Origin of the sequence: Sphingosinicella terrae, assembly GCF_003347635.1 — a bacterium.
GTDB lineage: Bacteria > Pseudomonadota > Alphaproteobacteria > Sphingomonadales > Sphingomonadaceae > Allosphingosinicella > Allosphingosinicella terrae.
Window position 1 is genome coordinate 333120 of sequence record NZ_QDFY01000002.1, and the last position, 113702, is coordinate 446821.

At 69.1% G+C, this 113702-nt stretch carries 102 protein-coding genes (2 of these 102 cut by a window edge); 30 read left to right on the forward strand and 72 right to left on the reverse strand.

Annotation, left to right across the window (positions count from 1 at the left end; all coding sequences use genetic code 11):
• Together DDE10_RS07080 and DDE10_RS07085 are read left to right on the forward strand one after the other, a co-directional pair.
• On the forward strand, positions 1-70 hold the end of the coding sequence (locus DDE10_RS07080; RefSeq protein WP_114952037.1) for a universal stress protein. The gene continues 773 nt to the left of window position 1, outside the view; the window shows 70 of its 843 coding nt (coding positions 774-843); its start codon lies beyond the left edge, outside the window; its stop codon occupies positions 68-70.
• 12 nt (positions 71-82) lie between these two features.
• Positions 83-430, forward strand: coding sequence for a TraR/DksA family transcriptional regulator (locus DDE10_RS07085; protein ID WP_114952038.1), 348 nt, complete (start codon positions 83-85; stop codon positions 428-430).
• 52 nt (positions 431-482) lie between these two features.
• Here DDE10_RS07085 and DDE10_RS07090 read toward each other — a convergent pair whose 3' ends face one another.
• The 7 genes from DDE10_RS07090 to DDE10_RS07115 form a co-directional block, all read right to left on the reverse strand.
• Positions 483-860 carry a hypothetical protein gene (locus tag DDE10_RS07090; RefSeq protein ID WP_284734488.1) on the reverse strand — a complete coding sequence of 126 codons (378 nt, stop codon included), beginning with the start codon at positions 858-860 and terminating at the stop codon, positions 483-485.
• 207 nt (positions 861-1067) lie between these two features.
• On the reverse strand, positions 1068-1304 hold the full coding sequence (locus tag DDE10_RS23360; protein WP_432653719.1) for a DUF6894 family protein: 237 nt from the start codon (positions 1302-1304) through the stop codon (positions 1068-1070).
• A 64-nt stretch (positions 1305-1368) separates the two neighbouring features.
• The gene (locus DDE10_RS07095; protein ID WP_114952039.1) at positions 1369-1629 is read right to left on the reverse strand and encodes a DUF6894 family protein; all 261 of its coding nucleotides are present in this window, start codon (positions 1627-1629) and stop codon (positions 1369-1371) included.
• An 11-nt stretch (positions 1630-1640) separates the two neighbouring features.
• Entirely contained in the window at positions 1641-2402 is a 762-nt protein-coding gene (locus tag DDE10_RS07100; protein WP_114952040.1) for a Crp/Fnr family transcriptional regulator, read from the reverse strand.
• A gap of 108 nt (positions 2403-2510) precedes the next feature.
• Positions 2511-3260, reverse strand: a complete 750-nt coding sequence (locus DDE10_RS07105; RefSeq protein ID WP_114952041.1) for a Crp/Fnr family transcriptional regulator — start codon at positions 3258-3260, stop codon at positions 2511-2513.
• Positions 3261-3420: 160 nt separating this feature from the next.
• The gene (locus tag DDE10_RS07110; protein WP_114952042.1) at positions 3421-3843 is read right to left on the reverse strand and encodes a VOC family protein; all 423 of its coding nucleotides are present in this window, start codon (positions 3841-3843) and stop codon (positions 3421-3423) included.
• A gap of 172 nt (positions 3844-4015) precedes the next feature.
• Positions 4016-4270 carry a DUF6894 family protein gene (locus tag DDE10_RS07115; protein WP_114952043.1) on the reverse strand — a complete coding sequence of 85 codons (255 nt, stop codon included), beginning with the start codon at positions 4268-4270 and terminating at the stop codon, positions 4016-4018.
• A gap of 242 nt (positions 4271-4512) precedes the next feature.
• Between DDE10_RS07115 and DDE10_RS07120 the strand changes: the two genes are divergently transcribed.
• The gene (locus DDE10_RS07120) at positions 4513-5277 is read left to right on the forward strand and encodes a Crp/Fnr family transcriptional regulator (RefSeq protein WP_114952044.1); all 765 of its coding nucleotides are present in this window, start codon (positions 4513-4515) and stop codon (positions 5275-5277) included.
• 39 nt (positions 5278-5316) lie between these two features.
• On the opposite strand, the gene DDE10_RS07125 is transcribed toward DDE10_RS07120, so the two are convergent.
• The 3 genes from DDE10_RS07125 to DDE10_RS07135 form a co-directional block, all read right to left on the reverse strand.
• On the reverse strand, positions 5317-5751 hold the full coding sequence (locus DDE10_RS07125) for a GtrA family protein (RefSeq protein WP_114952045.1): 435 nt from the start codon (positions 5749-5751) through the stop codon (positions 5317-5319).
• Between the two features lie 62 nt (positions 5752-5813).
• Positions 5814-6107 carry a hypothetical protein gene (locus DDE10_RS07130; protein ID WP_114952046.1) on the reverse strand — a complete coding sequence of 98 codons (294 nt, stop codon included), beginning with the start codon at positions 6105-6107 and terminating at the stop codon, positions 5814-5816.
• A 236-nt stretch (positions 6108-6343) separates the two neighbouring features.
• Entirely contained in the window at positions 6344-6604 is a 261-nt protein-coding gene (locus DDE10_RS07135) for a hypothetical protein (protein WP_114952047.1), read from the reverse strand.
• Between the two features lie 211 nt (positions 6605-6815).
• Here DDE10_RS07135 and DDE10_RS07140 point away from each other — a divergent pair, with 211 nt between their 5' ends.
• Complete coding sequence (locus DDE10_RS07140; RefSeq protein ID WP_114952048.1) at positions 6816-7667, forward strand: hypothetical protein; 852 nt, start codon at positions 6816-6818, stop codon at positions 7665-7667.
• Positions 7668-8026: 359 nt separating this feature from the next.
• Here the strand turns inward: DDE10_RS07140 and DDE10_RS07150 are convergent, their stop codons facing one another.
• The gene (locus DDE10_RS07150) at positions 8027-10756 is read right to left on the reverse strand and encodes a TonB-dependent receptor domain-containing protein (RefSeq protein ID WP_114952050.1); all 2730 of its coding nucleotides are present in this window, start codon (positions 10754-10756) and stop codon (positions 8027-8029) included.
• A 413-nt stretch (positions 10757-11169) separates the two neighbouring features.
• Between DDE10_RS07150 and DDE10_RS07155 the strand changes: the two genes are divergently transcribed.
• Positions 11170-12963 (forward strand): CocE/NonD family hydrolase, encoded by a 1794-nt coding sequence (locus tag DDE10_RS07155; RefSeq protein ID WP_162806407.1) that lies wholly within the window; start codon positions 11170-11172, stop codon positions 12961-12963.
• An 18-nt stretch (positions 12964-12981) separates the two neighbouring features.
• Here the strand turns inward: DDE10_RS07155 and DDE10_RS07160 are convergent, their stop codons facing one another.
• The 10 genes from DDE10_RS07160 to DDE10_RS07205 form a co-directional block, all read right to left on the reverse strand.
• A complete protein-coding gene (locus DDE10_RS07160; RefSeq protein ID WP_284734489.1) occupies positions 12982-14160 on the reverse strand; it encodes a YkvI family membrane protein in 1179 nt (392 codons plus the stop codon).
• The gene (locus tag DDE10_RS07165) at positions 14114-15190 is read right to left on the reverse strand and encodes an N-acetyltransferase DgcN family protein (RefSeq protein WP_114952052.1); all 1077 of its coding nucleotides are present in this window, start codon (positions 15188-15190) and stop codon (positions 14114-14116) included. The genes DDE10_RS07160 and DDE10_RS07165 overlap by 47 nt, the downstream gene beginning before the upstream one ends.
• A gap of 168 nt (positions 15191-15358) precedes the next feature.
• Entirely contained in the window at positions 15359-17275 is a 1917-nt protein-coding gene (locus tag DDE10_RS07170; RefSeq protein WP_114952053.1) for a CocE/NonD family hydrolase, read from the reverse strand.
• A gap of 37 nt (positions 17276-17312) precedes the next feature.
• Positions 17313-18824 carry a serine hydrolase domain-containing protein gene (locus tag DDE10_RS07175; protein ID WP_162806408.1) on the reverse strand — a complete coding sequence of 504 codons (1512 nt, stop codon included), beginning with the start codon at positions 18822-18824 and terminating at the stop codon, positions 17313-17315.
• A 47-nt stretch (positions 18825-18871) separates the two neighbouring features.
• Positions 18872-20596: an N-acyl-D-amino-acid deacylase family protein gene (locus DDE10_RS07180; protein WP_284734490.1), complete on the reverse strand. Its 1725-nt coding sequence runs from the start codon at positions 20594-20596 to the stop codon at positions 18872-18874.
• Between the two features lie 11 nt (positions 20597-20607).
• Entirely contained in the window at positions 20608-22182 is a 1575-nt protein-coding gene (locus DDE10_RS07185) for a serine hydrolase (RefSeq protein WP_114952055.1), read from the reverse strand.
• A 147-nt stretch (positions 22183-22329) separates the two neighbouring features.
• On the reverse strand, positions 22330-23493 hold the full coding sequence (locus DDE10_RS07190; protein WP_284734491.1) for a dipeptidase: 1164 nt from the start codon (positions 23491-23493) through the stop codon (positions 22330-22332).
• A gap of 76 nt (positions 23494-23569) precedes the next feature.
• Entirely contained in the window at positions 23570-24892 is a 1323-nt protein-coding gene (locus DDE10_RS07195) for a peptide MFS transporter (protein ID WP_114952297.1), read from the reverse strand.
• Positions 24889-25902, reverse strand: coding sequence for a dipeptide epimerase (locus DDE10_RS07200; protein ID WP_114952057.1), 1014 nt, complete (start codon positions 25900-25902; stop codon positions 24889-24891). The genes DDE10_RS07195 and DDE10_RS07200 overlap by 4 nt, the downstream gene beginning before the upstream one ends.
• Positions 25902-27893, reverse strand: a complete 1992-nt coding sequence (locus DDE10_RS07205; RefSeq protein WP_114952058.1) for a serine hydrolase domain-containing protein — start codon at positions 27891-27893, stop codon at positions 25902-25904. The genes DDE10_RS07200 and DDE10_RS07205 overlap by 1 nt, the downstream gene beginning before the upstream one ends.
• A 132-nt stretch (positions 27894-28025) precedes the next feature.
• On the opposite strand from DDE10_RS07205, the gene DDE10_RS07210 reads away from it, so the two are divergent.
• The 6 genes from DDE10_RS07210 to DDE10_RS07235 all read left to right on the forward strand — a co-directional run bounded on the left by DDE10_RS07210 (position 28026) and on the right by DDE10_RS07235 (position 32387).
• On the forward strand, positions 28026-28766 hold the full coding sequence (locus DDE10_RS07210) for a helix-turn-helix domain-containing protein (RefSeq protein ID WP_114952059.1): 741 nt from the start codon (positions 28026-28028) through the stop codon (positions 28764-28766).
• 302 nt (positions 28767-29068) lie between these two features.
• Positions 29069-29500 carry a VOC family protein gene (locus DDE10_RS07215; protein ID WP_114952060.1) on the forward strand — a complete coding sequence of 144 codons (432 nt, stop codon included), beginning with the start codon at positions 29069-29071 and terminating at the stop codon, positions 29498-29500.
• 31 nt (positions 29501-29531) lie between these two features.
• The gene (locus tag DDE10_RS07220; protein ID WP_114952061.1) at positions 29532-30824 is read left to right on the forward strand and encodes an AMP-binding protein; all 1293 of its coding nucleotides are present in this window, start codon (positions 29532-29534) and stop codon (positions 30822-30824) included.
• A 19-nt stretch (positions 30825-30843) separates the two neighbouring features.
• Complete coding sequence (locus DDE10_RS07225) at positions 30844-31569, forward strand: DUF4336 domain-containing protein (protein WP_114952298.1); 726 nt, start codon at positions 30844-30846, stop codon at positions 31567-31569.
• A gap of 100 nt (positions 31570-31669) precedes the next feature.
• Positions 31670-32203 carry a DUF1772 domain-containing protein gene (locus tag DDE10_RS07230; RefSeq protein WP_114952062.1) on the forward strand — a complete coding sequence of 178 codons (534 nt, stop codon included), beginning with the start codon at positions 31670-31672 and terminating at the stop codon, positions 32201-32203.
• Between the two features lie 55 nt (positions 32204-32258).
• Positions 32259-32387, forward strand: a complete 129-nt coding sequence (locus DDE10_RS07235) for a hypothetical protein (protein WP_284734492.1) — start codon at positions 32259-32261, stop codon at positions 32385-32387.
• Between the two features lie 2 nt (positions 32388-32389).
• On the opposite strand, the gene DDE10_RS23365 is transcribed toward DDE10_RS07235, so the two are convergent.
• Positions 32390-32545, reverse strand: coding sequence for a hypothetical protein (locus tag DDE10_RS23365; RefSeq protein WP_162806411.1), 156 nt, complete (start codon positions 32543-32545; stop codon positions 32390-32392).
• Between the two features lie 368 nt (positions 32546-32913).
• Between DDE10_RS23365 and DDE10_RS07240 the strand changes: the two genes are divergently transcribed.
• Positions 32914-33327 (forward strand): globin family protein, encoded by a 414-nt coding sequence (locus DDE10_RS07240; protein ID WP_114952063.1) that lies wholly within the window; start codon positions 32914-32916, stop codon positions 33325-33327.
• Between the two features lie 4 nt (positions 33328-33331).
• On the opposite strand, the gene DDE10_RS07245 is transcribed toward DDE10_RS07240, so the two are convergent.
• The 6 genes from DDE10_RS07245 to DDE10_RS07270 form a co-directional block, all read right to left on the reverse strand.
• The gene (locus DDE10_RS07245; RefSeq protein WP_114952064.1) at positions 33332-33898 is read right to left on the reverse strand and encodes an HdeD family acid-resistance protein; all 567 of its coding nucleotides are present in this window, start codon (positions 33896-33898) and stop codon (positions 33332-33334) included.
• A 2-nt stretch (positions 33899-33900) separates the two neighbouring features.
• Entirely contained in the window at positions 33901-35145 is a 1245-nt protein-coding gene (locus DDE10_RS07250) for an arginine deiminase (protein WP_114952065.1), read from the reverse strand.
• 14 nt (positions 35146-35159) lie between these two features.
• Positions 35160-36650, reverse strand: coding sequence for a basic amino acid/polyamine antiporter (locus DDE10_RS07255; protein ID WP_114952066.1), 1491 nt, complete (start codon positions 36648-36650; stop codon positions 35160-35162).
• Between the two features lie 8 nt (positions 36651-36658).
• Positions 36659-36994: a hypothetical protein gene (locus DDE10_RS07260; RefSeq protein ID WP_114952067.1), complete on the reverse strand. Its 336-nt coding sequence runs from the start codon at positions 36992-36994 to the stop codon at positions 36659-36661.
• Positions 36972-37388: an META domain-containing protein gene (locus DDE10_RS07265; RefSeq protein ID WP_162806413.1), complete on the reverse strand. Its 417-nt coding sequence runs from the start codon at positions 37386-37388 to the stop codon at positions 36972-36974. The genes DDE10_RS07260 and DDE10_RS07265 overlap by 23 nt, the downstream gene beginning before the upstream one ends.
• A gap of 269 nt (positions 37389-37657) precedes the next feature.
• Positions 37658-38305: a response regulator gene (locus DDE10_RS07270; RefSeq protein WP_114952069.1), complete on the reverse strand. Its 648-nt coding sequence runs from the start codon at positions 38303-38305 to the stop codon at positions 37658-37660.
• Between the two features lie 407 nt (positions 38306-38712).
• Between DDE10_RS07270 and DDE10_RS07275 the strand changes: the two genes are divergently transcribed.
• Positions 38713-39855 (forward strand): sensor histidine kinase, encoded by a 1143-nt coding sequence (locus DDE10_RS07275; protein WP_114952070.1) that lies wholly within the window; start codon positions 38713-38715, stop codon positions 39853-39855.
• Between the two features lie 23 nt (positions 39856-39878).
• On the opposite strand, the gene DDE10_RS07280 is transcribed toward DDE10_RS07275, so the two are convergent.
• The gene (locus DDE10_RS07280; protein ID WP_114952071.1) at positions 39879-40178 is read right to left on the reverse strand and encodes a hypothetical protein; all 300 of its coding nucleotides are present in this window, start codon (positions 40176-40178) and stop codon (positions 39879-39881) included.
• 240 nt (positions 40179-40418) lie between these two features.
• On the opposite strand from DDE10_RS07280, the gene DDE10_RS23370 reads away from it, so the two are divergent.
• Positions 40419-40589, forward strand: a complete 171-nt coding sequence (locus DDE10_RS23370) for a hypothetical protein (protein WP_162806415.1) — start codon at positions 40419-40421, stop codon at positions 40587-40589.
• Between the two features lie 66 nt (positions 40590-40655).
• On the opposite strand, the gene DDE10_RS07285 is transcribed toward DDE10_RS23370, so the two are convergent.
• The 7 genes from DDE10_RS07285 to DDE10_RS07315 all read right to left on the reverse strand — a co-directional run bounded on the left by DDE10_RS07285 (position 40656) and on the right by DDE10_RS07315 (position 48035).
• Positions 40656-41129 carry an outer membrane lipoprotein gene (locus DDE10_RS07285; protein WP_162806417.1) on the reverse strand — a complete coding sequence of 158 codons (474 nt, stop codon included), beginning with the start codon at positions 41127-41129 and terminating at the stop codon, positions 40656-40658.
• A 125-nt stretch (positions 41130-41254) separates the two neighbouring features.
• Positions 41255-42994 carry an alpha/beta hydrolase gene (locus DDE10_RS07290; protein ID WP_284734493.1) on the reverse strand — a complete coding sequence of 580 codons (1740 nt, stop codon included), beginning with the start codon at positions 42992-42994 and terminating at the stop codon, positions 41255-41257.
• An 18-nt stretch (positions 42995-43012) separates the two neighbouring features.
• On the reverse strand, positions 43013-43582 hold the full coding sequence (locus DDE10_RS07295; protein WP_114952073.1) for a hypothetical protein: 570 nt from the start codon (positions 43580-43582) through the stop codon (positions 43013-43015).
• Positions 43583-43898: 316 nt separating this feature from the next.
• Positions 43899-44852: an alpha/beta fold hydrolase gene (locus DDE10_RS07300; RefSeq protein WP_284734494.1), complete on the reverse strand. Its 954-nt coding sequence runs from the start codon at positions 44850-44852 to the stop codon at positions 43899-43901.
• The gene (locus DDE10_RS07305; protein ID WP_114952074.1) at positions 44849-45658 is read right to left on the reverse strand and encodes an SDR family NAD(P)-dependent oxidoreductase; all 810 of its coding nucleotides are present in this window, start codon (positions 45656-45658) and stop codon (positions 44849-44851) included. The genes DDE10_RS07300 and DDE10_RS07305 overlap by 4 nt, the downstream gene beginning before the upstream one ends.
• On the reverse strand, positions 45655-47205 hold the full coding sequence (locus DDE10_RS07310; RefSeq protein ID WP_114952075.1) for a flavin-containing monooxygenase: 1551 nt from the start codon (positions 47203-47205) through the stop codon (positions 45655-45657). Before DDE10_RS07310 ends, DDE10_RS07305 begins: the two co-directional genes overlap by 4 nt.
• Positions 47202-48035 carry a GntR family transcriptional regulator gene (locus tag DDE10_RS07315; RefSeq protein ID WP_162806419.1) on the reverse strand — a complete coding sequence of 278 codons (834 nt, stop codon included), beginning with the start codon at positions 48033-48035 and terminating at the stop codon, positions 47202-47204. The genes DDE10_RS07310 and DDE10_RS07315 overlap by 4 nt, the downstream gene beginning before the upstream one ends.
• A gap of 397 nt (positions 48036-48432) precedes the next feature.
• Between DDE10_RS07315 and DDE10_RS07320 the strand changes: the two genes are divergently transcribed.
• From DDE10_RS07320 to DDE10_RS07330, 3 genes are read left to right on the forward strand one after another with little or no spacing between them, the layout of a single operon-like run.
• Positions 48433-51414 (forward strand): TonB-dependent receptor, encoded by a 2982-nt coding sequence (locus tag DDE10_RS07320; RefSeq protein WP_114952077.1) that lies wholly within the window; start codon positions 48433-48435, stop codon positions 51412-51414.
• A 12-nt stretch (positions 51415-51426) separates the two neighbouring features.
• The gene (locus DDE10_RS07325) at positions 51427-51804 is read left to right on the forward strand and encodes a hypothetical protein (protein ID WP_114952078.1); all 378 of its coding nucleotides are present in this window, start codon (positions 51427-51429) and stop codon (positions 51802-51804) included.
• A 12-nt stretch (positions 51805-51816) separates the two neighbouring features.
• Positions 51817-52752: a sterol desaturase family protein gene (locus tag DDE10_RS07330; protein WP_114952079.1), complete on the forward strand. Its 936-nt coding sequence runs from the start codon at positions 51817-51819 to the stop codon at positions 52750-52752.
• Here DDE10_RS07330 and DDE10_RS07335 read toward each other — a convergent pair.
• The 13 genes from DDE10_RS07335 to DDE10_RS07395 all read right to left on the reverse strand — a co-directional run bounded on the left by DDE10_RS07335 (position 52745) and on the right by DDE10_RS07395 (position 68444).
• Positions 52745-53803 carry an alpha/beta hydrolase family protein gene (locus DDE10_RS07335; protein ID WP_114952080.1) on the reverse strand — a complete coding sequence of 353 codons (1059 nt, stop codon included), beginning with the start codon at positions 53801-53803 and terminating at the stop codon, positions 52745-52747. The genes DDE10_RS07330 and DDE10_RS07335 overlap by 8 nt on opposite strands.
• A gap of 164 nt (positions 53804-53967) precedes the next feature.
• A complete protein-coding gene (locus DDE10_RS07340; protein WP_114952081.1) occupies positions 53968-54246 on the reverse strand; it encodes a hypothetical protein in 279 nt (92 codons plus the stop codon).
• Positions 54239-54478 (reverse strand): hypothetical protein, encoded by a 240-nt coding sequence (locus DDE10_RS07345; protein ID WP_162806421.1) that lies wholly within the window; start codon positions 54476-54478, stop codon positions 54239-54241. The genes DDE10_RS07340 and DDE10_RS07345 overlap by 8 nt, the downstream gene beginning before the upstream one ends.
• A 4-nt stretch (positions 54479-54482) precedes the next feature.
• Positions 54483-54800, reverse strand: a complete 318-nt coding sequence (locus tag DDE10_RS07350) for a hypothetical protein (RefSeq protein WP_114952083.1) — start codon at positions 54798-54800, stop codon at positions 54483-54485.
• The gene (locus tag DDE10_RS07355; RefSeq protein WP_114952084.1) at positions 54793-55464 is read right to left on the reverse strand and encodes a response regulator; all 672 of its coding nucleotides are present in this window, start codon (positions 55462-55464) and stop codon (positions 54793-54795) included. The genes DDE10_RS07350 and DDE10_RS07355 overlap by 8 nt, the downstream gene beginning before the upstream one ends.
• Entirely contained in the window at positions 55461-57032 is a 1572-nt protein-coding gene (locus DDE10_RS07360) for a sensor histidine kinase (protein ID WP_162806423.1), read from the reverse strand. Before DDE10_RS07360 ends, DDE10_RS07355 begins: the two co-directional genes overlap by 4 nt.
• Complete coding sequence (locus DDE10_RS07365; protein ID WP_114952086.1) at positions 57029-57361, reverse strand: hypothetical protein; 333 nt, start codon at positions 57359-57361, stop codon at positions 57029-57031. The genes DDE10_RS07360 and DDE10_RS07365 overlap by 4 nt, the downstream gene beginning before the upstream one ends.
• 94 nt (positions 57362-57455) lie before the next feature.
• Entirely contained in the window at positions 57456-57860 is a 405-nt protein-coding gene (locus tag DDE10_RS07370) for a hypothetical protein (RefSeq protein WP_114952087.1), read from the reverse strand.
• 498 nt (positions 57861-58358) lie between these two features.
• The gene (locus DDE10_RS07375; protein WP_349356532.1) at positions 58359-59765 is read right to left on the reverse strand and encodes an MATE family efflux transporter; all 1407 of its coding nucleotides are present in this window, start codon (positions 59763-59765) and stop codon (positions 58359-58361) included.
• A 77-nt stretch (positions 59766-59842) separates the two neighbouring features.
• The gene (locus tag DDE10_RS07380; protein ID WP_114952088.1) at positions 59843-60877 is read right to left on the reverse strand and encodes a DUF2332 domain-containing protein; all 1035 of its coding nucleotides are present in this window, start codon (positions 60875-60877) and stop codon (positions 59843-59845) included.
• A gap of 124 nt (positions 60878-61001) precedes the next feature.
• On the reverse strand, positions 61002-62855 hold the full coding sequence (locus DDE10_RS07385) for a methyl-accepting chemotaxis protein (RefSeq protein ID WP_114952089.1): 1854 nt from the start codon (positions 62853-62855) through the stop codon (positions 61002-61004).
• A gap of 318 nt (positions 62856-63173) precedes the next feature.
• Positions 63174-65654 (reverse strand): TonB-dependent receptor domain-containing protein, encoded by a 2481-nt coding sequence (locus DDE10_RS07390; RefSeq protein WP_114952090.1) that lies wholly within the window; start codon positions 65652-65654, stop codon positions 63174-63176.
• Between the two features lie 282 nt (positions 65655-65936).
• Positions 65937-68444: a TonB-dependent receptor domain-containing protein gene (locus DDE10_RS07395; protein ID WP_114952091.1), complete on the reverse strand. Its 2508-nt coding sequence runs from the start codon at positions 68442-68444 to the stop codon at positions 65937-65939.
• A gap of 278 nt (positions 68445-68722) precedes the next feature.
• Here DDE10_RS07395 and DDE10_RS07400 point away from each other — a divergent pair, with 278 nt between their 5' ends.
• The gene (locus DDE10_RS07400) at positions 68723-69454 is read left to right on the forward strand and encodes an SDR family oxidoreductase (protein ID WP_114952092.1); all 732 of its coding nucleotides are present in this window, start codon (positions 68723-68725) and stop codon (positions 69452-69454) included.
• A 30-nt stretch (positions 69455-69484) separates the two neighbouring features.
• On the opposite strand, the gene DDE10_RS07405 is transcribed toward DDE10_RS07400, so the two are convergent.
• Genes DDE10_RS07405 through DDE10_RS07440 form a run of 8 tightly spaced genes read right to left on the reverse strand, consistent with a single transcriptional unit; the run spans position 69485 to position 79059 of the window.
• On the reverse strand, positions 69485-70657 hold the full coding sequence (locus DDE10_RS07405) for a CaiB/BaiF CoA transferase family protein (protein WP_114952093.1): 1173 nt from the start codon (positions 70655-70657) through the stop codon (positions 69485-69487).
• A gap of 2 nt (positions 70658-70659) precedes the next feature.
• A complete protein-coding gene (gene dctP, locus DDE10_RS07410) occupies positions 70660-71694 on the reverse strand; it encodes a TRAP transporter substrate-binding protein DctP (RefSeq protein ID WP_114952094.1) in 1035 nt (344 codons plus the stop codon).
• Positions 71691-72977, reverse strand: a complete 1287-nt coding sequence (locus DDE10_RS07415) for a 2-hydroxyacyl-CoA dehydratase subunit D (RefSeq protein WP_114952095.1) — start codon at positions 72975-72977, stop codon at positions 71691-71693. Before DDE10_RS07415 ends, dctP begins: the two co-directional genes overlap by 4 nt.
• On the reverse strand, positions 72974-75103 hold the full coding sequence (locus DDE10_RS07420) for a CaiB/BaiF CoA-transferase family protein (RefSeq protein ID WP_114952096.1): 2130 nt from the start codon (positions 75101-75103) through the stop codon (positions 72974-72976). Before DDE10_RS07420 ends, DDE10_RS07415 begins: the two co-directional genes overlap by 4 nt.
• Positions 75100-76146, reverse strand: a complete 1047-nt coding sequence (locus DDE10_RS07425) for a 2-hydroxyacyl-CoA dehydratase family protein (RefSeq protein ID WP_284734495.1) — start codon at positions 76144-76146, stop codon at positions 75100-75102. Before DDE10_RS07425 ends, DDE10_RS07420 begins: the two co-directional genes overlap by 4 nt.
• Positions 76143-77447, reverse strand: coding sequence for a TRAP transporter large permease (locus tag DDE10_RS07430; RefSeq protein ID WP_284734496.1), 1305 nt, complete (start codon positions 77445-77447; stop codon positions 76143-76145). The genes DDE10_RS07425 and DDE10_RS07430 overlap by 4 nt, the downstream gene beginning before the upstream one ends.
• Positions 77447-77920 carry a TRAP transporter small permease subunit gene (locus DDE10_RS07435; protein ID WP_114952097.1) on the reverse strand — a complete coding sequence of 158 codons (474 nt, stop codon included), beginning with the start codon at positions 77918-77920 and terminating at the stop codon, positions 77447-77449. Before DDE10_RS07435 ends, DDE10_RS07430 begins: the two co-directional genes overlap by 1 nt.
• Complete coding sequence (locus DDE10_RS07440; RefSeq protein WP_114952098.1) at positions 77917-79059, reverse strand: CapA family protein; 1143 nt, start codon at positions 79057-79059, stop codon at positions 77917-77919. Before DDE10_RS07440 ends, DDE10_RS07435 begins: the two co-directional genes overlap by 4 nt.
• Before the next feature lie 38 nt (positions 79060-79097).
• On the opposite strand from DDE10_RS07440, the gene DDE10_RS07445 reads away from it, so the two are divergent.
• Entirely contained in the window at positions 79098-79790 is a 693-nt protein-coding gene (locus DDE10_RS07445) for a GntR family transcriptional regulator (protein ID WP_114952099.1), read from the forward strand.
• 82 nt (positions 79791-79872) lie between these two features.
• Here the strand turns inward: DDE10_RS07445 and DDE10_RS07450 are convergent, their stop codons facing one another.
• Together DDE10_RS07450 and pobA are read right to left on the reverse strand one after the other, a co-directional pair.
• Positions 79873-82611 (reverse strand): TonB-dependent receptor domain-containing protein, encoded by a 2739-nt coding sequence (locus DDE10_RS07450; protein WP_162806425.1) that lies wholly within the window; start codon positions 82609-82611, stop codon positions 79873-79875.
• 179 nt (positions 82612-82790) lie between these two features.
• Entirely contained in the window at positions 82791-83969 is a 1179-nt protein-coding gene (gene pobA, locus DDE10_RS07455) for a 4-hydroxybenzoate 3-monooxygenase (RefSeq protein WP_114952101.1), read from the reverse strand.
• Positions 83970-84109: 140 nt separating this feature from the next.
• Here pobA and DDE10_RS07460 point away from each other — a divergent pair, with 140 nt between their 5' ends.
• Positions 84110-85282, forward strand: coding sequence for a cytochrome P450 (locus DDE10_RS07460; RefSeq protein WP_114952102.1), 1173 nt, complete (start codon positions 84110-84112; stop codon positions 85280-85282).
• 252 nt (positions 85283-85534) lie between these two features.
• On the opposite strand, the gene DDE10_RS07465 is transcribed toward DDE10_RS07460, so the two are convergent.
• Positions 85535-86536 (reverse strand): LacI family DNA-binding transcriptional regulator, encoded by a 1002-nt coding sequence (locus tag DDE10_RS07465; RefSeq protein ID WP_284734497.1) that lies wholly within the window; start codon positions 86534-86536, stop codon positions 85535-85537.
• Between the two features lie 176 nt (positions 86537-86712).
• On the opposite strand from DDE10_RS07465, the gene DDE10_RS07470 reads away from it, so the two are divergent.
• The 3 genes from DDE10_RS07470 to DDE10_RS07480 are packed head-to-tail and all read left to right on the forward strand — an operon-like array spanning position 86713 to position 91328.
• Complete coding sequence (locus tag DDE10_RS07470; protein ID WP_114952103.1) at positions 86713-88959, forward strand: TonB-dependent receptor; 2247 nt, start codon at positions 86713-86715, stop codon at positions 88957-88959.
• A gap of 45 nt (positions 88960-89004) precedes the next feature.
• Entirely contained in the window at positions 89005-90498 is a 1494-nt protein-coding gene (locus DDE10_RS07475; protein ID WP_284734498.1) for a hypothetical protein, read from the forward strand.
• The gene (locus DDE10_RS07480; RefSeq protein ID WP_114952105.1) at positions 90495-91328 is read left to right on the forward strand and encodes an OmpA family protein; all 834 of its coding nucleotides are present in this window, start codon (positions 90495-90497) and stop codon (positions 91326-91328) included. Before DDE10_RS07475 ends, DDE10_RS07480 begins: the two co-directional genes overlap by 4 nt.
• On the opposite strand, the gene DDE10_RS07485 is transcribed toward DDE10_RS07480, so the two are convergent.
• The 5 genes from DDE10_RS07485 to DDE10_RS07505 form a co-directional block, all read right to left on the reverse strand.
• A complete protein-coding gene (locus DDE10_RS07485; protein ID WP_162806427.1) occupies positions 91282-92445 on the reverse strand; it encodes a Bcr/CflA family efflux MFS transporter in 1164 nt (387 codons plus the stop codon). The two genes, DDE10_RS07480 and DDE10_RS07485, sit on opposite strands and share 47 nt — an antisense overlap.
• 16 nt (positions 92446-92461) lie before the next feature.
• Entirely contained in the window at positions 92462-93730 is a 1269-nt protein-coding gene (locus tag DDE10_RS07490; protein ID WP_114952107.1) for an MFS transporter, read from the reverse strand.
• On the reverse strand, positions 93727-95232 hold the full coding sequence (locus tag DDE10_RS07495; RefSeq protein WP_284734499.1) for an AMP-binding protein: 1506 nt from the start codon (positions 95230-95232) through the stop codon (positions 93727-93729). Before DDE10_RS07495 ends, DDE10_RS07490 begins: the two co-directional genes overlap by 4 nt.
• Positions 95233-95381: 149 nt before the next feature.
• Positions 95382-96233: a p-hydroxycinnamoyl CoA hydratase/lyase gene (locus tag DDE10_RS07500; RefSeq protein ID WP_114952109.1), complete on the reverse strand. Its 852-nt coding sequence runs from the start codon at positions 96231-96233 to the stop codon at positions 95382-95384.
• A gap of 13 nt (positions 96234-96246) precedes the next feature.
• Positions 96247-97683: an aldehyde dehydrogenase gene (locus tag DDE10_RS07505; RefSeq protein ID WP_114952305.1), complete on the reverse strand. Its 1437-nt coding sequence runs from the start codon at positions 97681-97683 to the stop codon at positions 96247-96249.
• A gap of 98 nt (positions 97684-97781) precedes the next feature.
• Between DDE10_RS07505 and DDE10_RS07510 the strand changes: the two genes are divergently transcribed.
• Positions 97782-98246 (forward strand): MarR family winged helix-turn-helix transcriptional regulator, encoded by a 465-nt coding sequence (locus tag DDE10_RS07510; protein WP_114952110.1) that lies wholly within the window; start codon positions 97782-97784, stop codon positions 98244-98246.
• Between the two features lie 34 nt (positions 98247-98280).
• Here the strand turns inward: DDE10_RS07510 and DDE10_RS07515 are convergent, their stop codons facing one another.
• The 4 genes from DDE10_RS07515 to DDE10_RS07530 all read right to left on the reverse strand — a co-directional run bounded on the left by DDE10_RS07515 (position 98281) and on the right by DDE10_RS07530 (position 103811).
• Complete coding sequence (locus tag DDE10_RS07515; protein ID WP_114952111.1) at positions 98281-100488, reverse strand: TonB-dependent receptor; 2208 nt, start codon at positions 100486-100488, stop codon at positions 98281-98283.
• A 35-nt stretch (positions 100489-100523) separates the two neighbouring features.
• Complete coding sequence (locus DDE10_RS07520) at positions 100524-101762, reverse strand: serine hydrolase domain-containing protein (RefSeq protein ID WP_284734500.1); 1239 nt, start codon at positions 101760-101762, stop codon at positions 100524-100526.
• A gap of 102 nt (positions 101763-101864) precedes the next feature.
• Positions 101865-103004 (reverse strand): hypothetical protein, encoded by a 1140-nt coding sequence (locus tag DDE10_RS07525; protein WP_114952112.1) that lies wholly within the window; start codon positions 103002-103004, stop codon positions 101865-101867.
• Between the two features lie 87 nt (positions 103005-103091).
• Positions 103092-103811 (reverse strand): 2OG-Fe(II) oxygenase, encoded by a 720-nt coding sequence (locus DDE10_RS07530; protein ID WP_114952113.1) that lies wholly within the window; start codon positions 103809-103811, stop codon positions 103092-103094.
• A 226-nt stretch (positions 103812-104037) separates the two neighbouring features.
• On the opposite strand from DDE10_RS07530, the gene DDE10_RS07535 reads away from it, so the two are divergent.
• Together DDE10_RS07535 and DDE10_RS07540 are read left to right on the forward strand one after the other, a co-directional pair.
• Positions 104038-104559 carry a hypothetical protein gene (locus DDE10_RS07535; RefSeq protein WP_114952114.1) on the forward strand — a complete coding sequence of 174 codons (522 nt, stop codon included), beginning with the start codon at positions 104038-104040 and terminating at the stop codon, positions 104557-104559.
• A gap of 17 nt (positions 104560-104576) precedes the next feature.
• A complete protein-coding gene (locus DDE10_RS07540) occupies positions 104577-106751 on the forward strand; it encodes a M10 family metallopeptidase C-terminal domain-containing protein (protein ID WP_114952115.1) in 2175 nt (724 codons plus the stop codon).
• Positions 106752-106820: 69 nt separating this feature from the next.
• Here DDE10_RS07540 and DDE10_RS07545 read toward each other — a convergent pair whose 3' ends face one another.
• Complete coding sequence (locus DDE10_RS07545) at positions 106821-107519, reverse strand: pirin family protein (protein ID WP_114952307.1); 699 nt, start codon at positions 107517-107519, stop codon at positions 106821-106823.
• 201 nt (positions 107520-107720) lie between these two features.
• On the opposite strand from DDE10_RS07545, the gene DDE10_RS07550 reads away from it, so the two are divergent.
• A complete protein-coding gene (locus tag DDE10_RS07550; RefSeq protein ID WP_114952116.1) occupies positions 107721-107903 on the forward strand; it encodes a hypothetical protein in 183 nt (60 codons plus the stop codon).
• A gap of 31 nt (positions 107904-107934) precedes the next feature.
• On the opposite strand, the gene DDE10_RS07555 is transcribed toward DDE10_RS07550, so the two are convergent.
• Both DDE10_RS07555 and DDE10_RS07560 read right to left on the reverse strand, forming a co-directional pair.
• Complete coding sequence (locus DDE10_RS07555) at positions 107935-108738, reverse strand: SirB1 family protein (protein WP_114952117.1); 804 nt, start codon at positions 108736-108738, stop codon at positions 107935-107937.
• 88 nt (positions 108739-108826) lie between these two features.
• The gene (locus DDE10_RS07560; protein ID WP_490156901.1) at positions 108827-111214 is read right to left on the reverse strand and encodes a penicillin acylase family protein; all 2388 of its coding nucleotides are present in this window, start codon (positions 111212-111214) and stop codon (positions 108827-108829) included.
• 323 nt (positions 111215-111537) lie between these two features.
• Here DDE10_RS07560 and DDE10_RS07565 point away from each other — a divergent pair, with 323 nt between their 5' ends.
• The 3 genes from DDE10_RS07565 to DDE10_RS07575 all read left to right on the forward strand — a co-directional run.
• Entirely contained in the window at positions 111538-111936 is a 399-nt protein-coding gene (locus DDE10_RS07565; protein WP_162806429.1) for a hypothetical protein, read from the forward strand.
• A gap of 92 nt (positions 111937-112028) precedes the next feature.
• Complete coding sequence (locus DDE10_RS07570) at positions 112029-113294, forward strand: PepSY-associated TM helix domain-containing protein (protein ID WP_284734501.1); 1266 nt, start codon at positions 112029-112031, stop codon at positions 113292-113294.
• Positions 113291-113702, forward strand: partial view of a TonB-dependent receptor gene (locus DDE10_RS07575; protein ID WP_114952119.1) — the beginning only. 1724 nt of this gene lie beyond the right edge of the window; 412 of the gene's 2136 nt are visible here — the first part of the coding sequence; its start codon is at positions 113291-113293; its stop codon lies beyond the right edge, outside the window. The genes DDE10_RS07570 and DDE10_RS07575 overlap by 4 nt, the downstream gene beginning before the upstream one ends.

Consider the following 113702-nt stretch of genomic DNA (forward strand, 5'->3'; position numbering starts at 1 on the left):
GCTGATCGTCGGCAGCACGACGACGGCCGTAATACGGGGCGTCCTGTTGCCCGTCCTGCTGTTCCGCTGACCGGCTGGCCGGATGGAGAAGGACGAAGCCCGCCCGCGCCTCCTCGTCCGGCTCGCGCAGCTGGAGGAGGAGGCGCGCATCGGCGAATCCGACCGCGCGCCGGTTCCGCTCGACCAGGACAAAGTCGGCCGCCTCTCGCGCATCGACGCCATGCAGGTCCAGGCGATGGCCCTGGCGGCGCAGCGGCGGCGGCAGGCGGAGAAGGACCGTATCGCGGCCGCGCTCCGACGCCTGGACATGGACGAGTTCGGCGCTTGCACCGCGTGCGGCGAAGATATTGCCGAAGGGCGGCTGCACAACGACCCCAGCGTGGCGCTGTGCATCGGCTGCGCCGGCGGCAAGGTCGAAGCGGGCGGATGATTCTCGATGAGGGCCGTCCGATTGGAAGGGCGGTCCTCCCGGGAGCCTGCGCTCAGAGACCGCCCTGGAAGGCGAAGGTGAAGCGGAGCTGCTCGGGCCGGACCGCCGCTTCCGACCGGCGCTCCGGCGCGACCGCGACGAGAGTCAGCATCCCGTCGGCGACCTGGACGGGCTCGCCGAGAATGAGGTCGACCGGCCGCGACCAGCTGCCTCCGATCACCGTCGCCCGAAGCACGACGCGCCCCGCCCAGACGCATTGGGCGTCGATCGGGCAGCGGCTGTCCTCGACGAGGCGGTCGGGGCGGACGCGCGGACCGTCGACATAGGCGATCTCGCCCAGCCCGACCGGACCTTCGATGCCGTTCGACGCGGTGGTGGCGGCGCAGGCGGAGAGGAGGCAGGGGGCGAAGAGAGCGATCGCGGCTTTCATGGCGCGTGCGTGCCGCCGGATGCCTGACCTTGGGCTGAACCGGGAAAGGGCTCCGCGCCGCGCCTCGGCCGCCTCGACGACGGATTCCGCTGCACGGGAGCGTGCGAGACCGAATTGTGATCTGATGGCACCAGATCACCCGGTCTAGAGGCTTGATATGTCGCGATTTCCGAGTCGTCGGATGATCTCATCCGACTGGAAATCGCTCTAGGCGCGCTGGTGGATGATCTTCACGGCGTCCGCGAAGGCCAGGCTGTGGACGATCTCGCCGGCACGGTCCTCGGCATCGATCCGGTAGCGCAGATCCATGACGCCCGCGCTCTTGACGTCGTTGCTGATGACGTCGCGGGCCCCGGTGAGCACGGCGTTCCTGACCGCTTCGAGATGGGGAAGCTCGAGCCCATCGGGATCGAGGCTTTCGTCCGTGCCGTCGCGAAGTTGCAGATAATATCGCCGCCGCGCCGGTGAGGGCGCCGGAGGGGCGGGGAAGGGCGGGTCGGCCGCTGGATCAGGCGGCGGGCGCGGTCCATCGTCCGACGATCGTCAGCGATTCGTGGAAAGGGATGACCAGCGTTTCCGCCCCGTCGCCGTCGCGAACCACCAGCCGCCCGGTAAGGTCGAGCTCACCTTTCTCGACCTCCGCGCTGATGATCGAGCGGATGCCCTTGATCGCTTCCCGCCGGGCGGTTTCGAGGTCCGGCAGCTCCCGGCCCTCCTCGTTGGAGACGAGGCCGAGACCGTTGTGGAGATCGAAGAAGAAGTGCGGCACCGACGTCCCCTTCAGACCAGATCCTTCACCCTGTCGGCTTCACCGCGAAGGCCCTCCTCGGCCTTGCGCAGGTGAAGGTAGTTGGGATTGAAACGCGCTGCGCGGCGCAGGCCTTGCGGATCGAGGACCTTCAGGACCCGCCCTTTCAGCTCGATCAGCCGGTCCTCGCGCAGCTGCTTCAGCGTCCGGTTCACATGGACGGGCGTGAGCCCCGTTGAATCGGCCAGCTCTTCCTGGGTCAGCGGGAACGGAATGCTATTGTCCTTCGCCTCGTCGATGATCCGGTAGCGCACCAGCAGCTCGTAGAAGAGATGGGCTATACGCTCCCGCGCATCGCGCCTGCCATGATCTATGATGCGTTCCCGAAGCACCGCTGAATCGGTCATCGTGCTCCACCACAGCGCCTGGGTCAGGCACGACATCTCGGTCAGCAGCCCTTTGATCGTCTCGGCGGGGACGACCGCGCAGACCGTCTCGGTCATGGCGCTGATGCCATGGTCCATTTCCTCGAGGACGAAGACCTCGAGGTCGCAGATGTCGCCCGGAATGAGGAAGGCCATGATCTGCCGCTCGCCCTCGTCCAGAAGCTTGTAGCGGGCGGCGAGCCCCGACAGGACGATATGGATTTCCTTTACCTTCTCGCCTTCGGTGAGGATGTCCTGCTTGGGCGCGAAGACTTGCGTGCGCTGCGCCACGAGTTCGTCGAGGCGGCGGCCTTCTCGCTCTTCGAAGCCGGCATATTGCTCCAGCTTCAATCGCAACGGATTTCGCACGGCGTCCTCCCGTTTCTGATCCAGGTTAAAACGCGTCGGCGGCGCGAAGTTGCCTCGTCGAGAAGCGTCCGGAGGGCGATCACGCTCCGTGTTGCGACGAGAACCCCCTCAAGGCGGACTCAAGCTGACCTGGCCACGAAGATGGAGATAGGCCTCGTTGAAGCCGGCCGCATCCTCCATCCGCTTCCAGTCGGCGATGGTGACGGCCTTCTTGCTGCGGGCGATAAGGCCGCGCGACTCGAGGTCCATCAGCGTCCGGTTCACATGGACGGAGGTGAGGCCGGTGGCGTCGGCAAGCTGCTCCTGCGTCATCGGTAGCTGATAGCTCCGGCGGTCGCCGAGCCCGATCGCCTGCAGCCGCAATCCGAATTCGCAGAGGAGGTGGGCGAGCCTTGCGGCCGCGTCGCGGCGGGCGATGTTCGCGATCCATTCGCGAAAGATGGAGCCGTCGACGAGCGTGTCGTACCACATGGCGAGGCCGACCGACGGGAATTCGAAGGCGATCCGCTTCATCTCTTCGCGCGGAATGAAGGCGACGGTCGCGCGCGTCAGCGTCTCGACGCTGTGGTCGGCGGTTCCGAGGAGCGCGTTCTGGAGATCGACGATATCGCCTTTCATGTGGATGGCGCTGATCGAGCGGGAGCCGTCCACGAGCACCTTGTGCCGAAAGGCGAATCCCTCGAGCAGCAGGCATGAGTGCGAAGGCTTCTCGCCCTCGCGGACGAGACAGGCGTGCGCTCGCGCCTCCTCGACCTTGTGGGGCAAAGCGAGGATCGCCCGCTTTTCCGCTGGATCCAGCGGGCGCCACAGCTGGAGCTTGTCGATCATCGGGGATAGCGTCTGGGACCGGTCCTGCATTCGCTCTCTCTTGGCGAGAGCGCACTCGGTCCCCCAGGCACCGGCAGGCCGGGATAGGCGCGGCGATCTGCTCGGGCTAGCGTATCGGGGGACGGGCTGCCCAAACCTATGTTGGGTCGATCAGGCTCGACCGGGACGCCGAGACTTGCCGGTCGCCGGCTCAGGCGGCGAAGGTGACATGTCCCTGCGCATCGATCGGCCAGGCGGGGTTCCAGGCAATCTCCCAGGCATGATCGTCGGGATCGGCGACATAGCCGCGAAGGCCGCCCTGTGGCGGCGCGTCGGCCGGACGGAGCAGCCGTCCGCCCGCGGCGAGCAACCGCGCCATCGCCGATGCCACCTCGGCCGCGCTGCCGACATTGTGCGCCAGCGCGAATCCGGCCGGGCCGGGACCCGTGGGCCGCTCCATGTCGGCTTCGAGCGCACAGGCGAGCCAGGTGGCGAGGACGAGCCCGTTCATCTGGTAGAAGACGATCTCGTCATTCTCGAACGCCGGGGTCCAGCCGAAGCCGTCGACATAGAAATGGCGGGAGGCGGAGAGGTCGCGTGCGGCGAGGGTGACGACGGCGATCTGCTGCTGCATGGGGCGATTCTTCCTTCGGCGTGCGGGTTGGCCGACCGCCGCATCCCGGCCGGCCCTGCTAGGGACACGCTTAGCTTTCGCCGGCAGGGCGCGGAAGGTGCGGCGCCCGCCTGGCGAGGACCGACGATCGTCCCCGCACGATTCATCGAGACATGATAGCGGCGTCAGCCGCTTATTCCGGTACCCTGCCGCGCTGGAGGCTCACCGCATCCTCGAACTGCAGACGGTGCACGACCTTTCCGGATTCATCCTCGACGTCGAGTCGATAGCTGAGCTTCACCTTGCCCTCGAGTGAATCGCTGCTGATGATCGAGCGCGCCTCGCGCAGCGTCGCCTCGCGAATGGCTTCCATCGAGCCGAGATCCCGCCCTTCGGGATCGAGCAGGATATCCTCGCCGTCGCGGAGATGGAAATAATAGAGGGTCATACGGGCTCCGGCATTTGGGCGGGAGCTCGCGGTCTCTCAGCCGCCGACGCCCAAAGCGAGTCGACGATCGCTCCTACATACATCCGGCGCAGAACCAAATCCATGATAATCAGTAGCAAACAATCCTGGATCATATCAATTTCGCACCGATGATGTTATGGAGACGGTATCGCCGATCGGATATCCGGGCTCCGGCGACTGAGAGATGATCGTGCTCCCGCCCTTCCATCGCGGGAGCTGTCATGACGAATACCAAGGGCCCGCTCGAGCTATTGCTGCGCAATCTCGAGCTGCGCACGCCGCTCTCCGAGGCCGACCGCTCCGCGGTGCTGTCGCTGCCCTTCACGCCCAAGACCCTGGAGCCGTCGACATACACGGTCCGCGAAGGCGACCCGCCGGATCGATGCGCCGTGCTCCTGTCGGGTTTCGCCTATCGGCAGAAGCTGACCGGCGACGGCGACCGGCAGATCGTCGCGATCCACGTCCCCGGCGAGGCGACCGACTTCCAGAACCTGCTGCTCGACGTCGCCGATCACAGCGTTCAGATGCTGACCCGCGGCGACGTGGCGTTCGTCGCCCGGCGCGATCTTCAGGAGTTGATCCGGACCCGTCCGGCCGTCGGCCAGGCCGTCCTGGTCAAGATCCTGGTCGAAGCGGCGATCTTCCGCGAATGGGTGCTGAACGTCGGCCGGCGGGACGCGCGGACCCGGCTGGCCCACCTCCTGTGCGAGTTCGCGCTGCGGCTCGAGGCCGAGGGGCTGGCCGACCGCTACGGCTACGAGCTGCCGATGACGCAGGAGCAGCTCGCCGATGCCACCGGTCTCACTCCGGTCCACGTCAATCGCGTCCTGAAGGCGCTGCAGGCGGACGGCCTGATCCAGCGCAGCAAGCGCAATGTCAGCTTCCCGGACTGGGAGCGCCTGCGGCAGGTCGGCGACTTCAACCAGCGCTATCTGCATCTCGAGCCGCAGCTGTCGGTCACGGAGCCGCACCCCCGCAGCGGATGAGGCCGGCTGCAGGACCGGCGCGCGCCGGCCTGTTCGGGTTCAGATCGCCTTGAAGTTGAACGCGGCGTTGAGGAAGAAGACGAGCAGACCGGCGACGACCGACGCGATCAGGCGGGCGATCAGATACTGGATCTCGAGCAGGTCGATCAGCGACCAGAAGACGGCCAGGGTCACCACCAGGCCGATGCCGGCATTGACGAGGAAATAGAGATAGCCGCTCGCCATGCCGCGCCGGCTCCCTTTGAACACCCAGAGGCGCGACACGACATAGTGCACGCTCATCGCCAGCAGGAAGGCAGCGGCGGCGGCGGGCAGCCGGCCGATTCCGGCGACCTCGACGAGCGTCCACAGCAAGGCGAGGTCGATCCCGAAGGCGAGGAAGCTGGCGATCGTGTTGCGGCCGAACAGCCTCGCGCCGCGGCTTTCGGCCAGCTTCGCCCCGGCCTCGACGAGGCGGCCCGCGTCAGAGCTCATCGAGGATCATCCCGGGCACCGAACGCGCGCCGCCGCTCCCGGTGCCGTGCCGCGTCCGGGCTTCAGGCTGCGGCCCGATGCCGCTTCGCGATCATCCGCGCGAGCAGGAAGGCGGGAAGGGCGACCATCACCCAGCCGAGGCCGGGGAAGAGCTGGAGGAAGAGGAACATCAGCAGGAAGCCGCCGAGATCGACCACAGAGCTCGTTCCGGCCAGGACGAGGCCGGGCGCGAGCAGCCAGATCAGGAGCAGGGCCGGGCGCAGGCGGGGATGCGGCACGAGCGCGATGAGCGCCGCCACCATCGCCCCGAACAAGGCCGAGCCAAGCCACTGCGCCGCGCCGATCCCCTCGAACATGTCGACTCCCGTCCTGCTCCGCCGGAAGCTGACCGAGCGGCGGTGATAACGCACCGACCCTGCGACAAGGTTGCGTGCGCGATCGATCAAAATGGCGGATGCCGCGGCCGAAGGGCGGTGCCGCCGCCCAGTCGGGCAATCCGCGGATCGGGACAGTCTCCCTTTTGCGGACGACTTTTCCGACAGCCTGCCGCCGGACGGACGACGCCGCCTGTCCCGATCCGGGGATTATCGCGTCACTGGGAATTCTCGGCCTGGTTGCGGCGGACGTCGACGTCGACGTCGATATCGCCGACCTCGTTCTCGATCGCGCGGCCGGCGCCCCGCGCTGCCTCGCCGATCTCGGTCGCGGCGTCGTCGGCGGCATTGCCGAGGTCCTGCGCGGTCTCCTCGACCTGGTTCTGGTCATATTCCAGGGTGACGGTGTCGTTCTGCGGGTCGTTGTTGACGCCGCAGGCGGCGACCAGCAGCAGTGGCAGCGCGAAGATCATTCGCATGTCGGTCCTCCTTGTTCCGCCGCTCAACGCGCCGCAATCGTTTCGGGTCCGCGCTGCCGTTGCGCAGTCGGGAAAACCGCTTGCGCGCGTAGTTCGAACGATCCGGACCTCGGATCGACTGAAGACCGGGTGCAGCCAAAGGCAAGCGTGATGGGAGTTCGAAGCATGATTGACCTCTTGCCAGGACGACGACTTGCCTGGCGAAGTTGGCATGGAGCGCCTGTTCGTTCGGCTCTGGCGGGTTCAGTCGTCCCAAGAAAAGATTGCCGTACTCGGCCAGTCTCTTGCCAAGGATGACTTTCTGTTGAAGCTTGCGTCCATTGCGAATCGCAATGGGGGGAATGCCATGAACAGGATGATTGTGGGCGCGCTGCTTGGCGCGTCCGTTGCCGTGCCAGCGCTTGCGCAGGAGAATATGCCGGTCGAACCCGCGCTCGCTCCCGCGCCTTCCGAGACCGCGCTGGCAGCCGCGCCGGCACTGCCGGCACCGCCGGCGCCCGTGGTCGCGCCCGAGCCGGTGCAGTTGCTGCTGGCCGCGGGGGCGCCGATCCAGCTTGCGATCAACGAGCAGCTCAGCAGCCGGACGCACGATGAAGGTGACAATTTCTCCCTGACCGTCGTTCAGGACGTCTATTCGGACGGTCAGGTGGTCATCCCGCGCGGGGCGCGCGCCATGGGTCAGGTCACCTGGCGCACCGGCACCGGCGCGTTCGGCAAATCGGGCAAGATGGAGATTGCATTCCGCTATCTCGACATTGCCGGCCGGCGCATTCCGCTTCGCGGCATGCATAGGCAGGAAGGCGAGGGGAATACCGCGGCAACGGTCGGTGCCGTCCTGGGCGCCGGCGTCATTGGCGGCCTTCTCGTCCGCGGCCGCCGCGCCCTCGTCCAGGAAGGCCGCGAGTTCACCGCCTTCACCGTCGATCCGGTGCCTTTCGCGGCAGAGCCCGGTTCCGCCGCCTTCGCGCTGGCCGCCAATTACAATCCGAGCCCGGTCGCGACGCAGCTTGGCGAGCAGCTGGAAGATCAGGAGGATGAGCGCCGGGAGCGGCGCAGCCGCTGACCCTCTTAGTGGGTCGGAAGAGGGCGAGCGTCGCCTTCCGGCGTCTGCGGCCTTCCCCTTCGGTCATCCTGGCGAAAGCCTGTCCTGAGCCTGTCGAAGGGGCCAGGATCTCCCTTCTTGTCGCGCGAAGCCGCAGCGAGCGGGAAGAGGGTGGGATCCGGAGCGTCTGGCGGGATGACGAAGTGGGAGGGAGGACTCGACCGAGCCGCCGGTCCCGGCCTGGATCAGGCCGGGACCGGCTTCGGCCCTTTCCGGCGGCGAGCTGAGCCGCCGGATCGTGGCCCGGAAGCGGCGGCGCGAGCCCTGAATCGCGGTGCCGGCCCCGGGTTCCTGTTCGGCATCGTCGGCGCGATGCCGGGTCAGTAGCGGACGCGGGCGCCGACGGTGAAGGTGCGGCCGACCACGTCGTAATGCGGGCTGTAGGTGGTGGTGATCAGCGGCGGATTCTCGTCGAACAGGTTGCTCACCCGCGCATAGAAGGTGAAGCGCTCGCGGACCCTGAACTCGGTGCCGAGATCGAAATAGACGCGCGCGCCGATGTCGCCGTTGACGATGTCGAGCTCGTCGTTGAACTGGCCGCCGCCGACATAGCGGATGCGCGCGTCGATCGTGTAGTCGTCATTCTCGTAGGCGATGCTGAAATTGCCGCGCCACTTCGGCACGCCGTTGGCGACGGGATCGCCGACGTCGCCGGCCGTGTCGCGCACGTTCGCGCCCGAATCGAAGACCAGCTCGTCGACATAGGTGGCGAGCGCGCGCAGCCTCAGCGAGCCCGGAATGTCGGCGATGCGCGACATCGGCATCCGGTAGGCGATCTCGAAGTCGAAGCCGCTCGTCTTGAACCTGGCGATGTTCGCGGCGACGGCGAAGACGGTCGTGATCGTGCCCGTCGCATCGCGCACGACGCGGTCGCAGGCCTCGGCGTCGCCCGCCGCGCAGGCGGCGGTGATGTCCGACGTGTTCGGCGTCGAGATCGCCCGGCCGATGCTGATGTCGTAATAGTCGACCGAGAGGCTGAAGCCGGGGAGGAAGGAGGGCGACACCGAGGCGCCGGCCGTCCACGTCCGGGCGACTTCGGGAACGAGATCGACATTGCCGCCGCTGAAGATGGTGGCGAGCGGGTTCGGATTGTAGCCGGGATTGCCCTCGCGGCCTTCGCGGTCATTGTCGACCACGGGCGCGATGTTGATCGAGTTGACCGCGAACAGGTCGCCGATGCCCGGCGCGCGGATGTCGCGCGAACGAGTGGCGCGCAGCAGCAGCGCGTCGAACAGCCGCGCGGTGCCGCCGAGCTTCCACGACCAGATGCCGCCGCTCAGGCTGTAGTCGGAGTAGCGGACGGCGCCGTTCAGATCGAGGTCGAAGGAGGCGCTGTCGACGAGCGGCACCAGCGCCTCGAAGAAGCCTTCCTTGACGTTGAAGCCGCCTTCGAGCGGATCGTTGAAGATCGGGGTGCCGAAGGCGCCGGCGGCGTCGAGCTCGCCGATCGTCTCCGACTGCTCCTCCCACCGCGCTTCCGCGCCGAAGGCGATCGAGACCGGCCCGGCCCACAAGGTGAACGGGTCGCCCTGGACGCGGAAGGCGACCGAATCGAGCTTGCTGACCGTGTCCTGCATCTGGGTGCCGGTGACATAGTCGATCGCCCCGGCCGACGCGGCATTCTCGCCGAACAGGTTGAGCGGCACGCAGGCCGGATCGTTGTTCGCCGGATCGGCGTCGGCATTGACCGCGCAGACGATCTGGCCGCCCGATTCCACCGCATCGATCGCGCGCAGGAAATTGGCCGGGATCGAGGAATTGTAGAAGCGCTGGCGGCTGTCGACTTCGCCATGGCTGAAATGCGCGTCGTAGCGCCAGCTGCCGCCGAAGCTGCCGTCGACGCCGAAGGCGATCTCCTTGGTCTCGCGGAGGGCGTCGAACTGGAGGGTGAAGATGTCGCGCGACAGGCGGCCGACGAGGAAGGAGGTCTCGCCGGAATCGGCCAGCTGCTGGCGGATGCCGGGGGTCAGGAACGGATTGTCCGCCGCGACGCCGAAGACCAGGACCGAGCCGGCCGGATCCGGCAGGAACGGCTGGTTGACGTCCGATCGCCCATAGGCCGCGTCGGCCCAGAGGGTCGTCCCGCCAAGGTCGTAGCTCAGCCGCGCATAGCTTCCGAGCCGCTTCAGCGGACTGCCGACGATGAGGGTGTCGAAGAGGCTGAAGAAGTCTCGCGGCTCTGCCGGACGAAGGCTGCCGTCGGGATCGAAGACCTGGCCGGCGAAGGGGCCGGAGAGCACCGTGCCGCCGAAGCTGATCGGCGCCAGATCGTCGACATTGGGCTGGATCTCGAAGCGGCCGTCGGGGCGCTCGACGACTCCGGCGCCGAACCAGGGACGGTCGTAGCGGCCGCCGACGCCGATGCCTTCGTCGTTCACATATTCGGCCCCGATCATGAAGTGGCCGGCGCCGTCGGCGAAATGGGTGCCGTAGGCGGCGTCGAACTGATAGCGCCAGCCGTCGCCGCGCGAGGTCAGGCTGGTCTGGGCGCCGACGCTGAGGCCCTCGAGGTCGTCGTTGAGGATGATGTTGACGACGCCGGCGACCGCGCCCGATCCCCAGGCGGCCGACGCGCCGCCGGTGACGATCTCGACCCGCTCGACCAGGTTGGTCGGGACGAAGTTGAGGTTGTTGTCGCCGATGAAGCGCCGGCCGTTGACGAGGGTGAGGGTCCTCGACAATCCAAGTCCGCGAAGCTCGACCGGCGCGGTACCGCTGGTGGTGTTGGCGATCGACTGGTTCGGCGAGACCGAATTGCGGGTCTGCGGCAGCTCGTTCAGCGCCTGCTGGAGGTTGACCCGGGCGGATTGCTGGATCTCGGCCGCTCCGACCACGGTCGTCGGTGTCGGCTGCTCGAAGCCGGCCCGCTCGATGCGCGAGCCGGTGACCAGGATGTTCTCGTCGCTTTCGTCCTGCGCGGTCGCCGCCGCCGCGTCGGTCGCTCCCTCGGCCGGCGGATCCTGGGCAAGAGCTGGACGGGCGACGAGGAGCGCCATGCCGGCGGCCGAGGCCGAAAGAGCCGTGCGAAGCGCGCGCTGCCGTCGAATCATAGTCCTTCTCCCCCTTGCCCGGTCCGCCGGTCCGCCCTTCGGCCAGCCAGCGACCTGTCTGGTTGTTTCCCTGACTTGTGCTGCCTGCCGGTCGGTGTCCGATTGCGACCTAACCAACCCGATCAAGACCGGACAGGCCTGTATGGAGAAGTAAGGGATCAAATCGGACATTTGTCAACGGCCCCGCGCAGAAAGCGATTCATTGTGGGTTCTTTGCCACGCGCCGGGTGCCACGCTGCGGGGTCGAAGACAGCGGCGCCACCCGCTTCGCCGCCTGCGCGTCCGCCCCGCCGGCTCCTCGCGCGCTGGGAGAGACTGAAGGATGTCCCAACTAGGACTTCATTGTCTCAACGGGGATGATAAGGTCGGCGAGGCCCGGCACAGGATCGTGCCGCCTTGAGGGGAGGAAGCAGATGCCGAAGAATCGCGTCAAGCTCGGACTCATGGGCGCCGCGGCCCTGGTCGCGACGCTCGCCCCCGCCCAGGCGCAGCGGCCGGAACCGGCGGCCGTGCGGTCCGCCGATCGCACGCCCGTCCCGATCCGGAGGATCGAGGGCGTGCGCACGACGATGCGCGACGGGGTGGTGCTCGTCTCCGACATCTGGCTACCCGCCGCCGAAGGCCGCTACCCGGTCCTGCTGATGCAATCGCCCTATCGCATGCGGACGATGCGCCCCTTCGTCGAGCTCGCCGAATTTTATGCCGGGCACGGCTATGCCGTCGCGATCCAGGATTCCCGCGGCACCGGCGGATCGCAGGGCGAGTTCGACTTCCTGTTCCAGGAGGCGCAGGACGGCTTCGACAGCATCGAGAGCCTCGCCACCCAGGATTGGGCGAACGGGCGCCTGTGCATGCTCGGCTATTCCTATCTGGGAACGGTCCAGCTGCTGGCCGCCCGCGAGCGGCCGCCGCGCCTCGCCTGCATCGCGCCGACCGCGCCGGCCGGACGCTATCACGAAGAGATGCCGACGGTGCAGGGGGCGTTCATGCTCCATTGGGGTCTGAACTGGCTGCGCACCTGGGCCGACGATACCGAAAGCGGACCCAATCAGGCCGAGGTCGACTGGGACGCGGCGCTGGCCCACCGGCCGCTCATCACCCTCGACGAGGCTGTGATCGGCCGCGAGAACCGCCTCTACCGGCAATTCCTCGAGAACGACACGCTCAACGCTTACTGGCGGCGGATCAGCTTCACCGCCGAGGATTTCGACCGGATCGACCTGCCGATGATGCTGACCACCGGCTGGTTCGACGGCGACCAGCACGGCACGCTCTATTACTGGCGCGGCTTCGAGGCGCGCCGCGAGCGGCCGCGCGACGCCTATCTGACGATCGGCCCCTGGAACCACGCCCAGACCTTCATGGGCGGCCGGGACCGGATGGGCGCGATGCCGCTGCCGGCCAATTCGATCCTCGACAATCGGGCGATGCGCCTCGCCTTCTTCGATCATTATCTGAAGCAGACCGGGCCCAAGCCGGCTTGGGCGCGGGTCACCCTGTTCGTCACCGGCGCCGACATCTGGCGTACCTTCGACGCGCTGCCGGTCCCGGACGAGGCGCGCCGGCGGCTCTATCTGTCGGGCGGCGGCGACGCCAACACGCTGGACGGCGACGGCCGGCTGAGCTGGGACCGGCCGGGCGAAGAGCCAGCGGACGAATATGTCTACGATCCGCGCAATCCGGTCGAGCTCAATTTCATGAAGACCGGGTTGTTCGGCGACCTGCGCAACGAACCCCAGGCGCGGGAGGACGTGCTCGTCTACTCGACCGGTCCGCTGGCCGAGTCGGTCGAGGTCATCGGTACCGTCACCATGGAGCTCTATGCCGCCAGCGACGCCCGCGACACCGATTTCACCGCGGCGATCTCCGACGTCGGCCCGGACGGACGGGCCATCATCCTCGGTGCGCGTCCCGTCGGCATCGTCCGCGCGCGCTATCGCCGTGGCCGCGAGGCGGAGCCCGTCCTGCTTACGCCCGGTGAGGTCGAGCGCTACGAGATCGATCTCGGCGCGATCGGCCACCGCTTCCTGCCCGGGCACCGGATCCGGGTCGAGATTTCGAGCAGCGCCGCGCCCTTCTTCAACCCCAACCAGAATAGCGGCAATCCGGTGGCGACCGACACGGAATGGCGGACCGCCCGCCAGACGGTCTTCCACGACACCGCCCGCCCGTCGGCGCTTCTCCTGCCCGTCTACGAAGCGGAATAAGGCGCCCGCCGAGGGGGCTCAGCCGGGCGTGCGGGCGAGGCGCCAGAGGCCGACCGTCATCAGCGGCAGCACGAACACCGCCAGCATGATGTAGCCGAAGGCGCCATAGCCCTCGGCGATGAGCGCGACGAGGCCGAAGCGGACCGCGGCGAAGGCCGATCCGAGGAGCAGGATCGCGGCGACCAGCAATCGGCCGCTGAACGGAAAGCCGTCGCGCCCGCGCGCCCGCACTGCCACCTCGATGCGCTCGTTGAGCGCGTTGACGACGCCGACCCCGGTCTCGAGCAGGGCGCAGAGGATCATGATCTGGAACAGGAGGTGGAACCAGGGCAGGCCCATCCGCGCCAGCAGGAAGTCGGACGGCAGGGTGACTCCGGCGATTTCGGGATGGAAGGCGGCCATGCTGAGGAAGAAGATGATGGCGGGCGCCATCGCCAGCGGTCCGGCCAGGACGCCGGCGACGATCGCATCGCGGCGCGAGGTCATGTGGCGGACGAAGGGCAGCACCGCGACGGCCGCGACGACATTGTAGCTGGCATAGGTGGTGCCGGCGACGATCCAGTCACTGGAGACCGCGGCGCCGGCCAGCGAGTCGGCGACGCCGCCGCCGAAGTTGACGATCGCGAGGACGAGGAACAGGCCGTAGACCAGATAGAGGAAGGAGGAGGTGAACCGGAAAGTCTTCTCGACCCCTTGATTGCCGAAGCTCGTCACCGCCGCGATCGCCACGATCAGCAGCAGGGTGCCGGCGAGCGGCGGCGCGTCCGAGAGGGCGGCGACGATCTCGCCCGCGGCCGCCGAGACGACGGCGAGGATCAGGACGAGAAACAGCAGATAGAGGAATTCGAACAGCAGCCAGCCGGGGCCGAGCACCGCCTTCAGCAGCGTCCTGTAATCATAGGCCTGGAGCTGGCGGGCGAGGGCGAAGGCGGCGGCGCAGACCGCACTCCAGATCAGCATGGCGAGCAGCATGCCATAGAGGCCGCCGAGGGGGCCGCTCGGCAGGAAGAACTCCGCCAGTTCGCGGCCGGTGGCATAGCCGCCCCCGATCACTACCGCCTTGAAGGTCAGGCCGGGCAGCAGGAAGCGCTCGAAGAAGGTGGGCTGGGCGCTCAGCGGCGTCTCCTTGCGAGCGGCCCGGCCGGGAACGTCATGCGAGGCAGGCGTCGAGCAGCGCCTGGAAGCGCGCGCCGCCACGGATCGGATCCGCCACCGGCAGGCCGTGCTGATTGGCGAGGGATCGCATCAGCGCCTCTGCCGCGTCCGCGTCATGATCGCGCGTGTTGAGGCTGATTCCTGCGCAGCGTATCTCCGGATTCACGCGTCTCCCCAGCAGCAAGGTCGCCTCGATCGTCTCGGCGATACCCGGGACGGGCTGGTGCGGATAGCCGAGAAGATGATCCCGGTCCGGATCGTGGCACAGGATGACGATGTCGGGCTGACTGCCGTAGAGCAGGCCGACCGAGACGGCGGCAAAGGCGGGATGGAGGATCGATCCCTGCCCCTCGATGACGTCCCAATGGTCGGGAGCGGCATCGGGGCTGAGCATTTCGGCGGCGCCGGATTCGAAGTCGGAGACGACGGCGTCCATCGGCATGCCGCCGCCGGCGATCAGGATCCCGGTCTGGCCGGTGGCGCGGAAATCGGCGTCGAGGCCGCGCGCCTGGAGCCCGCGCGCGATGGCGAGCGCGGTATATTTCTTGCCGAGCGCGCAATCGGTTCCGACGGTCAGCAGCCGCCGGCCGGAGCGCTTGCGGCCGGTGCCGACGGGGATGCCGGCCGGCGGCGTGCGCACGTCGATGAGTTGGACGCCCGCGGCCTCGGCCGCCTGCCTGAGCGCGGGAACGTCGGCGAGGCGGGCATGCATGCCGCTGACGATGTGCAGCCCGGCCTCCATCGCGGCGACGAGGTGGGGGATCCATTCGTCGACGATGATCCCGCCCGCATTGGCGACGCCGATCACCAGCGAGCGCGCGCCGCGGCTGTGCGCCTCGGCCGGCGTCAAAGCGGGCAGCCCCAGGCTGATCGGGGAATCGCCATAGGCATATTCCCCGATGCAGTCGTCGGGCGCCCAGTCCTTCAGGCCGAAGGCGGTTTTGGCGTAGCTGCGGTCCCGCTCGGCGCCGAGGAAGAGGAGGTAGGGACGCGGCAGCGCCCGTCGATCGGCCTGCGCCCCGGCTGCTGCGTCCTCGTCGACGCCGGCCTGCGGCTTGGCGGCGAAGGCCATCAGTTTTCCCCCCGGATCAGAGCCGCGACCGAAACACGTACGAACAGCACTTTCGCCCCTCTCGCAACAGCGCGGGCGCCGAATTGTGCTTTCGTCCCGCTCAGGACAGAATGATCCTGTTCAGAACATTGTCAACCCAATTATCTCATTTTAGGCGATTTGGCGTAGTCAGCGCGGCGCCGGCACGACCGGCAGCACGACATAGGAAGCGTTCTCGCCGGCATGATGGATCTGGTTGCGTGCGACCGCCATCTCGGTCCCGGTCTCGTTGTCGCCGCCCGTGTTCAGGTTGCGCGCGAATTTCGGGAAATTGGACGACGTCACCTCGATCCGGATCCGGTGCCCCGGGAGGAAGGTGTTGCTGATCGTGATCGGGGTCGGCCGGATCGTATAGATGCGGCCGGCTGCCATAGGCTGCGGCCGCTCGAATCCGTCGCGATAGCGTGCGCGCAATATGGTATCGCCGAGGATGTAGGCGGTGCCGTCCGGCGCGACGTCGACCAGCTTGACGGCGAAGTCGGTGTCGCGGGCGTCGGACGACACGGCGAGCACCGCCTCGACGAAGCCCGAAACCTCCATCGGTTCGGTCAGCGGATCGCTGGTATAGACGAGCACGTCATTGCGCGCCTCGATCACCCGCTGGTCGAACGCTCCGGCGGTGACCAGGCCGCCATTGCAGCAATCGCCGCCGCCGATCGTCTGCACCGGGTTGGCGGGATCGTAGACATAGGCATCCGCCGGCTCGCTGGCCGGCGGCGCCTCGGGAAGCAGGCGGCCATTGCCGTAGAGGCTGTTCGCCGCGCCGTTGGAGCGCAGAAAGAGGCGGACCTCGCGGGCATCGGCCGGCGGCCATTGCTGCGCCGAGCGCCATTGATTGGCGCCCATCGCGAAATAGCGCACCGCCGGTGTGGTGTCGGGGAACGCGCGGCGATCGCCCTTCAGCCAGCGATCGAAGAAGGCGTAGACCTCGCGATCGACGTCGAAGCTGGCATCGCCGAGCTGGCGGTCGCCCGAGACGAAATCGGGCCCGAGCTCGGCATAGCGGCAATGATTGTTGGGGGCGATGACGGCATATTGATGCGCGCTCGCTTCGGCATCGCTGCCCGCGCTGCGGGCATGGTTGAACAGCGCCATGTTGGGGCCGATCGACACGTCGTACCAGCTGTTGAACCAGAGCGCTGGAACGCCCCAGCCCATATTGTCGTGATAGAGCCCGCCCTCTCGCCAGGCGGGATCGGCGGGCTCGCGCGCGATCAGCGTCTCGAACGTCGCCGGCGGCTCGCCGAGATCGGCGAGCAGGCCGGCGAGCGGCAGGTGCCGGATCTGGCGGGTCCAGTCGACCTCGGGCTTGCGCGCGGCGAGATCGTTGTAGCGGGCGATGCGGGCGCGGGTCGGCTGGTCCGTGTCTGCGGGGATCTCCGCGCGCAGGGGATTGTCGACGCCGTACAGCCAGACGAAGAAGAGGCTGCGCGGGACGCCGCCCGTGTACCAATTGCCCTGCTCGTGGAAGCGGCCGACCTCGCCGATGCCGGCGCCGGCCGACATCGGCACCATCGCCGCATGCGCCGGGTGGTTCTGGGCGGCGAGCGCGAGCTGCCATTCGGCCGAGGAGGAGCAGCCCAGCGTGCCGACCCGGCCGTTCGACCAGGGCTGGGCGGCGATCCAGCTCAGCGCGTCATAGCCGTCGGTCTGGGGATGGCCGAGTATCTCGTAGTCGCCTTCCGAGAAGTAGCGGCCGCGTTCGTTCTGCACGACGAAGGCATAGCCGCGCGACACCGCCTCGAGCGCCCGCCGGCTGGTCCGCGCCTGGTAGGAGAGCTCGTTATAGGGCGTCCGCCAGAAGATCGTCGGCAGCCTTCCCTGCACATTCTTCGGTCGATAGAGGTTCGTCGCGAGCCGGACGCCGTCGCGCATCGGCACCATCTCGATCATCCGAACGTCCGCCTGCTGCGCGAGCGCGCGAGCGACCGCTTCGTCGCTCAGGGCGGCGACGCTTTGCGCCGTCGCCGCCGGCGTCGACAGCGTCATCATAAGCGCCGCCAAAGCGGCGGTGCAGCGGCTTCCGATCCGGCGCTTCCTCTCCATCAATCGTCCCCTGTGCAAAGGCCCCCGGTCGCGATCGTCACGGCCGCACGAGACGATAGCTCTGATACGGTTCGAACGAGAAGGCGAGCCGCGGGTCGTCGGCCGTCCCGAAGAATTCCAGCCGGTTGTAGGGGCCGCCCTCGCGGGCGCCGGTGACCTGCTCGAACCGCATCGGACCGATCCGCTCCCAGGCGGTCTTGCCTTCCATGTTCTCGATGAGGAGGCGGTTCGGATCGGGCATGGAGATCCGCAGATCATATTCGGGCCGGGGCGGACGGCTATAGTCGCGCCGATTGGCCCGATAGGCGCCCATTACCGGCTGCGGCGCATCGCCGCTCGCCGTCCAGCGCGGCGCCGGCGCCTGCGGGAAGAGGCGGCCGAGAATGGCATTGGTGAGATCCGTCCGGCCGGTGCCGCTGCCGCGTCCGCCCGTCGTCGAAACGAAGAAGCCGAAGCCGTGCTCGGGCGCGATCACCAGGTTGGAATGGAAGTCCCCGGTATTGCCGCCATGGCCGACGACGCGCGGACCGGCTTCCTGGATGACGTAGAAGCCGTGCGCCATGCCGGGCAGGCTCGGCGTATTGGCGATGGAGTTGCGGGTGAGCAGGGCGACCGAGGCGGGCTCCAGGATCCGCGCCGATCCGAGCTGGCCGCCGCCGAGCAAGGCGAGCATGAAGCGCGCCATGTCGGGCGCGGTCGCCGAGGAGGAGCCGGCCGGCATGACCGCGCCGATATGTTCGAACGGCTGGGCGACGAAGCGGCCGTCGACCAGCTCGTAGCCGCGTGCCATATTCTCGGCGAGCGCGCCTGTGAGCGGCTCGCGGAAGGTGGACGCGCGCATGCCCAATGGCGCGAAGAGGTGGGTCTCGACATAGTCGGCGAACGGCTCGCTCGAGACGCGCTCGACGATATAGCCGGCGAGGGTGACGCCGTAATTGGAATAGGAGATCTCGCCTCCCGCGGGCCATAAGCGCGCAGGGATATGGGTCTTCAGCCATTCGCGATAATCGCGCGGGGCATCGGCCTCGCGGGTGATGATGCCGCTCGCGTCGCTCATCCCGGGCGTGTGCTGCATCAGGTCGCGCACCCGGATCGGGCGGCCGTCCAGCGGCGGGATGGTGAAGTCGAGATAGGTATTCACGTCGGCGTCGAGATCGACGCGCCCGCGCTCGACCTGCTGCATCAGCGCGACCCAGGTGAACAGCTTGGAGACCGACCCGGGTCGGAACAGGGTGCGCTCCGGATCGACCCGCCGGCGCGCCTCGACGTCGGCATAGCCGTAGCCGCGCGAGAAGAGGATGCGGCCGTCATGGACCACGGTGACGACCGCGCCGGCAACCTCGCGCGCCGCGATCTGCTCGGCCATCACTCCGTCGACGAAGTCGGCGAGTCCGGTCAGGCGGACGGGATCGATCGCCGCGATGCCCGCCGCGGCCGGCGGGGCTTGCGCGGCCGACGCCGCGGGCACGCCCGCCGAAGTCAGGGCGGCCGCGAGGAGGAAGGCGCGCGCGCCGACCGTGACCGTTCGTAGACCGAGCCTGCGAGTCATGTTCCCACTCCCGAAATTTGCGTGATCCCGCGAGGCGACGGCGGCGCTCATCGGCGGCCGCAGCCGCCGCCGTCCGGCCAGCCCGTCCAGCCCGGCCCGCGAACCGCGCGGCCCGGCGTGGCGCCGGTATGGCGCCCTTCGGCGAGGACCTGGATACCGTTGACGAACACGTCGCTGACGCCGGTCGCGTAGCGATGCGGATCGGCATAGGTGGCGTGATCGGCGATCGTCGCGGGATCGAAGACCACGATGTCGGCATGCTGGCCGGGCGCGAGGCTGCCGCGGTCGCGCAGGCCGAGATTGGCGGCCGGCAGCGACGTCAGCCCCCTGATCGCCTGGGCGAGCGGCAGCGCCCGCTGCTCGCGCACATAATGTCCCAGCAGGCGCGCGAAATTGCCATAGGTGCGCGGATGGGCGGCGCTCTCGAGGGTCTCGCCCTCGGCCGCGGGCGCGCCCGCGTCGGATCCGAAGCTCATCCAGGGCAAAGCGGTCTGCCGGCGGACATTGTCTTCCGACATCATGAAGTAGATCGCGCCGATGCGGCTGTCCTCCAGCACGAGATCGATCGCCGTCTCCTCGACGCCGGTGCCGCGCATCGCCGCCACCTCGGCGAGGGTCTTGCCAACCAGCGGTCGCAGCGTCTCGTTGGCGACTTCGACCAGCAGCACGCCTTCGCCCCCGCCGGAGGCGCGAAGCAGATTTTCCCAGTCGCTTTCGGGCGCCCGCATCTCGGCGAGCAGGCGGGCCCGGATGGCGGGATCGCGCAGGCGCGCGAGGAAGGCCTCGCTCCCGCCGTCCTGCACCCAGGGCGGCATCACCGCGTCGAGCCCGGTTCCGCCGGCGGTGTAGTGATACATGTTGGCCGTGATCCGCAGCCCGGCCCGCCGCGCCGCTTCGATCTGGGCGACGATCTGCGGCAGCCGATCCCAGTTGCGGGTTCCGGCGAGCTTGAGATGATAGATTTCCGCCGGAACGTCGCCCTCTCGGGCGATGGTCACCACCTCGTCGATCGCTTCGCCGATATCGTCGGCTTCCGACCGCATGTGGCTGATGTACATGCCGCCGCAGCGGCCCGCCTCGCCGGCGAGCGCGGCCAGCTCCGGCGTCTCGGCATAATTGCCGGGCGCATAGATGAGCGCCGAGCCGACGCCGAGCGCGCCTTCCTCCATCGCCTGGCGGACGAGCGCGCGCATCCGGGCGAGCTGCTCCGGACTGGGATCGACATCGGCCTCGCCCAGCTCGTGGATCCGGATCGTGGTCGCGCCGACGAAGCTGGCGACATTGGGCGAGATGCCCCGGCGCTCGAGATGGTCGAGATACTCGCCGAGCGTCGTCCACGTGGCGGCGATGCCGTCGCCGCCTCGCTCGCGCAGCCGGACGCGCATCGCCTCGTTGATCGGACCCATCGTCCAGCCTTCGCCGAATACCTCGAGCGTCACCCCCTGGTGGAGGTCGGACATCGCCCGTCCGTCCTCGAGCAGCGATCGCGTCGCCCAGCTGAGCATGTTGATGAAGCCGGGAGCGACCGCCTTGCCGGCCGCTGAAATCTCCTGCCTTCCGGTCCCTTCGACGCGACCGACCGCGACGATCCGGTCGTCCTCGACGGCGACGTCGCCGACATAGGGCTCGCCGCCGGATCCGTCATAGACGGTGCCGCCGCGGATCACGATGTCGTAGGTGGGCGCGGGCGTCGTCGCCTGCGCCCCGGCCGATGCGAGCAGGGCCAGCATCAGCCAGGGCCGGCCGATCGCTCCCGTCCAGCGGCGCTTCACCGGCACGTCCCTCACTCGGCCGCGGCGACCGGCCGGAACACCAGGTCGTCATAATCGAAGCTGAAATCGGCGACCGGAGAGACCGCGCGCATCGTGATCCGCTCGGCCTTGCCGTCAGGCCCGAGCGCGAAGGTGACGTAGGCCGGCTCGACCCCGCGATCGTTGAAGCGCGTCCGGAAGGTGTCGTATTGCCAATGCTCGAGCGTCGCCGTGATCCCGGGCCAGTGCGGGAAGTCGACGGCGAGGGCGCCATTCTCCTCGCGGACGGTGATGGTTCCGAACCAGGCGTCGCGATAGGCGCCGGCATAGCCGGCGAGCGGCAGCGACGGCCCGGTCTGCGCCGGCTGCGCGGCGGGCGCGGCGAGCGCCGCGACGGCAGCGTCGCGCCTTGCCGCCAGGAAGTCGGTGAACGCCTGCGGCCAGTCCCGCCTCGGCGCAGCGAGATAATGATCGAGCAGCTCGAAGGTCAGGCCGGCCAGCAGGCCCGATTCCTCGCTGTTGGTCGCGATGTAGAAGCCGACATTGCGCTCCGGGATGAGCACGAGGCGGGTGATCGATCCGAACACCCCGCCGCCGTGCATGACGATGCGCTCGCCCCGATAATCGCGCACGTTCCAGCCGAGCGCATAGGTGTTGAACAAGGGCTGGGTCTCGCCGAGCGGCGCGGGAAGGGCGCCCGCCGGCATCAGCACGACAGGCCGGAACAGCTCGCGTGACGCCGCCTCGCTGAACAGGCGCGCCTCCCCGGGCAGATCGCCCTGGGCGAGCTGCAGGCGGATCCACCGCGCCATGTCGTTGGCGCTCGCGGCAATGCCGCCGGCCGGCGCGGCGACCTGGGGGACGACGACGTCGTCGGCCAGCCGCTCCATCGTGCCGAGGCCGCGAATGGCGCCGTCGAGCCGCGCGTGCGGGTGGGCATTGCCGCGGCGGTTGCCGCGCTCCGCATTGTCGACGGTCGCCCGCCGCATGCCCGCCGGGAGCAGCACGCGCTCGCGCATGAACCTTTCCCAGCTCATCCCGCTGACCCGCTCGATCAGCCGGCCGGCGACCATGTAGAGGATGTTGTCATAGGCATAGTCGCTGCGGAAGCTCGTCTCCGGCGGGATGTTCGCCAGCCGCTCGACGATCTCGGCCCGGGTCAGATTGCTGCGCGGCACGAACAAGAGGTCGCCGGCGCCGAGGCCGAGGCCGCTGCGATGGACGAGCAGGTCGCGTACCGTCATCTCGCGCGTCACCCAGGGATCGTGCATCCGGAATTCGGGCATGTGGTCGATCACCTTGTCGTCCCAGCCGATCCGTCCTTCGTCGACGAGAAGGGCGAGGGCGGTCGTGGTGAAGGCCTTGCTGACCGATCCGATGGCGAAATTGGTGTCGGCGGTGACCGGTGCGGGATTGGCGAGATCGGTGACGCCGAACCCGCGCGCCATCGTCACCTCGCCATTCTCGACGATGGCGACGGTGAAGCCGGGCGCGCCGGATCGCTCGCGCAGCGCTTCGACCCGCTCGGCGAAGCCTTCGGGCGGCGCCGCGGCCGCGGGCGTCGCCAGGACGATCAGGCACAGCAGGGCATGGCGAATGCGGCTCATGGCTTCCTCCTCCAGGCCGTGTGGCCCGCTATTTCTGGTGACTGCCGCGACGCGGCCGACGCGGCCGCGCAGGGAACGCGGCGACGGAGCGGCGTGATCGCGAAGTCTCGGTCGGTCACTTCCATCCCTCTGTCCGCTTGCCGTCGCCTAGCCGGCCGCCGGCTCGGTCGTGGGCGGGACGTTCCAGACGGTGCCGAGCAGCCGGCGGAAATTCCCGCCGAGGACGAGAGCGATATTGTCGTCGCTATGCCCGCGGCGGATCAGCTCCTCGGTCAGGTCGTAGACCTTGCGCGGATGATCGTAGCCGTCGCTGTCGATGCGATCGCGGAAGGCGTAGGCGGAGGTGTAGGCGCCCTTCAGCTGTTCGTACTGGTCGGGAGGCATGTCGTCATAGCCGTTGAGGTCGGCGTCGGAGCCGAGCCCGACATGCTCGATGCCGACCAGCCGGGCGACATGCTCGACATGGTCGACGACGTGGCCGAGATTGGTCGGCTCCTGGTCGCGCACGAACATGCGAACGCCGGTAATGCCCATCACCCCGCCCTTGGCGGCGAGCGCGCGGATCGCCTCGTCGCTCTTGTTGCGCGGGTGCGGCGCGATCGCCCGGCAATTGCTATGGGTGATCGCGATCGGCCCCGCCGAGAGCTCGATCGCGTCGAGCGTCGTGCGGTCGCCGCAATGCGACACGTCGACGAGCATGCCGACCCGGTTCATCGCCGCGACGATCTCGGCGCCGTAGCTGCTGACGCCGCCATCGGCCCGGTCGGTGCTGCCCGATCCGATGCGGTTCTGGCTGTTGTAGGTGAGCTGTGCGCAGCGCAGCCCGAAGCTGTGGAAGGTGGCGACGTCGTCCACGCGCTCGAACGGCGACGCGTTCTGCAGGCCCATGATCATCGCGATCCGCCGTTCGCGCTTCGCCCGGTCGAGATCCTCGGCGGTGTCGACGAGCCTGAACAGGTCGGGATGGCGGCCGGCAAAGCCCTGCTGGGCGGAGAGGAATTCGAGCGCGCTCTGCCGCGAGCCAACGCCCACCGCATTATGCATCGCGTTGAGGCCGGACGTCCGGAAATCGGCGATCTCGCGCTCGGAGAGCGGACGGGCGTGGCCGGCGGGGGTGAAATCGAGCCGCGGCACGGCCAGCATGTCGATGACGAGCGCCCGCTCGACCAGGGCCAGTGCCCGGGCGGAATAGGTCCGCTCGGTCGCGCCGGCCACGGCGTAGCGGCCGATATTGATCATCGGGAAGGCGAGCAGGCCGGCCGCGGCCGCCCCCTTCAGAAAGTGGCGCCGTCGGTGGCTCTCCAGCGTCAACCCATCCTCCCCGATCATGTTGTGCCTAGTAAGGACAATAGTATCCTGTTTAGAAAATTGTCAAACGAGTCTTCTGTCACCGGCCGCTGTGCAGCATCGGCTCCGCGGAGACGACCGGCGCCTCCTCGAGACGGCCGAGTACCCGCCGTGCGGGCCGATCGAGCGCGATCAGGATGGCGGCGGCGCAGGCCGCGATCGCGGCCAGCATCAGGAAGAAGGGCGCGGGCGCCATCCGGCTCCACAGCGTGCCGACCAGGCCGGCGGTGAGGCTGCCGGTGAAGATGGCGAAATACCAGGCCGCGACCGTGGTGGCGCCGAGCCGGGGCGGTGCCAGCCGGGCGAACAGGCCGAGACCGTTCGGCAGGATGTAGAGCTCGCCCAGGGTGAAGATCAGGAAGAAGACCGCCAGCCACAGCCAGTGCGCCTGGCTGCCGCCGGCGAGGGACGCGGCCAGCGCCAGCACCGCATAGGCGGCGGCGACGATGAGGGCGCCGATCGCCATCTTCTGCATCGGGCTGTGCTCGACGCCGCGCTCGGCCCGGCGCCGCCAGCGCGCGAGCAGGAACGGGGTCATCAGGATGACGAGGAGGGGATTGAGCGAGATGAACCAGGTCATCGGAATGTCGAAGCCGCCCGCGACCCGGTCGACGCCGTCGGCGGCGAAGAGGGCGACGGTGTTGCCGACCTGCTCGTAGGCGCCGCGGAAGACGGTGACGGCGAGGCCGACCGCGAGCAGCAGCAGCGCGACATCGGTTCGCCGCGCCGGGCGCGGCTCGCCCGGCGGCATCGCCGCCGCGCGCGCCTGCTCGGGCGGCAAATAGCGCGAACCGGCGAGGTAGATGACGAGGCCGGCGAGCATGCCGACGCCGGCGGCGCCGAAGCCCCAATGCCAGCCGTAAAGCTCGCCCAGCGTGCCGCAGACCAAGGGGGCGAGGAAGCCGCCCACGTTCACGCCGACATAATAGACGTTATAGGCCCAGGGCCGTCGCGGATCGCCGGCGGAATAGAGGTCGTTGATCTGGCTCGGCAGCGTCGGCAGGAACAGGCCGTTGCCGATCGCGATCGTCGCCAGCGCGACGTAGAAAGCCGGCTCGAACGCCATCAGGAAATGCCCCGCCGCCATGGTCGCGGCGCCGATCGTCACCGCCCGGCGCTTGCCGAGCCAGCGGTCGGCGACCGTCCCGCCGATGATCGGGGTGAAATAGGCGAAGGCGGTATAGGCGCCGTAGATCAGCGAGGAGGTCTCCTGGCCGAGCAGCAGGCTGCGGGTCATGTAATAGACGAGCAGCGCCCGCATGCCGTAATAGGAGAAGGTCTCCCACATGTTCGTCAGGAACAGGATGGTGAGGCCGCGTGGCTGGCCGAACCAGGTCGGCTCCGCGGCGCTGGCAGGCGTCATTCGGCGGCCATGGCGGTGCCGCCGCCCCACACTTCGGGGCCGACGAAGATCTCGCCCTCCGCATAATGAGCGGCCGGGCTTCGATCCTCCGCCAGGAAGGTCGGGCCGTCGAGATCGACATAGTCGCAAAGCTGACCGACCAGGAAAGCGGGCGCCATGGCGAGGCTGGTGCCGACCATGTTGCCAACCATCACTTCGAAGCCGAGCCGGCGCGCCTCGGCCGCCATCATCAGCCCCTCGGTCAGCCCGCCGCATTTGTCGAGCTTGATGTTGATGACGTCGAACCGGCCGACCAGGCCGGGCAGGTCGGCGAGCGTCAGCGCGCTTTCGTCGGCGGCGATCGGGATGGCCGATCGGAAACCCTCGAGCTCGGCCTCGGCGCCGCGGGCGAGCGGCTGCTCGAGCAGCGAGATGCGAAATGCGACCAGTCCCTCGACCAGCAGCGGAAGGTCGGCGCGCGCGAAGCCCTGATTGGCATCGACCCCGATCCACGCCTCGGGAAGCGCCTCGCGGACCGCGCTCACCCGATCGAGGTCGAGCTCGATCTCGCCGGTGAGCTTGATCTTGATCGCCTTCGCCCCTTCATGAGCGACGGCGGCGCGCGCCATCCGCTCGGGATCGTCCGCGCCGAGCGTGAACGTGGTCACCAGCGGCCTCGGCCCATCCAGGCCGGCCAGCATCCAGGCGGCCCGCCCCGATCGGGCGGCCTCGAGATCCCACAAGGCGCAGTCGACCGCGTTGCGGGCGCCCCCCGGCGGCATCGCCTGCCGCAGCGCCTCGCGGCCGATCCCCGCCTCGATCGCCTCGCGATGCGCCTCGATCTCGACCAGCATATGCTCCAGATCGTCGCCGAGATAATAGACGCCGGACGCCTCGCCGCGACCCTGGTGCGGGCCCTCGGTCAGGGTGACGAGGATCGCGTCGGTCGCCTCGAACACATAGCCGGAGATGCGGAAGGGGGCGGCGAGGCGGAGCTTCTCCGCCCGCACGTCCAGCGATCGGCGCGGCATCAGTAATTGGCGCCGAAGTCGAGCATGTTGAAGCCGAAGCCGACCCAGATCACGATGACCGCGGCGAGCAGCAGCGCCACGCTCCAGGCCTTGGCCTTCCAGCCGCGCTTGGAGCGCCACACCCGCCACAGGTTCCACGCCATCGCCGCCAGTCCGCCGAAGAAGGCGATCCAGGTGATGATCTGGAGCAGGATGATCACCACATCGGCGCCGGACGAGAGATTGACCAGGTCGCCCATCAGCATCGCGATCAGGGCGAGCCAGCCGACCACGGCGAGCAGCATCGCCCAGGCGCCGATCCGGCTGGCGCGATAGGCGCGCAGGTCGCTCCTCTCCAGCGCCAGCGTCGAGCCGAAGCGGCGTCGGACGAGCGCCCGGACCGGCCAGAACAAGGCGGTGAGGAACAGGATGAGCAGGCTGGCGATGAGCGCCGGCATCAGCCAGGCGGTGTCCATGTGCCACGGCACGCGATCGAGCACGATGATCGGGGCGATGCCGCCGATGCTCCAGCGGACGACGCGGCCGTCCTCGACCACGGCGGCGAGCCGCTCGTGGCTGTTGAGGTCCTGCCAGACGAACGGCTCGACCTCGACCCACTGTCGCGGCTGGCCGTTGAGGCCGTTGAAGATCGGCGCGACCAGCTGGCCGTCGCCGTCCACCCCGACCTTCACCTGGCCGAGCAGCTCGACGATGCGCAGGAAGTTGGAGAAGGAGCCCCGCGACGTCCGCCAAGTGCCGGCCATCATGCGCGCATGCTCGGCCGCCGTTTCGGCAGCGACGCGGCGGGTGTCGACGGGCGCCGGGAAATAGCGATTGGCGAACTGCTCGAAAATGGCTGATCGCAGATTGCCGACGGCGCCGTCGCGCCCGCTGCTGTTGAACGAGACGTAGAGGCCGACATTGTCGTCCATGAACAGGTGCAGGTAGGAGTGGAAGGCGATCGTGTCGCCGCCATGGGCGATGACCCGGCGGCCGTTGATGTTGGTCTCGTAGAAGCCGAGCAGCATCCGGTTGAGCGGCCCGATGCCGTTTGCGGCGGTGGTGTGCATCATCCGCGCCGTCTCCGGACGCAGGAGGCCGGCGCCGTTGTTCAGATGGGCGACCATGAAGCGTGCCATGTCGGTTCCGGTTGCCGACAGGGATCCGGCGGGGCGGGGTCCGACATGCTCGAACGGCACCACCTCGCCCGAGGCGCGGCCATAGCCGGTCGCCATCATCGGCTGCAGCCGCGCGGGCAGCGGCTGGGCGAAGGACGAGTTCGCCATGCCGAGAGGCTGGAAGATATGCCGCTCGATATAGGTGTCGAACGGCTCGCCCGAGACCCGCTCGACGATATAGCCGGCGAGGCTGGTCGCGTAGTTGGAATAAGCCGGGGTCTCGCCCGCCGGGTAGACGCGCTCGGGCGTCCAGCGCTTGAGCAGGTCGACATAGTCGATGACCCCCTCGTCGCTGGTCGAGATGATGTCCTTGACCTGCTCCTCGAAGCCGGGGCGATGGGTCATCAGGTTGCGCATCGTCAGCGGCTGGCCGTCGCGTGCGGGAATTTCGAAGTCGAGATAGCGGTTGATGTCGGCGTCGAGATCGATCCGGCCCTGCTCGACCAGTTGCATCACCGCGGTCCAGGTGAACAGCTTCGAGATGGAGCCGGGCCGGAACAGGGTCCGGGCGGGATCGACCGGGCGGCGCTCCTCGACATTGGCATAGCCGAACCCGCGCTGAGTGACGATCTGGCCGTCGCGGACCACCACCACGACGCCGCCGGCAATGTCGCCGGTTCCGAGCGCGTAGGGAAGGAAGCCGTCCAGCCAGGCGTCGACATCCTCGCGGGTGAGCGCGCGGGCGCCTTCGGCGCGGGCGATCTCGGTGGGGGTCGGCTGGGCACCCTCGACCCGCTCCTCCGTCACCGGCGGCGTCAGCGGCGTGCGCTGGGCGGCTGTGGCGAATCCGACGAGGGCGAGCGCCCCGGCGATGAGGAATTTGTAAGGTCGCATTCGGCCCCTCCCGTTTTGCGGCTTCGTTGCTTCGCGCCCTCGCTGCGGCTAAGGTTGAAGGCGTAGAGGCAACGTTAGCTTGTTCAGGACATAATGTCCTAAACGGAAAAATTGTCAAACGCAGGATCATCGATGGCACGTTCGGACACAGGCGCGCACCAACCGACACTGGGCAAGCTGCTGCGCGGCCTGCGCTCTCGCAATGGCTGGACGCTCAAGGAGATGAGCGACCGCAGCGGGATCCCGGTGTCGACCCTGTCCAAGGTCGAGCATGACCGGCTGACCTTGACTTACGACAAGCTCCAGCAGCTGAGCCAGCGTCTCGGCCTGCGCATGTCCGAATTGTTCGCCGAGGCGCCCGACGCGCCCGAATCGGTGGTCACCGCCCGGCGCAGCATCGGCAGGGTCGATCGGGCGATCCAGGTGACGACCCCCAATTACGACTATCACTATCTCTGCCCGGAGCTCAGGCGGAAGCGGATGATCCCGGTGATCACCAATATCCGCGCCAAGACCGCGGAGGAGTTCGGCGACCTGGTTCGGCACTCGGGCGAGGAATACATCTTCGTCCTCGACGGCCGGATCGTCGTCCACACCGAATTCTACGAGCCCGTGCTGCTCGAGAAGGGCGAATCGATCTACATCGATTCGCAGATGGGCCACGCTTATGTCGTCGCCGAAGGCTGCGAGGAGGCCACCGTCTTGGGCGTCTGCTCGAGCGCGGACGAGGGGCTGATGAGCTCGCTGATGAGCCTGCACGGCACCGAGAGCCATGGCGAGGGCGAGATCAGGATGCCGGCCAATTCCGAGCTCGGCCTTGCCGGCGAGGTTCCGCGCCGGTTCGAGCGCAAGCGCCGCGCCGGCGCCGCCTGACGCCTCCGCGGGCGCGCGGAAGTCGAACCCCGATGGGCGCGCCGCCCGCCCGCGTCAGGCGCGGCGAAGCTCCGGCCCGATCGTGACCAGCATCTCGCCGGCGGCAGCGGCCAGCAAGGGGCGAGCAGCGGCCGCTTCTGGGCCTCGAGCGGCAGGCTGGTGCCGCGCACGGGCAGGTCCTGGCCGCCGTCGACGGCCCCCGGGCCGCGGCTCGTTGAGGATTGGCGGCAGGCGGGGCGGGTGGTCCATGGCGAACCGAAGGGCGCCTGCGTTGTTCCGTCCCTGACGGAAAGGAGGTCGCGATGATCGACCATATGGGATTCCGGGTGCGGGACCTCGCCGCGGCGAGGCGCTTCTACGAGGCCGTCGCCGCGGCGATCGGCCTGGAGGTGATCGACAATGGCGAAGGCTCGTTCCTGATCGGGCGCAGCGCCGCCGAGCCGCTGCCCTTCATCTGGGTCGGCACCGACCAGCCCGCTTTCTGGACCGCTGCGCACGGCATCTCGGCCAGCCCGATCCACGTCGGCTTCGCCGCGCCGGACAAAGCGGCGGTCGACGCCTTCCACCGGGCCGGCCTCGCCGCCGGCGGCCGCGACAATGGCGGGCCCGGCCCGCGCGGGCCGGAGGCGATGGGCTATTACGGCGCCTATCTGCTCGATCCCGACGGCAACAATATCGAGGCGGGCTGGCGCGACCCAGAGGCGGCCAGTCGCGCCAACGCCGAGCGGGGTTGAGCCGTCCGCCGCCGAGGCGCAGAGTCCCGGGATGCTCGCCGGAGATTTCGACCTGGATGCCAATGCGCGGCTGAGCGCGCGCGGCCTCGCCGAGCTCCAGCTCGAGCGGCTCAGGCAGACGCTCGTCCGGGCGCGCGGCAATCCTTTCTATCGCACGGCCTTTGCCCAGGCCGGGCTGGAGCCCGAGCGGCTGGACAGCCTGGAGGCGCTGGCCGGCTATCCGTTCACCGTGAAGGACGATCTCCGGGCGGGCTATCCCTACGGCTTCCTCGCGGTGCCGCGGGAAAAGGTGGCGCGCCTGCACGCCTCCTCGGGCACGACCGGCCAGCCCACCATCGTCGGCTATACCGGCGAGGACATCGCCACCTGGGCGGGGCTGGTCGCGCGATCGATCAAGGCCGCGGGCGGAGCGCCGGGGATGATCGTCCAGGTCGCCTACGGCTATGGCCTGTTCACCGGCGGCCTCGGCGCCCATTACGGCGCGGAGGCGCTCGGTTGCACCGTCATCCCGATGTCCGGCGGCCAGACCGAGAAGCAGGTCCAGATGATCGAGGACCTCCGCCCCGACATCCTCATGGTGACGCCGAGCTATGCGCTGAGCCTGCTCGACGCGCTGCGCGCCCGCGGCATCGATCCGGCCGGGACCAGCCTGCGCATCGGCATTTTCGGCGCCGAGCCGTGGACGGAGGCGATGCGCGCGGAGATCGAAGGCGCCTTCGGCCTTCGTGCGGTCGACATTTACGGCCTGTCGGAAGTGATGGGTCCGGGCGTGGCCCAGGAATATGGCGACACCCAGGACGGACTGACGCTCTGGGAGGATCATTTCTACCCCGAGATCGTCGATCCCGAGACCGGCGAACCGCTGCCGGCCGGTTGCGAGGGGGAGCTCGTCCTGACGTCGCTGACACGCCAGGCGATGCCGGTGATCCGCTATCGGACCCGCGACCTCACCCGTCTGCTCCCCGGCACCCACGGTCCGATGCGGCGCATGGCGCGGATCGGCGGCCGCTCCGACGACATGATGATCGTCCGCGGCGTCAACGTCTTTCCCAGTCAGATCGAGGCCGAGATCCTGAAGTGCCGGGCGCTGGCGCCCCATTTCCTCATCGAGCTGAGCCGGCCGGGCCGTCTCGACGAGGTGCGCTTGCGGGTCGAGGCCCGCGACGGCTGCGGCGAGGCGGAGCGCGCGGCGGCGGCGCGTGAGCTCGCCGGTCACGTGAAGGGCTGCGTCGGCATCTCGGTCTCGGTCCAGGTCGGCGATCCGGGGACGATCGAGCGCTCGACCGGCAAGGCGAAGCGCGTCGACGACCGTCGCGGCGAGTAAGGCGGCGGTGGGCGCCGCCATGACCTACGATCCGATCAACCGGCTGAAGCCGGTGACCGAGAATGTCTGGATCGTCGACGGACCGGTCATCCGCTTCGGCCTGCCCTGGCCGAAGATGCCGTTTCCGACCCGAATGACCCTGCTTCGGCTCGATGGCGGCCTCTTCGTCCATTCGCCGACTCCGCTCGTCGATTCCCTGCGCCGCGAGGTGGAGGCGATCGGGCCGGTCCGCTGGATCGTCGGCCCGAGCCCGATCCATTACTGGTGGATCGCCCAATGGCAGGCGGCGTTTCCCGAGGCCGAGGTGCATGTCGCGCCGGGAACGCCGCGCCGCGCCGGCGACCGGCTGCCCGCCTGCCGCGTCATCGACGGAGCGGACGGCCACGGCTGGGACGAGGAGGTCGCGACCCTGCCGGTTCGAAGCCGCACCTTTACCGAGGTGGAATTCTTCCACCGGCCCTCGCGAACTTTGATCCTCACCGATCTCATCGAGAATTTCGAGGCGGCGCGGCTCGGCTCCTGGTGGATGAGGCTGCTCACCCGGATCGGCGGCGTCCGCGATCCGGACGGGCGGATGCCGCGCGACATGCGCCTGACCTTCGTCGGCCGCAAGGCCGAGCTGCGCGCGGCCGTGGACAGGATGATCGGCTGGGACCCCGAGCGAATCATCCTGGCGCACGGTCGCTGGTACGACCGCAACGGCCGGGACGAGCTCGAGCGCGCCTTTGACTGGCTGAATCGCTGATCCGCGCCTTGCGGGTTGGCGCCGGCGGTGCCGTCATCGATTTGGGAGCGGCACCTTTCCGCGCAGTCGCCGCCGCTCCCGCTTTTGTCGGAGGAGTCGCATGCAATCGGGTTGGCGGCTGATGGCGCTGCTGACGGCGACCCTCGGCCTTGGTCTCTCGCTCGTGCAGTCCGCCGGGCTGCCGGAACGGCTGGACTGGGCGCCGGCACTCTGGCTCTCGGCGACGGGCCACGGCCGCCACTATGTCGGCGCCGGGCCGCTCGCCGCTCTGCTCGACGTCGCGCCGATCCTCGCCTGCGCGGTGCTCGCCCGCCTCCAGCGCGACCTTCCCGGCTTCGTCTGGACGGCTGCGGCCGCGGGGCTGTTCGCGGCCAGCCTCGTCGCCTGGACTTTGCTCGTCCTGCCGATGATCGAGCTCATGGCCGGCTGGCCGGTCAGCGGTCCGCCGTCCGATTTTCCGCTGGTGCGGGACCAGTGGGAAACCGGTCACGCCGCGATGGCGGCCCTCAAGCTCGCGGGGTTCGCGGCTCTGGCCTGGGGCCAGGTCGTGGCGCGCCGGCCGGCACGCGAAACCGGCCTGGCGGAGACGCCGCGCCGACGGCTCCACTTGCCTTCGGACAGGATCTTCCGATAGCTGCCGCTTCGCGAGCGAGCATCCGACGCACGCGACATTGTGTCGAGGGAGATGGATGATGATTCGCCGCTATGCCGCGCTGCTGCTCGTGACCGCCACGCTCGCGCTCGCCGCCTGCAATACCGTCCGCGGCGTCGGCCAGGACCTCGAATCGGCGGCCGACGCCGTCGATCAGGAGACCTGACCCTATTTGCGGTCCAGCCGCGCCAGCAGCGCGGAGAAGGCATCGAGCGCTCGCATCGTGCCCGTGACCGGAAAGGCGGATCGGAGGGCCCCTCCGATCGCTGCCAGTGGATTGGGCGGCGGCACCATCACGCAGCGCCAATCACGTCTCTGTTCCATCACCATCCTGCGGCTCCAAGCCGAATATTTGCTTAGTGCATTCAAACTGTTGGACTGTGCTTGGGTTCCGGCGGCGGTAACTTGCCCGGTCCGCGTGCGGGCGCTGTCCGTGGCCCGGGATCGGCAGGTTGCCGCGTCGGCCTTGAGATGGTCTGCCCGTATCCCCATCTCGCGAACATGCGATCACCCGGCCCCAGCGAACGTTTCCGGCTGCACGGGAGCAGCCTCATGGCACGAACGCGGCCCTCGGCGGGCGCCTGACGGCGCCACCGGGGGATCCTAACCGCCCGCCGCAAGCCTCGACGGCGCATCGCGGGCAAGTCCGTCGAACCAGTATTGAATGCCGGCTGGGCCGGCCGGAGCGCGCCATGTCCTTCATCCTCAGCGATCAGAACCGCAAGCATATCGCCTTCTCGCTGCCCCTGATCCGGTCTCGCAAGGAGCCGCTGGTGGAGGCGATGGAGATCAGGCTGCAGGCCGCCCGGGAGCGCGACGAGGATCCCGGCCAATCGGCGATCACCGCCATGGTGCTCGTCGACCTCTTGCTCCGGCAGGCAGGCCATCTGGTCGAGACCGGGCGGCTGGGCGACCTGTCCGATACGCGGGTCCTCCACCAGGCGGTCGACATCGCCGGCCGCCATTATTCCCGCTTCGGCGATGCTCTGGTCGCCATCCTCACCGACGTGCTCGGGCCGACGCTCCCGCGCGAGGTCTCCGCCGCCTGGTGCGATCTGTTCTGGGCCGTCATCCGCGAGGTCACCGCCGATACGATCGACGCCTGAGGGTTCACGCGGCCTTTGCCGGCCGCGCCCAGGCGGAGGTGCTCGATCCGGTCATGATGAATGCCCAGCCTTCGAACAGCAGAGCGATGCCCAGGATCGTGCCCGGCGCGAAATAGCCGGCGATCGGCATTCTCAGGATCAGCCAGATTCCGGCCGCGATCGCGATCAGGCCGGAGAGGACGAGCCAGCCCCAGGTCCGGCTCTGCCGCATCTTCATGCCCATGACGATCTCCCCCAGCCCCTGGGTCACCAGCAGCGCGGACAGGAGCAGGGTCAGGATCATCGCCGCCGATCGCGGGTCGAGCCAGAAGACGAGGCCGCAGGCGAGATAGAGCGCGCCGAGCAGGAGGTTGAGGATCCGATCCCAGCCGCTTCGGCCGAAGCCGTAGACCATTTGCGAGACGCCGCTGAAGGCGAGCGCGACGCCGATCACGACGGTCAGCGCCAGCGTCGAGAGGACGGGCATCAGGATGGCGAAGGTGCCGCTGAGGATGAAGACGATCCCGAGCAGGAAGCTGCTCGCCGTTCGCTTCGTCTCCGGCGGCAAGGGGGCTGCGCGGACGTCGGTCATGGTCACTCCTCCATCGGGTCGCGGGAGATCGGACAGGTCATGCAATGGCCGCCGCCGCGGCCGCGGCCGAGCTCTGCGCCGGCGATCGGAATGACCTCGATCCCGGCATTGCGCAGCTGGCCGTTCGTGTAGGTGTTGCGATCGTAGGCGAAGACCACGCCCGGCGAGGCGCAGACGAGATTGGCGCCGCTGTCCCATTGCGTGCGCTCGCGCATATAGGCGTTGCCGCCCGTCTCGACGACGCGCATCCGGCCGACGCCGAGCGCCTCGGCGACGGTGTCGACCAGCGAGCCTTCGTCGCGGCTGAGCGCGACCGAACCCGCTCGGTTTCCGGGCCGGTAGGAGAAGACCTGGATCTTCTCGACGATGTCGGGGAAGATGAGGACGCAGTCGCGATCCGCGAAGGTGAAGACGGTGTCGAGATGCATCGCCGCCCGCAATTTGGGCATGGCGGCGACGATCACCCGTTCGGCGGCACCCTGGTCGAACAAGGCGGCGGCGAGCTGGCTGATCGCCTGGCGCGAGGTGCGCTCGCTCATCCCGACCAGGACATTGCCCTTGCCGATCGGCATCACGTCCCCGCCTTCGAGCGTCGCCATGCCGTGATGCCGGAGCGGATCGCCCCACCAGACCTTCACCCTTCCGGCGAAATCGGGATGGAATCGGTAGATGGCTGCGGCGAGGATCGTTTCCTCGTGCCGGGCCGGCCAGAAGAGCGGGTTGAGGGTGACGCCGCCATAGATCCAGCAGGTGGTGTCGCGCGTGTAGAGCGTGTTCGGCAATGGCGGCAGCAGATATTCGGTGGCGCCCGCGGCCTCGTGGACGAGTTGGAGCGTGTCGCCGCCGATCTGCTCCGGGAACTCCTCGGTCGAAAGGCCGCCGATCAGCGTCTCCGCCAGCGCGCGCGCCGGCAGCGCGTCGAGATAGGCGCGCAGCATGTCGACCAGGTCGAGGCCGACCTCGTCCGCCACCACTTCATTGTCCAGGATCCACGCCCGCGCCTCCGGTATCTCGAGCGTCTCCGTAAGGAGGTCGTGCATCTCGACGACGTCGATGCCTTGGCCGCGCATCTCCTCGACGAAGTCGCGATGGTCGCGCTGCGCGGCCTCGACCCACAGCACGTCGTCGAACAGCAGGGCGTCGCAATTGCTCGGGGTCAGCCGCATATGGGCGCGCCCGGGCGCGCAGACCATCACCTTGCGCAGCTTCCCTACTTCCGAATGCACGCCATATTCGGCTTGGCTCATGACGCGGCTCCCGATCAGAGGGTGAGGTATCCGGTGGCGAGGCCGTGAAGGCCGATGATCGCGCCCGTCGCGGCCGCCAGGAAGACGACCCATTCCACCGGCCTGAACAGCGTGACCCCCTGCTCGCGGCGCGCCAGCCAGTAGAGGAAGGTGCCGGGGGCGTAGAGGATGGCGGCGAGCAGGACGAACTTGAGGCCGCCGGCGAAGATGAGGAAGATCGTGTAGAGGGTGGCGATCGCCGCCAGCAGGAGGTCGCGCGGACGTTCGCCGGGGCGCAGCTCGTAGGTCTCGCCGCGCCGCGCGATCTGCAGGGCGTAGAGCGCGACCAGCAGGAAGGGGATCAGCGCCATCGCGCTGGTCAGGCTCAGCATCAGCGCGAACGCGTCTTGCGACCAGTAGGTGCTGATCACGAACAGCTGGATGACGATGTTGGTCAGCCACAGGGCGGCGGCCGGCACCCCCTTGTCATTCTCCCGCGCCAGGCGGGCGGGCATGTCGCGGGTGCGGGCGGCGGCGGACAGCACCTCGGCGCAGATCAGCGACCAGGCGAGATAGGCGCCGAGCACCGAGACGATCAGCCCCAGCCCGACGAACACGGAACCCCAGGGGCCGACGACCGCTGCCAGCACCTCGCCCATCGACGGCTGGCGCATGCCGGCGACGGCGCTGCGCGCGAGCACCGCATAAGGCAGCAGGGTCACCAGCACCATCAGGCTGGTGACGAAGACGAAGCCGACCAGCGTCGCGCGGCCGACATCGGCGCGCTTGCGCGCGTAGCGCGAATAGACGCTCGCCCCTTCTATGCCGAGAAAGACGAAGACCGTGACCAGCATCGTCGCGCGAACCTGCTCGATCAGGCTCGACGGGGGCATGTCGCTGCCGCCCCAGAAGTTCGCGGCGAACAGCCCGCGGTCGAAGGCCAGGACGAGGATCAGGATGAAGACCAGGATCGGCACGACCTTGGCGATCGTGACGATGCTGTTGATGAACGTCGCTTCCTTGACGCCGCGCAGGATCATGAAGTGGAACAGCCAGATCCCGATCGAGGCGACCAGGATCGCCGCGACGGTGTTGCCGTCGCCGAAGACCGGGAAGAAGGCGCCCAGCGTCGATTTGATCAGCACCCAGTATGAGACGTTGCCGATGCAGGAGCCGATCCAGTAGCCGAAGGCGGAGAGGAAGCCGGCATAATGGCCGAAACCTTCCTTGGCATAGGCGTAGACGCCGGCGTCGAGGTGCGGCTTGCGCTCGGCCAGGATCTGGAAAAGCCGCGCCAGGGTGAACATGCCGCCGGCGGCGATGCACCAGGCCAGCAGCGCCCCGAACGGTCCGGTCGCGAGCGCGAAGGTGCGCGGCAGCGAGAAGATGCCGGCGCCGATCATCGATCCGATGACCAGCGCGGACAAGGCGAACAGGGACAGGCTCGGTGCCTGGCGGCCGCCCGTCTCCGCGGCGGCCGGCCCGGCCTGGGCGGAAGGGGTTGCGGTCGGAACGGTGGCGGCCATGCCGGCGATTACCGCGACGGCCGGACGGCGGTGCAGCGAACCGGCATCATCCGCCCGACTGTATAGCTCAGGGCATTGCCCCGGCCGCGGATGGAGTGGGTCGGCGATTCGAACCAGAAGCCCGTCCGCGAACGCCGTCGCCGAAGCTCGACGAAGCCGCCGTCGGGGGTGATCAGGCGGGCGCGCTCGCCCTGGAAGATCACGGTGATCCGGCCGCTTCGCTCGCACTGAAAGGTGACCCTTCCGCGCTGCGGAACGGTCTCGCAGGCGGCCAGGACGAGCGCGCCGGCGCAGGCGAGGACCGCGGCGGCTCGGGCGGTGCTAACGGACCGGGATCCAGACATAATCGCCTCCGTCCATCATCAAGTTGAGGTGCAGCCGGCGATCGGCGATGACGAAGCTTCGGACGTTGGCGATGTCCCCGGATATCCGCTCCAGCCGCGAGGGCGGGCAGGCGGCCATGGTCATCGCCCCCGGTTCGATCCGGACCTCGCCGCGCGACATGTGGGGGTTGGGCGACGTCCAGCGCCCGGTGCCCCGGTTGCAGGAAAGCTGCATCGCCGCCGATCCGTCCGGAAGAAGACGAAGGCTGTAGACCTCGTCGCGGCGCGGCTGGATCATGCCGATCGCATCGTCCGACGACTGGAAGTGGATCAGCCGCCATTCCGTGCCGACCAGGGTCGGGTTGAACGGCCCCGTGCCGGTGGCGCAGGCGCTGAGCAGGAACGCTCCCAACATGGCCGATGCGAGCCGTTTCAGGCTTGTCCCTGTGTGGCCTCGTCGAGGATCGATCATTCTGTTCTCCTGGACCGGGCCGGAGAAGCATCCCCGGCACTTGCATCGTCCGCTTCCGCCGCCGGATCGCGGGAGTTGCCGACTCCTGTCGCGGGGTGGACGGCGCGGGGAGCAGGAGCCGGCAGCAGGACGCTAGGCAGGCGCGTGCGCGGAGATAATCGGGGTAAACCCCGAAACCGGCGCGAACCTGTAGCGATGCCGTCGTCGGAGAATCAGGCCTGGATGATATTGTTGCGCACGGCGAACCGCACCAGTTCGGCCGAGGTGTGGAGCTTGAGCTTCTGCATCACCGAAGCCCGATGGGTCTCGACCGTCTTGATGCTGATCGAGAGCAGGTCGGCGATTTCCCTGTTGGTCCGTCCCTCCGCGATAAGTTGGACGATCTCCCTCTCGCGGTGGGTGAGCGCGCTGAGCTTGCTCTGCGACTTGGTCTGCAGGAACCGCTCGAGCAGGGTCTCCGAGATGATCCCGGAGAAATAGGGCCTGCCTACCGAAAGCGACTCGACGGCGGCGATCAAGTGCTGCTCCGCTTCCGACTTGAGCACGAAGCCGCGCGCCCCGGCCCGCAGCACCTCGAGGATGATGTCCTCGCGGTCGTGCATCGTGTAGATCAGTATCTCGATCCGCGGCAGCGCGCGCTTCAGCGACAAGGTCAGCTCCAAGCCGTTCAGCTCCGGCAGCGAATAGTCGATGATGGCGATGTCGGGCCGCGCTTCCAGCGCCGCCTCCAGGGCGTGGCGGCCGTCCAGGGCCTCGGCGACGACTTCCAGGTTCGGCCGTGTCTCGACCAGCGCTCTGATGCCGCGCCGGACGATGTCGTGGTCGTCGGCGATGAGGATGCGCCGGGTCGGACCGCTCATGGCATCTGCCCTCAGCCCTGGCCTGCGCCATGCAGACCTTCATCCGCGGCCGCTCGCCGTCGCGGCGCCCCTTCACCCGGGTGGCCCGAAAGCACGCGCCGGCAAAGGGCGGGCGGACCCGACGATTTTTGCCCCGCACGGCGACGCTTTGTATCGGTGATTTCCCTGAGGCCGCGCAAGCCCCCGGACGAACGTGCCGTGTAGAAATGGCATGCGGTTCGTGCACCTGTCCTTTGGTCACGAAGTGCCGCTGCCCGGAATATCGATAAAACAAAAGTGCTTGCTCAGATCCTGGCAATAGAGATCAGCAAATACCTGCGGTTTTGCGCAGATTGAAGCAAGACCCAAACTTTGTTACCAAACTGGATTAGCGGCCTGCTTCCGGTCGGATATGGGGATGCGTCGCAATGGCGAGTATAGCTGACCCTCCTGCAAAGTCTGACAAGCGCCTTCGCCCTGCTCTTGCCGGCATCGGCCCGGCAATCCTGGAGCCGCCGGCGGCGACCCTCGGGGTCATTGCTGCTGCCGCCGCGAATTGCGAGCGGCTGGAGCAGGCGAGCGAGGCGCTGGCGCGGTCCCGCTATCGATTGAGGGCGATCCTGGACGCCGCCGGCGACTCCTATCTGCTCGTCGACCCCGAGCGCCGGATCCTCGATCTCAACGGCGTGCTGCTGAACGCGCTCGGACGGGCGCGGGCCGACTGTGTCGGCCACGACTACCGAACCGTCATCGACAGCGATGGCTATCGTGCGGTGATCGAGCAGACCTTTCGGCGCGGCCGCGCCGTCGAGATGGAGACGCCTTCGCTCCTCCATCGCGGCGAGCGGGTGAGGCTGTGCGGCATGCCGGACGAGGACGGAATGGTCGTCGTCGGCCGCCGGCTGGCGGGGCTGCGGCCGGCCACCTCGGCGGACGCCGCATCGGCGCCGGAGCGGGTGCTGATGGCGCGGGAACAGGAGCGCCGCCGGCTGGCGCGCGAGCTCCATGATTCCGTCCAGCAGGATCTGGTGGCGATCGGTTTGAGCCTCCATGCCTTCGGCAGGTCCGGCCGCGATGGCCGGGCCGCGGCGACGCGCGAAGTGAGGGCATTGCTGCATCGTGCCCAGCTCAGGATCAGGACCTGCGCCTTCCTGATGCACCCGCCCGAACTAATGCAGGGCGATCTGGTGTCGGCGCTGACCTCGCTCACGACAGGCCTGGAACGTCGGATCGGCGTGAAGGTGCGCCTGGTCGCGCCCGACGAGATCGACCTGGACAGGCAACAGGCGAGAGCCTTGTACAGGATCGCGCAGGAGGCGCTGACCAACGTCTATCGGCATGCCCGCGCTCGCCACGTCATCGTCCGCCTTCATCCCGGAAAGACGCGAACGGTGCTCGACATCGAGGATGACGGCGTCGGCTTCGACATCGACCGCGCGCGCCGTTCGGCGGGCGGCCTGGGCCTGGACAGCATGTGCGAGCGCGCTGCCGAATGCAGGGGACGATTGGTTTTCGAGCGGCTTCCGCGCGGCATGCTCGTCCGGGCGACCCTTCCGGCTCGATCCATCTGATCTGCCAGGCCTGATGAGGCCGCCTAATTGGGATCGCGTCCGCGCTCGTGTCTCTGGATGCAATTGTCCGTCACCTCGCGCGTGCAGGTCGGATAGTCGCCGGTGCTCGGGCGCGGTGCGAAGACCTGCGCCTGGTTGGGGTTCGGGGCGAACTGGGCGCCGGCCGGCACCGGCCGCGACTCGTTGGCGCCCGCGGGCACCTGCGCGAGATTGGATTTCACGACGTAGCCGCGCGAATCGCGCGGCGGGTCCGACTGCATGACGGCCAGAGCCGGCGCGGCGATGGCGACGGCCAGGAAGATCGGAAGGCGCGAGACGGTCATGGCTTTCTCCACGGTCTGAAGGGCGCCGTCGCCGTTCGGCGGCGGCCGTCGCGGCGAGGCTCGCGAGACTCCCCGACGACTAGTTTGGACGCCTCAGGCGTGCCATCGGGACAAACCCGGGTTCCGGCCCGGCGTCGACACTATCCCGGGAATCGGCGAAGGACAGGCTCGGCGGGCGATCGAACGGGCCGATCGAGCGCATCCGGTGTCATTTTCGTGCCGATCTGCAGGATAGTGCCGATGGTCTCTGCCGGCCGGGCGGCCGAAGGTGACCGGATGATCACGGCTCCCCGTCATGTCCGGCCGAAGGTGGCGCTTCGTGGCGATCCCCGCGGCACGGCGATCGATCCGCGCTGCGCCATCGGCCTCGCCGGGCTCGGCGTCGTCGTCCTGTTCCTCGCTGCGATCTAGGGCAGCGCTCGGCCGCACGCGGCGGCCGGCATGCCCATCTAGTCCGGGCCGCCCGGTCGGCGGGGCCTACCAGCCACTTGCCCGCGTCACCCGCGCATTGTCGGCGGTGCCGGTCAGCCGGACGCGATCGCCGACGCGGTAATGGCGGGGATCGCCCGGCTGCACGACGGCAACGCTTTCACCCGATTCGAGACGTATCGTCAGCTCGACCCCATTGGAGCGCTGGGATCCCTGGATGGCGCTTCCGACGGCGCCGCCCGCCGCTGCACCGGCAACCGCGCCGGCGACATTGGCGGCCGTGCTGCTGCCGATCTGGCTGCCGCCGACGCCGCCGAGCAGGGCTCCCGTCACGGCTCCCAGCCGCGTCTGGCCGGGCCGTATCTCGACCCCGCGAACGGCGATGACCCGTCCGAACGCCACCGGCATCACCTGGCCGGCTTCGTTGCGCGAGAAGGAATTGGGGGAGGTGGCCGGCGTGCAGGCGGCGAGCGCCGCGGCGGCCGCGGCGGCCATGGCGGGTCGTGAAGCCGGAACGTGCATGAGGAATCTCCCATTGGCGATGCGCCCCGCTTGCGCCGCGCGGCGCGGCAGCTTTCGCATCCGGCTGGAGATTAGGGGCACGCGGGGATGGGGTTAATCGGGGCAACTACCGAGGTGGCCGTCGATTATCCCTGAGGCGCTGTCGCGGCGGCACCGGGAGGAGGGGTGGGCGGCGCCGACAGGTGGCGCTTCAGCCGTTCGACTTGGGCGGACGGCCACCCTTGCGCCTCGGTCACCGCGATCCAGGCATCGACATGATGCGCCGGATGGAAGGTGTGGCCGAAGCCTTTCGGCGCGCTCCCGAACAAGGCGATGTCGGCCAGCAGCTGCATGAAGGTGACGACGGGATACCAACGGAGATGGGGTGACACGTCGGGCCCACGCGGTGGAGTCATCCACTCGGGCCGGCGATAGAAGGAGCGGGCCTCGAAGAAGGTCACCGGGTCGCTGGCATATTGGAGATAGACGATCCGTGTAGGACCCCATCGCGCGCCAGGGATCGAGATCGCGTTTCGCTGGCTGGTGAATCGGAACCGCGATCCGTCGCCGATCCGCGGCAGCCAGGCCGGTGACCCGGTACTTCGGGCAGCCGTGACCGAACGCCAGATCCGGCTCGGAAAAGGGGGGCCGACCCAGAATGCTCCGTCGATCGGTGCTTCCGTCAGTTCCGGCAGCGCGGTCGAAGCTTCGGAGCTCAGCGCGCCCAGGCTGAGGCCGTACAGATAGAGCTTCGGCCTTTCCCCGCGGGGAAGGCGGCGCCAGCGCGCATGAACCTCGCGCAGCAGCGCGCGCGAGGCTTCGGCGCCATAGCCCGGCTCCACCAGCAGAGACACCGGGCTCGCCAGATAGGAATATTGGACGGCGACGCTCGCCACGTCGCCGGCATGGAGATATTCCAGCGTGTCGATCGCCGCCGGGTCGACCCATCCGGTCCCGGTCGGCGTGATCACCACGAGCACCGAGCGCCGGAAGCCGCCGGTCCTCTCCAGCTCGCTGGCGGCGACCCGTGCCCGTTCGGCGGCGCTCCCGCCGGAGCGCAGACCGGCATAGACGCGTATCGGCTCGAGCGCGGGCCGGCGCAGGAAGGCGCCGATGTCGCGCGCCGACGGTCCGGCCGCAATATATTCGCGCCCGGCACGGCCGAGATCTTCCCAGTCCAGCAGCGAGGCGGGGCTGCCCGTCTTGCCGGGATCGGCCGGGGCCGCATGGTCGGGCTCGATGAGCGAGTCCAGCTCGCGATACGAGGAATCCGCCAGGTGCAGCCCGGCGCGGAAGACGATGCCCGAGGCGATCGCCCAGACGATGAGGACGGTCGCCAGCAGGCCGAGGATTCGCGCGGCCACGGGCGGGAAACGCTGCGGCGCGTGGCGCTTCAGCCGGACGAGGATCAGCCGCACCAGCCCCGCCGCGGCGCGCAGCAAGGCGAAGGCGAGGAGGGCGACGAGGAGGATCGTCGCCGGATGATGTTCGGGAACGGGCTCGAGGCCCATCAGGCGGCGGACCGAATCCTGCCAGTCGTCGACCTTCGCCAGGAACAGGAGCGCGAGCAGCGCCGAAGCGGTCATCGCCGTCGCCCGGATGGGGGCGGCGATCCGGCCGTGCGGCGAGGGCAGGCGGAGCCGGTGCCACAGCCATGCCGCGCCCGCGCCGAGGGCATAGCCCGCCGCAAGGCAGAGCCCCGACAGCAGGCCCTGGAAGAGCGCCGGCCGGGGCAGGAGCGAGGGCGTGAGCGAAGCCGCGAAGAACAGGCCTCCCAGCACCATCCCGGCGGCGGAGCGCGGCCAGGCCCACGGGCGCAGCCCTGTTCGCGCCGACTTGCCGGTCGGGGACGGGCTGGAGCGGAGCGCCACGTCGTCGGCGTTCACGCGCCGCCCGCCCCGTTCTCAGGCGCCGGTGCGGGTGCAGAGCACGTCGGCGAGGAAGTTGCGGCCGCCGACGGTCTCCTGGCGGTGATAGCTCGCGGCGGTCCAGCCGCGGCTGCGGCAGAAGCGGTTGGCGCTGTCGGCGGCGCAGGCGGCGGCGCCCGATGCGCAGGAGATGACCCGCCCCCGACCGTCGCTCGGCTGGGTGAAGAATTCGGCGCTCATGCCCCGCAGCGATCCGCCGCCGCCGCCGACCGGCGGGACCGGCTCGGGCAACGTCACCACTTGCGACGGCCGCGCCGAGGCGACCCGCCAGGAGACCGACGCGGTATCGATGGCGACGCGGTTGCAGGGCGCTCGGAAACCCGTGCGGGTGCAAAGGTCCCACGCCTCGCCCGGCGCGACGCGGACGCTGCGGACCGTCCACGGAATGGGGAGGGTGGGCCGGGTCCCGCTGACGATGAAGGTCTGGCCTCGAAACCCGTTCTGGCTGAACAGCATGACCTCGCCTCGCCGCTGGGCCTGGACGGAAGCGGGCAGGGCGAGTGTCCCGGTGATCGCCAGCGAGAGCAACAGGGGGCGTACGCGCATGATCCGGCTCCTTCTTGCAGTCCCGCCCCAGGCACCACGCCGGCGCGGGGCGGCGGCGCCGCTCGCCGCACCGGGCGCCGCCTGCTGACGCTCGCGGCTTCGAACAGGCCCGGTGCGGCGAAGCTGCGATCTCTCGCCTCTTGCGCTCGCACGGCGAATCTAAGCGGGAAACCCGACAGCGGGGATCGGGTCTTCACCTGAGGCCGGCGCGGTCAGACCCCGAGCCGCCGGCGCTGAGTCAGCCGCATCATCGGACCCGGCGCGCGCCTTTACCGGCCGCGATCGCCGGGGCGCGTCGGCGGTTCGGCCCGGTTCGTCATGCGTCCTCGTCGAGAGCCTGCGCCTCCGCCTCGCGTAGCCAGCGGGCGGTGAGCTCGGGCTGCGTGAAGGGGAGCATGTGGCCGCCGGGGACGATCTCCAGCCGGGCGCCGTCGATCTGCCCCGCCGTGATGCGGCCGTGGCGCTCCGGATCCAGCAGCCGGTCGCCGTCGCCGTAGAGGATGCTCGCCGGCACCGCGATCTCGCCGTAGCGCGCGACCAGCGCCGGCATCTGGTTCTCGAGCGCGACCAGGTCGGAAGAGGTCTCGTAGAAGTTGCCGGGACGGGCGCCGAGCAGGCCGCCGCCCTCGGTGCCGAAATCCGCCGGCACCGGCTCCGGGCCGAACACCATCTTCATCGCCTTCTCGCGCATCGCCATCGCCATCGGCACGGCGATGCTGTTCGCGATCAGCCGCCGCACCAAAGGCGAGCGTATCTCGAGGGATTTGAACACGTCGGGCGCGTCGCTTTCGTCCTGGGTGAGCGGCGCGATCAGTGCCAGCGATCCGACGCAGTCCGGCTGCTCCAGCGCGAGGGTCAGCGAGACCGCGCCGCCGAGCGAATGGCCGACCAGCATCGGCCGCTCGAGCCCGAGCGCGCGGATCAGGCCGGCGATCGCCGCCGCCTGGGCCGACAGGCTCGCCGAGGCGCCGGCGCCGCGCAGCGAATAGCCGGAGCCGGGCCGGTCGACGAGGACGACGCGGTGGTCGCGGGCGAGATCGTCGACCAGCGGCCGCGCGAAGTTGCGCATCTGCCCGCCGAGCCCGTGGATCATCACCAAAGCCGGGCCGCTGCCCTTGTCGACATAATGGAGGCGGTTGCCCTCGACCTCGATTATCTCGCCGTCCATCGGCACCAGCCTCTCGGCGCGCCGTGCGGCGCCGCGGCTGAACAAGGCGAGGCCGCCGGCGGCGATCGCCGCCGCGCCCGCGATCAGGGGAAGGGGGATCAATGCATTCGCCTCCTCAGCAGGTTCCAGTAGGTGACCGGCGCCAGCCGTTCGATCAGCGCGGCGGCCTTGGCGTCCGATCCGACCATGACCCGCGGCCGGCGCCGCTCCATTCCGGCGACGATGATCTCGCCGGCCTTGTCGGGCGGCAGCCGCAGCAGCCGGCGGTAGCGCTCGCGGTTCGCCGCCAGCTCCGTCTCGCTCGTCCCGGCCGGCGCGCGCGCATTGTCGGCGATCCGGGTGGCGACCCCGCCGGGATGGACCAGGGTGACGGCGATGCGGGCGCCCTCCGCCTCGAGTTCGCGGCGCAGCGATTCGGTGAAGCCGCGCACCGCGAACTTGCTCGCGCAATAAGCGGACTGCCCCGGCGGCGCGATCAGCCCGAACAGGCTCGAGAGGTTGACGAGATGGGCGTCGCCGCTGGCCCGCAGCAGCGGCAGGAAGGCGCGGGTCATCCGCACCACGCCCCAGAAATTGATCTCGAGCAGCCATTCGAAATCGGTCTCGCTCACCTGCTCGAAGGTGCCGCCGACGGCGACGCCGGCATTGTTGATGAGGATGTCCGCGCGCCCGTGCGCCTGCAGCACCGTCTCCGGAAAGGCGGCCACCGCGGCCCGGTCGGCGACGTCGAGCCGATGGCGGCCGGCGCTGGCGCCGAGCGCTTCGACGAGGCCGGCTGTTTCCTCGAGCCCAGCTTCGTCCACGTCGGCGAGCGCGAGGCGGCACTGCCGCCGGCCAAGCGCCAGCGCGATTCCGCGCCCGATGCCGCCGGCGGCGCCGGTGACCACCGCGACCTGGTCCTTCCTCATGCCGCCTCCGTGACCCGCGCCGGCACTTCGCCGCCGCGCGTGAAGACGAGCGTGCCGTCGTCGACGCGGCCGAGCTTGAGCGCGGCGAGGTCGAGCGCGTAATTCTGGTGGAGCTTCCAGGGCCGGCGCGAGCCCTGCTTGGGCAGGCTCGCCAGCGCGCGCTGGACGTAGCCCGAGGTGAAATCGATGAACGGCACCTCCTCGACCCCTGTCCCGCGACGCGGCACGACGGTCGTGCAGCCGGTCCGCGCCATGTGGTTGAGCAATCGGCACAGATAGAGAGCGGTGAGATCGGCCTTCAGCGTCCAGGATGCGTTGGTGTAGCCGAAGGTATAAGCGAGGTTGGGCACGTCGCTGAACATCATGCCCTTGTAGGTGAGCGAGCGCGAGAAGTCGCAGGCGGCGCCGTCGACGGTGAAAGCGACGTCGCCGAGCAGCTTCACCTTGAGCCCGGTGGCGGTGGCGACGATGTCGGCCTCGAGCTCGCCGCCCGAGCGGAGCTTCAGCCCCTTCTCGGTGAAGCTCTCTATTTCGTCGGTGACGACCGAGGCCCGGCCCTCGCGGATCGCCTCGAACAGGTCGGAATCGGGCACCAGGCACAGCCGCTGCTGCCACGGATTGTAGCGCGGGGTGAAATGGGTCTCGACGTCGTAATCGGGCCCGAGCTCGTCGCGCACCAGCCTGAGCAGCTTCGCCTTCACCTTCGCCGGCCGCTTGCGCGCCAGCTGGAAGAAGAGGAGCTGGAGCAGGACGTTCTTCCAGCGCACCAGGCCATAAGCGAGCTTCGCCGGCAGCAGCCGGCGCAGCGTGTCGGCGATCCGGTCGCGCGACGGACGCGAGACGATGTAGGTGGGCGAGCGCTGCAGCATCGTCACGTGCGCCGCCTGCTCGGCCAAAGCGGGGACCAGGGTGACGGCGGTGGCGCCGCTGCCGATGACGACGACCTTGCGCTCCCGATAGTCCAGGTCCTCGGGCCAGAATTGCGGATGGACGATCCGTCCGGCGAAGCGCTCCCGTCCCGGCCAATCGGGGTCGTGGCCCTGGCCATAATCGTAATAGCCGCTGCATAGGTGCAGGAAATTGCAGGTGAGGCGGACCGTCTCGCCGCTCCCCTCCCGCACCGCCTCGACCGTCCAGCGGGCGTCTCGCGACGACCAGTCGGCGCGGGTCACCCGGTGACGGAAGCGGATCCGGCGGTCGATCCCGTTCTCCGCTGCGGTCTGCCGGACATAGTCGAGGATGGAGGGACCGTCGGCGATCGCCTTCGCCTCGGTCCACGGCTTGAACGCATAGCCCAGGGTGAACATGTCGCTGTCGGAGCGGATGCCCGGATAGCGGAACAGGTCCCAGGTGCCGCCGATCGCGTCGCGCGCTTCGAGGATGAGCCAGCCGCGTCCGGGGCAGCGATGCTTGAGATGCCAGGCGGCGCCGATGCCGGAGAGCCCGGCACCGACGATGATGACATCGACATGGTCCGGCGGCGGCGGCCCTCCGCTTTCCGGATCGGCGCGGCCTTCGATGGGAAGGCGGGGCTCGTCGAGGCTCATGCGACCTCCGCCGGCCGGGTCTGCCGGATCAGCGCCATCTCCGCCTCGATCCGCGCCAGCCGCGCCTCGATGCCGTCGCCCTCGGTGCCGCGCGGCGAGGCCGCCGCCAGCGGCGGGCTGGCCGGTGCGCGCTCGCCGCGCTGGTGGGCGAGCTCGGTGATCACCGCATCGCAATGGCGCTGGTGAAAGCCGCGCAGCTCGCGCTCGGCGCCGTCGCCGTCGCCGAGCTTGAGCAGGGCATGGATGCGCTGGACGTCGCTCAGTTCCTCGCGCTGGCGCTCGTAGGTGAGGTGGTCGCACGGATGCTCCCACATCGCCCGCCACACCGACCGGTTGAGGATCGCCGACACCTGCGATCGGACATAGTGATTCTCGCTGCCGACGACGATCGTCGCGGTGAAGCCGCCCAGCGCGGTGGCGAATTCGAGCGGCGGCGAGAAGCCGGCGACGACCATCTTCTCGATCCGGCCCACCCGCTCGCCGATCCGCGCCAGCACCGCCACCGAGCGATGGCGGGCGACGTAGCGGGCGCCGAGCGCGATCAGCATGCCGGCGGCGGCGAAGGCGTCGGCGAGCCGGTCGAGCGAGTAGCCGCGAACGACGCCGCCGCGGCCGGAGATGAGCTCGACCGATCCTCGCTGGGCGAGGATGCGCAAGGCTTCGCGCACCGATCCGCGGCTGGAATCATATTGCTCGGCGAGCTGCATCTCGATCAGCCGGTCGCCGATCGCATAGTTCTGCGCCGCGATGGCATAGTCGATCGCGTCCGCGATCCGCTCCGGAACCGATCGCCCGTCCACCGCCGGCTCACGGTCGCTGCGCTTCAGCATGAGCGGCGCGATTGTTCGACAACGCGCGCCGACCCATCGCTTGAGGGCGACGGTCCCGGCTCCGGTCGCGTCGCCTGGGCCGATGCGCGCGCATGCGGTGCTGCCACTCTCATCCTCCTGCGGGACAGGCGTCTCTTCGAGCCCCGTACCGGCTTCAATCTGCCCTTGACTCCCTTCGGACGCAAGCAGACTGTAAGACAAATCAAAGAAGTTGTCGGACAACGACAGCAAAAGGGGGAGAGGTGCCAGGCGCCGTCCGGTCATTGCCGGTCAGCCGAGCCGCGCACGCGCGGCCGGCCCCGCTTGCAGCCCGTGACCGGCCGGGCGCGCCCGGCCGCCAGCGCCGAAGTCCGCCGCCTCCCGCCCGCTCGATGCGAACGATCAGGGGAGGACGAGGATGAAGCTCAACGCGCTGCCGAAACTGACGGCCTGCACCGTCTCGTTCCTGGCCCTGGCGGCGGCGACGCCGGCTCTGGCTCAGGTCGAGAACGACCCCGCGGCGCCTCCGGCCCGGGTCACGGCGGATGACGAGGAGATACTCGTCACCGCCCAGCGCCGCGCCCAATTGCTCCAGGACGTCCCGATCTCGGTGTCGGCGTTCAGCGGCGAGCAGCTCGAGCGCCAGCAGATCGAGAATGCCAGCGATCTCCAGCTCAGCCTGCCCAACGTCACCTTCACCAAGACCAACTTCACCAGCTCGAGCTTCACCATCCGCGGCGTCGGCGATCTGTGCGTCGGCTTCTCCTGCGACACCGCGACGGCCATCCACGTCAACGACATGCCGCTGACCTCGACGCGCCTGTTCGAGACCGAATATTTCGATCTGGAGCGGGTCGAGGTGCTGCGCGGCCCGCAGGGCACGCTCTACGGCCGCAACGCCACCTCCGGCGTCGTCAACTTTATCACCGCCCGGCCGAACCTCAACGGCTTCGAGGCCAGCCTTTCGGCCGAATACGGCAATTATGACGCGGTCCGGCTGAACGGCATGGTGAACTTTCCGATCGGGCAGTCGATCGGCGTGCGGCTCGCCGGCTATCTCGTCGACCGAGACGGCTTCACCGAGAATCTGGCCGGCGGGCGGGTCGACGATCGCGAGCTCTATGCGCTGCGCGGCACCATCCGGCTGCAGCCGGGCGCCGGCACGACGCTCGATCTGATCGGCTATTATTTCCGCGAGGACGACAATCGCTCGCGCATCCAGAAGCAATTGTGCAACCGCGATTCGACGGCGATCCTCGGCTGCGCGCCCGACGCGCTCGAGTTCGAGACCGTCAACGGCAACTCGACGCTGGCGGCGATCCTGTCGTCGCGCGAGTTCTTCGCGATCAACGATCCGGCGCTCGCCGCTTTCGGGCTGACCAGCCTCTACGGTCCCGACGTCTTCTTCGGCGGAATCGCCAATCCCGCCGAGCTGCGCACCGTCAGCATCGATTTCACCCCGACCTATTTCGTCGAGGAATATCATCTGATGGGCCGACTCGAGCAGGAGCTCGGCGAGCGGTTCAGCCTCACCGTCACTGGCGGCTACGCGTATAACGAGGTCGACTCGCGCACCGACTACAATCTCACGGCCGGCAACAGCCTCGCCGGCAATCCCGGCCTGCTGACGCTGGCGGCGACCGCGGCGGCGCCGGGAGCCTTCTTCCCGGGCGGGATCAATCCCTATGTTCAGGCCGCGGCGGCGCTGATCCCGAACGGTCCGGCCGGCGGCGTCTGCACGTCGGAGACGACGCTGGATTACACCGGCATCTATGGCGGCTTCGTCAATGCCTGCACCGCCGGATCGACCGACTACGACCGCTCGCGCAGCCAGTCCGAGCAATGGTCGGTCGAGGCCCATCTCGACAGCAATCTCGACGGTCCGCTCAACTTCCTGATCGGCGGCATCTATCTCGATCAGCGCTTCACCGACGCGAACTATTACGTCGCCTCGTTCGGCCTGGACTATGCCGCCGGCATTCTCGGCGCCGCGACCGCGCTCGGCCAGCGCGCGGGTGGCAATCTCGCCTTTCCGAACGTCTTCCTGGCGCCGCCATTCTACAATAGCGAGGTCGCCCGCTTCTCGCTGCGCAGCTACGGCCTGTTCGGCGAGATCTACTGGGACGCTTCCGAACGGCTGCGCTTCACCGGCGGCATCCGTTACTCGAACGACCGCAAGCGCCAGGTCGCGCGCGTGCCGGTGCTGAGCTGGCCGGTGCCTTTCGGTCTGACCGACGCCAATCTCTCGCCCTTTCTCGGCAGCTTCGACGCCGACGCGTCGACCCCGGGCAACCAGCCTTATGACGATACCAGCGCGAGCTTCGACGAGATTACCGGCCGTCTCGTCGCCGAGTTCCGGTTCGCGCCGGACCACATGCTCTACGCTTCCTATTCGCGCGGCTACAAATCGGGCGGGATCAACCCGCCGGTCGCGCCCGAATTCGAGGTGCCGCGCACCTTCGAGCCGGAGATCATCAACGCCTTCGAGATCGGCTCGCGCAATGACTTCATGGACGGCCGGCTGCGGCTCAACCTCAGCGCATTCTATTACGATTATGGCGGGCTTCAGCTCAGCCGCATCGTCGCGCGCACCTCGGTCAACGACAATACCGACGCCGAGGTCTATGGCGCCGAGCTCGAGGCGGTCTACCGGCCGGTGTCGGAGCTGATACTGAACGCGTCGGCCAGCTACCTCCATACCCGGATCGGCGATCTCCAGCTGGTCGATCCGCGCGACGTCTCCGGCGGCCGCAGCGACGTCGTCATCGTCAAGGACGTCACCAACGCCTCCAATTGCGCAGTGATTCCCGGCACCGCCGGCAATGCGCTCGGCACCAACACCTTCGTTGCCGCCTTCAATTCCGCTCTGGGGCTGGCCGGGCCGGTTCCGGTGCCCGGAACCGGCACCACTGGCGCCTTCTCGATCTGCAACGCGCTTGCCGCCGCCGCCGCGGATCCGCCGGCGCCGCTCAGGGCGCTGTTCGGCGTCCCGGCCGGCCCGCTGCCCTTCACCGTCGAGACCGGCGTTCCGGTCGATCTCAGCGGCAACGCGCTGCCGCAGGCGCCCAACTGGAAATTCTCCACCGGGGTCCAGTACACCTTTGCGCTCGGCGGCGGCTGGACGCTCGTGCCGCGCGCCGACTTCACCTACACCGGCAGCTATTATGCGCGCAGCTTCAATCGGCCGATCGACCGGGTCGACGGCTACGAGGTGATCAACGCCCAGCTTCAGCTCAACGGGCCGGAGGAGCGCTGGTTCGTCCGCGCCTTCATCCAGAACCTCACCGGCAACGATGCGATCACCGGCCTCTACGTGACCGACCAGTCGTCGGGCCTGTTCACCAACGCCTTCACGCTCGAGCCGAGACGCTACGGGCTGGCCGCCGGCGTGAGGTTCTGAAGCCGGCCGGCGATGGACTGGCTGCTGCTCGCCGGATCCTTGGGAGGCGTCCTCGCTTTGGCCGGCATCGCCTGGCTGCTCGGCCTCGGCGGCGCCGAGATCGGCGACGCCGACGAGGCGCGGCGTCACGCCGAGGAGGCGCTGGCCGGCTTTACCGCCGCCGAGGCGTTCGTCTCGGCTGACCGGCGGGCCGCCCTGGTGCTCGGCGCCGAAAATGCCGCCGCTTTGGTCAAGGTGCATGGTGCCCAGATCGCCGTGCGCCGCCTCGACCGCCTGGCGGTGGAGCCGGTCCAAGGCGGCGTCAGGATCGGCAGCGGCGACCGGCTTTTCGGCGACCTCGCGCTCGCGCTGCCGCCCGAGGCGCGCGACAGGCTGCTGACATTGGTGTAAGCTCTGGCCGCGATGAATCTTCCCGATCCCGTCGATCTCGCGATTCCGGCCTTCATCTTGCTGGTGTTCGTGGAGATGGTGGTGGCGCGGCTGCGCGATCGGCGGCGTTACTGCCCCAGGGACACGCTGACCTCGCTCGGCTTGGGCTTCGGAAGCAGCGTCGCCGGTCTGCTCTCGGCGGGGATGATCTATGAGCTGGCCGTGTGGGTGCACCAGTTCCGGCTGACCGGGATCCCCTGGACCTGGTGGGCCTTCGCGCTCTGCTTCCTTCTCGACGATCTCGCTTATTACATCTTCCACCGCTTCGCCCACCGGGTGCGATGGTTCTGGGCGAGCCACGTCATCCATCATTCCAGCCAGCATTATAATCTGTCGACGGCGCTCAGGCAGACCTGGACCGGCTTCTTCAGCCTTGCCTTCCTCTTCCGCCTGCCTTTGTTCCTGATCGGCTTTCCGCCGGCGATGGTGTTCTTCTGCGCCGGCCTCAATCTCGTCTACCAGTTCTGGATCCACACCGAGATGATCGGCCGGATGCCGCGCTGGTTCGAGGCGGTGATGAACACGCCCTCGCACCACCGGGTCCATCACGCGGTCAATCCGCGCTATCTCGACCGCAATTATGCCGGCGTGTTCATCGTCTGGGATCGGATGTTCGGCACCTTCGAGCCCGAGAGCGGCGACGACCGGCCGCGCTACGGCATCGTCCGGCAGCTCGGCTCGTTCAACCTGCTCTGGGCCGCCTTCCACGAATGGATCGGGATCGCCCGCGATCTGTGGACGGCGCCTGGCTGGCGCAACAAGCTCAGCTATGCGTTCCGCGAGCCGGGCTGGAGCCACGACGGCTCGCGCGAGACCAGCGATATCCTGCGCGCCCGCTGGCGCCGGAGCCAAGGCGAGGGGAACGATCCCGTGCCGCCGGCTTCGACCCGGATCACGGCGATCAATTGAGCCTTGTCCGGACGGGGCGGCTCGAGATCCATTCCGAAAGGGCGTCGGTCCATTCGCGCGCGACGGGCTTCTGCCATCGATATTCGGCCGGCGTCATTCGGCCTTCGCCGTCCTGCATCATATGGTTCAGCCGGGGAAAGCGCCGAAGCGTGACTCGCGGATGTCCAGTGAAGGCCGCGTTCAGGACCGCCCAATCGGCGTCCGTCGTCAGATAGTCGCGCTCGCCCTGCACGACGAGAAATTCGGCGCCGCGTTCGGTAAGCGCCTGGACCTCCTCCTGCGCATCGATCCTGGCCAGCGATCTCCAATACCATAAGGGATGACCCAGGGCGCGCGTCTCACCGGCTGCATTCGGATCGCGAAGAAGGCGAAGTCCGGCCTCCATCTCCGCACGCTGCTGCCGGGATTCCGGCGAGTCTTCCGATGAAAGGGAGGTCACATAGTTCATCTGATCCTCGATCATGGCCGGCGCATCGCGGAGCGATCCGTTCACCATCACTGCACCGGCCACCCCCGTCAGATTGGCGACCAGGGGCGCCATGCCGCCGCTCGCGCTGTGGCCCACGACATAGATACGGCCGGCGTCGATGCCGGCTGTGGAGCGAAGCAGGGTCACCGCGGCCACCGTGTCGTCGATCCATTCCTCGCCGACCGTCGCGTGTCGCTGCTCTTCGCGAAAGCGGCGGCTGTGGGTGGTGGATCTCTTGGCCATGCGGAGCGCCGCCACGCCCCGCTGGGCGAGACCGATTGCCGTTTCGCGCATGACCTTGTTGGGGCCGACGTCCCCATCGAGGGTCCCGGGTCCGAATCCGTGCATCAGCACGGCGACGGGATAGGGGCCGACATTCTCCGCCGGCAGGGCGAGGATCGCCGGAACGGCCCATTCCCCGGAACCGATGGTCACTTCGACCTCGCGTACGCCCGCCGCGGTGGGGGGCGCGGTTGGAGCCGCCGCGGGCGTCGCGGGTTGTTGTGCGATGGCCTGCACCGTCAGCGACAGGAGCAACATCGCGGACGAGGCGATGGCCACAACTAAGCTAGCGCCTTTCATGGTCGGTCGGTTCCTTTCCAGATGATCGAGGGCGCGGCCCTGTGCGGCAGGTGCGTCAAGGCCAGCGATGTCATCAGTCTTCGGCTCGGCAGCGTAGCGGCTCTTCGACGAACAGCCACCTATCCTCGACCGGAGACGCCGCGATGATGGCGCGGTCTCGCCCCTCAGATCAGGATCACCGCGATCAGATAGCTGGCGGTGCCGAGCCCGAGCACGGCCTGGGCCCAGAGCAGCAGGTCGGCGACGAACTCGCGTGCGCTCGGCGGCACCAGCCCGGTGAAGCGCAGATGCTCGCCGGCGGCGAGCAGCAGGCCGGCGACGCCGCCATAGGTGAGCAGCTGGACGAGCGTCAGATGCTGAACCCCCATATAGAAAGGGATGAGCACCGCCACCGCGACGGCGCCGGTCGCCTCCGACCAGAGATCGAGATCGCTGCTAACCATCGAGCGTCGCCCGGCCGCCGGGCAAGGCGGGGCCGTCGGCCGGCGGGGCCGCGTCGTTGATGGCGCCCGAATTCCACGGTGCCTCGCCCTCTGTCTCGTTGCCCGTGTCGATCGCGCCGCCGAGATAGAGCGCGCCGACGAAGAGCGCTCCGCCGGTGGTCATCGCCGCCACCATCCTAGCAACCAGCCGCCTGTCGCCCCGCCGCCGCTCGCCGCTTCGTCTGCGCCGCATGTCTTCAATCTCCTCCGTTCAGTCCCGCGCGCGACCGGCTGCGATGCACGGTGAAGCTGCGCCACACGGAACGGGCTGCCTTGAGCAGATCGGCCGAGGCGCCGCGCCGCTCGAGATAGGCATGGAGCTCGCGCCAGTTGCGGGCATCGGGAAAGTCGTGGTCGCCGCGAGCCTCGGCAATGAACCGCCAGGCACCGGCGCTGCCCCGGCCATAATCATATTTCCTCGCGAGGACATAATCGCGAAACGATAAAGTGGGCGCAAGGGGCGGGGGCGTCCAGGCCGGGATGGCCGGCGGGGCGGCGGCGAGGCTCTCAGACATCGAGCCGATACCCCACGCCCGGCTCGGTCAGGATCAGCCGCGGCTCCGACGGGTCCGCCTCCAGCTTCTGCCGGAGCAGGGCGATGTAGGTCCGCAGATATTGGGCATCGGCACTGGGGTCTCCCCAGCCGGCGAGCAGCAGGCGGCGCTGCGTCACCACCTGCCCGCCATGCTCGGCGAGCGTGCGGAGCAGGTCGAATTCCTTGGGCGAGAGCCGGATCTCGGTATCCTGGATGGTGACCCGGCGCTGGTGAAGGTCGATCCGCAGCTCGCCTCTGGCAAGGACGGGCTCCGGCGACGCGCCGAGCCGGCGCTGAGCCGTCCGGATCCGCGCCATCAGCTCGTCGATTCCGAATGGCTTGTCGACATAATCGTCGGCGCCCGCATCGAGCGCAGCCACCTTCTCGGCTTCCTGGTGCCGGGCCGAGATCACGATGATGGCGAGTCCGCCGATAAGTCCGAGCGCCGGGATTAGCTCCTTGCCGTCGGCGTCGGGAAGCCCGAGGTCGAGCAGGACGAGGTCGACGGCCGCCTCGCGCGCGGTGCGCACGCCGTCGCGGCCGTTGCCCGCCGCGAACACCTGCCAGCCGTGCGCGGACAGGACCGGCTCGAGCGCCCGGACGATCGCCGGCTCGTCGTCGATGATGAGGATGCGGCCGCTCACCCGGCGTCTCCGGAGCTGCCTTCGACGAGCGGCAGCTCGATCGTGATAAGGGTGCCAAGCCCGCCGTCTTCGGGATCGCCCGCCCGGATCCGACCGCCAAAGGCTTCGGTGAAGCCCCTGGCGATGGCCAGGCCGAGCCCGCTTCCGTCGGGCCCGGTGCCGTGGCCGCCTCGGTAGAAGCGGTCGAAGACCCGCTCGGACTCGCCTGCCGGAATGCCCGGCCCATGGTCGCGGATGCGGACTTGCAGAATCCCTTCCTGCTTGGCCGCGCTCACCGTCACCGGCTGGTCGGCGCCGCCATGGATCACGGCATTTTCGAGGACATTGTGGAAGATCTGCTCGAGCATGACCGGATCGGCGAGCACGACGCCCTCGCCGACCTCGATCCTCTTTTCCACCGGATGTCCGCCACTGAGCGCGCGCACCTGCACGAGCGCGGCGCCGAGCGCCTCGATCGCGTCGCAGGGTGTGAAGCGTTCCCGGTCCAGTCCCGCCTGGAGCCGACCCAGGCTGAGCAGATTGGTCGTGTAGCGGTCGAGGCGCTGGCACTGCTCCTGGATCATGGCGAGCATGTCGGCGCGCGCCGCCTCGGGCAGCTCGGCGCCGTAGCGGGCGAGGCTGCTGGCCGAGGCCGATATCGCGCTGAGCGGCGTGCGCATGTCGTGCGAGACGGAGGAGAGCAGGGCCGTCTTGAGCTCTTCGGAGCGGCGGACGAGCTCGGCCTCGGCGAGCCGGTCGAGCAGCCGGCAACGCTCGACGGTGATGCTGATCAGATTGGCGAGCGCGGCGAGATCTTCCGCCTGCTGTCGCCTCGGTGCCGGGCATGCCAGCAGCACGCCGAGGCGCGCCTCGGTGCCGGCAAGCAGGAAGGCCGCCTCGTTCCCGCTCTGCGTCTCCGCGCTCCGCCCGGCGAAGGCCCGCTTGGCCAGGTCCGAAAGCCGGGTTTCGGCGCGCGCGGGGCGCAGCCCGCTCTCATCGGCGACGAAGAGCTCGAGCGCGGGGCTGCCCCGCCCTGCGCCATAGGCGTCCAGGGCCGCGACCACGTCGTCGACTCCCACCGCGGCCTGGAGCCGGCGGCTGAGCGCGAGCAACGCCTCCACCCGTCGGGTCGCCGTCTCCGCGGCTCGTGCCCGATCGTTCAGCCGCCCGGTCAGATAGCCCGAGGCGATCGCGGCGGCATTGAAAGCGATCAGCGGAACATAGTCTTCGAGCGTCAGCAAGCTGAACCGGAAGGCGGGCTCCGCCAGGAAGAAATTATATAGAGCCGAGGCGAGGAGGGCGGCGACGAGACCGCCCCACAGGCCCTCGAGCGCCCCGACGATCGTCACGCCGAGCAGGAAGATGATCGCCGTCGTGATCGGCCGCTCGCCCTGGTGGGCAAGCAGCGAGCCGGCGACCGCGAGGGCGAAGACGATCAGCGCAGCCGCGTGGAGGAGCCAGCGCCGCGCGGCCGCGCCGCTTCGCGGGTCGAGGCGCCGGCCGACGAGCGAGGACCGCGCTGAAGGTCCTCCTCTCGCAGCCGGCGCCTCCCGCGGCACCGTCGGGGGCTGGGAGGTGAGGGAGGTCAATCGCCCCCTCCCATCGCGGTGCGGCGGTGTCCGATTCGGCGGCACTGCCGAAAGGACTCGCCTTGTACGCCGTTCAGCGCAGCGCGATCCTCGTCGACGATCAGGGTGACGTCCCCGTCGACGAACTTGCGGCCGATCGAGGACGGGCGCCGAAGCAGCCGGTGCGCGCTTCCGGCGGTAAGGAGGCGCGCTTCACCTCCCTTGTATTCGACGCCGAACCGGGTGCCGTTGGCGCAGGAGAAGTCGTCGAGGACGATTGTCCGCGCCGGCGCCGGCCCGGCGCAGCCGGCCATCGCGACGGCAAGGCAGAAAGCGAGGCGGCGGATCACCCTGTCCTCCTAGGCGCTTCGGCCCGGCGGGGTTACCACGGATTTTATACGTCGCGGGCCTGCGAAAGCGGGCCGTCAGGCTCCCCGGCCGACCTCAATAATCGTCCCATCCGCAGGGTATCTCGGCGAGCTTCTCTTCCGCCGTCTTGGCCCGCTCCTTCGCCTTGGGGCGCGGCGTCGCCGCCGTCTTCGCCGTGCCGGCGCGGAGCTGGCTCTTCTTCTGCGCCGCCTTCGCCCAGGCCGGCGTCCGCCAGATCAGCGCGCCTTTGACCGGCGGCAGCTCCTCGGGCTGCGGCGCCGGCTCGATCGGCTGGCGCGGCAGCAGCTTGGGGAAGATCCTCGTCCAGTAGAGCGCCTCGTTGGCCTCGCTCTTCTCCACCCACTTCACCAGCCGATCGACGCCGCCCAGTTTTTCGAACGCTTCGAGGATCGCCGCCTTCGCCTCGTTGGTGAGCTTGTTGCGCGCCCCCTTGGGCCGCCCGCGCTGTGCCTTGGCCATGCTCGATCCTTTCTCGATGAGTGATGGAGTGGGGGGAGGGGCGCCCTTTCGACACCTGCGGTGCCCGCGGACGTCCATTTGTTTCCACGCGAAGCCGCGAAGACGCGAAGCGCGAAGCCGCGCATGTCCCCTCCCATTCGTCATCCTGGCGCACGCCAGGATCTCACTTTCCTTCGGAAAGTCAGAGAGATCCCAGCTTCCGCTGGGATGACGTGGGAGGAAGTCAGGGTCCTTCGCGTCTTCGCGCGACATCCAATCGGAGACCGAGCCGCGAGACAGGGCCGACCCGGCACGCACTGGAACCGCCCAGCGACGCGATCACCCCTTCACCCGCCGTCGGGGCACACCCGGGCGCAATACTCACCTGTACCATTTCGGAAACTAGCACAAAACGGGAACAAAGTCAAGCCTGATCCCGCCGGCGGCCCGCTGCGCGCTCGTGGCGATCGCGGCGGTCGATTAGATTCTGATATTTTATTCGTCCGGCACCGCCGCCGCTCAGCTGCTCGTGAGCCCGAGCCGGTCGCGGCGGATCCAGCGCCAAAGCATCAGCACCGAGACGATGGCGAGGCCGGCGGCAAGCCCGATCCAGATGCCGACTCCCTCCCAGCCCAGCCCGAAGCCGAGGGCGATCGCCGTGCCCAGGCCCACCGCCCAATAGCCGAACAAAGCGAAGGCCATCGGCACGGTCGTGTCGTGGAGACCGCGCAGCATGCCGGCGCCGACCGCCTGGGCGCCGTCGAATACCTGGAACAAGGCGGCGATGGCGAGGAAGGAGATTGCGAGCGGGATCACCGCCGCATTGGCCGGATCGCTGGGGTCGGTGAAGAAGCCGATCAGCGGGTGCGGCGCGATCCACATCACGATCGCCATCAGCGCCATGAAGCTCACCGCCATGACGAAGCTCGTCCATCCCGCGCGGGCGATCCCGTCGGCATCGCCCCGGCCGAGCGCATGTCCGACGCGGACCGTCGCCGCCTGGCCGAGGCCCATCGGCACCATGAAGGAGAGGCTGGCGATCTGGATCGCGATCTGGTGGGCGGCCAGGCTCGCCGTCCCGATCAGGCCCATCAGGAAGACGGCGGCGTTGAACACGCCGACCTCGAGCGTCAGCGTGATCGCGATCGGAAAGCCCAGCCTCCAGACCTCGCGAAGCCGCGCGCCGTCGGGCCGCCAGAACCGGCCGAACAGACGATAGCGGCGGAACCGCCGGTGACGGCTGATGATGAAGGCCAAAGCGAGGAATTCGGCGGTGACGGTGAGCGAGCTGCCGATGCCGGCGCCCCGCAGGCCCATGGGCGGTATGCCGAGCGCCGGCACGCCGTAGATGAGGCCGGTATTGACGATCGCATTCACCACGACGGCGCCGACCGCGACCGCCAGCGACCAGATCGGGCGCTCGAGCGCGGCGAGGAAGTTGCGAAGCACCAGATAGAGGAAGGCGGGGAGGAGGGCCCACATCAGGTGGCGCACGAACAGCTGCGCCTCGGCGGCGAGGCCCGGATCCTGGCCGAGCAGGATGAGCACGTCGCCGGCCTGCCACAGGAAGATCCACATCGGCACGACCAGCATCACCGCCGACCACATCGCCTGTCGGACGGTCCGCCTGACGTCGCGGACGCTGTTCCACTTGCGGCCGCGCTCGCGCGCGATCATCGGCGCCGCGGCGGTCATCATCCCCATGCCGAAAATGAGGCAGAAGACGTAGAGATTGACGCCCAAGGCGGCCGCGGCGAGCGTCCGCGGGCCGACATGGCCGAGCAGCATGACGTCGGTCGCGTGGATCAGCGCCTGGGCGAGATTGGTGAGGACGAGCGGCCAGGCGAGCAGCAGCGTCGAGCGCGCCTCGAGGCGCCACGCCGCCTTTCTGTCACCCGCCCCGTCCATCGCCGCCGAATAGAGCAACCCCTTGGCCGGTCAATCGGCCCTGAGCGGCGTCGTCGGTCGCGCGCACGAGTTCCTGCGGCGGCAGGTCCGACGGATCAGCCGTGCCAGTCGATCCAGGCGCCGTAGGCGTGGCAGGTGGCGAGATGGCGCGTCCCGCCGCTTGGCCAGCAGGTCAGCTTGAGCTGGACCTCCTTGCGGTCCGGCGTCCATTCGAAGCCGATCCAGGCCAGCGGGCGCTCCGCGCTCGCCCGGGCGCTCGCCTGGAGGATCGCCGTCTCGACGGTGCGGCGATCCTCGTCGCCGAGATATTGCAGCACCATCGAGTGGAAGATCGCCCGGCAGCGCCCGGCGGGCTGCGGCTCGCGCAGGCGCTCCACCAGCCACGAGGCGGCGTCGGCCTGGTCGATCCGCGGCCTATGGCGCTGGGCGAGGGCCAGCGCCTGTCGGAGCCGCTCGGCGCGGACCGGCTGGTCGGCGAAGATGAAGGAAAGCAGACGCTCGCGCGTCGCCTCGTCGGTGGCGTCGAGCGGATGGAGATCGACGCCGCGGGCGGCGACCACCTCGAGCGCCTCCGCCGGCGGCGGCCTGCCGCGCCAGCCCGGGGCGATCCGCACCGGCGAGTCGGGCATGCCGGCGGCGCGGCCGCCGAGGTCATAGCCATAGTGAGCGAGGTTGAGGTTGAGGCCGGCGCTCGAGCCGAGCTCGAGCAGCTCGAAGGGCAGGCCCAGTTCCTCTCGCGCGGCCATCAGGGCGGCGACGATCGCGGCCGCGCGGCTGACCTCGTTGGTCTGCGGCGGATCGCGCATCCAGGCGGCGATGAAATCGTCCTCGGCGGCCATCGCCTCGCCGACCGCGCCGTCGAAATCGTCGTGCCGGCGCTGGTAGAGCGAGGTCAGCGTCCGCGGCCGGCCGCGCCGCGCCAGAGCGTGGATGGCGGCGTTGAAGCGCATCGCCAGCGCGGCTGCGGAGGGATCTCCGGGCCAGGTCTCGATCAGGGCCGCCGTGCGCGGAGCCTCGGCCAGGTGGCGCTCTCCGGCCTCGAGCACGGAGGCGACGAAGGGCGAACCCAGGGCGCGGATGATGTCCGCCTGGCGCGCAAGCTCGCCGCGGATGACGCGATATTCAGTCATGTTCCTCCGGATGCGCCTGCTTTGGGGAGCAGGACGCTGCGCCGGCCGGGCCTGGTCTTTTCTGGTCGGCCCGGGGCGCGTGACCGCCGCTCCCACGGGGGAACGGCGGCCGTTCTTGTCACGATCAGAATTCCCGCCAGTCGTCATCCTCGCCGGCGCCCGGGCGGACGAGGGCGGGGACGGCGGCTGCCGGCAGCGGCCGGAACGGCGCGGAGGTGATCCGCGCCGACGGCCGGAGCGAGGCGCCGCCGCTACGGCCGTCGACGGTGAACCGGCTCGCCTGCTCGCTGAGCCCGGCCACTTCGCTGGCGAGGTTGCGGGCGGCGGCGGATGTCTCCTCCACCATCGCGGCATTCTGCTGGGTCGACTGGTCCATGCTGCCCATCGCCGCGCTCACCTCGGTGATGGCGGTCGACTGGGCCTGGTTGTCGACGGCGATCCGCGCGAGCAGGTCGTGGACCTCGCCGACGTCGCCCGAAATGTCGGCCAGGGCGCCGTCGACCTTCTGCACCATCTCGACGGCGGCGACGATGTCGGTCTGGGTCGCGGTGAGCTGGCCGCGCGCGCGCGCCGCTTCCTCCTCCGAGCGCATCGCTAGCGCCGAGACGAGGTCGGCGACGACCGCGAAGCCGCGGCCCGCCTCGCCGGCGCGGCCGGCCTCGACCGCCGCGTTCATAGCGAGGACGCGCGTCTGGAAGGCGATCTTGTCGAGACCCTCGATGACGCTGTCGATGCCCTTGGCGCTCTCGGCGACGCGGCCCATGGCCTGGACCGCCTCGTCGGCGACGTTGCGGCCCTGGGTCACCGTGGCGATCGCGCCGTCGGCACGCTGGACCGTCTTGGTCGCGGCTTCGGCGGTTGCCTTGATGCGCTCGTCCATCTGCGTGACCGCGGCCGAAGTCTGCTCGATGCTCGCGGCATTGGCTTCGGTGCGGCGCGCCAGATTCTCCGATGCCTGTGCGATTTCGTTCGAACCGGTGCTGATCGTGGACGTCGTCTCCATCACCGAGCCGATCAGCTCGCGCAGCGAGACGATGGCGGCGTTGAAGTTGGTCTTCACGGCTGCATATTCAGCAGGGAAGTCGGCGTCGATCTCGGCGGTGAGGTTGCCGCCGGCGAGCTCGGACAGATGCGTGGCGACCGACTCGACGACCATCTTCTGCTCGGTCTCGGCGCGCGCCCGGGCCGTGTCCGACGCCTGCTTGGCGACGGCGGCATCGCGGAACACCAGGACGGCGCGAGCCATGTCGCCCAGCTCGTCCTTGCGCTCGCTGTCCGGCACGGCGATGTCGTTCTTGCCGGCGGCCAGATCGGCCATGGAGCGGGTGAGGCCGCTGATCGGCCGGGCGATGAGGCGGCTGAGCAGCATCGCCAGGATGACCGAGATGCCGATGAGGAAGATGCCGCCGATGGCCAGCGTCGTCATGGCAGTGGAGATGGCGCTCTCCTGTCTCGCCGAGTTGAGCTCGATCTCCTCGGTTTCGCCGTCGCGCAGCTCTCGCAGCGGCAGCACCGGCTTGCTGATCAGCACCGACGCCCCGCCGGCACGTACCGCGTCCTGGGCGGCGTCGCGGCGGCCCTGGCGCGTCCAGGCGATGAGGCGGTCACCCCAATTGCGGCGCCAGGCTTCGGTCTCGCGCCGGGAGGTCAGCACCAGCTCGCGCTGGGCCGCAGCGTCGAGCAGCGACTCCAGTTCGGCGGAAGTGCGATCATATTCGTCGCGCGCCTCGAAATAGGAGTTGAGGTAGCTCTCGTCGGCGGTGACCAGGAAGCCGCGGAACTGGCTGTTCTGGCGCAGCACCGACGTCTCGAGGGTCAGCGCCTTGGCGTAGATCGACTGGCTGAGATTATTGCTGTCCGTCGAGCTGCGGATCGATGCGATCGCCATGTAGAACACGATCATCATGATCGCGGCCGACGCGCATATCGCGAGGAAGGAGAAGCCCAGCTTCCTGGGAATGCTCATCGCGCTAAACATCGTATTCGCCTCGGATTGGGAGGAAGATGGTGCGCCCGGCGGTACAGGACGGCCTCCGGTTCCTCCGGACTGGTTTTCTGGTGAGTCAATTATAGACAGCGGGTCGGGCGATCGCGTTGGAACTGGGCCGAAATCGGCACAATGCCGCCCTTTCCGCCGCTTTCGGGCCGGCACGCTCACGAACGGCTCCCGGCCCGCTTCGTCCTGTCCGCACGCCGCCGTCGATCACGAAGTAGGTGGGGACGCGGCGCCTGTCCTGGGACAGGTGCCGCGCCCCGCACGAGGCGCCGGCAGGGGAGAGGACCGGCGCCCCGAGGCTCAGAAGCTGAACCGCGCCGTCGCCGACACCGTCCGCCCGTTGAGCGGACGAACGCTGGCGATGCCGCCCGTGGCAGCGGCGATCGAACCCGTGTCGATCGCCACGAACGCCGTCTCGTTGAAGAGATTGTTCGCGTTGAGCGACAGCAGCAGCTGCTCGGTCGGACGGACCTGCACGAACGCATTGGTCGTCACATAGCCCGGCATGCGGAGCAGGTTGGTGTCCTGCGCGAAGCTGCCGGTCGTGCCGATGAACGTCGCGCCGATGCTGAACCGGTCCGTCGTATATTGCGGCGTCGCCTGGAAGATCAGCTTCGCCTGGTGGCGCGGGGTATTGCCGACCACGGCCGGGTTGACGGCATCGACGAGGATCTCTGCGTCGGTGAAGGTCGCGCCGGCGGTGAGGCTGAGCGGACCCCAGCGATAGCCGCCTTCGAACTCGAGGCCCATCGCCCGATATTCGCGGGAGATCGCCATGCCGGTCGCATTGTCCAGGTTGGTGTCCTCGGTCTCGGCCCAGAAGCCGGTCAGATTCAGCGTGAGGTTGGTCCTGCGGAACTTGACCCCCGCTTCGGCCTGACGGACGAAGTCGACCGCGGCATCCTCGTCGACGAGACTGCCGTCCACCGTGCTGACGAGCGGGCTGAACAGGATGCGGTCGGCATTGGCCCGGCCGCCCCGGCTGTAGCGGGCGAAGACGGCGAGCGGCTCGGCGATGCGCCAGTTGATGCCCGTCGAATAGGACAGATAGCGATAGTCATAGTCGACCGGCGCCGGGCTGGTGAGCGGCGTGACGCCGACGCGCGTCTCGGCATCCGAGATGATGCCATCGCCATTGATGTCGAACGGGATCGTGCCGACCCGGCCGCCGCCGAGGTCCACGCCGAAGATCGAGCCGCTGGCGCTGCCGAAATCGTAGCGGAGGCTGCCGCCGATGGCGACGCTGCCGATATGATAGTTCAGCGACGCGAACGGGGCGTTGGTGGCGTAATCGAGCTCGTAGCTTCGCCGCACGCCGCCGCCGGCGAGGGCGAAGTTGAAGGCGTAGAAGCCGTCCTGGGTGATCGGCGTGCCGTCGGCCCGGGTGATGTCGATGAGCGCCGCCTCGCCGCCGCCGCGCACCTCGGAGATGATCGAGGTGTAGCGCCAGTCCGTGTTCACCTGCTGACGCGAATTGTAGACGCCGACAGTGGTGGTGAGGTCGCCGCCGCCAATCTCCCAGACCCGGCTGACGCGAAGGTCGTTGGTGACGTTGTCGAGCCCGTGCAGGTCGACGTCGAACATGGTGAGCCACGCCGCCAGATTGTTGCCGGTGCTCGCCGCCGTGACCGGCGCACCGGCGAGGGGGCCGTTGGCATAAGTGAGCGTCGACCCGGGCCCGCCGAGGACCATGCCGAGCATGTCGGGCGCAGCGACGAACGGCGCGATCGTCTGAACGACATGCGCCGAGACGTCCGAATAGCGGAAGCGCTCGGTCACCGTCCAGCCGGCCAGCTCGAACTGGGTCTCGAGACCGACCGCCTTGACCATAGAGCGCTGGCCGTCGCGCACGTCGCTGCGGGTGACCCGGTTCTGCCCGTCGAGCAGCACGTTGGTGGTGAAATAGCGCGAGTACCAGGTGTCGTCGCGGACGTCGAACCCGCCGACATTCTCGAACACCGGATTGGCGTCGGTGCCGCTGACCAGCATCGGCACGGTGTCGTAGGCCGGGGCCGCGTCATCGAGATACTTGCCGTAGAAGCGGATATAGCCGCCCTCGAAGTCCTGGGTGACGTTGAGCTTGATCTGGCCGCCATGATAGGCGTCGAAGCCGGTGCTGCGGGGGCCTTCGCCGGTGCGGTAGAAGCCGCCGACGTGGAAGCGCAGGCCGTCGTTGATCGAAGCGCCATAAGCGAAGTCGGCGCGATATTCCTCATAGTCGATGCCGACGCTGGTCTGGACGGCGCCGCCCTCGGTCTCGCCGGTGCGCGACTTGAAGTTGATCACGCCGCCGGGCGAATTGGAGGCGAAGGTCGAGGCCGAGCCGCCGCGGATCGTCTCGACCTGCGCGAGGTTGAGGTCGGCGCGGATGAAGCTGTCGCCGCTCACCGGCACGATGTCGCCGAACTCGAGGACCGGGAGACCGTCCTCCTGGAGCTGGACGAACTTGGTTCCGCTCGACGCGATCGGCAGGCCGCGGATCGAGATGCTGGCGCCGCCTTCGCCGAGATTGGCTTCGGAGCGGATGCCGGGAATGGCGCGCAGCAGGTCGGAGATCGAGCGCGGCGCCAGCTTGAGGATCTCGACGTCGTCGAGCGAGCTGGTCGAGATCGCCATGTCGAGCCGGTCGCGGCCGCGGGCGACGCCGGTGGTGACGACGTCGCTCGGCGCGGCGTCCTGAGCGGCTTCGGTCGACGTCGCCGCCGAAGTCGCGGTGGTGGCGAAAGCGGGGGTCGCGAGCGCCAGCGGCGCCGCGGTAAGCAGCAGATAAGCCCTTGTCATTGTTCGTCCCTGTTGAATGCAAATTCAGGTGGTTCGATTATAGGACGAGGCGCGCCGCGAACGGGCCGGATGACGCGGAAATGATGGGGGTCCGCATTCTTCCGGAGGCGGGGCTATTCAGCTTGTTAAGCACGATCGGACGTGAGCTTTTCGCAGCCGGTGCGGAAGGCCGCGGGCACAAACGAGGGGCGCCACGCCCGTTGCCAGGCGTGGCGCCCCCGGAGCGGCGTCGCTCGCGGCGCCGGCAAATGGCCGGTCCAGCTGGACCGGCCGGATGGCGCATTAGAAGTCGAAGCGCGCGGTCGCCGAGATCGTCCGGCCGTTCAGCAGGTGGGCGCCCACGATCCCGTTGACCGGAAGGGTGGCCTGGTTGATCCCGGTGAACGCCGTCACGTCGAACAGGTTGTCCGCGTTGAGCGACAGCAGCAGCCGCTCGGTCGGACGGAACTGGACGAACGCGTTGGTCGTGACATAGCCCGGCATGCGAAGCTCGTTCGTATCCTGGGCGAAGCTGCCGGTCGTGCCGATGAACACCGCGCCGACGGCGAAGCGGTCGGTCGAATATTGCGGCGTCGCCTGGAAAATGAGCTCGGCCTGGTGCCGCGGGGTGTTCCCGATGAGCTCCGGACGAAGCTGGTCGGCGGTAATCTCCGCGTCGGTGTAGGTCGCGCCGGCCGTGAGGCTGAACCCGCCCCAGCGGTAGCCGCCCTCGAACTCGAGGCCCATCGCCTCATATTCGCGAAGGATCGGCGCACCGTTGGTGCTGTCGATGTTCGTGTCCTCGGTCGCGGCCCAGAAGCCGGTCAGGTTCAGCGTCAGGTTCGACGTGCGGTACTTCACGCCGACCTCGGCCTGCTTCACGAAGTCGACGGCGGCGCCGTCGATCAGGATGCTGCCGTCGGTCGGGCTGACGATCGGGCTGAACAGGATACGGTCCGCATTGAGGCGGCCGCCGCGGCTGTAGCGTCCGAACACGGCCAGCGGCTCGGCGATCCGGTAATTGACGCCCACCGAGTAGGACAGGTAGCCGAAGTCATAGTCGACCGGAGCCGGGCTGGTGAGCGGCAGCACGGCCACGTAGCGCTCGGCGACCGAGATCACGCCGTCGCCGTTCATGTCGCGCGCGGTCGTGCCGACGCGGCCGGCGCCGAGGTCCGAGCCGAAAACGGAACCGCTCGCATGGCCGAAATCGTAGCGAAGGCTGCCGCCGAGCACGAGATTGCCGACATGGTAGTTGAGCGACGCGAACGGCGCGTTGACTGCATAGTCGAGCCGGAAGCTGCGACGGAACTGGCCGCCGCGGCGTCCCAGATCGAAGCTGAAGAAGCCGTCCTGGGTCTGCGGCACGCCACCGGCGCTGACGATGTCGAGCAAGGCGGCCTCGCCGTCGCCGCGAACCTCGGACACGACCTGGGTCCATAGCCAGTCGGAGTCGATCGTCTGACGCGAATTGTAGATGCCGGCAGTGGTGGTCAGGTTGCCGCCGCCAATCTCCCAGACGCGGCTGGCGCGCAGGTCGTTGACGCCGTAGTTCAGGCTGTGGAGGTCGACATCGACCACCGTGAGCAGCGCGAGCAGGCCGTTGCCGTTGAGCGCGTTCGGATCGGTGATCGTCTGGCCCGCCTGCGGACCGTTGGCGTAGCGCAGGGTCGCGCCGGGGCCGCCGAACTGCATCGCGAGCATCGCTGCCGGGCCGAAGGTCGGGTACATCCGGCCGACGAAGTGACGCGCCATGTCCGAATAGCGGAAGCGGTCGGTGACGGTCCAGCCGGCGACCTCGAACTGCGCCTCGAGCCCGACCGACTTTACCTGCGAACGCTGACCGTCGCGGACGTCGTGGCGGGAGACGTTGTTCTCGCCGTCGAGCGTGATGTTGGTGGTGAAGTAGCGCGTCAGCAGGCTGTCGCCATTGGCCTCGAAGCCGGTGACGGAGTCGAACGACGGATCGGCGTTGGTGCCGGTCACCCGCATCGGAACCTGATCGTAGACCGGCGCGCTGTCATCCAGGAACTTGCCGTAGAAGCGGATATAGCCGCCCTCGAAATCCTGGGTGACGTTGAGCTTGATCTGGCCGCCGCGATAGGCGTCGTAGCCGGCGCTGCGCTGGCCCTCCCCGGTGCGGTAGAAGCCGCCGATCTGGAAGCGCAGGCGGTCGTTGATCGGCGCGCCGTAGGCGAAGTCGATCCGATAGCTCTCATAGTCGAGGCCGACCGTCGTCTGGACGGCGCCGCCCTCGGTCTCGCCGGTGCGGGACTTGAAGTTGATGACGCCGCCGGGCGAGTTGGAGGCGAAGGTCGAGGCGGAGCCGCCGCGGATGGTCTCGACCTGCGAGAGGTTGAGATCGGCGCGGACGAAGCTGTCGGACGTGGCGAGAGCGATGTCGCCGAACTCGAGGACGGGAAGACCGTCCTCCTGGATCTGCACGAAGTGCGCACCGGTCGAAGCGATCGGCAGGCCGCGGATCGACAGGCTCGAATTGCCCTCGCTGCCCGTCGCCTCCGAGCGGATGCCGGGGATTGCGCGCAGGATTTCGGCGACGGAGGGGGCGCCGAGCTTGAGGATTTCGTCGGAGCTCAGCGAGCTGGTCGAGATCGCCATGTCGAGACGGTCGCGGCCGCGGGCGACGCCCGTGGTGACGATGTCGCGGGGCGCCGCAGCGTCCTGCGCGGCGTCGGTGGCCGCCGTGGCGGTGGTGCCGGCGGCCGCCGCAATCACCGAGGCGGTTTCGGCAAGAGCCGGGGTCGCCAGCGCCAGCGGCGCTGCGGCGACAAGTAGATGTACGCTCTTCATTGCTGTTCCTGTCGGGAATGGAGTTTGGTGTCCTAGTTATAGGACCGCGCGACAGGGGGGGGGCGGGAGGGACCGATATTTGACCCCGCGATACTGGCGAGCGCGATTGGTTTGTCTTGCGTTGCACCGGTGCAACAGCCTCCCAGGTTTGATTTCCGTCCGATGGCAGCCGGATCATTTGCGAGCCCGGTGCCGGCGCTGGGGCGCCTGGCCGCGCCGTCGGCGTTACCCGCGAATTTGTGATTGTGGCGCCGAACCGTCCGTCCTAGCCCCGGGCAATGCCGACGATGCTGATCACCGGCGGCGCGCGCGGGATCGGGCGCGCGACCGCTCTCCTCGCCGCCGAGCGCGGCTGGTCCGTGGCACTCAATTACCGCGCCAACGAGGCGGCCGCGCGCGAGGTCGTCGCTTCGGTGGAGGCGCGGGGCGCGGCGGCCGTTGCCCTGCCCGGCGACGTTGCCGAAGAGGCCCAGGTGCTCGCCTTGTTCGACGCGGCCGAGGCGCGTTTCGGCCGGATCGACGCAGTGGTGGTGAATGCCGGCATCGTCGAGCGCGCGATGCCGCTCGCCGACATGGATGCGGCGCGGATCCGGCGCGTCCTCGAGGTCAACACGCTGGGCGCCCTGCTCTGCGCGCGCGAGGCGGCGCGCCGCCTGCCGCGGCGGACCGGCTCGATCAGCTTCGTCTCGTCGATGGCCGCCAGGCTCGGCTCGCCGTTCGAATATGTCGATTATGCCGCGTCAAAGGGCGCGATCGACAGCCTCACCATCGGCCTGGCGCGCGAGCTCGGGCCCGAGGGGATCCGCGTCAACGCCGTACGCCCCGGCCTGATCGAGACCGACATCCATGCCAGCGGCGGCCAGCCGGACCGGGCCCGGCGGCTCGGCGCCGGCACGCCGCTCGGCCGCGCCGGCGCGCCGGAGGAAGTGGCCGCCGCCATCCTGTGGCTGGCGAGCGAGGAGGCCTCCTACACGACCGGCGCGCTCATCGACATCGCCGGCGGGCGTTAGAGTCTGTCCTGGCCAGGCGGCCGCGCCGTTTCAGGTGCGGCTTCGGCGAAGCCAATCGCGTATCTCGTCGCCCTGCTCGTCGAGGCGGGGCGGAGCGGTCTCGGTTCCGACCTCGCCGCCGGCGAAGCGGAAGCCGGCGCCGACGATGTGGCAATCGGGCGAGTCAGGCAGGCCGTCGACACGCAGCGGAAGCTTGAGGCCGCGTTCCGCGAGGTGGGGAAGGGAGGCGGCCTCGCCGACCTCGCGGACCATGCCGCAGGGAATGCCCGCGGCGCTCATCTCGGCCTCCCAGGCCTCGGCCGGTTTGCGCCGCAATTCGGCGGCGAGGCTCTCCTGCATCGCGGCCGAATGGGTGCGGCGGCTATCGGGATCGGCGAAGCGCGGGTCCTCCAGCCAGTCCTCGCGGCCGAGATGCCGGGCAAGCGCTGCGAACTGGCCCTGCTGGACGACGCCGAGCGAGATCAGCCGGCCGTCGCCCGCCTCGAACATCGCCGAGGTCGGCTGTCCGCTATAGCCGACATTGCCGGTGCGCTCGAGCGCGGTGCCGGTGACGAGATAGGGCACCACCGCCGAGGCCATGAAGGCGAGGCTCGCGTCGAGCATGGCGACGTCGATAAACTCGCCCTTGCCGCTGCGCTCGCGACCCAACAAGGCAGCCAGGACGGCGAGGGCGGCGGTCTGCCCGGTCAGCGTGTCGACGACGGGAAAGCCCACCCGCATCGGCGGATCTCCGGGATTGCCGCCCAGGCTCATCATGCCGCTCGTGGCCTGGACGATATTGTCGATCGCCGGCCAGTCGCGCAGCGGTCCCTCCTGGCCGTATCCGGAGATGGAGCAGTAGACGAGGCGCGGGTTGCGCGCCCGCACCGCCTCGTAGCCGAGCCCGAGCCGCGCCATCACGCCGGGCCGGAAATTCTCGAGCAGCACGTCCGATCGGTCGACGATGTCCAGCGCGGTCTCGAGATCCGCCTCGCTCTTGAGGTCGAGGCTGATCGACTTCTTGCCGGCATTCACCGCGATGAAGGCGGGAGCCATGCCGTCATAGCGCCGATCGGCACCATAATAGCGCATCGCGTCGCCGCGCCCGGGCGCCTCGATCTTGATCACCTCGGCGCCGAGCAGACAGAGCAGGTGCGAGGCGAACGGTCCCGCCATCACATGGCTGAAGTCGGCGACGCGGATGCCCTCCAGGGGCCTGGACATGGTTAGGAACTCCTGCACGTGACCTGGCCGTTCGCGCCGATGCTGGCGCGGGCCGTGTTGAACACCTGGCTGCCGTCGATGCCGTAGCGCGACAAAGCGGCGGCATTGGCCGCAGCGTCGCGCAAATAGAGGGCGTCGAAGGCGCTTTGGTCCTCCGGGCGGACCGGATAGACTTGGACGCCGCTGCTCGTGGCCGCCTCGAACCCGGCCTCGAGCGCGGCGCTTATCTCGCGGGCCAGCGCCGCTTCCCAGACCGCGCTCGCCTCGCGGAGCACCGCCCGGTGCTCGGGCGAGAGACGATCCCAGCGCGCCCGGCTCATCGCCCGCGCGGGATAGGCGCCGCGCGGTATCGCGAGCGGCGTGAAATGACGGGTGACCTCGGCGAAATGGAGCGCGCGGAACGTGTCGGCCGGAGCGACGACGCCGTCGAGCACGCCCTTGGCCAAGGCGGAATAGACCTCGCCCATCGGCATGTTGACCGGATCGGCGCCGAGATGACGCAGCACCGAGAGCAATTCGGTCGGCGCCCGGATGCGCAGCCCGCGCAGGTCGTCGAGGGTGCGTACCGGCCGTTCCCGCGTGATGATGCCGGGCAGGCTGCCGCCCTGGACGGCGAGCACGACCAGCCCGTCCAGCTCCTCCGCGAATTGCGGACTGGCCGCGGCCATGCAGCGATACAGAGCAAGCTGCTGGTCGATGTCGGTGATGCCGGCATAGAAGCCCGACTGGACCCGGATGAGGTGGGCGCCGCCCTTGACGTAGATCGGGGTGATCAGCCCGGCATCGGCGACGCCGTGGCGCAGCTCCTCCATGGAATGATCGGAGGAAAGCAGCGCGCCCGACCAGCTCGGCCGGACCCGCAGCGTGCCGCCCGATCGGCGGTCGACGAAGTCCATCCAGGCGCGGTCGGCGCGGCTGAACGGATGGGTCGGTCCGTAGGGCGTCGCATAGACGATCTCGGTCGTGCCCGGCGGCAGCGGACGGCTGCAGCCGAGCAGGACGAGCAGCAAAGGAAGGAGGAGGGCGGCTGCCCTCATGCCCGCCCCGCGTCGATCAGGAAGCGCTCGACCACGCCGACCATCGCCTCGCGGTCCCAATGGGCGGCGTCGACCATGTCGGCGTCGAAGGCGAGGACCGGAACGCCGGCTTCCTCCAGCGCGAGCCGGGTCAGGTTGGTCCCGGACTGGGAGAGGCGGCTTCCCGGCGGCACCAGCATCACCGCGGCGTCGATGCCGCAGCGTTCCGCCTCGCTCACCATCCAGCCGTTCATCCACGGCGGCAGGTGGAGGACCTCGTTCATCGAGCAGATGCGGCTGGCCAGCGCCTCCATTGGCCGACCCTTGATCTCGCGTATATATTGCGGGCCGGCGAAGGGCATGTACATCGACCAGACGAAGACGGCGCCGAGCCGCGCCTCCAGCGCCTGATAGAAGCCGGGATCGTGCCACAGCCCGGCCCCGATCCACATCAGCCGCAATTTCTCGTTCTGTGCGACCGCCTCGCCTTTGGCCACGCGCTCGGCGACTTCGTCGCGGAAGCGTTTGGCATGGGCGACCGCCCAGTCTGAGCCGCGATGCCATTGCGGGATCATCGTGTTGGGCATCTGGTCGGTGATCGCCACCGGGCAGGGGCGGGCGGAGCCGATCAGCCGGGCCGCCTCGTCAATATAGCCTTCTTGCTCGTTGATCCGCTCCATCAGATGCGCGAGCTTCTCCTCGTCGAAGCGGCGGCCGGTCTTGCGCTCGAGCAGGTCTATCAGGGCGCGCATCTCCTCGACCAGCAAGGCGATCCGGTCCTCCTGGAACACCTGCTCCCACTGTCCCCGGGACTTGTCGAACCAGGCCGGGTCCTTGTGGGTCCAGGCCGGCGCCTCCATCGCGAAGAAGTCGGTGCCGAGCGCGTCGGCCCATTGCGCGAAGACGTTCTGGATGCAGTCGCAGGTCAGGCGGGCGAGCAGCACGCTCGGCTTGGGCAGCCCGCCCCAGGGCGCGCTGGCGGGATCGTCGGCGAGGGTGCAGGCGAGGCCGAGCGAGCAATAGCGGCAGCTGTTGGACGGATAGCCCTTCGCCGTCATCGCCTCGAAATAGCGGGTCGAGAGCTGCTTGGCGGAGATATAGGCCGACCACCATTGGTTGGTGACCAGCGGGATATCCATGACGTGGAAGATCTCGTGCGGCGTATCCGCCTGGGCAATGGCGAAGGGCTCGCCCTCGTCGACGACGCGGCGCCTGAGATCGGCGCCGAACGCCTTCTGGAAGGCGGTCGCCGCCGAGGTGCAGGCAAGGTCCTTGCGGCTGCGAAGGCCGGTCGTCGTGGTCATTGGAAGAGTCCTGTTTGCTGGAGCGCGCGCGCCTGCTCCGGCGAGAGGCCGGCCAGCCCGGTCGCGATCTCGACCGAATGCTCGCCGAGGCTCGGCGGCCGGAACGGCGCGACCGTATCGCGCGAGAAGTCGATCGGGGTGCGGACATGGCCGAAGCGGCCGAGCAGCTCGTGGTCGAGCTCGACGAGGGCGCCGCGCGCGCCGAGCTGCGGGTCGGCCTCGATCAGGTCCTCGATATCCTGGACCGCGCCGGCCATGATTCCGGCCGCCTGCAGTATCTCCGCCGCCTCCCGGTCGCTGCGCTGACTGGTCCAGGCGGCGACGTCGTCGCCGGTGACGGACTTGAGCCTGGCCTCGTCCTCGGCCGTCGGCAGGGTGATCGCGACCCAGCGATCCTCGCCGGCGGCCGGGTAGAGATCCTGATGGTGCACCACCGGGTCGGCATTGCCCATCCGCGTCGGCCGCTCGCCCCGCTGCTCGGCGACGAAGGCGTCGTGCATCTGCTGGACGCAGATCTCGTACATCGAGGCGTCGACATGGCCGCCGCGCCCGGTCCGTCCGCGATGCTCGATCGCGGCCGCGGCCGCGGCCGCCATGACGAAGGGAACGATGACGTCGCCATAAGGGACCGCGCCAGGGATGACCGGATCGCGGTCCGGCCAGCCGGTGAGGAAGGTCCGCCCCGACAGGGCGCCGCCGGTGCCGTCGACGCCCCATTCCTCGGCGAGTGGCCCGGTCTGGCCGAATACGCTGCCCGACACCATGACGATCGCCGGATTGATCGCGGCGAGGCTGTCATAATCGAGCCCGAGCTTGGCCATCGTGCCCGGCGAGAAGTTCTCGACGACGATGTCGGCCCATTCGACGAGCGGCCGCAGCAGCGCCCGCGCCTCCGGCTTCTTCATGTCGAGCGCGAGGCTGCGCTTCGACGTGTTGAGATGGGCGAACCAGGGCTTGTCGTCGAAATTGCCAGGCCTCGACGCGGAGACCTGGACGTCGAGGCGCGACAGGCAGGGGCGGGTCCGGCTCTCGACCTTGACGACGTCGGCGCCGAGGTCGCCCAATGTCTTGGTGGTGATCGACCCGACCAGCGCCCAGGAGAAATCGAGCACGCGCAGGCCGGAGAGCGGCCCCGGGCGATCGCTCGGCGCGATGTCGCGCACGGGCGCGGCTGCCGTGGCTTCGCGCAGCGACACGAAGCGGCCGGGAAGGCGCAGTCCCTCGGCTTCGGTCCAGAAGCCGCGCGCCTCCAGATGCGGATCGCCCAGGACGTCGCGCGGCTCGGCGACGACGCAGGCATTGATGCCGCGGCGGCGGCCCTCCGTGCCGACTTCGGCGCGGGTGCGCGTCGCGAAGAAATCGGCGATCGCCGCCTCCCATTGCGCCCGTATCTCCGGGTCGAGGGTCGAGCGGTTGTAGCTCAGCCAATCGACGCCGCGGAGCGGATTGGGCAGCCTGGCCTCGTCGATCCAGTCCGACAGCGCCTGGTTGGCCGGCGCGCCGAAGCGGCCGGTCATCAGCGAATGGAAGCACCAGCCGTCCGCCAGCGCCCAGATGCAGCGCACCGTCGCCCGGCCGTAATTGAGCGCGCCGCCCGCCCGGTGGAGCTTGCGCCGGTCGAACTGCCAGGAAAGGATGCCGTTGACGTTGCGGCTGAACGCGACTTCCTGGATCGAAACGTCGACATGCTGGCCGCGGCCGGAGCGGGCGCGCTCGAGCGAGGCGGCCATCGCGCCCGCCGCCGCGGCCATGTCGGCGTGGAAGGTGCAGGCGTCGAGCGCCTCCTTGACGGGGCGCCGGTCGGGCTGCCCGGTGAGGCGCAGCGCGCCGCCCATGGCGGAAGCGACCAGCTCGCCGCCTTTCCACCCGCCGCGCGGGCCGCCGCTGCCGAACGGGGTCACCGAGACATGGACGAGCGCGGGATACAGCTGCTCGATCCGTGCGCGTGGCCAGCCGGCCTCGGCGAAGCCGTCGGCGCCGACATCGTCGATGAGGAAGCTGGCGCCCGCCAGTTCGCCGCCCCCCCCCGTCACCAGGTCGGCACCGAGCGAGGCGAGGAAGCGGGCGAGGGGGCGGCCGGCCATCGCGCCGGCGGCGACCACCTTGTGGCCGGCGAGCGGTTTCATCGGTCAAGTCCTTCGAGAAAGTGGCGGATTTCGTCGGCCGCGCCGTCGGCGGCGTCCCAGCGGCGGTTGGCGAGCGAGAGATGGGGAAGACCGGCCGCCTCGAGCGCGCGGCGCTGGTTCGGAACGTGCCAGACCAGGCCCTCCTCCTCTGAGACCAGCCAGAGGATGACGGCGTCGGCGGCGGCGCGGCCGGCCTCACCGCGGAGGAAGGCGGCGCGGTCGACGAAGCTGCGCGCGCTCCACGGCGAGGCATGGACCTGCGCGCCGATGGCCGCGGCGGGATCATCGGCATCGGCCGGCACTTCCGGCTCGGCGAGCCGCCCGGGCGCACGGTCATAGACTTCCCGCACGACCGTCCATCCGGCCGCCTCGACCGCGAGATGGAGGCGGTCGTCAGGGGGCGCCGATCCGGCGAGAAGGACCCGGCCGCCAGCCGGGGGCTCGTCGGTGGGCGGCAAGGGCTCGACCGGCGCGAACAGGGTGGCGCGCGCGAAGCGCTCGTGCCGACTGCCGGGACCCGAGCGGCGCGCTTCGAGGTCGCGGAACAAGGCGCGGCGACGATTGGCGCGGTCGATCCCCTGGCGAAGGGCGTCATCGCCCAGACCGAGCGCCGCGGCGAGCTTGCGGACCGCCTCGGTCGTCCGGACCACGCTGGTCGGCCGCTCGATGCGGGCGACGTCGAAGATAAGTGGTTCGGGGCCGCCGAGCTGGCCGCGACGCTGCAGCTCGCAGACATAATAATAGAGGCGCTGCGCGCTGTCCTCGCCGCGGGTGAAGACGACCTTGTCGAGGCTGTCGAACCGGCCGTCCGCCCAGTCCTGCAGGATCGAGCGGGCGGGGCCGGGGAAGCTGCTTTCCAGCCAGCAGTCGGCCGCCGGGGTCGCCCGGTCGGCCTGCCAGGGCAGGTGTATCGCAGTGAGGCCGGGCGCGAGCAGGACGTCGTCGGGGACGTCCATTCCGACATGCCCGATCGCCCGGTCCGCGCCGCGCGCGGCCGCGAGAGGGTCGTCGAGCACGGCGTCGATGCTGAGGGTCAGGTTCATTGTCCAAGCCATTGCGGAAGACCCAGCGCCACCACCGGAAAGAGGATGATGAGCAGGAGGTGGAGGAAATCGGCGGTGAGGAAGGGCAGCACGCCGCGGAAGATGCGGCCGATCGGCACGTCCCCGGAGATGCGCTGGATGACGTAGAGGTTCATGCCGATCGGGGGATGGACGAAGCCGATCTCCATCGCCCGGACCAGGAAGATGCCGAACCAGATCGGCGAGAGACCGAGCTCGACGATGATCGGCAGCAGGATCGGCGTCGTCAGCAGCATCAAAGCGAGGCCGTCGAGCACCGAGCCGAGCAGCAGCAGGAAGAGCGCGATGACGAGGACGGTCGCCAGCGGCCCGAAGCCGAGGCCGGAAATCGCCTGGCCGGCGGCGTCGGCGAGTCCCGTCACGCTGACGAAGACCGAGAAGAGCAGGGCGCCGATGACGACGACGTAGATGAGCCCGCTGGTCATCAGCGTGTCGTCGAGCGCGGCGTAGAGATTCTTCCAGGTCAACCGCCGGCGGAAGGCGGCGATGAGCAGGGCGCCGACGGCGCCGACCGAGGCGGCCTCGGTGGGGGTGAACCAGCCGAGCGCGATGCCGCCGATCACGATCAGGATGAGCAGGAAGATGTCGGCGATGCGCCTGAGCGCCGACCAGCGCTCCGCCCAGCTCGCCCGCGCCGTCGGCGGGGCGACGTCGGGCCGGAAACGGACCAGCAGCCAGATCGCGGCGAAGTAGAAGAGCATCTGGGTGATGCCCGGCACGATCGCCGCGGTGAACAGCTTGCCGATCGATTCTTCGGCGATGATGCCGAAGACGATGAGCGCGCCCGAGGGCGGGATCATCTGGCCCAGCGTCCCGCCGGCCGCGACCGATCCGGTGGCGAGCGTGTCGGCATAGCCGCGCTGGCGCATCTCCGGCAGCGCGACCATGCCGATCGTCGCCGCCGTCGCCAGGCTCGACCCATTGATCGCGCCGAACGCCGCGCAGCCGCCGACCGAGGCGAAGGCGAGACCGCCGCGGCGGTGGCCGACCATCTTTGCCGCCGCGTCGAAGATGTCGCGGCTGGCGTGGGCCGAGAAGCAGAGATGCGCCATCAGCAGGAAGAGCGGCAGCGTGCCGAGTTCGTAGCGGACCATCGTCTCGAACAGGACGACGCCCGACTTGATGAGCGCCGGCTCGAGACCGAGCACGAGGACGAGCCCGCCCAGGCCGACCAGGCCGAGCGAGACGCCGATCGGGATGCCGAGCAGCAGCAGCGCGAAGAGGATGAGGATTCCGATGAGGCCGGTCTCGGGCGTCGCCATCACGGCTTCCCCCGGCGGACGATACGGACAAGGAAGGTGATGGCGACCGCGGCGGCCGAGGCGGCGACGGCGATGCGAAGCGGCCGGTAGGGAATGCGGAGCAGCTCGCTTTCCTCATGCCCGTTCCAGAGATCCGCTGCGATCCAGACCGTGCCGGCGAGCAAGGCGGCGAAGAAGAAAGCGGAAGAGAGGCCGATCGCGACTTCTAGCCAGAAGCGGCCGCGCGGCGACCAGCGCTCGACGAGCAGATGGACGACGGCGTGGCTGCCCCGCACGGTGGCGACGACGATCGCCGCCGCCGCCGAGAGGAGCACCGCGGCTTGAACCAGCTCGATCGAGCCGAGCAGCGGCAGGCCGACATGGCGGCCGACCACGGCGACGGCGTCCGCCGCCATGGCGAGCAGCAGCGCGCCGCCGCCGATCGCGACCAGCAGCCGCATCGGCAGGCGCACCGGGCTTCCTTCGTCCTTCATGCCAGCACCCGCCGATCTCCGCGCCGCGTCAGATCCAAGGCCGGCAGCCCGGCGGTCGCGCCGATCCGGCGGACATAGTCGGCGACCGCATCGCCGCGCTCGCCCTGCGCCAGCACCGGCCGGCCGGGCGGCTCGACGTGGACCGGAACGATGCCGGCTTCGACGCTGCCGTCGGCGTGCCAGACGAGCCGCGCGAGCATCGCGTTCACCGCTTCCGGGTGGAAGGGCGCGAACGGATAGGCCGGGTCGGGCTCGAAACCGAACAGCCGCTTGCGCTTCTCCGCCCATTCGCGCCGCGCCGGGTGCGACTGGTCGGGACTGAGCGCGCGGGTGACGACGCAGCCATTGCCGAGGCCGTGGAAGATCGGCTTGCCGCGATGCCGCTCGATGCCGCGGGCGATGTGGGCATGATGGCCGACGACGGCGTCCGCACCGGCGTCGATCGCGGCCCAGGCGAGCGGCCGCTCGTAGGGCGCGAGGACCGCCGGCCGGTGGACGATTCCCTTGTGCAAGGCGACGATGACGAGATCGGCTTCGCCGCGCGCCCGGGCGATATCCTCGCGCAGGATCGCCTCGGCGGCTTCGGTGTGGCGAACGAGGTCGGCGGCCGGGGAGGCGGGGCCGCCGTCCGCGGTGACGACCTCGAGCCAGGCGCAGCCGGGATGATCCGCCGCGGCCCGGCTTCCGACCGGACCGACGCAATTGTAGCTGAGCAAGGCGACGCGCCTGCCGCCCCGCTCGATCAGCGCCGGCGCTCGCGCGGCCGCGAGGTCGGCCCCGGCGCCGGCATGGGCGATGCCGAGCCAGTCGAGGCCGGCGACGGTCTCGGCGATGCCCTGCGGCCCGCAATCGGCCATGTGGTTGCCGGCCAGGCTGACCGCGTCGAAGCCGGCGCGGGCCAAAGCGGCGAGATGGGCGGGATCGGCGCCGGGGGCGGGCACGTCCCCCTGCAGTTCCTCGCGGCTCGTCGTGTGCGGCACCTCGAGATGGCCGATGGCGATGTCCGCGGCGCGCAGCGCCGGCGCGATTCCCGACAGCCAGTGATCGGGATCGGGCAGGTCGAGGATGAGGTCGCCGGCCAGGAGAATCTCGACCGCGCCGTCCGCTTCGTTGACAATATCATCGACGATGGGCGACATCAGCGCACCGCTTCGGTGAAGAAAAACGGGGATACAGAGTGGGCGTTGCAGGAAAAGCGAAAGTCGAAGGCGCGCGCCGCCCCCAGGCCGGTCCCGCCGCCCGCGACGTCGTCGACTGGATCCGAGACCGGATCCGCGTCGGCCGCTTCGTTCCCGGGCAGCGCCTCGTCGAGGCCGACATCACCCGCGAGACCGGCGCCGCTCGCAGCCGCGTGCGCGAGGCGCTGCAGCGGCTCGAGACCGAGGGGCTGGTGGCGATCGAGGAGTTTCGCGGCGCCTCGGTGAAGCAGTTCAGCTTCGACGAGGTCCGTCAGATCTATCGCGCCCGAATGGCGCTGGAAGGCCTCGCCGCAGGCGAGTTCGCCGCGCACGGCACCGCCGAGCAGAAAGCGCGGCTGGCCGGCATCCAGCAGGAGCTCGACCAGTGGGAGGCGAGCGGCGACCATGATCGCTTCGCCGGGCTCAACACCGCCTGGCACCAGCTCATCATCGAGGGGAGCGGCAACGATTATATCCGCCAGTTCCTCGCCCGCCTGTCCGTGCCCGTCTACCGCCTGCTGTTCACGACCTTCTACAGCGTCGCGCGGATCCGCAACGCCAATGCCGACCACAGGAAGATCACCGCGGCGATCGTCGAGGGCCGGGTCGAGGAGGCGGAGCGGGCGATGCGCGATCATGTCAATCAGGGCCTGCAGGCGCTTTCGGAACTGAACTCTAACCTCTACCGGTAGCGCCGCTCCGGGCCAGGCCTGGCGGCCGGCGGCCCGGAACGATGCTGCCCGGCGATCTCGTGCGCCGGCCGCCGCCCGGCCTTCAGAAGGTCTTGCGGACGCTGAACGCGAACATGCGGCCGATCGGGTTGGTCGTGGTCGGATCGTAGCCGCCGCCGCCATTCTCGCTGAGCGCGAGGTTCACGTAAGGCGGATCCTCGTCGAGCAGGTTGCGGATCTCGATGCCGAAGGTCAGGCCGCCGGCGAGGAAGCCGCTGCCGCCCTCCAGGTCCCAGGCGACGCTGAGGTCGATCGGCGTGTAGTGGCTCACCTCCTCCGACGGAGTCACCGCATTGTTGGTGTAGCCGCCGACATGGGTCGCCCGAAGCTGGACGCGCACCGGCTCATAGTCCCAGGTGATCGCGGCGCGTGCCTTGAACTTCAAGGGCTGGAAGATGGTGTTGCGCCGGTCGGTGAGCGTGCCGTCCGGCGTGATCGAGACCTGATAGTCGGTGAGATAGGTGCCGCTGACGTTGAAGCCGAACGTGCCGGCGTTGTCGGTCGGCACCGAGTAGCTGGCAAGGAAGTCGATGCCGCGGGTGATCGACGTGCCGAGATTGCGGTTGCGGCCGTCGACGAACAGGGTGACGTTATTGGGATCGCCGCCCGGGAAGCTGCCGCGCGCCAGCGGCACGCCCTGGGCGAGCAGCTCGAGCACGCGCGCCGCCGCCGCCTCGCCGCGCAGGATCACTCCCGTGCCGGCGAAGTCCGCCTCGCGGGCGAGAATCGCGAGGTCGGCGAGATAGGTCTCGACCTGGTTGCGATAGTCGACGTCGAAATAGGTGAGGCTCGCCCGGAAGGCGCCGAAGGCGAAGTCGGCGCCGACCGACCATGTCGTCGCCTCCTCCGGCCCGATGTCGAGATTGGGACCGGAATAAGCGAAGCCGAGCAGCGGCGGGCCGCCCTCCGGATTCTGGTAGTTCTGGCCGAAGATGGCGTTGCTGTTGCCGTAGATCTGGGTGATCAGCGGCGCTCGGAACGACGTGCCGTAGCTGCCGCGGAAGGTGACTCCGCGCACCGGCGACCAGTTGATCCCGAACTTCGGATTCGTGGTCGATCCGACGTCGCTATAATGGTCGTAGCGTATCGCCGCGTCGAGCTCGAGCCGCTCGAAGCCGGGCCGCGCATTGGCGGACCCGAAGACGGGGACGAGCAATTCGGCATAAGCGGAATCGACCCGCCGCTCGAAGTCGCGGAAGGTGACCGGGGTGCCCGGATTGCCGCGCGCCGAACCGATGCCGACCTGATTCTCCTGGCCTTCATAGCCGACCGCCAGCTTCACCGACCCGCCCGGCAGCTCGAACAGGGTGCCGTTCACGCGCGCCTCGTAGCCGACGAAGGTGGCGAGGACGGGCCTCAGGTCGATCTGGTTGAACAGATTGGCGAGCACCGACGGGCTCGTCCGGCCGAGCCCGTAGGGATCGAAGGCGGTCGCCGGATCGCTGCTGGCCAGGGCGGCGGCGAGCGCCGCATTGTTGACGCCGCCGAGCTGCTGCGAAAGGTCGTCATTCTCGCCGTAGGAGAAGATGCCCTCGACGATCCAGTCGCCGAACGGATTGGCACGGACGCCCGGCGTGACCTGCCAATTCTGGGCGTAGCCGGAAAAGTCGTTGCCCGGCACTTCGGTGAAGGCCCGGTCGACGAGGTAGGAGGTGCCGGTGAAGCCGTCCGGACGGACGAAGAAGGCGTTGGTCTGGGGCACGTTCAACGAGGCGGTGAGCGTGCCGGAGCGGCGGGTGAACTCGCGCCGGCTGAAGAAGCCGTCGGCGAAGAAGGTCAGCCAATCGGTCGCCTCGAAGGTGAAGGTGCCGTTGACGCTGTCATATTCCTGCTCCGGGAAGAGATCCTGGATGTTCAGCGTCTCGCAGAGATTGACGGTGCCGGGCACGAGCAGCCCCGCGGTAGCCTGGGTGACGCCGCCGGCGGGAATGGCGTAGCTGGTCGCGCCGATCCGGATGTTGCCCGGATTGCAGGTGCGGGCGCGATAGTCCGCGCCGCCGAAGGGGCGCTGATCGTTGACGAAGAAGTCGCGCTCGGTGCCGTTGAGGGCGGAGCGATAGACATGCTCGTAGGCGAGCATGACCTGGCCGCGATCCCACCGATGGCCGATGGCGGCGCCGACCTGCCACTCGTTGAAGTCGCCTTCCTCGGCGATGCCGTAACGGGCGAAGACCTCGACGCCCGACAGGTTGCGGCGGGGGATGATGTTGACGACGCCGGCAATGGCGTCGGATCCGTAGATGGCCGAGGCGCCGTCGGCGATCACCTCGACCCGCTCGACGCCGAGACTCGGCAGCACCGAGGGATCGACGTTGCGGCTGTTGCTGATGACGCGGTGGCCGTCGATCAGGACCAGGGTGGCATAAGGACCGATGCCGCGCAGGTTGACGCTGTTGCCGAAGGCAACGTTGCCGTTGCCGCCGGCCTGCCCTCGGCTGTTCTCGCTGACGCCGAGGTCGAAGACCTGGGGAATCTCGCGGATCATGCGGTCGATGGTGGCCGCGCCCGAGGCGTTGATGTCCTCGCGGCCGAGCGAGATGACGGTCGAGCCGACCGGCGCGGCGCCGCGGACGCGGCTGCCGGTGACGACGATCGCCTCGCCGCCGGCCTCGCCGCCGACATCCTCGGCGGTGATCGGGGTCGGGCCGCCATCGACCTCGTCCGGTACGGGGGCGGGCGGGGCGCCCGTCTCGGCCTCCGCCGAGGCCAGATGCGGCCAAGCCAGAGCCATGGTGGCGGCGCAGGCCATCAGGCTGCGCGACCGAAGAGCACGACGAATCATCCCTCTCCCTCCTTCTATTATGCGGCGGAGGCTAGGATTGAACGCGAAATTGTCAACAATATTGTTCTGCATCATAACGAATGGCGCGGTTTGCCGTCTCCGCACGCTGGGAGGGGGGTAGGGGGTGGGTTTTCCAAAGGCGGCGAGCTTCCGGAGGGTAGGTCTCGGCAGGGCTGCCCCTAAAGCGGCAGGCCGACGTAATTTTCGGCGATGGCGGTGCGCATCGCCTCCGAGCTGGCGATATAATCGAGCTCGGCGACCTGCATCCGCCGGCCGAAGGCATCGGTGTCCGGGAAGCGGTGCATGAGGGTGGTCAGCTGCCAGCTGAAGCGCTCCGCCTTCCAGACGCGGGCGAGCGCGCGGCGGGAATAATCTTCTAGCCCGGCCGGGTCGCGCCGCCCGAACCAGGCGATCAGCGCCTCAGACAGATAGGCGACGTCGGAGGCGGCGAGATTGAGCCCCTTTGCGCCCGTCGGCGGGACGATGTGGGCGGCATCGCCGGCGAGGAACAGCCGGCCGTGCCGCATCGGCTCGAACACGAAGGAGCGCAGCGGCGCGATCGACTTCTCGATCGAGGGGCCGCGGGTGATTCCGGCGGCCGCTTCCGGCCCCAGCCGGACGGCGAGCTCGTCCCAGATCCGGTCGTCCGGCCAGTCCTCGAGCCGCTCGTCCAGCCCGACCTGGACATAATAGCGGCTGCGGGTCGGCGAGCGCATCGAGGCCAAGGCGAAGCCACGGTCGTGATTGGCGTAGATAAGCTCATGATGGCAGGGGGGCACGTCGGCGAGGATGCCGAGCCAGCCGAACGGATAGACCCGCTCATAGGCGCGGCCGGCGCTTGCCGGCACCGCCTTGCGCGACGGGCCATGGAAGCCGTCGCAGCCGGCGATGAACGCGGCCTCGATCCGATGCTCGGCGCCGTCCTTCGAATAAGTGAGGGAAGGGGAGGCGCCGTCGACGTTGTGCAGCGTCACGTCGGCCGCTTCGTAGACGATCTCGAGCCCGCGCGCAGGCGCCGCCTCCATGAGATCGCGGGTGAGCTCGGTCTGGCCGTAGACGGTGACGCGCCTGCCGGTGAGTCCGAAGATGTCGATGCGGATCAGCCGCTCGCCGTCGGCAAGATTGAAGCCGTCCTCGGGCATGCCCTCGGCGCGCATCCGCTCGGCGAGGCCGAGCCGCTCCATCAGGCCGGTGGTCACCGTCTCCAGAACCCCGGCGCGGATGCGCGAAAGGACGTAGTCGGCGCTCTGCCGCTCGACGATGACGGCGTCTATCCCCTCGGCGCGCAGCAGGTGGCCCAGCAGCAGGCCGGCGGGCCCGGCTCCGACGATGGCGACTTGGGTGCGCTGGCTGGTCACGATCGGCTCCGGCTGGTCTGGAACGTGTCACCCCTACCCGGTCGGTCCCGTTCGGGCAAGTTTGCTATTGCTCATAACATTATTCTTGATGTGGCGGCGCGCGGGTCCTATGAAATCGGTTTCAAGAGAGAGGTGACGCGTTGACCGAGGATTTCGATCCGCTTCAGCCGGAGACGTTCGACAGCGCCCATGCCGACTATGCGCGCCTGCGTGCCGAATGTCCGGTGGCGCGCAGCGAGGCCTGGGGCGGTTTCTGGGCGCTGATGCGCTACGACGACGTCAAGCAGGCCGCGTCGGACCCGGCGACCTTCGTTACCTCGGTCCAGAATGTCATCCCCAAGGTCGCGTTCACCGGTCGGCGGCCGCCGCTCCACCTCGATCCGCCCGAGCACACGCCCTATCGGCGGGCGCTCAATCCACTCCTCACCGCCGAGCGGGCCGAGCGGCTCGAGCCGGTGACCCGCCGCTTCGCCGCGGCCCTGCTCGAGCCGATGGTCGCCCGCGGCGGCGGCGACATCTGCACCGAATTCTCCAGCTATCTGCCGGTGCAGGTTTTCGGCGCCTGGATGAACATGCCGGCACAGTGGCTCGACCGGCTGCACGATGCGGGCCGCGCCTTCAATGTTGCCGTCCAGTCGGCGCAGGAAGGCACGATGAAGGAGACCAGCCTCGTCCTCTACGACCTGGCGCGCGATCTTATCGGCCTGCGCAAGCGCGAGCCGCTCGATCCCGGTGACGATCCGACCAGCGCTCTGCTTGCGGCTCGCCACCAGGGCGAGCCGCTGCCCGACGAGATGATCGTCGGCACGGTGCGGCAGGTGCTGGTGGTCGGGATGATCGCGCCGATGGTGATGGTCGGCAGCATCGCCGTCCACCTGTCCCGCGATCGCGCCCTGCAGTCGCGGCTGCGCGAGGATCCCGCGCTCGTCCCCGCCGCGGTCGAGGAGTTCCTGCGGCTCTATACGCCCTATCGCGGCTTCGCCCGCACGGCGACGCGCGAGGTCGAGATAGGCGGCCGCCGAATCGCGCCGGGCCAGCCGATCGCGCTCGTCTACGCCTCCGCCAATCGCGACGAGGCCGTCTTCGAGGACGGCGCCTGCTTCCGGCTGAACCGGCCGAATATCGGCGAGCATATCGCCTTCGGACGCGGCCCGCATCATTGCCCCGGGGCTCCGATCGGGCGAATGCAGCTGAAGGTGGCGCTCGAGGAGCTGCTCGCTCGGACGAAGGGCTTCGTGCTGGCCGGCGAGCCGGTGCCGACTCTCTTCCCCGAGATCGGCGCGCGTTCGGTCCCGCTCCGCTTCGAGGCCTGAACCAGCGAAAGCGGGGGCATCGCATATCTCTCCGCGGGGCTCGCCGTTCGCGGCATCGTCCATCTAGCGCGCGAGCAACCCCGACGCAGCGATGGCGGTCACGACCCTGGAAACCCTCCCCCTGAGGGGTAGGGTAGGGTGGGGTGCTCCAAGTCCGAGAATTTCCTCCAGCCGTCTACCCCCTCACCCCAACCCTCTCCCTCCGGGACAGGGAGCAGGTGGGGCCAGCGGCAGCGCCTCACAACGTCCGGCTCACGCGCTCTCCCGCGCGATGATGCGAAAGCCGACGTCGATCTTGCGCTCGTCCGGAAGCCGGCCTTCGCCGCGCTGCTTGAGCAGGCGCACGGTCTCGCGGCCGATGCGGCCGCCGTCTATGTCGACCGTGCTGATCGTCGGCCGCATCTCGCCGGCGACCGCGAGGTTGCCGAAGCCGAAGATGGCGAGATCGTCGGGAATCCGGATTCCGGCATGAAGCGCCTCGACGATCACCCCCTGGGCGAGGGAATCCGAGCCGCAGACGACGACGTCGGGGCGGGGGTCGAGTTCACCGACCCGGCGGAAGGCGGCCCGGCCGTGGCCGAAGCGGCTCGGGATGCTCACCTTCATCTCGACCGGCGGGCTGCCGCCGTCGGTCGTCCAGCGTTCGACGAAGCCGTCGCGCCGGCTCTGCGCGCGGCTGCCTTCGGCGACGACGAGGAGCGGGCGCCGATAGCCGCGTTCGCCGAGAAATTGCGCCACCGCCTCGCCGACGGCGCGGTGGGAGAAGCCGACCGCATAATTGATCGGATCCTCAGGCAGTCCCCAGGTCTCGACGACGAGGGTCGGATGCTCGCGCAGCCGCCGGCGGACCGATTCGCCATGGGCGCCGCCGGTGAGGACGATGGCGTCCGCCTGTCGGCCGAGCGCCGCGTCGATCAGCCGCGGCGCGACCTCGAAGCGGGGGCCGGTCATGGCGAGCATGGTGCTCATGCCCTCGGCCGAGAGCGCGTCGACCATCGCCTCGATGGTTGGGTTGAAGATCGAATTGGAGATGACGGGGACGAACACCGCCACGAGCCCGCTCCGGCGGGACGCGAGGCCGCCGGCATTGAGGTTGGGGACATAGCCGATTTCCTCGACGGCGCGGCGGATCCTCTCCGCCGTCTCCTCGGCGAGCAGCCCCGGCATGTTGAAGAATCGCGAGACCGTCGCCGCGGAAACGCCGGCGCGCGCGGCGACATCGTGGATGCGCGGGGCCGAGCCGCCCGGGATCACCAGCCTGTCCTCATCGCCGCACCATGCACTGCCGGCGCCTGGGCTCAAAGTGTCAAACGGTCTCGCTCCGCTGGCTTATGAAAACGGTTGCAGTGACCCGGCATTTTAGCTATTCGCCATAACAATATTGGACCCGGCCGAGACCGGGGGCGACCACTCGCCGAGGGGAGGAAGACATGATTTCACGCCAAAGCCGACGCTCGATCCTGATCACCCGCGCCAGTGCGCTTGCCCTGATACCCGTCCTGGCGGCGGCGCCCGCCGCGGCGCAGGACGCGGCGGACCTCAGCGGCGGCCAGCCGACCAGTGTCGGCGAGGTGGCGGACCCGGAGCGGGCAGCCGGCGCGACCGGCGGCGTCCAGGACATCGTCATCACCGCAGAGCGGCGCGAGCAAAGGCTTCAGGACGTCCCGGTGTCGGCGACCGTGCTGTCCGCCGACGACATCGCCCGCCGCGGCGTGGAGGACGTCAGCGACATCCAGCAGGTGTCGCCCTCGATCACCATCAACACGGTCAACCGCTCGACCTTCATCAACATTCGCGGCGTCGGCCTGTCGCAGTCGGCGCCGACCCAGAGCCCCGGCATCGCTTATTATATCGACGGCCAGCTCATCCCGCAGGACTTCTTCATCGGCCAGTCCTTCTTCGACATCGGCACGGTCGAGGTGCTTCGCGGGCCGCAAGGAACCCTGACCGGCCAAAACTCGACGGGCGGCGCGATCTATGTCCGCACGCCGGAGCCGCGCTACAACGACTTTTCCGGCTATCTCGAGCAGACGGTGGGCAATTTCGATGCCTTCCGCACCGTCGGGGCGATCAACTGGGGCCCCACCGACCAGGTCGCGCTGCGCCTCTCGGGAATCCATGACGAGCGCGACAGCTTCACCGACAATATCGGTCCGAGCCCGAGCAGCCCGGGCGACCTCAACCTCGATGCCATTCGCGCCAATCTCGCCTTGCGGACCAGCGACCGGCGCCTGCTCGTCAACGTCCGCGGCGAGTATTTCGACCAGCGGACCAGCAACATCCCGGTCAAGCCGTTCACCGGCAGCCTCAGCACCGATCCGTTCGAGATCGACTATGACGCGATCACCTTCTTCAACCAGCGCGGCTATCGCCTGTCGGGCGAGGTGCGGTTCGACGTCACCGACGGCATCCAGCTGCGCGGCATCACCTCCTGGCAGGACGGCTATCACGAGGACATAGCGGACGGCGATCGCACCTCGACGACGCCTTCGCCGCAGGGCCGCGTCGCTTATGGCCGCACCGACCTCGAAAACTGGATCAACGAGGTGAACATCATCTCGACCGGCGAAGGGCCGCTTCGCTGGGTGCTCGGCGCTTTCCGCCTCGACGGCAAGGTGCCGGTGACCCTGCTGCGCGACAATAACAGCCGCGTCACCTTCAACCGATCCAACTCGACCATCATCGCCGCCGCCGACAATCGGTCGCAGTCGCTGTTCGGCCAGGTCAACTATTTCCTCACCGACCAGCTCGAGCTGATCGGCGGTCTTCGCCACAGCTGGGACCGGCAGGTCTATGTCCAGTCGGTGCTGCCCGGGCCGCCGGGGCCGCCGGCCACCAACATCGCCAGCTCGACCGCCTGGACCGGCCGACTCGGCCTCAACTACGCCTTCACCAACTATATCAACGCCTATGCGACCGCGTCCAAGGGCTACAAGGCGGGCGGCGCCAATCTCGGCCGGGGCGTGCCCAATTACGGGCCCGAGACCAACTGGGTCTACGAGATCGGGCTCAAGACCGAGATCATTCCGCGTCACCTCCGCGTGAACGGCGCCCTCTTCCACTCGCGCTACCGCGACATCCAGCTGGTCAGCCTGCTCGACGGCCTGCCGCTGACCCAGAATGCCGCGCGCGGCGAAGCCTGGGGTGCGGAGCTCGAGGTGACCGGCCAGTGGGGCGGGCTCGGCGTCAATCTCGGCATGGGCTGGCTCGACGCGCAATTCGCCCGCGACGTGTGCATCAACAACACCAACAATCCAGCCGGGACGCCTTCGCTCTGCCCGTCGGCGAACCCGGCCCAGGCGGACGAGCTGGTGCCGGCGGGGCGGGTGCTGCCCTATTCGCCGGAATGGACGATCAATGCCGGCCTCCAATATGCGATCGATCTCGGCGGCGAGCTCAGCCTGACGCCGCGCGTGCAGTGGAACTACATCGCCGAGCAGATCACCACGCCCTTCCCGGGCGCGCGCACCGTCCTGCCGGGCCGCCACGTGGTCGATGCGCGGCTGACGCTGGACATAGGCGAGCGCTACCGGATCGAGGCCTTCGCCTCGAACCTGTTCGACGAGACCTATGTCGCCTCTTTGATCCAGAACACGTCGAGCGCCAATGGCGGCTTCATCTTCGGCGCGCCGCGCCAATATGGCATCCGGGCGACGGTGCGGTTCGGAGACAGATAGCGGCCTCGTGCCGCGCGAACAGGAATCGCGCGAACAGGAATGAAGATGCGTCCTTTCTCGTCGTTCGTCCTTGCCGCCGCCGCCTTGCTGTGCGGCGGCAGCGTGGCGGCGAGCGTCGGCGAGGAATATGGCTGGTGGGGACCGGGGCAGGAGGGGAGCTTCCCCGCCGTCGCCGATTACCCGAATGCCGAGGGGACTCTGCGGACCCTGCTCGTCGGCGCCCCGGTCGAGACCGCGGATCATCCCTTCTTCGCGCCGATCGGGCCGAGCGGGCGCGCCTGCATCACCTGCCACCAGCCCTCCGATGCGATGGGCCTGTCGGTCGAGACGATCCGCCGCCGGTGGGAAGAGACGGCGGGACGCGATCCCCTGTTCGCCGCGGTGGACGGCTCCAACTGCCCGATCTTGCCGCAGGATCGGCGCGAATCCCACTCGCTGCTGCTCGACCACGGGCTGATCCGGATCCAGCGCCCCTGGCCGCCGCGCGACGGCGCCGACCGGCCGGTTGATCCGGACTTCGATATCGAGGTCGTGCGCGACCCCTGGGGCTGCAACAGCGGCTCCGAATACGGTTTGCGAGCGCGGCAGCCGAGCATTTCCGTCTATCGGCGGCCGCGGCCGGTGGCGAACCTCAAATATCTGACCGCGGTCGGCTTCGCCTACGATCCCAAGCAGGGCCTGCCGCTGCCGCGCGATCCGGAGACGGGCGAGCTCATCTCCGGCAATCTGATGGCGGACGGCCGCGCCGGCACGCTCCACGGCCAGATACGCGACGCCGCGCCGACCCATCTCGAATTCTTCGACGAGATGAGCCGCGAGCAGAGACTGCGGATCATCGATTTCGAGACCCGAATCTTCACCGCGCAATATCGCCACCGGATCGGCGGCAGGCTCGACGATTTCGGCGCGCAAGGCGGACCGGACGTGCTCGCCCGCTCCGAGCCGGGCCAGCTGGGCAGCATCGGCCGCGCGGTCTGGAGCGAGTTCGAGGCCTGGGAGAATATCCCGGCCGACGCGCCGATCAGCGCCGAGGAAAGAGCGTTCAAGCAGTCGGTCGCGCGCGGCGCCCGCACCTTCCGCGAGCGCACCTTCCTCATCACCGATTCCGCCGGGATCAACTCGCCGATCGGCTTCGGCAATCCGGTCCGCAACAGCTGCGTCTTCTGCCACAACATGACGATGATGGGGAATGACGTCGCGCCCGGCCAGGTCGACCTCGGCACCACCAACTTGCCCTTTGCCGATCCGGCGCCGCACCTGCCTTTGTTCCGGATCACCTGCCGCCGCGATCCGCACCCCCATTATGGCCGCGTGATCCTGACCCACGATCCCGGCTATGCGCTCACCACCGGGCGCTGCGCCGACGTCGGCAAGATCACCTTGCAGTCGATGCGAGGCCTTTCGGCGCGCGCGCCCTATTTCGCCAACGGCTCGGCCACGGACCTGCGCGCGGTCGTCGACTATTACGACCGGCGATACGACATCCGCTATACCGAGCAGGAGAAGCAGGACCTGGTCAATCTGATGAGCGTGCTGTGACGCGGGCCAGCGCGCTTGCGGCGCTCGCCGCATTGGCATCGGCCGGCGCCGCCGAAGCGCAGTCGGTCCGCTTCGTCGCCTGTCCGATCTATCGCGACACCGATGCCGGGCGGAAGTCCGGCTGCTGGCTTGCCGACGAGGCGGCGAGCGGAATCCGCTACGACGTCAGCCGCAGTCCGACGCAGCCCGACTGGAATTTCGAGATACTGATCGAGGGCGAGCCGGCCGACGAGCCGGACACGGCCTGCGGCGGCCGCGTCCTCCACCCGGTCCGCGTCTCCGTCCTGCCGGGGGCGTGCACGCGGCACATGCTGCCGGCGGAAGGCCATCCCGGCCGCCGCTTCGTGCTGCCGCCGCGCAACGTGCGTCCGCTTTCGGAGGCCCGGCCGCCGCTCGAAGGCCCGGCGACGACCCGCACCTTCCACATCCTGTTCGACTTCAATCGCGCCTTCCTGGTCTACCAGCTCAGCGACTATCTGTTCGACCAGGCGATCACGTACATCCGTTCCGCCGATCCCCGCCGCATCGTCGTCACCGGCCATGCGGCGACGCGCCCGACGCTGGTTTCGGGCCGTGAGCTGGCCGAGGATCCAGCCATCGCCGAGGCACGCGCCTCGCTGATCCGCGAGGCGCTGGTGCGGATGGGCGTGCCGGAGGACAGGATCGTCGTGCGGACCCGTACCGAGGCCGACATCGTCGCGGCGGAAGGCGCGGATGGCTTGGCCGAGCCGTCGCGGCGTCGTGTGGACATCCTCGTCGAGGTGGCCGGCACCCAGGAACAGGCTAGGCGGCCGGGCGGCGGGGCGCCGTCCAGGCCAGCAGGGCAATGACCAATCCCGCCCCGGCCAGCGGCAGCGCGACCGAATAGACGGTCGGCCGGTAGAAGGCGGCCATCACGCCGGTCGCGGCCGCGCCCATCAACATCTGGAGCGCGCCGAACAGGCTCGAGGCGGTGCCTCGAAAGGCGGGCTCCGGGACCCGGAGCGCTCCGGCCAAGGCCGACGGGCCGGTCAGTCCGGCGCCGAAGCCGGAGACCATCATCGGCCCGATCAGGGCCGCGGGATGGCCGGCATTCCCGGCAAGGCCGAGCATGATCAGCCCGCCCAGCGCGAAAGTCGCCGTGCCCCATCGGAGCGCCTGGCCGGGCCGACGCGTCTCGATCCGCCCGCACAGGAGGGTGCCGGCCATGACGCTGGCGGCGACGCACAGGAAGGCGATGCCGGTGCCGGCCGGATCCAGTCCGTAGAGATCGACGAGCAGGAAGGAGGCGCCGGCGAGGAAGCCGAACATGCCGATCGTGCCGATCGCATTGATCGCCGTGAAACGCATGAACCGACCATCGGCGAGCAGACGCGGAAAGGCGGCGAAGGCGGAGGTCTCGCCTGCGCGCCGAGCAGCCCCGGTCTCGGGCAAGGCCAGCCACGTCGCCGCCAGCGCGCCGCTGCCGGCGAGCGCGAGGACCGCGAAGATGAGGCGCCATCCTCCGGCGGACACGAGCAGGCCGCCGAGCAAGGGCGCGAGGGTCGGCGCGAGCAGCACGACCAGCGACAGCCGCGCCAGCTCGGCGGCGGTCTCCTCGGCGCGGGACAGATCGACGACGACGGCGCGCGAGACGACGAGCGCGCAGGCGCCGCCGCAGCCCTGGACGACGCGGCCGAGGAGAAAGGCCGTGATGTCCGGCGCGGCCGCGCACAAGGCGGCGCCGGCGACGTAGAGACCGGCGCCGGCGACCAGGATCGGCCGGCGGCCGACCAGGTCCGATGTCCAGCCGCCGACCAGCTGGCCGACGATCAGCCCGGCGAGATAGAGGGTGATTCCGAGCTGGACGAGGCCGACCGGCGCGCCGAGGCCGGCGCTCACTGCCGGAAGCGCGGGCACGAATGCGTGGATGCCGAGCGAGCCGAGGGCCGACAGAAGGACCAGCAGGAAGGCGACGCGCCGGCTCACCGGCGCGATCGGCCGATCATCGCGCCATACGCCGCGCGACCAGCGCGAAGCCCGCCCCGGCGAGGAGGACGGCACAGAGCAGGAAAGTCGGCGCGGCGAACCCGCCGGTGGCGTCGCGAAGCAGGCCCATCGCCGTCGGCACGATCAGCCCGGCGAAGCTGCCGACCATCGCCGTGGCGACGATGGCGACCGCCAACATGGAGGGCTTGAGCAGGCTCGTCGGCACCGCCCAGAATGGGCCGACGCAGGCGCCGAGGCAGAAGCCGGCGACGAGCAAGGCGGCGAGGCCGAGCAGGCCGCCGCCGGCGAGATAGGCGACGAGCAGCGACAGGCTCGCCACCGCGAACGGGATGGCGAGGTGGAGGAAGCGCTCCTGCGTCCGATCCGAATGATGGGCATTGACGAAGATGCCGGCGGCATTGGCGAGCCAGGGCAGAGCGACGACGACCCCGATCTCGGTCGGGCCGAGGCCGGAGAGGCTGCGGATCGTCTGCGGCAGCCAGAACATCACGCCGTAATTGCCGGCGAGGCCGCAGAACCAGATGCCGGCGCAGGTCCAGGTCACCGGCGAGCGCAGGGCGTCCCAGCGGCTGGAATCTCCCTTGGGCGGGGGCGTGCTGCCGGTGACGTTCGCCTCGATCCAGTCCTTCTCCTCCGCGCTCAGCCAGCGCGCTTCGCGCGGTCGGTCGGGGAAATAGAGGAGGGCGAAGACAGCGAGCAGGATCGCCGGGAATCCCTCGACCAGGAACATCCAGCGCCAGCCTTCCCAGCCGAGCGGATTGGGCGCCTCGATCAGCCACCCGGAAAGCGGCGCGCCGATCACCTGCGAGACCGGGATGGCGGCCATCGGCAGCGCCAGGATCGAGGCGCGGTAGCGCGGCCCGGCCCAGTGGCTGAGATAGAGCATCACCCCCGAAGCGAGGCCGCCCTCGGCCGTGCCGATGACGAAGCGGAAGAGATAGAAGGAGAGCGGGTTCTCGACCAGCGACATGGCGGTCGCGGTGATTCCCCAGGCGAGGGTGATGACGGCCAGCCATTTGCGAAGGCCGATCGCCTCGAACAGCATCACGCTCGGATATTTGAGCGCGACATAGCCGACGAAGAGGATGCCGGCGCCGAAGCCATATTGCGCACTGGTCAGGCCGATCGCCGCATTCATCTCGAGCGAGGCGAAGGCGACGTTGGCCCGGTCGAGCGAGCCGACCAGGAAGAAGAGGGCGAGCGGCAGGACGAGCCGCCATTGAACGCGGCGGCCGATGCGATCGGCGATCGGCAGGGCGCTCACGGCGGCCCGGCCAGCCGGCGGCGCAGCTCTCCCTTCACCACCTTGCCCGAGCCGGTGCGCGGCAGCGCGTCGAGCAGGTGGACGGCCTTGGGCAGCTTGTAGCGGGCGAGCCGGCTTGCGCAGAAATCGAGGAGGGCGCCGGCGTCTGCTTCAGCATCCGGCTGCAGCACGATGGCGGCATGGCCGACCTCGCCCCAGCGCTCGTCCGGAACGGCGAACACCGCCGCGGCGGCGACGTCCGGATGGGCGACGATGACCGCCTCGACCTCGGCCGGATAGACGTTCTCTCCGCCCGAAATGTACATGTCCTTCTTGCGGTCGACGAGGAAGTGGAAACCGTCGGCATCGCGCCGGACGAGATCGCCGGTGCGGAAATAGCCGTCGGCGGTGAACGCCTTCTCATTCTCCTCGGGCCGCTGCCAATAGCCCGAGAAGAGATTGGGTCCGCGAAGCAGCAGCTCGCCCACCTCATCCGGTCCGCAGTCGCGCTCGTCGTCATCGACGATGCGCGCCTCGATCGTCGGCGGCAGCAGGCCGGCGGATCCCGCCTTGGCGTCGATGAGCGCGAGGTCGATCGGCATGCCGAGGACGGTGCCGGCCTCGGTCATGCCGAAGCCGTCCACCACGGCGATCCCGTCGGCCAGCCACTGGCGGATCCGAGGTTCCGGGTGCGGCGCGCCGCCGGTGAACAAGGCGGTGAGGCCGTGCAGCCGCTCCGGCGCGAAGCCGGGGCAGGCGCGCAGCATCTCGGCCATCTGCGGCACGCAGAAATAGTGGGTCACGGCGAGCGCCGGATCGGAGAGGCGCTCAAGGGTCGTTTCCGGGTCGAAGCCGGCGGAGACGATCGCGGTGCCGCCCATCATCAGCCCGGGCCGGAAGCAGGTGACCATGCCGATGACGTGGAACATCGGCGAGTCGACGAGGAAGACGCTCGCCGGGGTCACCGCGCCGAGTATGGCGAAGTTGAGCGCGGTGGCGAATAGCGCCCGTTCGGACAGCAGCACCCCCTTGCTCCGTCCGGACGTGCCCGACGTGTAGAGCATCAGCGACGGGCGCTCGGCGTCGGTCGGGCCCGGGTGTCCCGGCGCGGCTGCGTCGAGCTCGCCCGACAGGATGGCGAGCGACACGCCGTCGGCGGCAAGACCGGCTTCCTCGAGGCGGACGTCGCCGGCGAGCAGGCGCGGCCGGCAGTCGGCGATCAGGTCGGATAGCTCGGCCGGGCTCAGTCGCCAGTTCAGCGGGACATAGATCGCCCCGAGCCGCGCGCTGGCCAGCTGCAGCACGAGCTGGTCGACATGGTTGCAGGCGATCATGGCGAGGCGATCACCGGTTTCGAAACCATAGCGGCCGCGGAGCAGGGCGACCGCGCCGTCGACGCGCCGGTCGAGCGCGGCATAATCCAGCGCCCTTCCCGTCGCGGCATCGACCATCGCCGGATGGCGCGGCCGACCACGGGCGTGCAGTCGCACGAAATCGGCGGTGGGCAGCGGCGGAGAAGTCAATTCACGCCTGCTTTTCACCCTCTCCCCGGCGGGGAGAGGGCAGGGTGAGGGGGCTCGGCGTCCGTCGCCCATGCGCGCGCGCCGAACGCCTCCGCCCGGCCTCCCCCTCACGGGAGAGGAGAGAATGGGGGGAGGCGCGGCGGGCCCCTTCAGGCATCCGACTCCGCCTTGTCCTGCGACTTGGCGAGATCGTAGCTGGCGAGGCCGGGCTTGTAGCTCTTCTCGTCGATGAACTGACGGATGCCTTCCTTGCGGCCGTCGGTCTTGTCGTGGAAATTGGCCGCTTCCTGCGCGCGGACGAGATAGTCCTCGGCATTGTCGTAGGTCATCTCCTTGACCCGGCGGACCGCGTCCTTGGCCGCCTTGAGCGCCACCGGATTCTTTGCGAGCAAGAGGTTGGCGAGCTCGGTCACCCGCGCTTTCAGGCTATCGGCGGGGACGCTTTCATTGACCAGCTTCCACTGCGCCGCGGTCTTGCCGTCGATCCGCTCGCCGGTGAGCGCGTGATACATGGCGTCGCGCATGCTCAGGAGATCGACGACGACCTTGGTCGCGCCGCCGCCGGGGAGGATTCCCCAGTTGATCTCGGACAGGCCGAACTCGGCCTCGTCGGCGGCGATGGCGAGGTCGCAGGCGAAGAGCGGGCCGTAGCCGCCGCCGAAGCACCAGCCATTGACCATGGCGATGGTCGGCTTCTGGTACCAGCGCAGCCGCCGCCACCAGCCATAGGCCTCGCGCTGCGACTGTCGTACCGCGCCGAGCCCCTTGGCCTCGGTCTCGCGGAAATATTCCTTGAGGTCCATGCCGGCGGACCAGGCGCTGCCCTCGCCGGTCAGCACCAGCACGCCGACATCGTCGCGATATTCCAGCTCGTCGAGCACCTCCGTCATCCGGCGGTTCAGGGTCGGGCTCATGCAGTTGCGCTTTTCGGGGCGGTTGAAGCGCACCCAGGCGATACGGTCCTCGACGTCGTAGGAGACGACGTCCTTCTGGTCGGTCATGGCGGGTCCTCGTTCAGATGGGATAATGGCCGGGCTCGGTGCCGATGGTGATCCAGCGAAGCTCGGTGAAGGCATCGATTCCGGCCTTGCCGCCGAACCGGCCGTAGCCGGAGGCGCCGACGCCGCCGAACGGCATTTGCGGCTCGTCGGCGACGGTGGGGCCGTTGACGTGACAGATGCCCGACCGGACCTGGCGGGCGACGCGAAGGCCGCGGCCGGCGTCACGGGTGAAGACGGCGGCGGAGAGTCCATATTCGCTGTCATTGGCGAGGCGGATCGCGTCGGCCTCGTCCTTGGCCCGGATCATCGCGGTGATCGGGCCGAAGCTCTCGTCGCGATAGAGGTTCATCTCGCTCGTCACGCCGTCGATGACGGTGGCGCACATGAGGACGCCCTCCGACGTGCCGCCGGCGATCGCCGTCGCGCCCTTGGCGAGCGCATCCTCGATGAGCGCATTGACGTGCCCGACGGTGCGCTGGTCGACGACCGCGCCGAGCGGGGTCTTGCCCTCGCGCGGATCGCCGCACGGCATCGCCTTCGCCTTGGCCGCGAACTTCTCCGCGAAGGCGTCGGCCACCGCCTCGACGACGATGATCCGCTCGGTCGACATGCAGATCTGGCCCTGGTTCATGAAGGCGCCGAACGCCGCCGCCTTCACCGCCTCGTCGAGATCGGCATCGTCGAGGACGATGAAGGGCGCCTTGCCGCCGAGCTCGAGCAGGACCGGCTTGAGATGCTCGGCCGCGCGCTTGGCGATGATCCGGCCGACCGCGGTCGATCCGGTGAAGTTGATCCGCCGCACCGCCGGATGATCGATGAGCGCGCCGACGATCTCGCCGGCATCCTCGGGCGCGTTGGTGACGAAATTGACGACGCCGGCCGGGAAGCCGGCTTCGGCGAAAGCTTCGATGATGAGGCCGTGCGTGCGCGGGCACAGCTCGGATCCCTTGAGGATGACCGGATTGCCGCAGGCGAGAGGAACCGCGATCGCGCGCACGCCGAGGATGATCGGGGCGTTCCAGGGGGCGATGCCGAGGATCGGGCCGACCGGCTCGCGCAGCGCCATGGCCAGCTTGCCGGGATGATCGGAGGGTATGACTTCGCCGCCGATCTGGGTGGTGATCGCCGCCGCCTCGCGGACCATGCCCGCGGCGAGCATCAGGTTGAAGCGGGCCCAGCCCTCGGTCGATCCGGTCTCGCTCATCATCGCCGCGACGAAATCACCGGCGCGCGCCTCGAGCGCCGCCGCCGCCTTGCCGAGCAGGGCGCGGCGGGCGTTCGGGCCGGTCGCACCCCAGGCCGCCGCGGCCGCGCCGGCGGCATCGGCCGCCGCCCGCGCATCCTCGATCCCGGCCGCGGCCGCGGCCGTCGCCGGCTCGCCGGTGACCGGATTGTTCCGGGTGAAGGTGCGGCCGCTCGCGGCGCTCTTCTGCTCCCCCGCGATCGTCATTAGGACATTGACCGCTTCAGCCATCTGCCATCTCCTGTTCTGGTCGTTGCATCCGGGATAATGTTGTGTCACATAACAATCAAGTGGATAAAGCAGACATGAACGAGCCCGTCGCCCTCGAGGCGGCCGACGGCCTGGAGGCGAGGAGCGAGCTGCTCGAAGGCCTGATCGGCTATGCCCTGCGCCGCACCACCATCGTCGTCATGGCCGATTTCATCGACGCGATGGAGGGGCTCGGCATGCGGCCGGTGCTGTTCTCGATGCTTGCCGTGATCCGCGAGAATCCCGGCATCAACCAGACGACGCTGGGCCGCGCGCTCGGCATCCAGCGGGCAAATCTCGTCCCCCTGGTCAACGAGCTCATCTCGCGGAGACTCGTCGACCGCCGGCGTCATCCCAAGGACGGCCGCGCCTTCGCCTTGTTCATGAACGGCGAGGGCGGACTTCTCCTCGACGAGGCGATCGCGCGCGTGAGCCGGCACGAGGAAAGGGTGCTTGCCGGCCTCGGCGATGCCGAGCGCCGTCAGCTGCTGACCCTGCTCAACAAGGTCCGCTCCGGCTGACGCCGACAGCAGGGACGAAACGGCGATTCGTGCGTCAGAAGGTGATGCCGATGCGCACGCCGTATTCGCGGGGCGGACCGTAGAATTCGTTGCTTCCGAACTGACCGGAGACGTAGCGCGCGTTGGTGAAATTGGTGCCGAACAGCTCCACCCGCCAGCGGTCGCGCCGGTAGGTCAGCAGCGCCGAGACGAGATGGCGCCCTTCGATCCGGTCGCTCACCGGCGAGAAGCCGAGATAGGTGAATTGCGGCCCCACATAAGCGAAGTTCAGCCGCGGCGTCAGCGTCGCCGCGCCGACCGGAATCTCGTAGTCGACGCCGACATTGTAGGTCCATTTCGGCGCATAGAGATTCGGCTGGCCCGAGATGGTCTGCAGGAACGGGCTATAGTCGAAGCAGACCGGCGGCGAGGAGGGCGTGCCCGCCGGGCATTGCGGTCCCAGCGTTCCGGACGGCAAGTTGCGCGTGTTGACGAAGGTGATGCTGCCGAGCTCCGAATCGAGATAGGCAAGGCTGGCGTCGAAGCCGAGCGGGCCGAACCGGCCCTGCAGCTGGCCTTCGACCCCCGTGATCGTCACCGTCGAGATGTTCTCGACGCCGCTAAACCCGGTGCTGGGCTCGACCACGTTGAACTGGAAGTTCGAGTAGCGGTTGTGGAAGGCGCTGATCTGGGTGCGCAGGCGGCGGTCGAGGAAGGTCGACTTCCAGCCGAGCTCGTAGCTCCACACCACCTCCGGATCGAATTCGGAGCTTGCCGAGTTGAACCCGCCCGGTTTGTAGCCCCGCGCGACGAGAGCGTAGAGCAGATTGTCCTCGTCGGGCTTCCAGTTGAGCGCCGCCTTGCCGGTGACCCGTGCATCCTCGTGCGATCCGGTGAGGTCGCTGACGACGAGGCCGTCGGGCGGGAAGCCGGCAATGCCCCGGCCGATCGTCACCGATCCGGTGCCGGTCGCCTCGTAGGTGGAATAGCGGGCGCCCAGCTGCACCTCGAATTGCGGCGTCAGCTGGTAATTGCCCTGGGCGAACAGGCCGGTGGTGGTGCGCTGGTTGTCGGGCGTGATGTCGGTCGGAAAGCCGCCCTGCAGCTCGTAGATCCGCACCTCGATGTCGTTGCGCTGGAAATAGCCGCCGAGGATCCAGTCGAAGCGTCCGTCGGTCGGCGAGATGACGTTGATTTCCTGGCTGTACTGCCTCTCCCCGGCGAAATAGTCCTGGCTGACATCGCCGCCGGCCGCGAGCGGCGCCTGCGACGCGTCGACGTCGTAGAGATTGTTGATGCGCTTATACTGATAGCCGGTCAGCGAGCGAAGGACGATGCCGCTCGCCAGCTCCTGCCGAAGCTCAAGGCTGGTCATGAAGGCGCGGTCGCGATTGGCGGTCGGCTCGTCGAAGCTCAAGGTGCGGATGTCGCCGACGCGGAAAGGGGCGAAGGTCGTTCCGGCAATCGGACGATAGGCATAGCCCCCGGTCTCGCGGTCGTTGATATGGACCTTGACCAGGGCGCGGAACGAGCCGGGCTCCCAAATCAGGCTGACGCGCGCGCCCTTCTCGTCGAGCGAGCCGGCATCGTTGTCGAACGGCCCGACATCCTCGTAGAAGCTGTCGCGGCGCCGGTAGAAGCCGGCGACGCGCAGCGCCAGCGTGTCGGCGATCGGCAGGTTCAGCGCGCCTTCGGCGGCGACCATGTCATGACTGCCCAGAGCGAGCTCGCCATAACCGCCGAGCGCGCCGAGCTCGGGGTTGCGCGAGTTGATGAAGATGGCGCCGCCGGTCGAATTGCTGCCGACCAAGGTACCCTGCGGACCACGCAGCACCTCGACGCTGGCGAGGTCGTAGAAGCTGTTGGCCTGGACGATCGGCGGCTGGAACAGCCCGTCGACATAGGTGGCGACGCCGGCGGTGACGTTCGGGGAGTCGCTCGCCAGGCCGATGCCGCGGATGTTGACGTTCTGGGTGATGCCGTTGTCGGTGATCGACAGCGACGGCGTCGCGGTCTGGAGGTCGCTGAGCGTGGTGACGGCATTCTGCTCCAGCGCATCCGCGTCGAGCGCGGTGGCGGACACCGGAACGTCCTGCAGGCGCTCGGTGCGACGCTGGGCGGTGACGACGATCTCGGCCAGGCCGTCGTCCTCCGCCTCCTCCGCCTCCTCCGCCGCCGGTGGCGCCGCCTCCTGGGCGAGAGCGGGCGAGAGACCGGCGAAAGCCAGAGCGGCGACGGACGCGGACAGGGTGAACCCCTTCATGCTTTCTCCCCTTCTTTCTCGTTTTCGTTTTCGGATCAGCGCGGCGACCAGGCGGACGCGGCCGCCATGAAGGCGAGCGTCTCCGCGCCGGCAGCCTCTTCGGCGGGCGGGAAGTAGCTGAGCTTGACGACGACCGTCCGGGTCGACGGATCGATGTAGATGAACTGGCCCTGGAGCCCGGCGGCGTAATAGGCGTCCGAGCCGGGCACGGTCCACCATTGGAAGCCGTAGCCGCCCCTCTCCGGATCCTCGTCGAAGGCGGACCGCGTCGACAGCGCCACCCAATCGGCCGGCACGATGCGGCGTCCGTTGGCGACGCCGCCATCGAGCAACATCTGGCCGAAGCGGGCGAAGTCGCGCAGCGTCGCGTTGAAGCCGGCGCCGCTGAACTCGCGGCCGACGCCCGGTGCGCCGTCCATGATGTAGAAGCCGTCGGATTCCGCGCCGAGCGGCTCCCACAGCTGCCGGGCGGTATAGGCGGCGACCGACTGGCCGGTGACGCGCTCGATCAGCCAGCCGAGGACGGCGGTATCGAGCGTCTTGTACTGGAAGACCTCGCCCGGGTCATGCGCGCGCGCGATCGTCCGCGCCGGATCGGCGAAGCGCGACACGTTGGTGACGAGCGCGGCGATATGGTTGCGGGCAGCGACGCCGGGATTGGCGAAGTCGTAGCGTTCCTCGTAATCGACGCCCGAGCGCATCTCGAGCACGTCCCGGATCGACGCCCCGTCATAGCCGCCGCCGCGAAGCTCCGGCAGATAGGCGGTGATCGGGTCGTCGATCGAACGGATATGGCCGTCCGCCAGAGCGCGGCCGACGAGCACCGAGGTGATCGACTTGGTCATCGACCAGCCTATGAATCGGGTGCGATCGTCGCTGTTGTTGCGGTAATGCTCGGCGACGATCCTGCCGTCCTTGATGACGATGAGCGCGTTCGTATAGGTGCGCTCCAATATCTCCTCGCCGCGGCGCTCGGCGCCGCCGTGGCGGTAGGTGAAGTCGAGGGCGCGATCGCGGCGCGGCAGGATCCACGGGGCCCCCGATCGCGCCACTGTCCGCGTCGTGAACAGCGTGTCCATGCTGCGGAAGGTCAACGCGTTCACGTCGCCGTCGAGCATGTGCCAGCGCAAGGTCTGGATCGCGACGGGGACTTCGGACGTCGGCCCATCCCCCAGAGGCGGCGGCAGCGTCTGCTGCGCGCCTGCCGGATTGCCGAGCGCGGCCAGACTGGCGGCCAGCAGCCACGTCAGTCGCAACGTCTTCATCTTGTTCATATTCGCCCCGTCGGCCTCCGCCCATCCTGTGTCCGGAACGAGAGCTAACGGCGCGTGGCGACGGCCCCATATCCCATTTGGGATAGCGGGCCGAAGATCGGGTCAGTGCAGGCGGGGCAGGGTCTGCGCGATCACCGAGCCGCAGAGCTGGCGCATCAGCTCCGCCTGCTTGGGGGCCTGGGTCTTGGCGAGCACCTGCTTGAGCTGGATGCGCGCCGTCCCGACCGAGATGCCGCGGCTCTGCGAGTAGCTCGAGACCGAGACGCCGGCGGCGAGCGCGGCGGCGAGACGCGCCTCCGCCGGCGAAAGGCTGAAGAGCCGCATCAGATCCTCCGGGTCGATCGGCAGCTGCGCCCCCGGACGGGACAGGAAGATCGCCCGCAACGCCCGCGGCGGCCCGGGCCGCCCGGGACGCGACGTGCCGTCCATCGGCGCGCACAATATCTGCAACGCGTCCTCGTCGGCGTCGCCGATCACGGAGACGTGGCGGCTGACATCCGCACCCGGCGCCACACCGAGCATGCTGCGCAGCGCGGCCGCGTCCGCGGTGCGCAGGCAGCTGAGCTTTCCCCCACGCAGCTTCAGGAAAGGAGAACCGCTCATGACCTGCTCGGCGCTTCGGTTCATCCAGTGCACGTTGCCAGCGGCGTCGCACAGGATGAGTCCGGTGCGGACGAGGTCGAAGGCCTGCTCGAGCGCGTCGGTCCGAAGGCGTGCCTCATCGATCGCCGCGGCAAGACGCATCGCCTGGCGGAGATGGGGGAGCAGCCCTTCCAGCAGGCCTTCGTCGGCCGCGTCGAAATCCCGGCCGTCGGCGAGACTCTTGTGCATGATCAGCGAGAAGGAGCGCTCGGGGCCGAGCTCGAAGGTGACGCAGATCGACCGGCCGAGGCCGATCGCGGCAAGGCCGGCGCGAAGGCGCGCGAAATGCGGGCTGCGCGATTCGAAACGGTCGCCGTCGCGGACGATGTTCTTCGGCCGCCATGCGCCCAGGCGGAGATCCAGGCGGGGATTGTCCTCGTTGTTCACGTGCCGGTCGTGGAGCTCGGCATGGGCCAGCGAATAGGAATCCCGGGCCGTCCAGACCGGACGGAGACGGTCGCCGTCGCGCTCGAGGATCTGGGCTGCGGCGTTGCGCACCGACATGTCGGCGCAAAGGGTGTCGAGGACGCCGATCCACCGGTCCGCATCTTCGGGCGTCGCGTACAGCCCCGGCAGGAGCCGGTCGAGATTCGTCCCCAAGCTACTCTCCTGTTTTTGCGCAAGGATTGATATGGCGCATAACAGAAGTCAATGACCGCCCGGGCCGGGCGTGCACCTGGCTCGGCGTCAGCCGGCCGGATCCGCCCGCAGCCAGCCGGTGACCGCATAGCGCGGATGCGGCGCGATCGGGTTCACGTAGCTGACGCTGTGCGCCTGCGGCACCGCGAACAGGGTCAGGGCGTTGAAGCGCGGCATGAACCCGCGCGAGACGTTACCGTCGCGCTCGTGGAAGAGCAGCAGCCCGCCATATTCGGCCCGCCAGTCCGGCGTCAGGTTGAGGACATAGGCGGCGCGCCGATGCTGGGCGTCGATGCGGTCGTCATGCGCGGTCAGGAAGTGGCCGGGCGAATAGCGGCTGGCATGGACGTCGGCGAAGGCGATGTCTTCGAAGCCGGTCACCGCCCGAAAGAAGGCGATCATCGCGCTCGAGCAGAGGAAGGCCTCGAGCGCGGCGAGCGGACCGGCCGGCCGCACCTCGCCGCGCGGCGGGAGCCGGATGGTGTCGTAGCAGAATTGGAAGCCGGCCCGGGCACCGCGGACCACCTCCTGGGAGAGCGCGGCGCGGTCGGCGGGGTCGAGCGCGGCCAAGGCCGCCTCCCGATAATCGAGGATCCGTTCGCCCTTGTTCAGGGTGAGCACCCAATCGCGGCGGGACGACAGGGCGCGCAGCAGGCCGGCCGCGCAGGCGCCGTCCAGGAAGCCGTCGATCTGCAGCCTGCCGGCCCGTGCGAACATCGGCGCCAGCCGGTCCGCATCGAGTCCTTCGGCGAGGGAGAAGGCGGCCATGAGGCGGCTTAGCCCGGCCCCGGCCGCCGTGCCAGCGCGGGATGAGGACGGCGCGAGTCCCGATTTGGCACGGAGGCGAAATATTGGTTAATTCATTTTGACATTTGGATTTTTCGGCGCCACGGTTTGGCCTCATGGACCAAGATTCGGCCCCGACCGGGTGCCGGGATCGGCAGTTCCACTGAATTCGGAAAGCCTGGACGCACCCTCAGGGGCAAGGGGATTTGTGGTCGGCAATGTGGGCGAGTCACTGGCGGCGTTCGTGTCCCTGTGCGCATCGGCGTCCATGGCGATGACGCCGCCGCTCGTCGCCAATGCCGATCCGAGCTGGCGCGGCGTCGACCGGCTCGACATCCTCGCTCAACTGTCCGGCCCGATCGACGAAAACTTTCCCGCGGACGGCTTTTGCGAGCGCGTGCGGCGGATCGCCGCCGAGGGCGCGCCCGTGCCGGTGCGATGCGTCTCGATCGGCGAGGCGATGGCGGCCGAGGGTTCCGCGTCCGCGCTCGTCGTCGTGCAGGGTGCGATCCAGCCGCTGGGCGGCGAACGCGTCCTGATCGTCGCCGCGCGAAGGACGGCCTCCGCCGGGCTCGAGCCCGGCCCCCTCTATCTCGGCGCCGCGCCGCGGGCCGCGCGGCTCGCCGGCCCAGCGGCGGCGACGGACGAGGCGGAAGCGGCGCTGCGCGGCGCGCTCACCGAAATCCTGCCCTGGCTGGGCCATGACCGGATGAACGAAACCCACGAATGACGAACGGGAGGAAATGAATGAGCATTACCAGACAGTTTCGTAGCCTCGACGACGGCTATCACGGCGATCTCCCGACCGAGCGGCTCGGATCTGGAGATATCTTCACGGCGCAGGAATATGCGAACATCCTGCTCGGCGGCTATTTCCCGGTGAACCCGCTGCAGGGCTCGGTCGACGGCCAGGGCGGCACGATCCGCGGCAAGCCGGTCTTCACCATCGAGGAAGCCGCCTTCCAGCTCAATCGCGGCGACGGCCCGATCTTCTTCGAGGGCGAATATTACAATTCCGGCGCCAACTGGGCGGGTGCCACCGGCACGGCCGACAATGAATGGTATTTCCTCGCCAACTCGAAGGGCACCGCGCCCGGCGCGCCGCTGACCGAGCTGTCCTTCGGCTTCTACGAGACCCAGGCCACGCTGCCCGAGCCCTACGTCTATCGCAATACGGCCGGCAATCTCGTGCTCGGAATGGCGCAGGCGGCCGGCTTCTCGGCGCTCGACGCCGCGCAGCGCGACGCCGCCCGCACCGCGATCCAGACCTGGGACGATCTGATGAACGTCAGCTTCGTCGAGGAGCATTTCTCTGAAGCCGACATCAACTTCATGAACACGACAACGGGGCCGGCCCAGGCCTCCGCCTATCTGCCCTATGATTACGGCGAGTCGACCACGAAGAATTTCGAAGGCGACAACGTCTCCTTCTACGAGATTTCGGGCGACATCTTCATCAACCCGAACCAGGCCAGCAACCACCAGTTCCTGCCGGGCCAATATGGGCTGAACACGCTCGTGCACGAGCTCGGCCACTCCCTCGGGCTCGAGCATCCGGGTGCCTATAATTTTGGCCCGGGCTTCGACGTGATCTACGAGAACGGCGCCGAATATTACCAGGATTCGCGCATGTACTCGATCATGTCCTACTGGGACGCGGAAGAGACCGGCGCCAGCAACGTCAACTGGGAGTTCCTGACATACAATTATCAGGCGACCCCGATGGTGCACGATATCGCCGCCATCCAGCGCATCTACGGCGCGGACATGACCACCCGCACCGGCGACACCACCTACGGCTTCAACAGCAATGCCGGCCGTGACTATTACGACTTCGAGCTGACCGCGACCCCGGTGGTGTCGATCTGGGATGCCGGCGGCAAGGATACGCTCGACCTGTCGGGCTACGACACGCGGTCGATCATCAACCTCAATCCGGGCTCCTACAGCAGCGCCGGCGGCTTCTATTCGGAAGAGCTTCCGACGCTGGCCGAGATCAATGCGCGTCGCGCCGAGGCCGGGCTCGCGCCCCGTACCCAGGCGCAATACGACACCTATATCGAGCTGTTCGGCGAAGGGTATACCGACGGCCTGATGCGCGACAATATCGGCATCGCCTATGGCGCGTGGATCGAGAATGCGATCGGCGGGTCGGGCGATGACCTCATCATCGGCAATGCCACCGTCAACCTGCTCGATGGCGGCGCCGGTTTCGATACGGTCAGCTATCAGGGTGCCAAGGCCGGCGTCACCATCCAGGTGGCGATCAATCGGGGCACGGGCGGCGATGCGGCGGGCGACCGCTACGTCAATATCGAAGCCTATGAGGGCAGCCATTTCGCCGACACGCTCCAGGGCGGCAATGGCGGGGACACCCTGTCGGGTCTCGGCGGCAACGATATGCTGATCGGCGGCAACGAGTCCGACACGCTCGACGGCGGCGCCGACAATGACACGCTCGATGGCGGCAACCATGACGACGTTCTCGACGGCGGCGATGGCAATGATGTCCTCAACGGCGGCAATCATTTCGACCAGCTGTTCGGCGGCGCCGGCAACGACACGCTCAACGGCGGCAACCACAATGACGTGCTGAACGGCGGCGCGGGCGACGATGTCCTCACCGGGGGCAACCACAACGACGTCTTCGCCTTCACCGATCTCGGCGGCACCGACGTCATCACCGACTTCCGGCGCGGCCAGGACAAGATCGACCTGTCCGGTCTCGACGCGGTGAACGGCGGCAGCGACGACTCGTTCAGCTGGATCGGTTCGGGCGCTTTCTCCGGCTCCGCCGGCGAGCTGCGCGCCTACAGCTCGGGGGGAAGCAGCTTCCTCGCCGGCGACACCGATGGTGACGGGGTTGCCGACTTCATGATCCAGACCAACGTGCTGATCATCAACACCGACATCGTCCTCTGATCCGATCGATCGAATGGGAGGCGCTCCGGACGAAAGTCCGGGGCGCCTTTTCCTTGTCCGGTCGGCGGCTCAGGCGAGGTCGAGGAGCAGCAGCTCGACTTCGGTGTCGGCGATGATCTCGACGGCCGGCTGCGCCTCGACCGCGGCACCGTCGCCCTCGCGCATCTCGGTGCCGTCGAGGGCGACGAGCCCGCGCACGACCTGCAGCCACAGGCCGCGGCCCGCCGCGATGTCGCGGCGCAGGCGGCGGCCCTCGTCGAGACGGGCGAGGAACACACAGGCATCCTGGTGGAGGGCGAGCACCCCGTCTCCGCCGTCCGGCGCGGCGATAGCGATCCAGCGATTGCGCTGCGCCCGTGGCGGGAAGCTCTGCTGCCGATAAGCCGATGGCAGCCCGAGGCGATCGGGAATGATCCAGATCTGCAGGAAATGCGCGCGCGACTCGGTGCCGGCATTCATCTCGCTATGGGTGATTCCGGTGCCGGCGGTCATCAGCTGGACGTCGCCGGCACGGATGCGGGCGACGTTGCCAAGGCTGTCGCGATGCTCGAGCTCGCCTTCGAGCACGTAGGTGAGGATCTCCATGTCCCGATGGTCGTGCGCGGGAAAGCCGGCGGACGGCACCAGCCGATCCTCGTTGAGCACCCTGAGGCTTCGAAAGCCCATCTGCCTGGGATCGACATAGTCGCCGAACGAGAAAGTGTGGAAGCTGTCGATCATGCCGCCGGCATGGCGTCCGCGCGCGCCGCGGTCCCGGAATCGAATCATGCCCGCCTCGTCCGGGGCGGCCGCGCCGCGGTCAAGGACCAATGCTCGCCCGGCCCGGAGCCTTCGTCCCGTCGCGGAGCCCGCGGCCAAGCCCCCGGCATGTCGACGAATTTTTCGGCCGCGCTTAACCAGGATGAATGCGAAGCGCCGCCACCTCGCTGAATATCTATGGCTAAGTCTATGAACAGGGGGCGAAAAGCCATGATGCAAGAGGATCACGCCTATCATTCGGAACGGGCGCTTCGCGAGCTTCACCTGGGGCTGACATCATCCTCGGTCGCGGCGGCGCGTGCCCATCTCCAGCTCTCTTCTCTGCATATGAAGAAGGTATGCGACGCGGCGGGACCGGCCGGAAGGCGGCGGCCGCTCTTCATCATCGACTGAGGCCGGCCGGGAGGGGCGGCAAGCGGCCGCCTCAGGTCCCCGCCAGCGCGTCCAGCGCGGCGCAGACGTGGGTGCGCAGCGACGGGTCGCGCGTGGTCTCCAGCATCGCGCTGAGGCTGGCCCTTGCGGCGGCGACGTCGCGATCGACCAGCTCCAGCCGCGCGCGCTCCCACCAGCCATAGGCATAAGAAGGCGCCACCGTCGTGATCCGCCGATAGATTTCGAGCGCGCGCGGTGCTTGCCGCGCCTGCTCCGCCCGCGTCGCCTGGTTCATCAGCAGGCGCACCAGCACCGCCCGGTTCGACATCGGCGCGAGGTGCTCGGCCGCAGGCGCGCTTCCCTGGCCGAGGACGGCGGAGAGCAGGCCGGCGAGCTGCTCCGCCCCGACCCGGACGCCGCCGTTGAACGGATCGACGAGGATCGTCTCCTCCTCGCTGACGCTGACCAGCACGTGCCCGGGCGTGTTGAGCGCCTGCACCGACCAGCCGACCCGCCGGCCCAGGCCGACATAGAGAATGGCCAGCGCCACCGGCATGCCGCGCCGCCGGTCGATGACGCGGATCAGGTCGGCATTGGCGGGATCGTCATAATTGTCGCGATCGCCGCCGAAGCCGTGGACTCCGCCGATGATCTCGGCGAGCAGGCTCGCCTGGTCCGCGGCCCTGATCGCCGCGCCGGCCCCTGCCAGCAGGTCGATCGCGATCTCGCCCAGCGCGTCGACATAGTCGCCGATCGCGGCGCCCGGATGATCGAGCGCGGCGATCTCGAGCGCGGCGAGGTCCAACGCGATCGCCTCGTCGTCGACCATGCCGAGATGGGCGATCTCCTGGATCATGATCGGGAGACGAGCGGCGGACGCGCCGGTTCCGCATGCCCTCCGGTCATCGATGCATCATCGCGCGGCGGAGCAGGCGTCGATGGGCTCAGGGTCGGAGCACGGTCCGGCGCGCAGCCTGCGCGTCGACGGCGGCGCGGCTGAACGGCATCGGCTGCATTTCGCCGGCGATCCAGGGGGCGTAGAGGTCGCGATAATGCGGCGAGCGCGGATCGTTCGACTGGCCGGGCAGGTTCAGCATCAGCGAATTGTCCCAATTGCCGACGTCGATCACCTGGAGATAGCTGGCGCCGCCCCCGACCTGCCAGCCGGAGCCGCGCACCCATCGCGCCATGACCGTGTAGGAATCGCCGCCCGATCCGCCGCCTTCGATCGGCGGGAAGGCGGCGGCGATGGCGGGAATGCGCGACAGCGGATGACGGATGCGGACCTGGTGCAGATTTCCCCAGCGCCAGGCCGCGGGATCGGGCCCGAGCTGCTCGCGCGCCGCGTTCCAGGCGGCGGCGAGCGCCGCGTCGAACATCGCGTCGCGGGCCGCCTCGGGATCCCGACCGAGCCGCGCGTCCGGCTCGGCGAGCAGCCCGAGCAGCACCGACGGCGCGATCTCGTCGACCAGGGCGCGCGCGCGCTCGGGCACGATCGCGGCGAGCATCCGGTTGCCGAGCTCCCGCCACAGGAGCTGGAACAAGGCCGCGGCGGCGCTGTCGGCGTCGAGCCGCGCATCCCAGCCGCGGAGCAGGGCGATCGCCGGCCCCGCTTGGGCCGAGCCGCGCGCCGGCAGCAGGGCGATCAGCTGCCGCGCCGGCGTCGACAGCGTGTCCTCGAGCAGAGCGAGGCTGTCGGCGATGCCGTGGCGCGGCTGCGACGAAAGCACCTCGGCGATCCGATCGTAGCGATAGGGATCGCGGAAGGAGAAAGCGGGGATGCGGTCGCGCGGCCAGCCCTCGGGGAGATTGTTCTGGTTGGCCGATGCGAACCATCCCTTGGCGGGATTATATTCGCTCGGCAGCGACCGGAAATCTCGAAGGCCGGTCCAGTCGTAGCGGCCGTCGCCCGGCACCGGCATCAGGCCATCGCCGCGGCGGCGGACCGGCATGAAGCCGATCACCTGCCAACCGTGATTTCCGTCCACGTCGGCATAATGGAAATTGGTCGGCGACGGGTGGAAGCGGAAGGCGTCGCTTAGGCTCGCCCAGTCGCGGGCGAGGTTGATCGCGATCATCGCGAAGGCGCCGCTGGCGCCCGGCTGGAGCTCGACCGCGGCGAGCGCGGTGGCGCGGCGACGGGCGGGATCGTGCGAGACGACCGGACCCTGGGCGGCGTAGCGCAAGGTCGCCGCCCGCGGCGGCGCATCCTTCACCGTTATGGAGACCTCGACGCGCTCGAAGGTCCGCCAGCCGTCCTGGTGACGGTATCGCTCCGGATCGTCGGGATGGAGCTCGAGGACGAACAGATCCTCCTGGTCGATATGGAAATTGGTGCGGCCGAACGCGAACCGGTCGGTATGGCCCTGCATGATACCGGGCAGGCCGGGCGCGCCGCCGCCGATCACGTCCAGCCCGGGCGCGCTCAGATGGGCGACGTGGCGCGGGCCGAAGCCGCCGATGCCGAGATGCGGATCGTTGGCGAGGATCGGCCGTCCGGTCGCGCTGCGCGCCGGCCCGACCGTCCAGGCATTGCTGCCGGCATTGGCGCGCGCCTGTGCGGCGGCGGCGGCGGCCGGGGAGGGGAGGGCGTCAGGGACGAGCGATCCGAACGGCAGCCCGCCGAGGCGGAGCACGCCGAGATCGGCCTCGGTCACGGCGGCGGCGTCGAGGCCCTCGGGCACGCTCAACGTCCAGGCCGGGCGCAGCGGCGCCATCACGGCATCGAGATCGAGGAGCCCCATTCCGGCGAGCCGGGCGCGGCGCACCTCGTCCTCGACGCCCCCGAAAGAGGAGCCGCGGGCGAGCACCATGTCGCGCAGATCCCATTTGAGAGGGGTGACGCCGAGCAGGCCATATTCCAGCGGCGCCAAGGCGGGATCGGCCAGCACCTCGTCGATGCGCGCGTTGACGCCGGCGACATAGGCGCGGGCGCAGGCGAGGATGTGCTCCGGCACGCGGGCCAGCTCCGCCTCGACGTCGCCGCGGAACAGGAACAGCCGCGCCGCGGCGTCATGGCTGGCGAACTCGGCGCCGAACGCCTCGGCGAGCCGCCCCATCTCTCGCCGGTGGGCGAGGTCGATCTGGAACAGGCGGTCGCGGGCGACGACATAGCCCTGGCCGAAGAAGGCGTCGGGAATCGAACCGGCGCGGATGTGCGGCACGCCGAGGCGGTCGTCGACGATCTCGATATCGCCCGACAGGCCGGCGGCGGAGACGCGCTGCGTCCGCGACACCGGAACCGTCGCGGCGGCGACGCCTGCGGCCGGCAGGAGCGCCATCGTCGCGGCCGAGCCGAGCAGGAACGAGCGGCGGTCGAGCATGGCCTTCATCTCCGTTCGTGACGGCCCAGCCTAGCCGCCGGCAGCGGCGGGCGTCACATGACAAGGGGTCGGGCGGTCATAGGGACAGGCTATGGCCGGCGCAGCGGAAGCCGCAGGGGGCTCCGCAGCTCGAACGTCGTCCGGCGTCGGAACGCCCTCACCCCGGCCCACTTTTTCCGGAGAGAGGAAGCGCGGCGCCGCCAGGCTGCAAAGTCGCGCCCCGGCGCCGACCCGGCCCGCGCGGCGCCTGCCGCCGCCTTCGAGCCCGCCAGGGTGGCGGCCCACACATTTCCCAGGGAGACATAGCGCGGTCACCGGATTATGGCCCGGCCATGACCAGGAGCGATCAGGGACGGCGAGCGGCGCGAGCCATGCTGGCCGTCGCCTTTGCGCTCGCTTTGTCGCTCCGCCTCGCTTTGCCGGCCGGCCTGATGCCGGTGCAGACCGCACAGGGACTGGTCGTCAGCCTGTGCGGCGGCATGGCCGGGGCGACGATCGTCGTCGATGTCGGACTCGGCGAGGATCCCGACCAGCCCGGACAAGAACGGCCGGCCCAGCCCTGCGCCTTTGCCTTGCTCGGCGCCCCGGCCGTCGCCGGGGATGCGCCGGTCGCGCCGGCGCCGCCGGCGAGCGTTCCGCTCGCGCTGGCGGTGCCGCCGTTGCATCGGATCGACGTCCCGCGGCGGGCCTTTCTCGTCCCGCCGCTCCGGGGACCGCCCGCTCTGGCCTGAGCCGGAGCCGCCCGTCCCGCAAGGCCGCCTGGGCCACCCTTTCTCCGGCTTCCTCCGTCCTTTGGTCCGCATTTCTGTCGGAGCCCCAAGCCGTGACCTTCCAGTCGCCTGCCTCGTCGGTGGCGCCGCGCCCGGCCGCCATCACCCCTCAACCCGTGCCCGCCGTCCGTGCCGGCACCCGTCGCCGGGCCGGCGGGACCGCCGCCCGCCGGACCCGCGCCTTGCTGCGCCAGCTTCATCTGTGGATGGGGCTCGTCATCGGTCTTCCGTTCGCGCTGCTGGGCCTCACCGGATCCGCCCTGGTCTTCTACGTCGAGATCGACGCGCTGCTGACGCCCGAGATCCGCGCCGCAAGCGAGGCGCCCGCCCCGGACTGGTCGTCCCCCGCCTGGGATCGGGCGCTGGCGACCGTGCAGGCGGCCTGGCCGGACAGGATCGGCAAATGGACGTTCGAGGCCAATGGCGAGCCCGGCGCGATCCCGGCGCGCTTCTACGAGGCCGCCGGCGTCCACGGGCACGGCGCCCGGCCGCTGATGGTCTGGGTCTCCGCGGACGGGTCGCGCGTCGTGCGTCACGCCCGCTGGGGCGACTATCTGATGACCTGGTTCTACGACGTGCACCGCAACCTGCTCGCCGGGGACACCGGCAACCGGGTCGTCGGCTGGCTCGGCGTGGCGATGCTGCTGCTGCTCGCCACCGGAATGGCCGCGTGGTGGCCGCGCGGGAGCTGGCGCAAGGCACTGGCCTTCAGGCGCGCCGCGCCGCCGCTGCGCCGGCTGCGCGACCTCCACAAGCTGCTCGGCCTGTCGACCCTCGCGCTGCTGTTCGTCCTGACCGCGACCGGGGCGCTGCTCGCGCTTCCGGCCGAGCGGGACCTGCTGCTCGACCGGACGGTGGCGCCGGTCGTGCCGGTGCCGGCGCCGGTCTCGGCCCCGCCGTCGGGCCGGCGGATAGCGATCGTCCAGGCGCTCGCCGCCGCGCGCCAGGCGCTACCCGACGCCCGGCTCGCCTGGATCGACGTGCCCGGCGCTCCGGAGGGGGTCTTCCGCCTTCGCGTCCAGGTGCCCGGCGATCCGAACCGACGCTTCCCCCAGAGCTACGTCTTCGTCGACCAATATTCGGGCACCGTGCTCGCCGTCCACGACATGCGCCGCGGGACCGCGTCCACCACCGCCGCCGCCTGGCTGCGCCCGCTCCACGACGCATCGGTCGGCGGGCTGGCGACCCGGATCCTCGGCGTTGTCGTCGGCCTCGTGCCGGCGGCGCTCTTCCTCACCGGCCTGCTCCGCTGGCGGCGACGGCGCGCCGCCGCCTCCGTCCGCCCGGTCCGACCTTCCGAAGAGAGGACAAATCCATGAAAGCCTCCCTCATCGCCCTTTCCGCCTCTCTCTTCGCCTCGCCCGCTTTGGCAGCCGGATCGGGCGACGCCTCGGCCGGCGAGACCGTCCTCGTGACCGGCACGCGCGCCGAGCTCCAATCGGGCGGACGGCTCGACCTCAACCCGGACGAGATGCCGGCGACGATCGACATCCTCACCCAGGAGGATTTCCAGATCGAGGGCGCCCGCTCCGCGATCGAGGCGATGAACGCCGCGCCGGGCGTTCTCGCCGGAAACCTTCACGGATCGGTCGGCTCGGTCTCGATGCGCGGTTTCCACCGTGCGACCAACTATCTCTATGACGGCGTGCGCATGGCGAATTCGGATGTGGCCCTGCGCAACTGGGACAGCTGGAGCTTCGACCGGATCGAGGTCATCAAGGGGCCGG

Excerpts from the sequence above, each read along its gene's own strand:
- DDE10_RS07085 (WP_114952038.1), top strand. The coding sequence starts at position 83 with ATGGAGAAGGACGAAGCCCGCCCGCGCCTCCTCGTCCGGCTCGCGCAG.
- DDE10_RS07090 (WP_284734488.1), bottom strand. The coding sequence starts at position 860 with ATGAAAGCCGCGATCGCTCTCTTCGCCCCCTGCCTCCTCTCCGCCTGC.
- DDE10_RS07105 (WP_114952041.1), bottom strand. The coding sequence starts at position 3,260 with ATGCAGGACCGGTCCCAGACGCTATCCCCGATGATCGACAAGCTCCAG.
- DDE10_RS07110 (WP_114952042.1), bottom strand. The coding sequence starts at position 3,843 with ATGCAGCAGCAGATCGCCGTCGTCACCCTCGCCGCACGCGACCTCTCC.
- DDE10_RS07115 (WP_114952043.1), bottom strand. The coding sequence starts at position 4,270 with ATGACCCTCTATTATTTCCATCTCCGCGACGGCGAGGATATCCTGCTC.
- DDE10_RS07120 (WP_114952044.1), top strand. The coding sequence starts at position 4,513 with ATGACGAATACCAAGGGCCCGCTCGAGCTATTGCTGCGCAATCTCGAG.
- DDE10_RS07125 (WP_114952045.1), bottom strand. The coding sequence starts at position 5,751 with ATGAGCTCTGACGCGGGCCGCCTCGTCGAGGCCGGGGCGAAGCTGGCC.
- DDE10_RS07130 (WP_114952046.1), bottom strand. The coding sequence starts at position 6,107 with ATGTTCGAGGGGATCGGCGCGGCGCAGTGGCTTGGCTCGGCCTTGTTC.
- DDE10_RS07135 (WP_114952047.1), bottom strand. The coding sequence starts at position 6,604 with ATGCGAATGATCTTCGCGCTGCCACTGCTGCTGGTCGCCGCCTGCGGC.
- DDE10_RS07140 (WP_114952048.1), top strand. The coding sequence starts at position 6,816 with ATGGAGCGCCTGTTCGTTCGGCTCTGGCGGGTTCAGTCGTCCCAAGAA.
- DDE10_RS07150 (WP_114952050.1), bottom strand. The coding sequence starts at position 10,756 with ATGATTCGACGGCAGCGCGCGCTTCGCACGGCTCTTTCGGCCTCGGCC.
- DDE10_RS07155 (WP_162806407.1), top strand. The coding sequence starts at position 11,170 with ATGCCGAAGAATCGCGTCAAGCTCGGACTCATGGGCGCCGCGGCCCTG.
- DDE10_RS07165 (WP_114952052.1), bottom strand. The coding sequence starts at position 15,190 with ATGGCCTTCGCCGCCAAGCCGCAGGCCGGCGTCGACGAGGACGCAGCA.
- DDE10_RS07170 (WP_114952053.1), bottom strand. The coding sequence starts at position 17,275 with ATGGAGAGGAAGCGCCGGATCGGAAGCCGCTGCACCGCCGCTTTGGCG.
- DDE10_RS07175 (WP_162806408.1), bottom strand. The coding sequence starts at position 18,824 with ATGACTCGCAGGCTCGGTCTACGAACGGTCACGGTCGGCGCGCGCGCC.
- DDE10_RS07185 (WP_114952055.1), bottom strand. The coding sequence starts at position 22,182 with ATGAGCCGCATTCGCCATGCCCTGCTGTGCCTGATCGTCCTGGCGACG.
- DDE10_RS07195 (WP_114952297.1), bottom strand. The coding sequence starts at position 24,892 with ATGACGCCTGCCAGCGCCGCGGAGCCGACCTGGTTCGGCCAGCCACGC.
- DDE10_RS07200 (WP_114952057.1), bottom strand. The coding sequence starts at position 25,902 with ATGCCGCGCCGATCGCTGGACGTGCGGGCGGAGAAGCTCCGCCTCGCC.
- DDE10_RS07205 (WP_114952058.1), bottom strand. The coding sequence starts at position 27,893 with ATGCGACCTTACAAATTCCTCATCGCCGGGGCGCTCGCCCTCGTCGGA.
- DDE10_RS07210 (WP_114952059.1), top strand. The coding sequence starts at position 28,026 with ATGGCACGTTCGGACACAGGCGCGCACCAACCGACACTGGGCAAGCTG.
- DDE10_RS07215 (WP_114952060.1), top strand. The coding sequence starts at position 29,069 with ATGATCGACCATATGGGATTCCGGGTGCGGGACCTCGCCGCGGCGAGG.
- DDE10_RS07220 (WP_114952061.1), top strand. The coding sequence starts at position 29,532 with ATGCTCGCCGGAGATTTCGACCTGGATGCCAATGCGCGGCTGAGCGCG.
- DDE10_RS07225 (WP_114952298.1), top strand. The coding sequence starts at position 30,844 with ATGACCTACGATCCGATCAACCGGCTGAAGCCGGTGACCGAGAATGTC.
- DDE10_RS07230 (WP_114952062.1), top strand. The coding sequence starts at position 31,670 with ATGCAATCGGGTTGGCGGCTGATGGCGCTGCTGACGGCGACCCTCGGC.
- DDE10_RS07235 (WP_284734492.1), top strand. The coding sequence starts at position 32,259 with ATGATGATTCGCCGCTATGCCGCGCTGCTGCTCGTGACCGCCACGCTC.
- DDE10_RS23365 (WP_162806411.1), bottom strand. The coding sequence starts at position 32,545 with ATGGAACAGAGACGTGATTGGCGCTGCGTGATGGTGCCGCCGCCCAAT.
- DDE10_RS07240 (WP_114952063.1), top strand. The coding sequence starts at position 32,914 with ATGTCCTTCATCCTCAGCGATCAGAACCGCAAGCATATCGCCTTCTCG.
- DDE10_RS07245 (WP_114952064.1), bottom strand. The coding sequence starts at position 33,898 with ATGACCGACGTCCGCGCAGCCCCCTTGCCGCCGGAGACGAAGCGAACG.
- DDE10_RS07250 (WP_114952065.1), bottom strand. The coding sequence starts at position 35,145 with ATGAGCCAAGCCGAATATGGCGTGCATTCGGAAGTAGGGAAGCTGCGC.
- DDE10_RS07255 (WP_114952066.1), bottom strand. The coding sequence starts at position 36,650 with ATGGCCGCCACCGTTCCGACCGCAACCCCTTCCGCCCAGGCCGGGCCG.
- DDE10_RS07260 (WP_114952067.1), bottom strand. The coding sequence starts at position 36,994 with ATGTCTGGATCCCGGTCCGTTAGCACCGCCCGAGCCGCCGCGGTCCTC.
- DDE10_RS07265 (WP_162806413.1), bottom strand. The coding sequence starts at position 37,388 with ATGTTGGGAGCGTTCCTGCTCAGCGCCTGCGCCACCGGCACGGGGCCG.
- DDE10_RS07270 (WP_114952069.1), bottom strand. The coding sequence starts at position 38,305 with ATGAGCGGTCCGACCCGGCGCATCCTCATCGCCGACGACCACGACATC.
- DDE10_RS07275 (WP_114952070.1), top strand. The coding sequence starts at position 38,713 with ATGGCGAGTATAGCTGACCCTCCTGCAAAGTCTGACAAGCGCCTTCGC.
- DDE10_RS07280 (WP_114952071.1), bottom strand. The coding sequence starts at position 40,178 with ATGACCGTCTCGCGCCTTCCGATCTTCCTGGCCGTCGCCATCGCCGCG.
- DDE10_RS23370 (WP_162806415.1), top strand. The coding sequence starts at position 40,419 with ATGGTCTCTGCCGGCCGGGCGGCCGAAGGTGACCGGATGATCACGGCT.
- DDE10_RS07285 (WP_162806417.1), bottom strand. The coding sequence starts at position 41,129 with ATGCACGTTCCGGCTTCACGACCCGCCATGGCCGCCGCGGCCGCCGCG.
- DDE10_RS07295 (WP_114952073.1), bottom strand. The coding sequence starts at position 43,582 with ATGCGCGTACGCCCCCTGTTGCTCTCGCTGGCGATCACCGGGACACTC.
- DDE10_RS07305 (WP_114952074.1), bottom strand. The coding sequence starts at position 45,658 with ATGAGGAAGGACCAGGTCGCGGTGGTCACCGGCGCCGCCGGCGGCATC.
- DDE10_RS07310 (WP_114952075.1), bottom strand. The coding sequence starts at position 47,205 with ATGAGCCTCGACGAGCCCCGCCTTCCCATCGAAGGCCGCGCCGATCCG.
- DDE10_RS07315 (WP_162806419.1), bottom strand. The coding sequence starts at position 48,035 with ATGCTGAAGCGCAGCGACCGTGAGCCGGCGGTGGACGGGCGATCGGTT.
- DDE10_RS07320 (WP_114952077.1), top strand. The coding sequence starts at position 48,433 with ATGAAGCTCAACGCGCTGCCGAAACTGACGGCCTGCACCGTCTCGTTC.
- DDE10_RS07325 (WP_114952078.1), top strand. The coding sequence starts at position 51,427 with ATGGACTGGCTGCTGCTCGCCGGATCCTTGGGAGGCGTCCTCGCTTTG.
- DDE10_RS07330 (WP_114952079.1), top strand. The coding sequence starts at position 51,817 with ATGAATCTTCCCGATCCCGTCGATCTCGCGATTCCGGCCTTCATCTTG.
- DDE10_RS07335 (WP_114952080.1), bottom strand. The coding sequence starts at position 53,803 with ATGAAAGGCGCTAGCTTAGTTGTGGCCATCGCCTCGTCCGCGATGTTG.
- DDE10_RS07340 (WP_114952081.1), bottom strand. The coding sequence starts at position 54,246 with ATGGTTAGCAGCGATCTCGATCTCTGGTCGGAGGCGACCGGCGCCGTC.
- DDE10_RS07345 (WP_162806421.1), bottom strand. The coding sequence starts at position 54,478 with ATGCGGCGCAGACGAAGCGGCGAGCGGCGGCGGGGCGACAGGCGGCTG.
- DDE10_RS07350 (WP_114952083.1), bottom strand. The coding sequence starts at position 54,800 with ATGTCTGAGAGCCTCGCCGCCGCCCCGCCGGCCATCCCGGCCTGGACG.
- DDE10_RS07370 (WP_114952087.1), bottom strand. The coding sequence starts at position 57,860 with ATGGCCAAGGCACAGCGCGGGCGGCCCAAGGGGGCGCGCAACAAGCTC.
- DDE10_RS07380 (WP_114952088.1), bottom strand. The coding sequence starts at position 60,877 with ATGACTGAATATCGCGTCATCCGCGGCGAGCTTGCGCGCCAGGCGGAC.
- DDE10_RS07385 (WP_114952089.1), bottom strand. The coding sequence starts at position 62,855 with ATGTTTAGCGCGATGAGCATTCCCAGGAAGCTGGGCTTCTCCTTCCTC.
- DDE10_RS07390 (WP_114952090.1), bottom strand. The coding sequence starts at position 65,654 with ATGACAAGGGCTTATCTGCTGCTTACCGCGGCGCCGCTGGCGCTCGCG.
- DDE10_RS07395 (WP_114952091.1), bottom strand. The coding sequence starts at position 68,444 with ATGAAGAGCGTACATCTACTTGTCGCCGCAGCGCCGCTGGCGCTGGCG.
- DDE10_RS07400 (WP_114952092.1), top strand. The coding sequence starts at position 68,723 with ATGCCGACGATGCTGATCACCGGCGGCGCGCGCGGGATCGGGCGCGCG.
- DDE10_RS07405 (WP_114952093.1), bottom strand. The coding sequence starts at position 70,657 with ATGTCCAGGCCCCTGGAGGGCATCCGCGTCGCCGACTTCAGCCATGTG.
- dctP (WP_114952094.1), bottom strand. The coding sequence starts at position 71,694 with ATGAGGGCAGCCGCCCTCCTCCTTCCTTTGCTGCTCGTCCTGCTCGGC.
- DDE10_RS07415 (WP_114952095.1), bottom strand. The coding sequence starts at position 72,977 with ATGACCACGACGACCGGCCTTCGCAGCCGCAAGGACCTTGCCTGCACC.
- DDE10_RS07420 (WP_114952096.1), bottom strand. The coding sequence starts at position 75,103 with ATGAAACCGCTCGCCGGCCACAAGGTGGTCGCCGCCGGCGCGATGGCC.
- DDE10_RS07425 (WP_284734495.1), bottom strand. The coding sequence starts at position 76,146 with ATGAACCTGACCCTCAGCATCGACGCCGTGCTCGACGACCCTCTCGCG.
- DDE10_RS07430 (WP_284734496.1), bottom strand. The coding sequence starts at position 77,447 with ATGGCGACGCCCGAGACCGGCCTCATCGGAATCCTCATCCTCTTCGCG.
- DDE10_RS07435 (WP_114952097.1), bottom strand. The coding sequence starts at position 77,920 with ATGAAGGACGAAGGAAGCCCGGTGCGCCTGCCGATGCGGCTGCTGGTC.
- DDE10_RS07440 (WP_114952098.1), bottom strand. The coding sequence starts at position 79,059 with ATGTCGCCCATCGTCGATGATATTGTCAACGAAGCGGACGGCGCGGTC.
- DDE10_RS07450 (WP_162806425.1), bottom strand. The coding sequence starts at position 82,611 with ATGATTCGTCGTGCTCTTCGGTCGCGCAGCCTGATGGCCTGCGCCGCC.
- DDE10_RS07470 (WP_114952103.1), top strand. The coding sequence starts at position 86,713 with ATGATTTCACGCCAAAGCCGACGCTCGATCCTGATCACCCGCGCCAGT.
- DDE10_RS07475 (WP_284734498.1), top strand. The coding sequence starts at position 89,005 with ATGCGTCCTTTCTCGTCGTTCGTCCTTGCCGCCGCCGCCTTGCTGTGC.
- DDE10_RS07500 (WP_114952109.1), bottom strand. The coding sequence starts at position 96,233 with ATGACCGACCAGAAGGACGTCGTCTCCTACGACGTCGAGGACCGTATC.
- DDE10_RS07505 (WP_114952305.1), bottom strand. The coding sequence starts at position 97,683 with ATGACGATCGCGGGGGAGCAGAAGAGCGCCGCGAGCGGCCGCACCTTC.
- DDE10_RS07510 (WP_114952110.1), top strand. The coding sequence starts at position 97,782 with ATGAACGAGCCCGTCGCCCTCGAGGCGGCCGACGGCCTGGAGGCGAGG.
- DDE10_RS07515 (WP_114952111.1), bottom strand. The coding sequence starts at position 100,488 with ATGAAGGGGTTCACCCTGTCCGCGTCCGTCGCCGCTCTGGCTTTCGCC.
- DDE10_RS07520 (WP_284734500.1), bottom strand. The coding sequence starts at position 101,762 with ATGAACAAGATGAAGACGTTGCGACTGACGTGGCTGCTGGCCGCCAGT.
- DDE10_RS07530 (WP_114952113.1), bottom strand. The coding sequence starts at position 103,811 with ATGGCCGCCTTCTCCCTCGCCGAAGGACTCGATGCGGACCGGCTGGCG.
- DDE10_RS07540 (WP_114952115.1), top strand. The coding sequence starts at position 104,577 with ATGAGCATTACCAGACAGTTTCGTAGCCTCGACGACGGCTATCACGGC.
- DDE10_RS07545 (WP_114952307.1), bottom strand. The coding sequence starts at position 107,519 with ATGATTCGATTCCGGGACCGCGGCGCGCGCGGACGCCATGCCGGCGGC.
- DDE10_RS07550 (WP_114952116.1), top strand. The coding sequence starts at position 107,721 with ATGATGCAAGAGGATCACGCCTATCATTCGGAACGGGCGCTTCGCGAG.
- DDE10_RS07555 (WP_114952117.1), bottom strand. The coding sequence starts at position 108,738 with ATGATCCAGGAGATCGCCCATCTCGGCATGGTCGACGACGAGGCGATC.
- DDE10_RS07560 (WP_490156901.1), bottom strand. The coding sequence starts at position 111,214 with ATGAAGGCCATGCTCGACCGCCGCTCGTTCCTGCTCGGCTCGGCCGCG.
- DDE10_RS07565 (WP_162806429.1), top strand. The coding sequence starts at position 111,538 with ATGACCAGGAGCGATCAGGGACGGCGAGCGGCGCGAGCCATGCTGGCC.